This window comes from Citrobacter sp. S-77 (assembly GCF_963864895.1).
Classification (GTDB): domain Bacteria; phylum Pseudomonadota; class Gammaproteobacteria; order Enterobacterales; family Enterobacteriaceae; genus Citrobacter; species Citrobacter murliniae.
Window position 1 is genome coordinate 3,322,753 of the sequence record NZ_CAWLWU010000002.1, and the last position, 115,343, is coordinate 3,438,095.

General features: G+C 51.5%; 109 protein-coding genes and 7 tRNA genes (2 of these 116 only partly in view). 48 read left to right on the top strand and 68 right to left on the bottom strand.

The features are described from left to right. A protein-coding gene (locus tag AACS05_RS16495; RefSeq protein ID WP_045445697.1) for an aspartate-semialdehyde dehydrogenase crosses the window boundary here: on the bottom strand, nt 1–388 show its 5' end (the start). It extends 626 nt beyond the left edge of the window; the window shows 388 of its 1,014 coding nt (coding positions 1–388); its start codon is at nt 386–388; its stop codon lies beyond the left edge, outside the window. A gap of 67 nt (nt 389–455) precedes the next feature. Beyond that, nucleotides 456–1,592 (bottom strand): 4-phosphoerythronate dehydrogenase PdxB, encoded by a 1,137-nt coding sequence (pdxB, locus tag AACS05_RS16500; protein ID WP_045445700.1) that lies wholly within the window; start codon nt 1,590–1,592, stop codon nt 456–458. A 108-nt stretch (nt 1,593–1,700) separates the two neighbouring features. Between pdxB and flk the strand changes: the two genes are divergently transcribed. Next, the gene (flk, locus tag AACS05_RS16505) at nt 1,701–2,702 is read left to right on the top strand and encodes a flagella biosynthesis regulator Flk (RefSeq protein WP_045449733.1); all 1,002 of its coding nucleotides are present in this window, start codon (nt 1,701–1,703) and stop codon (nt 2,700–2,702) included. Here flk and AACS05_RS16510 read toward each other — a convergent pair. After that, on the bottom strand, nt 2,699–3,877 hold the full coding sequence (locus AACS05_RS16510; protein ID WP_045445703.1) for an MFS transporter: 1,179 nt from the start codon (nt 3,875–3,877) through the stop codon (nt 2,699–2,701). The two genes, flk and AACS05_RS16510, sit on opposite strands and share 4 nt — an antisense overlap. Before the next feature lie 240 nt (nt 3,878–4,117). Beyond that, on the bottom strand, nt 4,118–5,338 hold the full coding sequence (fabB, locus tag AACS05_RS16515; protein WP_045445705.1) for a beta-ketoacyl-ACP synthase I: 1,221 nt from the start codon (nt 5,336–5,338) through the stop codon (nt 4,118–4,120). A gap of 159 nt (nt 5,339–5,497) precedes the next feature. Here fabB and mnmC point away from each other — a divergent pair, with 159 nt between their 5' ends. Next, a complete protein-coding gene (gene mnmC / locus AACS05_RS16520) occupies nt 5,498–7,501 on the top strand; it encodes a bifunctional tRNA (5-methylaminomethyl-2-thiouridine)(34)-methyltransferase MnmD/FAD-dependent 5-carboxymethylaminomethyl-2-thiouridine(34) oxidoreductase MnmC (protein WP_045445707.1) in 2,004 nt (667 codons plus the stop codon). A gap of 60 nt (nt 7,502–7,561) precedes the next feature. On the opposite strand, the gene AACS05_RS16525 is transcribed toward mnmC, so the two are convergent. The 6 genes from AACS05_RS16525 to prmB are packed head-to-tail and all read right to left on the bottom strand — an operon-like array spanning nt 7,562 to nt 12,114. Next, entirely contained in the window at nt 7,562–7,840 is a 279-nt protein-coding gene (locus AACS05_RS16525; RefSeq protein WP_045445709.1) for a YfcL family protein, read from the bottom strand. 32 nt (nt 7,841–7,872) lie between these two features. Next, nucleotides 7,873–8,421: an elongation factor P hydroxylase gene (locus tag AACS05_RS16530; protein WP_045445711.1), complete on the bottom strand. Its 549-nt coding sequence runs from the start codon at nt 8,419–8,421 to the stop codon at nt 7,873–7,875. Then, nucleotides 8,421–9,230, bottom strand: a complete 810-nt coding sequence (locus AACS05_RS16535; RefSeq protein ID WP_045445713.1) for a sulfite exporter TauE/SafE family protein — start codon at nt 9,228–9,230, stop codon at nt 8,421–8,423. The genes AACS05_RS16530 and AACS05_RS16535 overlap by 1 nt, the downstream gene beginning before the upstream one ends. Then, entirely contained in the window at nt 9,230–10,054 is an 825-nt protein-coding gene (mepA, locus tag AACS05_RS16540) for a penicillin-insensitive murein endopeptidase (protein WP_045445715.1), read from the bottom strand. Before mepA ends, AACS05_RS16535 begins: the two co-directional genes overlap by 1 nt. Nucleotides 10,055–10,057: 3 nt before the next feature. Further along, nucleotides 10,058–11,143: a chorismate synthase gene (gene aroC, locus AACS05_RS16545; protein ID WP_045445717.1), complete on the bottom strand. Its 1,086-nt coding sequence runs from the start codon at nt 11,141–11,143 to the stop codon at nt 10,058–10,060. Between the two features lie 38 nt (nt 11,144–11,181). Then, nucleotides 11,182–12,114 (bottom strand): 50S ribosomal protein L3 N(5)-glutamine methyltransferase, encoded by a 933-nt coding sequence (gene prmB / locus AACS05_RS16550; RefSeq protein WP_045445719.1) that lies wholly within the window; start codon nt 12,112–12,114, stop codon nt 11,182–11,184. 166 nt (nt 12,115–12,280) lie between these two features. Between prmB and smrB the strand changes: the two genes are divergently transcribed. Continuing rightward, the gene (smrB, locus tag AACS05_RS16555; protein WP_045445721.1) at nt 12,281–12,832 is read left to right on the top strand and encodes an endonuclease SmrB; all 552 of its coding nucleotides are present in this window, start codon (nt 12,281–12,283) and stop codon (nt 12,830–12,832) included. Between the two features lie 96 nt (nt 12,833–12,928). Here smrB and sixA read toward each other — a convergent pair whose 3' ends face one another. The 4 genes from sixA to AACS05_RS16575 form a co-directional block, all read right to left on the bottom strand. Then, nucleotides 12,929–13,414: a phosphohistidine phosphatase SixA gene (sixA, locus tag AACS05_RS16560; RefSeq protein ID WP_045445723.1), complete on the bottom strand. Its 486-nt coding sequence runs from the start codon at nt 13,412–13,414 to the stop codon at nt 12,929–12,931. A gap of 208 nt (nt 13,415–13,622) precedes the next feature. Continuing rightward, nucleotides 13,623–15,770: a fatty acid oxidation complex subunit alpha FadJ gene (fadJ, locus tag AACS05_RS16565; protein ID WP_045445727.1), complete on the bottom strand. Its 2,148-nt coding sequence runs from the start codon at nt 15,768–15,770 to the stop codon at nt 13,623–13,625. Next, nucleotides 15,770–17,080 carry an acetyl-CoA C-acyltransferase FadI gene (gene fadI / locus AACS05_RS16570; protein ID WP_045445730.1) on the bottom strand — a complete coding sequence of 437 codons (1,311 nt, stop codon included), beginning with the start codon at nt 17,078–17,080 and terminating at the stop codon, nt 15,770–15,772. Before fadI ends, fadJ begins: the two co-directional genes overlap by 1 nt. 176 nt (nt 17,081–17,256) lie before the next feature. Continuing rightward, nucleotides 17,257–17,541 carry a YfcZ/YiiS family protein gene (locus AACS05_RS16575; RefSeq protein WP_045445733.1) on the bottom strand — a complete coding sequence of 95 codons (285 nt, stop codon included), beginning with the start codon at nt 17,539–17,541 and terminating at the stop codon, nt 17,257–17,259. A 371-nt stretch (nt 17,542–17,912) separates the two neighbouring features. Between AACS05_RS16575 and fadL the strand changes: the two genes are divergently transcribed. Beyond that, nucleotides 17,913–19,193 (top strand): long-chain fatty acid transporter FadL, encoded by a 1,281-nt coding sequence (gene fadL / locus AACS05_RS16580; RefSeq protein ID WP_045445736.1) that lies wholly within the window; start codon nt 17,913–17,915, stop codon nt 19,191–19,193. A gap of 58 nt (nt 19,194–19,251) precedes the next feature. On the opposite strand, the gene mlaA is transcribed toward fadL, so the two are convergent. Further along, the gene (gene mlaA, locus AACS05_RS16585; RefSeq protein ID WP_045445738.1) at nt 19,252–20,007 is read right to left on the bottom strand and encodes a phospholipid-binding lipoprotein MlaA; all 756 of its coding nucleotides are present in this window, start codon (nt 20,005–20,007) and stop codon (nt 19,252–19,254) included. A 285-nt stretch (nt 20,008–20,292) separates the two neighbouring features. On the opposite strand from mlaA, the gene AACS05_RS16590 reads away from it, so the two are divergent. After that, the gene (locus AACS05_RS16590; RefSeq protein ID WP_045445741.1) at nt 20,293–21,234 is read left to right on the top strand and encodes a formate/nitrite transporter family protein; all 942 of its coding nucleotides are present in this window, start codon (nt 20,293–20,295) and stop codon (nt 21,232–21,234) included. A 74-nt stretch (nt 21,235–21,308) separates the two neighbouring features. Continuing rightward, nucleotides 21,309–21,383: transfer RNA gene (locus AACS05_RS16595), tRNA-Arg, on the top strand. Here the strand turns inward: AACS05_RS16595 and hpaR are convergent. Then, nucleotides 21,343–21,825: a homoprotocatechuate degradation operon regulator HpaR gene (gene hpaR / locus AACS05_RS16600; protein ID WP_052369307.1), complete on the bottom strand. Its 483-nt coding sequence runs from the start codon at nt 21,823–21,825 to the stop codon at nt 21,343–21,345. The two genes, AACS05_RS16595 and hpaR, sit on opposite strands and share 41 nt — an antisense overlap. 283 nt (nt 21,826–22,108) lie before the next feature. On the opposite strand from hpaR, the gene AACS05_RS16605 reads away from it, so the two are divergent. The 12 genes from AACS05_RS16605 (at nt 22,109) to AACS05_RS16660 (ending at nt 33,415) form a co-directional block, all read left to right on the top strand. Next, complete coding sequence (locus tag AACS05_RS16605; RefSeq protein ID WP_045445744.1) at nt 22,109–22,741, top strand: fumarylacetoacetate hydrolase family protein; 633 nt, start codon at nt 22,109–22,111, stop codon at nt 22,739–22,741. Continuing rightward, nucleotides 22,738–23,502: a fumarylacetoacetate hydrolase family protein gene (locus AACS05_RS16610; RefSeq protein WP_045445747.1), complete on the top strand. Its 765-nt coding sequence runs from the start codon at nt 22,738–22,740 to the stop codon at nt 23,500–23,502. The genes AACS05_RS16605 and AACS05_RS16610 overlap by 4 nt, the downstream gene beginning before the upstream one ends. Then, a complete protein-coding gene (gene hpaE / locus AACS05_RS16615; RefSeq protein ID WP_045445750.1) occupies nt 23,499–24,965 on the top strand; it encodes a 5-carboxymethyl-2-hydroxymuconate semialdehyde dehydrogenase in 1,467 nt (488 codons plus the stop codon). Before AACS05_RS16610 ends, hpaE begins: the two co-directional genes overlap by 4 nt. Nucleotide 24,966: 1 nt before the next feature. Next, nucleotides 24,967–25,824: a 3,4-dihydroxyphenylacetate 2,3-dioxygenase gene (gene hpaD / locus AACS05_RS16620; protein WP_045445753.1), complete on the top strand. Its 858-nt coding sequence runs from the start codon at nt 24,967–24,969 to the stop codon at nt 25,822–25,824. A 12-nt stretch (nt 25,825–25,836) separates the two neighbouring features. Continuing rightward, a complete protein-coding gene (locus AACS05_RS16625; protein WP_045445756.1) occupies nt 25,837–26,217 on the top strand; it encodes a 5-carboxymethyl-2-hydroxymuconate Delta-isomerase in 381 nt (126 codons plus the stop codon). Between the two features lie 144 nt (nt 26,218–26,361). Next, a complete protein-coding gene (hpaH, locus tag AACS05_RS16630) occupies nt 26,362–27,165 on the top strand; it encodes a 2-oxo-hept-4-ene-1,7-dioate hydratase (protein WP_045445759.1) in 804 nt (267 codons plus the stop codon). A 10-nt stretch (nt 27,166–27,175) separates the two neighbouring features. Then, nucleotides 27,176–27,967, top strand: a complete 792-nt coding sequence (gene hpaI, locus AACS05_RS16635) for a 4-hydroxy-2-oxoheptanedioate aldolase (RefSeq protein ID WP_045445762.1) — start codon at nt 27,176–27,178, stop codon at nt 27,965–27,967. 69 nt (nt 27,968–28,036) lie between these two features. After that, nucleotides 28,037–29,413, top strand: a complete 1,377-nt coding sequence (gene hpaX, locus AACS05_RS16640; protein ID WP_045445765.1) for a 4-hydroxyphenylacetate permease — start codon at nt 28,037–28,039, stop codon at nt 29,411–29,413. Nucleotides 29,414–29,422: 9 nt separating this feature from the next. Further along, entirely contained in the window at nt 29,423–30,313 is an 891-nt protein-coding gene (gene hpaA, locus AACS05_RS16645) for a 4-hydroxyphenylacetate catabolism regulatory protein HpaA (protein WP_045445768.1), read from the top strand. A gap of 174 nt (nt 30,314–30,487) precedes the next feature. Then, entirely contained in the window at nt 30,488–32,050 is a 1,563-nt protein-coding gene (gene hpaB, locus AACS05_RS16650; protein ID WP_045445771.1) for a 4-hydroxyphenylacetate 3-monooxygenase, oxygenase component, read from the top strand. 19 nt (nt 32,051–32,069) lie between these two features. Then, nucleotides 32,070–32,582 (top strand): 4-hydroxyphenylacetate 3-monooxygenase reductase subunit, encoded by a 513-nt coding sequence (locus AACS05_RS16655; protein WP_045445773.1) that lies wholly within the window; start codon nt 32,070–32,072, stop codon nt 32,580–32,582. Nucleotides 32,583–32,875: 293 nt separating this feature from the next. Further along, the gene (locus AACS05_RS16660) at nt 32,876–33,415 is read left to right on the top strand and encodes a DUF2058 domain-containing protein (protein ID WP_045445776.1); all 540 of its coding nucleotides are present in this window, start codon (nt 32,876–32,878) and stop codon (nt 33,413–33,415) included. Between the two features lie 115 nt (nt 33,416–33,530). Here AACS05_RS16660 and pgtA read toward each other — a convergent pair whose 3' ends face one another. The 3 genes from pgtA to pgtC are packed head-to-tail and all read right to left on the bottom strand — an operon-like array spanning nt 33,531 to nt 37,928. Then, entirely contained in the window at nt 33,531–34,778 is a 1,248-nt protein-coding gene (gene pgtA, locus AACS05_RS16665) for a two-component system response regulator PgtA (RefSeq protein ID WP_045445779.1), read from the bottom strand. Then, nucleotides 34,768–36,762: a two-component system sensor histidine kinase PgtB gene (gene pgtB / locus AACS05_RS16670; protein WP_167493947.1), complete on the bottom strand. Its 1,995-nt coding sequence runs from the start codon at nt 36,760–36,762 to the stop codon at nt 34,768–34,770. Before pgtB ends, pgtA begins: the two co-directional genes overlap by 11 nt. 11 nt (nt 36,763–36,773) lie before the next feature. Further along, a complete protein-coding gene (gene pgtC, locus AACS05_RS16675; RefSeq protein ID WP_190284579.1) occupies nt 36,774–37,928 on the bottom strand; it encodes a phosphoglycerate transport regulator PgtC in 1,155 nt (384 codons plus the stop codon). A 461-nt stretch (nt 37,929–38,389) separates the two neighbouring features. Between pgtC and pgtP the strand changes: the two genes are divergently transcribed. Then, on the top strand, nt 38,390–39,781 hold the full coding sequence (gene pgtP / locus AACS05_RS16680; protein WP_045445785.1) for a phosphoglycerate transporter PgtP: 1,392 nt from the start codon (nt 38,390–38,392) through the stop codon (nt 39,779–39,781). 118 nt (nt 39,782–39,899) lie between these two features. Here the strand turns inward: pgtP and AACS05_RS16685 are convergent, their stop codons facing one another. Continuing rightward, entirely contained in the window at nt 39,900–40,142 is a 243-nt protein-coding gene (locus AACS05_RS16685; protein WP_045445788.1) for a YfdY family protein, read from the bottom strand. A gap of 439 nt (nt 40,143–40,581) precedes the next feature. Here AACS05_RS16685 and lpxP point away from each other — a divergent pair, with 439 nt between their 5' ends. Beyond that, on the top strand, nt 40,582–41,502 hold the full coding sequence (gene lpxP / locus AACS05_RS16690) for a kdo(2)-lipid IV(A) palmitoleoyltransferase (protein ID WP_045445791.1): 921 nt from the start codon (nt 40,582–40,584) through the stop codon (nt 41,500–41,502). A 41-nt stretch (nt 41,503–41,543) separates the two neighbouring features. On the opposite strand, the gene AACS05_RS16695 is transcribed toward lpxP, so the two are convergent. Continuing rightward, on the bottom strand, nt 41,544–42,143 hold the full coding sequence (locus AACS05_RS16695) for a lysozyme inhibitor LprI family protein (RefSeq protein ID WP_045445794.1): 600 nt from the start codon (nt 42,141–42,143) through the stop codon (nt 41,544–41,546). Nucleotides 42,144–42,500: 357 nt separating this feature from the next. On the opposite strand from AACS05_RS16695, the gene ypdK reads away from it, so the two are divergent. Further along, nucleotides 42,501–42,572: a membrane protein YpdK gene (gene ypdK, locus AACS05_RS16700; RefSeq protein WP_010723117.1), complete on the top strand. Its 72-nt coding sequence runs from the start codon at nt 42,501–42,503 to the stop codon at nt 42,570–42,572. A gap of 66 nt (nt 42,573–42,638) precedes the next feature. Here ypdK and alaC read toward each other — a convergent pair whose 3' ends face one another. Beyond that, a complete protein-coding gene (gene alaC, locus AACS05_RS16705; RefSeq protein WP_045449736.1) occupies nt 42,639–43,877 on the bottom strand; it encodes an alanine transaminase in 1,239 nt (412 codons plus the stop codon). Nucleotides 43,878–44,265: 388 nt separating this feature from the next. Here alaC and AACS05_RS16710 point away from each other — a divergent pair, with 388 nt between their 5' ends. The 3 genes from AACS05_RS16710 to AACS05_RS16720 are packed head-to-tail and all read left to right on the top strand — an operon-like array spanning nt 44,266 to nt 47,591. Next, nucleotides 44,266–45,963 carry a sensor histidine kinase gene (locus tag AACS05_RS16710; RefSeq protein ID WP_136345336.1) on the top strand — a complete coding sequence of 566 codons (1,698 nt, stop codon included), beginning with the start codon at nt 44,266–44,268 and terminating at the stop codon, nt 45,961–45,963. Nucleotides 45,964–45,977: 14 nt separating this feature from the next. Then, the gene (gene ypdB / locus AACS05_RS16715) at nt 45,978–46,712 is read left to right on the top strand and encodes a two-component system response regulator YpdB (protein ID WP_045445801.1); all 735 of its coding nucleotides are present in this window, start codon (nt 45,978–45,980) and stop codon (nt 46,710–46,712) included. 24 nt (nt 46,713–46,736) lie between these two features. Further along, nucleotides 46,737–47,591 carry an AraC family transcriptional regulator gene (locus AACS05_RS16720; RefSeq protein WP_045445804.1) on the top strand — a complete coding sequence of 285 codons (855 nt, stop codon included), beginning with the start codon at nt 46,737–46,739 and terminating at the stop codon, nt 47,589–47,591. A 30-nt stretch (nt 47,592–47,621) separates the two neighbouring features. Here AACS05_RS16720 and AACS05_RS16725 read toward each other — a convergent pair whose 3' ends face one another. From AACS05_RS16725 to glk, 11 genes are all read right to left on the bottom strand, one after another. Beyond that, nucleotides 47,622–48,218 (bottom strand): dienelactone hydrolase family protein, encoded by a 597-nt coding sequence (locus AACS05_RS16725; protein WP_045445807.1) that lies wholly within the window; start codon nt 48,216–48,218, stop codon nt 47,622–47,624. A gap of 69 nt (nt 48,219–48,287) precedes the next feature. Continuing rightward, nucleotides 48,288–48,776 (bottom strand): TrmO family methyltransferase domain-containing protein, encoded by a 489-nt coding sequence (locus AACS05_RS16730; RefSeq protein WP_045445811.1) that lies wholly within the window; start codon nt 48,774–48,776, stop codon nt 48,288–48,290. A 786-nt stretch (nt 48,777–49,562) separates the two neighbouring features. Further along, nucleotides 49,563–50,210, bottom strand: coding sequence for a formate dehydrogenase-N subunit gamma (gene fdnI, locus AACS05_RS16735; protein WP_045445814.1), 648 nt, complete (start codon nt 50,208–50,210; stop codon nt 49,563–49,565). Next, nucleotides 50,203–51,087, bottom strand: a complete 885-nt coding sequence (fdxH, locus tag AACS05_RS16740; protein WP_045445817.1) for a formate dehydrogenase subunit beta — start codon at nt 51,085–51,087, stop codon at nt 50,203–50,205. Before fdxH ends, fdnI begins: the two co-directional genes overlap by 8 nt. Before the next feature lie 12 nt (nt 51,088–51,099). Beyond that, nucleotides 51,100–54,150 (bottom strand): formate dehydrogenase-N subunit alpha, encoded by a 3,051-nt coding sequence (fdnG, locus tag AACS05_RS16745; protein ID WP_071829001.1) that lies wholly within the window; start codon nt 54,148–54,150, stop codon nt 51,100–51,102. A gap of 287 nt (nt 54,151–54,437) precedes the next feature. Next, nucleotides 54,438–56,933: a phosphoenolpyruvate--protein phosphotransferase gene (gene ptsP, locus AACS05_RS16750; RefSeq protein ID WP_045445820.1), complete on the bottom strand. Its 2,496-nt coding sequence runs from the start codon at nt 56,931–56,933 to the stop codon at nt 54,438–54,440. Nucleotides 56,934–56,956: 23 nt separating this feature from the next. Continuing rightward, nucleotides 56,957–57,997 carry an aminopeptidase gene (gene ypdE, locus AACS05_RS16755; RefSeq protein ID WP_045445823.1) on the bottom strand — a complete coding sequence of 347 codons (1,041 nt, stop codon included), beginning with the start codon at nt 57,995–57,997 and terminating at the stop codon, nt 56,957–56,959. Further along, the gene (gene ypdF / locus AACS05_RS16760) at nt 57,997–59,079 is read right to left on the bottom strand and encodes an aminopeptidase (protein ID WP_045445826.1); all 1,083 of its coding nucleotides are present in this window, start codon (nt 59,077–59,079) and stop codon (nt 57,997–57,999) included. The genes ypdE and ypdF overlap by 1 nt, the downstream gene beginning before the upstream one ends. Nucleotides 59,080–59,096: 17 nt before the next feature. After that, nucleotides 59,097–60,344, bottom strand: a complete 1,248-nt coding sequence (locus tag AACS05_RS16765; protein ID WP_045445829.1) for a PTS fructose transporter subunit IIC — start codon at nt 60,342–60,344, stop codon at nt 59,097–59,099. Nucleotides 60,345–60,363: 19 nt separating this feature from the next. Continuing rightward, nucleotides 60,364–60,690 (bottom strand): PTS fructose transporter subunit IIB, encoded by a 327-nt coding sequence (locus AACS05_RS16770; protein WP_045445832.1) that lies wholly within the window; start codon nt 60,688–60,690, stop codon nt 60,364–60,366. Between the two features lie 190 nt (nt 60,691–60,880). Next, nucleotides 60,881–61,846: a glucokinase gene (gene glk / locus AACS05_RS16775; RefSeq protein ID WP_045445835.1), complete on the bottom strand. Its 966-nt coding sequence runs from the start codon at nt 61,844–61,846 to the stop codon at nt 60,881–60,883. 204 nt (nt 61,847–62,050) lie between these two features. On the opposite strand from glk, the gene AACS05_RS16780 reads away from it, so the two are divergent. Then, a complete protein-coding gene (locus AACS05_RS16780) occupies nt 62,051–63,286 on the top strand; it encodes an ion channel protein (protein WP_045445838.1) in 1,236 nt (411 codons plus the stop codon). Here AACS05_RS16780 and AACS05_RS16785 read toward each other — a convergent pair whose 3' ends face one another. After that, complete coding sequence (locus AACS05_RS16785) at nt 63,287–64,939, bottom strand: alpha-keto acid decarboxylase family protein (protein ID WP_045445841.1); 1,653 nt, start codon at nt 64,937–64,939, stop codon at nt 63,287–63,289. Nucleotides 64,940–65,120: 181 nt separating this feature from the next. Here AACS05_RS16785 and mgrA point away from each other — a divergent pair, with 181 nt between their 5' ends. From mgrA to AACS05_RS16815, 6 genes are all read left to right on the top strand, one after another. Then, nucleotides 65,121–66,119, top strand: a complete 999-nt coding sequence (gene mgrA / locus AACS05_RS16790) for an L-glyceraldehyde 3-phosphate reductase (protein ID WP_045445844.1) — start codon at nt 65,121–65,123, stop codon at nt 66,117–66,119. Nucleotides 66,120–66,247: 128 nt separating this feature from the next. Then, complete coding sequence (gene ypeC / locus AACS05_RS16795; protein ID WP_045445847.1) at nt 66,248–66,574, top strand: DUF2502 domain-containing protein YpeC; 327 nt, start codon at nt 66,248–66,250, stop codon at nt 66,572–66,574. 276 nt (nt 66,575–66,850) lie between these two features. Next, nucleotides 66,851–68,056, top strand: a complete 1,206-nt coding sequence (locus tag AACS05_RS16800; protein ID WP_045445849.1) for a PfkB family carbohydrate kinase — start codon at nt 66,851–66,853, stop codon at nt 68,054–68,056. A 45-nt stretch (nt 68,057–68,101) separates the two neighbouring features. Beyond that, complete coding sequence (locus AACS05_RS16805; protein ID WP_045445852.1) at nt 68,102–69,064, top strand: sugar ABC transporter substrate-binding protein; 963 nt, start codon at nt 68,102–68,104, stop codon at nt 69,062–69,064. An 81-nt stretch (nt 69,065–69,145) separates the two neighbouring features. Then, a complete protein-coding gene (locus tag AACS05_RS16810; protein ID WP_045445855.1) occupies nt 69,146–70,672 on the top strand; it encodes a sugar ABC transporter ATP-binding protein in 1,527 nt (508 codons plus the stop codon). A gap of 13 nt (nt 70,673–70,685) precedes the next feature. Next, entirely contained in the window at nt 70,686–71,678 is a 993-nt protein-coding gene (locus AACS05_RS16815) for an ABC transporter permease (RefSeq protein ID WP_045445858.1), read from the top strand. A 49-nt stretch (nt 71,679–71,727) separates the two neighbouring features. Here the strand turns inward: AACS05_RS16815 and AACS05_RS16820 are convergent, their stop codons facing one another. Together AACS05_RS16820 and AACS05_RS25015 are read right to left on the bottom strand one after the other, a co-directional pair. Continuing rightward, the gene (locus tag AACS05_RS16820) at nt 71,728–72,966 is read right to left on the bottom strand and encodes an Nramp family divalent metal transporter (RefSeq protein WP_045445861.1); all 1,239 of its coding nucleotides are present in this window, start codon (nt 72,964–72,966) and stop codon (nt 71,728–71,730) included. Beyond that, a complete protein-coding gene (locus AACS05_RS25015; protein WP_420808581.1) occupies nt 72,963–73,037 on the bottom strand; it encodes a hypothetical protein in 75 nt (24 codons plus the stop codon). Before AACS05_RS25015 ends, AACS05_RS16820 begins: the two co-directional genes overlap by 4 nt. A gap of 273 nt (nt 73,038–73,310) precedes the next feature. Between AACS05_RS25015 and nupC the strand changes: the two genes are divergently transcribed. Beyond that, on the top strand, nt 73,311–74,513 hold the full coding sequence (gene nupC / locus AACS05_RS16825; RefSeq protein WP_045445864.1) for a nucleoside permease NupC: 1,203 nt from the start codon (nt 73,311–73,313) through the stop codon (nt 74,511–74,513). Between the two features lie 140 nt (nt 74,514–74,653). Here the strand turns inward: nupC and AACS05_RS16830 are convergent. Beyond that, nucleotides 74,654–74,729, bottom strand: a tRNA-Ala gene (locus AACS05_RS16830). Between the two features lie 38 nt (nt 74,730–74,767). Next, nucleotides 74,768–74,843: transfer RNA gene (locus AACS05_RS16835), tRNA-Ala, on the bottom strand. A gap of 221 nt (nt 74,844–75,064) precedes the next feature. On the opposite strand from AACS05_RS16835, the gene AACS05_RS16840 reads away from it, so the two are divergent. Together AACS05_RS16840 and AACS05_RS16845 are read left to right on the top strand one after the other, a co-directional pair. Beyond that, entirely contained in the window at nt 75,065–75,427 is a 363-nt protein-coding gene (locus AACS05_RS16840) for a YfeC-like transcriptional regulator (RefSeq protein WP_045445867.1), read from the top strand. Between the two features lies 1 nt (nt 75,428). Next, nucleotides 75,429–75,821 carry a MerR family transcriptional regulator gene (locus AACS05_RS16845; RefSeq protein WP_045445869.1) on the top strand — a complete coding sequence of 131 codons (393 nt, stop codon included), beginning with the start codon at nt 75,429–75,431 and terminating at the stop codon, nt 75,819–75,821. A 56-nt stretch (nt 75,822–75,877) separates the two neighbouring features. Here AACS05_RS16845 and gltX read toward each other — a convergent pair whose 3' ends face one another. After that, entirely contained in the window at nt 75,878–77,293 is a 1,416-nt protein-coding gene (gltX, locus tag AACS05_RS16850; RefSeq protein WP_045445872.1) for a glutamate--tRNA ligase, read from the bottom strand. Nucleotides 77,294–77,550: 257 nt separating this feature from the next. On the opposite strand from gltX, the gene AACS05_RS16855 reads away from it, so the two are divergent. The 4 genes from AACS05_RS16855 (at nt 77,551) to AACS05_RS16870 (ending at nt 77,950) form a co-directional block, all read left to right on the top strand. Beyond that, nucleotides 77,551–77,626: transfer RNA gene (locus tag AACS05_RS16855), tRNA-Val, on the top strand. A 46-nt stretch (nt 77,627–77,672) separates the two neighbouring features. Next, a tRNA-Val gene (locus AACS05_RS16860) sits at nt 77,673–77,748 on the top strand. A gap of 46 nt (nt 77,749–77,794) precedes the next feature. Beyond that, a tRNA-Val gene (locus tag AACS05_RS16865) sits at nt 77,795–77,870 on the top strand. 4 nt (nt 77,871–77,874) lie between these two features. After that, nucleotides 77,875–77,950, top strand: a tRNA-Lys gene (locus AACS05_RS16870). A gap of 280 nt (nt 77,951–78,230) precedes the next feature. Here the strand turns inward: AACS05_RS16870 and AACS05_RS16880 are convergent. From AACS05_RS16880 to AACS05_RS16895, 4 genes are all read right to left on the bottom strand, one after another. After that, a complete protein-coding gene (locus AACS05_RS16880; RefSeq protein ID WP_045445875.1) occupies nt 78,231–79,115 on the bottom strand; it encodes a LysR family transcriptional regulator in 885 nt (294 codons plus the stop codon). Nucleotides 79,116–79,212: 97 nt separating this feature from the next. Further along, on the bottom strand, nt 79,213–80,469 hold the full coding sequence (locus AACS05_RS16885) for a nucleoside permease (protein WP_045445879.1): 1,257 nt from the start codon (nt 80,467–80,469) through the stop codon (nt 79,213–79,215). A gap of 60 nt (nt 80,470–80,529) precedes the next feature. Continuing rightward, nucleotides 80,530–81,363, bottom strand: a complete 834-nt coding sequence (gene xapA, locus AACS05_RS16890; RefSeq protein WP_045445882.1) for a xanthosine phosphorylase — start codon at nt 81,361–81,363, stop codon at nt 80,530–80,532. Nucleotides 81,364–81,582: 219 nt separating this feature from the next. Further along, nucleotides 81,583–82,509, bottom strand: a complete 927-nt coding sequence (locus tag AACS05_RS16895) for a LysR family transcriptional regulator (RefSeq protein WP_045445885.1) — start codon at nt 82,507–82,509, stop codon at nt 81,583–81,585. An 89-nt stretch (nt 82,510–82,598) separates the two neighbouring features. On the opposite strand from AACS05_RS16895, the gene AACS05_RS16900 reads away from it, so the two are divergent. Next, complete coding sequence (locus AACS05_RS16900; RefSeq protein WP_045445888.1) at nt 82,599–83,597, top strand: bile acid:sodium symporter family protein; 999 nt, start codon at nt 82,599–82,601, stop codon at nt 83,595–83,597. Here AACS05_RS16900 and AACS05_RS16905 read toward each other — a convergent pair. The 3 genes from AACS05_RS16905 to zipA form a co-directional block, all read right to left on the bottom strand. Next, on the bottom strand, nt 83,594–83,812 hold the full coding sequence (locus AACS05_RS16905; RefSeq protein WP_045445890.1) for a DUF3820 family protein: 219 nt from the start codon (nt 83,810–83,812) through the stop codon (nt 83,594–83,596). The two genes, AACS05_RS16900 and AACS05_RS16905, sit on opposite strands and share 4 nt — an antisense overlap. Nucleotide 83,813: 1 nt before the next feature. After that, complete coding sequence (gene ligA / locus AACS05_RS16910; protein WP_045445892.1) at nt 83,814–85,829, bottom strand: NAD-dependent DNA ligase LigA; 2,016 nt, start codon at nt 85,827–85,829, stop codon at nt 83,814–83,816. 71 nt (nt 85,830–85,900) lie between these two features. Continuing rightward, nucleotides 85,901–86,887 carry a cell division protein ZipA gene (gene zipA / locus AACS05_RS16915; protein WP_045445895.1) on the bottom strand — a complete coding sequence of 329 codons (987 nt, stop codon included), beginning with the start codon at nt 86,885–86,887 and terminating at the stop codon, nt 85,901–85,903. A 231-nt stretch (nt 86,888–87,118) separates the two neighbouring features. Here zipA and cysZ point away from each other — a divergent pair, with 231 nt between their 5' ends. From cysZ to crr, 5 genes are all read left to right on the top strand, one after another. Next, nucleotides 87,119–87,880 (top strand): sulfate transporter CysZ, encoded by a 762-nt coding sequence (gene cysZ / locus AACS05_RS16920; protein ID WP_045445898.1) that lies wholly within the window; start codon nt 87,119–87,121, stop codon nt 87,878–87,880. Between the two features lie 163 nt (nt 87,881–88,043). After that, a complete protein-coding gene (gene cysK, locus AACS05_RS16925) occupies nt 88,044–89,015 on the top strand; it encodes a cysteine synthase A (protein WP_045445901.1) in 972 nt (323 codons plus the stop codon). 383 nt (nt 89,016–89,398) lie between these two features. Then, on the top strand, nt 89,399–89,656 hold the full coding sequence (ptsH, locus tag AACS05_RS16930; protein WP_002913505.1) for a phosphocarrier protein Hpr: 258 nt from the start codon (nt 89,399–89,401) through the stop codon (nt 89,654–89,656). A gap of 45 nt (nt 89,657–89,701) precedes the next feature. Further along, complete coding sequence (gene ptsI, locus AACS05_RS16935) at nt 89,702–91,429, top strand: phosphoenolpyruvate-protein phosphotransferase PtsI (protein ID WP_045445911.1); 1,728 nt, start codon at nt 89,702–89,704, stop codon at nt 91,427–91,429. Between the two features lie 40 nt (nt 91,430–91,469). After that, a complete protein-coding gene (crr, locus tag AACS05_RS16940; RefSeq protein WP_000522253.1) occupies nt 91,470–91,979 on the top strand; it encodes a PTS glucose transporter subunit IIA in 510 nt (169 codons plus the stop codon). 61 nt (nt 91,980–92,040) lie between these two features. Here crr and AACS05_RS16945 read toward each other — a convergent pair whose 3' ends face one another. Both AACS05_RS16945 and pdxK read right to left on the bottom strand, forming a co-directional pair. Beyond that, on the bottom strand, nt 92,041–92,280 hold the full coding sequence (locus AACS05_RS16945) for a hypothetical protein (protein WP_045445919.1): 240 nt from the start codon (nt 92,278–92,280) through the stop codon (nt 92,041–92,043). Beyond that, a complete protein-coding gene (gene pdxK, locus AACS05_RS16950) occupies nt 92,277–93,143 on the bottom strand; it encodes a pyridoxine/pyridoxal/pyridoxamine kinase (protein ID WP_045445922.1) in 867 nt (288 codons plus the stop codon). Before pdxK ends, AACS05_RS16945 begins: the two co-directional genes overlap by 4 nt. Before the next feature lie 82 nt (nt 93,144–93,225). Here pdxK and ptsJ point away from each other — a divergent pair, with 82 nt between their 5' ends. Both ptsJ and AACS05_RS16960 read left to right on the top strand, forming a co-directional pair. Further along, the gene (gene ptsJ / locus AACS05_RS16955; RefSeq protein ID WP_045445924.1) at nt 93,226–94,518 is read left to right on the top strand and encodes a MocR-like B6 salvage transcription factor PtsJ; all 1,293 of its coding nucleotides are present in this window, start codon (nt 93,226–93,228) and stop codon (nt 94,516–94,518) included. 13 nt (nt 94,519–94,531) lie between these two features. Then, complete coding sequence (locus AACS05_RS16960; protein ID WP_045445926.1) at nt 94,532–95,248, top strand: type 1 glutamine amidotransferase; 717 nt, start codon at nt 94,532–94,534, stop codon at nt 95,246–95,248. 71 nt (nt 95,249–95,319) lie between these two features. Here AACS05_RS16960 and cysM read toward each other — a convergent pair whose 3' ends face one another. The 10 genes from cysM to AACS05_RS17010 all read right to left on the bottom strand — a co-directional run bounded on the left by cysM (nt 95,320) and on the right by AACS05_RS17010 (nt 103,828). Beyond that, nucleotides 95,320–96,231: a cysteine synthase CysM gene (gene cysM, locus AACS05_RS16965; RefSeq protein WP_045445927.1), complete on the bottom strand. Its 912-nt coding sequence runs from the start codon at nt 96,229–96,231 to the stop codon at nt 95,320–95,322. Nucleotides 96,232–96,350: 119 nt separating this feature from the next. After that, complete coding sequence (gene cysA / locus AACS05_RS16970; RefSeq protein ID WP_045445930.1) at nt 96,351–97,448, bottom strand: sulfate/thiosulfate ABC transporter ATP-binding protein CysA; 1,098 nt, start codon at nt 97,446–97,448, stop codon at nt 96,351–96,353. After that, nucleotides 97,438–98,313, bottom strand: coding sequence for a sulfate/thiosulfate ABC transporter permease CysW (gene cysW, locus AACS05_RS16975; protein ID WP_045445933.1), 876 nt, complete (start codon nt 98,311–98,313; stop codon nt 97,438–97,440). Before cysW ends, cysA begins: the two co-directional genes overlap by 11 nt. Then, a complete protein-coding gene (gene cysT / locus AACS05_RS16980) occupies nt 98,313–99,146 on the bottom strand; it encodes a sulfate/thiosulfate ABC transporter permease CysT (RefSeq protein ID WP_045445935.1) in 834 nt (277 codons plus the stop codon). Before cysT ends, cysW begins: the two co-directional genes overlap by 1 nt. Next, complete coding sequence (gene cysP, locus AACS05_RS16985; protein WP_045445937.1) at nt 99,147–100,163, bottom strand: thiosulfate/sulfate ABC transporter substrate-binding protein CysP; 1,017 nt, start codon at nt 100,161–100,163, stop codon at nt 99,147–99,149. A 157-nt stretch (nt 100,164–100,320) separates the two neighbouring features. After that, nucleotides 100,321–101,112, bottom strand: coding sequence for an SDR family oxidoreductase UcpA (gene ucpA / locus AACS05_RS16990; RefSeq protein WP_045445939.1), 792 nt, complete (start codon nt 101,110–101,112; stop codon nt 100,321–100,323). Nucleotides 101,113–101,338: 226 nt separating this feature from the next. After that, nucleotides 101,339–102,238, bottom strand: a complete 900-nt coding sequence (yfeX, locus tag AACS05_RS16995) for a porphyrinogen peroxidase (protein WP_045445941.1) — start codon at nt 102,236–102,238, stop codon at nt 101,339–101,341. A gap of 93 nt (nt 102,239–102,331) precedes the next feature. After that, entirely contained in the window at nt 102,332–102,907 is a 576-nt protein-coding gene (locus AACS05_RS17000) for an RpoE-regulated lipoprotein (RefSeq protein WP_045445945.1), read from the bottom strand. Nucleotides 102,908–102,966: 59 nt separating this feature from the next. After that, nucleotides 102,967–103,416 carry a DUF2919 domain-containing protein gene (locus tag AACS05_RS17005; RefSeq protein ID WP_045445948.1) on the bottom strand — a complete coding sequence of 150 codons (450 nt, stop codon included), beginning with the start codon at nt 103,414–103,416 and terminating at the stop codon, nt 102,967–102,969. Further along, nucleotides 103,403–103,828, bottom strand: a complete 426-nt coding sequence (locus tag AACS05_RS17010) for a GNAT family acetyltransferase (RefSeq protein ID WP_045445951.1) — start codon at nt 103,826–103,828, stop codon at nt 103,403–103,405. The genes AACS05_RS17005 and AACS05_RS17010 overlap by 14 nt, the downstream gene beginning before the upstream one ends. A 211-nt stretch (nt 103,829–104,039) precedes the next feature. Between AACS05_RS17010 and amiA the strand changes: the two genes are divergently transcribed. Both amiA and hemF read left to right on the top strand, forming a co-directional pair. Next, nucleotides 104,040–104,909: an N-acetylmuramoyl-L-alanine amidase AmiA gene (gene amiA, locus AACS05_RS17015; protein WP_045445954.1), complete on the top strand. Its 870-nt coding sequence runs from the start codon at nt 104,040–104,042 to the stop codon at nt 104,907–104,909. 2 nt (nt 104,910–104,911) lie between these two features. Then, on the top strand, nt 104,912–105,811 hold the full coding sequence (gene hemF, locus AACS05_RS17020) for an oxygen-dependent coproporphyrinogen oxidase (RefSeq protein ID WP_045445957.1): 900 nt from the start codon (nt 104,912–104,914) through the stop codon (nt 105,809–105,811). 102 nt (nt 105,812–105,913) lie between these two features. Here hemF and eutR read toward each other — a convergent pair whose 3' ends face one another. The 10 genes in view from eutR to AACS05_RS17070 are tightly spaced (at most 48 nt apart) and all read right to left on the bottom strand, a layout consistent with a single transcriptional unit that may run on beyond the window. Then, nucleotides 105,914–106,966: an HTH-type transcriptional regulator EutR gene (gene eutR, locus AACS05_RS17025; RefSeq protein WP_045445960.1), complete on the bottom strand. Its 1,053-nt coding sequence runs from the start codon at nt 106,964–106,966 to the stop codon at nt 105,914–105,916. A gap of 48 nt (nt 106,967–107,014) precedes the next feature. Further along, nucleotides 107,015–107,545, bottom strand: a complete 531-nt coding sequence (gene eutK / locus AACS05_RS17030; RefSeq protein ID WP_045445965.1) for an ethanolamine utilization microcompartment protein EutK — start codon at nt 107,543–107,545, stop codon at nt 107,015–107,017. Nucleotides 107,546–107,556: 11 nt separating this feature from the next. Continuing rightward, on the bottom strand, nt 107,557–108,216 hold the full coding sequence (gene eutL / locus AACS05_RS17035) for an ethanolamine utilization microcompartment protein EutL (RefSeq protein WP_045445968.1): 660 nt from the start codon (nt 108,214–108,216) through the stop codon (nt 107,557–107,559). 9 nt (nt 108,217–108,225) lie between these two features. Continuing rightward, nucleotides 108,226–109,122: an ethanolamine ammonia-lyase subunit EutC gene (eutC, locus tag AACS05_RS17040; RefSeq protein WP_045445972.1), complete on the bottom strand. Its 897-nt coding sequence runs from the start codon at nt 109,120–109,122 to the stop codon at nt 108,226–108,228. Nucleotides 109,123–109,142: 20 nt separating this feature from the next. Beyond that, a complete protein-coding gene (gene eutB / locus AACS05_RS17045) occupies nt 109,143–110,504 on the bottom strand; it encodes an ethanolamine ammonia-lyase subunit alpha (protein WP_045445975.1) in 1,362 nt (453 codons plus the stop codon). An 11-nt stretch (nt 110,505–110,515) separates the two neighbouring features. After that, a complete protein-coding gene (eutA, locus tag AACS05_RS17050; RefSeq protein WP_045445978.1) occupies nt 110,516–111,919 on the bottom strand; it encodes an ethanolamine ammonia-lyase reactivating factor EutA in 1,404 nt (467 codons plus the stop codon). Beyond that, entirely contained in the window at nt 111,916–113,160 is a 1,245-nt protein-coding gene (eutH, locus tag AACS05_RS17055) for an ethanolamine utilization protein EutH (RefSeq protein ID WP_045445981.1), read from the bottom strand. The genes eutA and eutH overlap by 4 nt, the downstream gene beginning before the upstream one ends. A 27-nt stretch (nt 113,161–113,187) precedes the next feature. Further along, nucleotides 113,188–114,375 carry an ethanolamine utilization ethanol dehydrogenase EutG gene (gene eutG, locus AACS05_RS17060; RefSeq protein ID WP_045445984.1) on the bottom strand — a complete coding sequence of 396 codons (1,188 nt, stop codon included), beginning with the start codon at nt 114,373–114,375 and terminating at the stop codon, nt 113,188–113,190. Then, the gene (gene eutJ / locus AACS05_RS17065) at nt 114,365–115,204 is read right to left on the bottom strand and encodes an ethanolamine utilization protein EutJ (RefSeq protein ID WP_045445987.1); all 840 of its coding nucleotides are present in this window, start codon (nt 115,202–115,204) and stop codon (nt 114,365–114,367) included. The genes eutG and eutJ overlap by 11 nt, the downstream gene beginning before the upstream one ends. Before the next feature lie 23 nt (nt 115,205–115,227). Next, nucleotides 115,228–115,343, bottom strand: partial view of an aldehyde dehydrogenase family protein gene (locus AACS05_RS17070; RefSeq protein ID WP_045445990.1) — the final stretch only. 1,288 nt of this gene lie beyond the right edge of the window; only the last 116 of its 1,404 coding nucleotides appear in the window; its start codon lies beyond the right edge, outside the window — the gene reads right to left on this strand; its stop codon occupies nt 115,228–115,230.

A 115,343-nucleotide genomic window follows, 5' to 3' on the forward strand; every position in this document is an offset into this window, starting at 1 on the left:
GGACGGCAATCACATTGCGGTTGCGATAATCCGCCAGTACGAACGGGTTAACATCCGGTACGACCAGCGGGACATCCGGCTCAAGAGCAAACAGCCCGCTACTGTCAATAACCAGGCAACCTGAGTTGGTTGCTTCTTCCACCCACGCGGCTGTTGCCTCCACTCCAGCAACAAAAAATGCCAGTTGCGCTTGTGTCCAGTCAAAATCAGCAACATCCTGAACAACGATCGATTTACCATTAAAACGCAGGTGCTCACCGGCGCTTTCGTTACGTGCCAGCGCATAAATCTCACCGACCGGGAACTGGCGTTCAGCCAGTGTATCGAGCAGGGCTTCGCCGACGGCGCCCGTTGCGCCCAGAATGGCAATATTCCAGCCTTCAGACATGGTGATTTACTCCAGAAATACATAAGCGTCCCTGTCGTATTATTCGACAGGGAGCATTAAGAAGACATTAATGTGCCGGGTGATGAACAGCGTTAAAACCCAGCTTACACAACAAGGTAGCTGCAGCAGCGTCATCACACATTACGTATAAAGACGACCATTCACGGCGCTCAAGGTAATTCTTACGCAGTTTATCAAACTCACCCGGAATTCCAGCGACTTTACGCAGCGGCGCATCATCGCGGCGCACATCATACACTAAATGCACCAGCCTTTTCAGCGTTGGCTGATCTAACGGACCATGCAATGTGATACGACCGAATTCCGGCGCGGGTAACAGGGTGTTCAGCGCTATGTGCTGTTCGCGACCAATAAACTTGCTGTAGGCCTCAAAGACCTGCGTGGTCCCACGCGCTTTTCCTTCAAGGGTATAACCGGCAATGTGCGCCGTGCCGATGTCGGCTTTGTCCAGCAACGCCACATTCAGATCCGGCTCACCTTCCCAGACGTCCAGCACAACGCTCAACGACTGCCCGGCATTCAGACAATTCAGTAATGCGCCATTATCAATGACCGGCCCACGGCAGGCATTAATCAGTATGGTTCCCGGCTTGAGTCGGCTTATGAGCGCCTCATCAGCCAGATGCAGCGTTTTGTACGGACCGTCTTTAAACAGCGGCGTATGGAAAGTCAGTACATCAGCTTGCTCAACCAGTTCCTCCAGCGAACGAAAGTCGCCCTCATCCCCCCGGTCAGCACGCGGTGGATCGCAAAGCAAAGTACGAATTCCCAATGCTTCCAGTCGCGCTTGCAAACGCGCCCCCACATTACCGACGCCCACGATACCTACGGTCCTATCGCGTAATGCAAAACTGTCGCGTTCCGCCAGCATCAACAGCGCAGAAAAGACATATTCAACCACTGCAATGGCATTGCACCCAGGCGCTGCGGAAAAGCCGATCCCCGACTGCGCAAGCCAGGCTTCATCCACATGATCAGTACCTGCAGTTGCCGTCCCGACAAATTTTACGGGTTTTCCGCTGAGCAGTGATTCGTTTACTTTCGTCACCGAGCGCACCATTAAGGCATCCGCATCTTCGAGTTCTGAGACGGGAATCGGGCGACCGGGAACCGCTTTGACCTCCCCCAAACGACTAAACAGTTCGCGGGCATAGGGCATATTTTCATCAACGAGGATTTTCACGTCTTTCGCACCTGTTTGAGAACGAGAGTTAACCGGGCAAGTGTGCCATAATCTCGCCGCCAGGCATACTGCGAGACCTGGTTAGCTCAGATTTAAGGAATAGAGATGATGCAGCCCATTTCTGGTACTCCCGCGCGCCCTCCCGGTGAAGGCCCAAATGCCCCTGCCGTTGCGGGTGAGCAACCGTTATCCACGCAGCAACGTACTGTGCTGGAACGACTTATCACGCGTTTAATTTCACTCACTCAGCAGCAAAGTGCCGAGGTATGGGCTGGAATGAAGCACGATCTGGGGGTCAAAAGTGATACACCGTTGCAGTCGCGTCACTTTCCTGCCGCTGAGCAAAACCTGAACCAACGGCTTGGCATTGCTCAGCAGAATCATGCTAACCGTCAGGTACTGTCACAGCTCACAGAATTGCTGAGTCAGGGGAATAATCGCCAGGCTGTGAGTGATTTTATTCGCCAGCAGTACGGACAAACAGCGCTCAGTCAACTCACACCAGAACAGTTAAAAAATGTGCTGACACTGTTACAGCAGGGGCAACTTTCGATCCCGCAGCCACAACAGCGCCCGGCAACCGATCGCCCTTTGCTCCCGGCAGAGCACAACACGTTGAATCAACTGGTGACAAAACTGGCTGCGGCCACCGGAGAATCCGGCAAGCTAATCTGGCAATCCATGCTGGAACTGTCCGGCGTAAAAAGCGGAGAACTGATCCCCGCGAAGCAGTTCACCCATCTGGTGACCTGGCTGCAAGCGCGTCAGACGCTAAGCCTGCAAAATGCACCAACGTTGCAAACGCTTCAGGCAGCGTTGAAACAACCGCTGGAACCGAATGAGTTCGCGGCGATAAAAGACTACGCGCAGCAGACCTGGCAGATCCAACCGCAAACAATTTTGACCACTGTGCAGGTACAGGATTTGCTCAATCAGATCTTCTTGCGGCGCGTAGAGCGGGACAAAGAATTAAACGATCCTCGACATCTTCAGCCGATTTACAGCCCGTTCACACCGGTGATTGAAAACATTAAATCACTGTCGGCGCGACCGGGGCTGATGTTTGTGGCGTTGATGATTGCATTAGCCATTTTCTGGCTCGTCACTTAACCTTTTCGCAAGGTAAGCAGCGTAACGACAATTCCGACCACCGCAGAAATCGCCCCGGCAAGAAATACCGAGGGATAGCCATAAGCGGTGGCCAGAACCCCAGCTAAAGGACCGCTTACGCCGTAGGAGATATCCTGGAATGCGGCGTAACCACCCAGCGCCGTACCACGAACCTGTGCAGGAACACGCTTCACGACCTCCACACCCAGTGCCGGGAAAATGAGCGAACACCCTGCCCCGGTTAATGCCGCCCCCAACAAAGCAAACCAGGCCGTTGGTGCCAGCCACAGCAGTACCAGACCCGCTGTTTCAACTAGCAAAGAGACAACCGCGACCTTAACCCCGCCAAACCTGTCCGGCATCCAGCCAAACAGAATACGCATCAGCACAAAAGCACCACCAAACGCGGTCAGGGTGAATCCTGCCATGGTCCAGCCGTTGCTGACAAAATAGAGGGAGATAAAGGTGCCAATCACAGCAAAACCAACGCCCTGTAGCGCCAGACCCACACCAGGTTTCCAGATAAGCCCCACAACGCTCCACAAAGAAGGCCGTTCTCCAGCGTGAGCAGGCACTTTACGGACGGTACCATTGAATGCCCATGCCAGCAGCGGTAATGCCATCGTGGTTCCCGCCAGCGCGGCGAAACCAAAGTGGCTGTGGATCAGCAGCCCCAACGGTGCACCGGCGGCCAGTGCGCCGTAAATCGCCATCCCGTTCCACGACATCACCTTACCAGAACGCGTTGGCCCAACCAGCCCCAGCCCCCAGGTCAGGGTTCCGGTAAGTAACTGGCTTTCACCAAAACCGAGGATCAGACGTCCCACAATTAACAACGCGAACTTAACGGGAACAGAGACTGGTAATAGCGCAGCCAATAGCCACGCCGCGCCCGCCAGCGCACAGGCAAACATCCCCTGTAGCGCAGAACGTTTGGCACCATACTGATCGGCTAACCGTCCCGCGTAACCACGCGTTAATACCGTCGCCAGAAACTGAACGCCCACAGCAATGCCAACCATGGTGTTGCCATAGCCCAACTCATGGTGGACAAACAGCGGGATGACAGGCAAAGGCAGGCCGACCGTCATATAGGTCAGGAAAACTGCAAAAGCGATACGAAATAGCGAAACATTCGCCGAAGATGTTTTTTCTTGTTGGGTTACTGCTGTCATGCGTTACTCCAGAATGCAGAGTAAGGCGAGGAAATGCCACGCCCCCTCTACCTGACTATCAGGATTAAGGTGCGTTGGATAACGTTAAACGCTTACGCATTATCATGAGGATAATGTTGAGCGGGGAGTCTGCCTGTAAATTGCCCCCATTGTCAATGCCATAAAAAAGGGAGCCTGTTGGCTCCCTTTTAACCCGATCAGCGAAACGCCATCAGGCAATGACTGGTATTAGTACCAGACTTACGCTTTCAGCTTACGCATCACCAGCGTGGCGTTAGTCCCGCCAAAGCCGAAGCTGTTGGACATAACGGTAGTCAGTTCTTGCTCAGTCGGCTTGGTCACGATGTTCAGACCAGCAGCTTGTTCGTCCAGCTCTTCAATGTTGATGCTTGGCGCGATAAAGCCATGTTCCAGCATCAGCAGAGAGTAAATAGCTTCCTGCACACCCGCAGCACCCAGAGAGTGACCGGTCATTGCTTTGGTTGCAGAGATTGCCGGGCTGTGATCGCCGAACACTTCACGGATTGCACCCAGCTCTTTCACGTCGCCTACCGGTGTAGAAGTACCGTGTGAGTTCAGGTAGTCGATTGGTGTATCAACGCCGTGCATCGCCATCTGCATGCAGCGCACTGCGCCTTCACCTGACGGAGCAACCATGTCTGCGCCATCAGAAGTTGCGCCGTAACCGACGATTTCCGCGTAGATGTGTGCGCCACGAGCCAGAGCGTGTTCCAGCTCTTCGACAACAACCATACCGCCACCGCCTGCGATAACGAAACCATCGCGGCTTGCATCATAAGTACGGGACGCTTTGTCCGGAGAGTCGTTGTATTTGGTAGACAGCGCGCCCATTGCGTCGAATTCGCACGCCATTTCCCAGCACAGCTCTTCGCCGCCGCCAGCAAAAACGATGTCCTGCTTGCCCAATTGAATTTGTTCAACAGCGTTGCCGATACAATGTGCAGACGTCGCACAGGCAGAGCTGATGGAGTAGTTTACGCCGTGGATTTTGAACGGTGTTGCGAGGCAGGCAGAAACGCCGGATGCCATCGCTTTAGTCACCACATACGGACCAACGGCTTTCAGACCACGCGGGCTACGCATTGCGTCAGCGCCGAAGACCTGAAAACGCGGGGAGCCGCCGCCAGAACCTGCAATCAGGCCAACGCGCGGGTTGTTCTGGTAAACTTCTGCAGAGAGGCCAGCATCAGCAACTGCCTGCTCCATAGAAAGGAATGCATAGATGGATGCGTCGCTCATAAAGCGCACAACTTTGCGGTCAATGAGGCCAGTGGTATCCAGTTTTACGTTGCCCCAAACGTGGCTACGCATGCCGGAGTCCTTCAGCTCCTGAGAGAAAGTGATCCCTGAACGTCCTTCACGCAGAGATGCCAGGACTTCCTGCTGGTTATTACCGATGCTGGAAACGATGCCCAAGCCAGTAATCACTGCACGTTTCATTCAATACCTCTGTAGTTCGCACTATTTTAAAGTTTCGAGTGGCACAATAGCGTACACTTGTACGCCGAACAAGTCCGATCAGCCATTTAATGTGGAAATTTGCGCAGTCAGGCACTCATCGTTAAGATCGGGACACAGCCTGCCAGACGAGTAACTTACGTGAAACAATACGCTATACAACCTGCCGACCTCGAATTCAACGCTGAGGGTACACCTGTTTCCCGAGATTTTGACGATGTCTATTTTTCTAACGATAACGGGTTGGAAGAAACTCGTTATGTTTTTCTCGGCGGTAATCATCTCGCAGAACGATTTCCCACTCATTCACGGCAATTATTTGTAGTAGCAGAAAGTGGTTTTGGTACCGGACTTAACTTCCTGACGCTATGGCAGGCATTCGCCACTTTTCGCGACGCACATCCTGACGCTATCCTGGAAAGGTTACATTTCATCAGTTTTGAAAAATTTCCTCTGACGCGTGAAGATCTGGCCTTAGCCCATCAACACTGGCCTGAACTCGCACCATGGGCAACAGCGTTACAGGAGCAGTGGCCACTACCACTGGCGGGTTGCCATCGGCTGCTTCTTGATGAGGGGCGAATTACGTTGGATCTCTGGTTTGGCGATATTAACCAACTCATCAATACACTGGATGAATCATTGAATCAGCAGGTCGATGCCTGGTTTCTGGATGGGTTCGCGCCGGCAAAAAACCCTGATATGTGGACGCCAACGCTGTTTAACGCAATGGCCAGACTGGCTCGCCCTGGCGGCACGCTGGCGACCTTTACCTCCGCTGGTTTTGTACGTCGTGGGTTGCAGGAAGCTGGTTTCAGCATGCGTAAATGCAAAGGTTTCGGTCGCAAACGCGAAATGTTATGTGGGGTTATGGAGCAAAATATTACCCCCCCTTCCCCAGCGCCGTGGTTTGCACGCACAGGTACGAAAAAACGTGAAACGGCTATTATTGGCGGAGGTATTGCCAGCGCCTTGCTGTCGCTGGCTCTGTTGCGTCGGGGCTGGCAAGTGACGCTCTATTGTGCTGACGACAAACCAGCCCAAGGCGCTTCCGGCAATCGCCAGGGGGCGCTCTATCCTTTGCTCAATAAACATGATGCGGCTATTAATCTTTTTTTCCCTGCTGCCTTTACCTTCGCACGACGTCTGTATGACGCGCTACCCGTAGATTTCGCACACGACTGGTGCGGGGTGACTCAGTTAGCCTGGGATGAGAAAAGCCAACAGAAAATCACCCAAATACTGTCACTTGACTTACCCGACGCACTCGCGGTCGCGGTTGATGCAAAACAGATCCTGCAAACGGTGGGCGTGGATACCGAATGTGATGGCATTCAGTATCCTGCCGGAGGATGGCTGTGTCCTGCGCAGTTAACTGCTGCTGTGCTGGACTATGCCACAACGCTGGGATTACGCACGCACTACCAGCACGATCTGGTTTCACTGTCGCATCAGGCGGATAGCTGGCAGTTGCAGTTCGCTACTGGCGAAACCGCTACGCACGAAGCGGTGGTGCTGGCAAATGGCCACCGCATTAACCGCTTTAATCAGACGCAGCCGTTACCGGTTTATTCCGTTGGCGGTCAGGTGAGCCATATTCCTACCTCGCCTTCACTCTCTGCTCTGCGTCAGGTGCTGTGCTACGACGGCTATCTCACACCGCAAAATCCGGTGAATCAGCATCATTGTATCGGGGCGAGCTATCATCGCGGTTGTGAAGAGACGGTTTATCGCGAGGACGATCAGCAACAAAATCGCCAGCGTTTAATCAACTGTTTGCCAAATGCCGGATGGGTGCAAGAGGTGGATATCAGTGACAATGCCGCCCGCTGTGGCGTTCGCTGCGCCACACGCGATCACTTACCGATGGTCGGCAATGTACCGGACTATCACGCCACGCTCAGTCAGTACGCACATCTTGCAGAAGACAAAGAGACTGCTGCGAGTGCGCCAGTTTACCCTGACTTATTTATGCTGGGCGCACTGGGTTCGCGAGGACTGTGTACCGCCCCGCTGTGCGCAGAAATCCTTGCGGCGCAAATGAGTCATGAACCTATCCCGATGGATGCAGGAACTCTGGCTGCGTTAAATCCGAATCGTTTATGGGTGAGAAAATTATTGAAGGGAAAAGCAATAAAGTCATGAGGTAATGATTGTGCCGGATAAGACACTCCTGCGTCAGCATCCGGCACAATCCACCGTAAATTATTTTACTGTGGCCTTCTGGAACAGAGCATCCCACATCTCTTTCACTAGCGCCTGGTCACGAGGCGAGAGTTCGCCAGCACCGATAGCTTTTTCCAGGCTGCTGGTGACATTGGCGTACAATGCCTCAGCGGAATGGTCCTCGCCACCGTCCAGTTCAGCAACGGCCAGCGTCAGGTGCCCACGCAAATACCCACTGGCAAAAAGCTCATCATCGCTGGCGTGCTCTACCATATCGTCGATTAATGCCAGAATGCGTGATTCAAACTCCGCGATCATCTTCTTTCCTCATTGTAAACGTGGCATCGGCTTCAGTTGAGCGCTTCGGGCCACGGGAATTGTTCCGCCTTAAGCTCAGGCGTGTGATAATAATTTTGTAACGCTTTAATGAAGCGCGCCGGACGTTCGGGGATCCCCTTTTCCAGATACTCCATCACCTGGGCATGAACACGACGCTGGAATACCACGCGATCCGGCTCAAAGTCCCCTTCCAGGTTGTCGCAACTGACGTTAAACGGATACCCCGCCGCCATGCAAAACAACCAGTCAAATGCCTGTGGCTTCACTTCTACATCTTCAAACTGACACTGTGTCTTCGCATCCCGCCCGTCCGGGCAGTACCAGTAACCAAAATCAACCAGCTCACGACGCGCTTTTCCAGCAATACACCAGTGTGAAATTTCGTGTAACGCGCTGGCGTAAAAACCATGGGCGAAAACAATACGGTGATACGGTAATTCCGCATCAGCTGGAAGATAGATGGGTTCATCGTCGCCTTTAATCAGACGGGTATTAAATTCATCGGCAAAGCAGCCGTTAAAAATATCAATTAACTGTTGGTAGTGATGGGTATTGTTCATTAGTTCATCCCCAGCCAGTGGAGAATCTCCTGTCCATGATTATCGTAAATTAGCTTGGCACTCATCACTGCAGAGACAATGACGATCATTGGTCGAATGAGTTTCTGTCCCTTACTAAGCACCAGTCGAGATCCCATCCGCGCACCAAGAAACTGGCCGATAAGCATCACAAAACCGGTCGCCCAAATCACTTTGCCGCCAAGGGCGAACAGTAACAGCCCACCGAGATTAGAGGTGGCATTGAGTACTTTGGCATGCGCCGTTGACTTCGCCAGGTTGTAGCCACACAGCATGACGAAGGACAGTGCGTAAAACGACCCGGCTGCCGGCCCAAAGAAGCCATCATAAAAACCGACACAGCCCCCGGCAACCAGTGCAAACGGCAAGCCATAAAGCCGACGCTGCCGGTCTTCTTCGCCCAGTTTAGGCATCATGAGAAAGTAGAGGCCAATACAGAGCACCAGAACCGGCAGGATTTGGCGCAAGATGTCCGACTGCATATGCTGAACCAGCAACGCGCCGCTCATTGAACCGATAAAGGTCATGGCGATATTGAGCTTCTGCTCCGCCAGATTGACCACGCCACGACGAATAAAATAGAGAGATGCGGAGATCGATCCCCCACAGGCCTGAAGCTTATTAGTTGCCAGCGCTTGTGCTGGCGGCATGCCTGCCGCCATTAACGCAGGGATAGTGAGTAAGCCACCGCCCCCCGCCAGCGAGTCAATAAATCCAGCCAGAATTGCCACAAAAAAAAGTACGCCCAACAGCAGCGGAGACACCATAAACAGATCGGCGAAAATATCCATTAGAGTACATGCTCGTCCAATAGCGCCTGGCAGGAAGGCGGCAACGGAGGCGGTGTCTTCTTCTCAGGCTTTGTTGTTCCAGGTTTAGGAGGTTCGAACCAGCTTTGCAGCTCCGCGCCACAGCCATCACCTGGTGGAGGTAAAGGTTGGTCTTCGCACTCAAGACTGTCGGCAGGGCAACGTAACCGCACATGCATATGAGCACGATGCTGGAACCACGGTCGCACTTTACGCAACCAGTCCCGGTCAGTTCCCGCATCCAGACAAAGTTGCTGTTTAATCGCCGGATTCACGAAAATACGCGTTACATCATTATCTTTTGCGGCCAGCCTGATCAGGCTGAAAATCTCCGGCTTCCACAGTGACGATACAACACGTTTACCGTCCTGAGAGACCAGATCCAGCGCCTGTGGTCGCAGCAGTTGCGACTGCGTCCAGCGCGTTTTTGGCAGTTGCAGGAAAATATCGACATCCAGTCCTGTCTGGTGACTGGCGTGCCCACCATTGAAACGTCCGCCAGCAGGCATTCCCATATCACCAATTAACACCGTGCCCAGCTCCAGATTATTGGCCTGGGTACTCAGACGCTGAATAAACCTCACCAGATCAGGATGACCGAAATAGCGCCGCTGATCGGTGCGCATCACCTGATAATGTTCTGATTGCACGGGCAGTGTATCTGCCCCGACAATGCAACCATTCGAGAAAGCACCGATCGACTGTGCGCTACCCGCAACCGGGTGGGTAATTTTCTGCCAGGGCGTCGCCGCCAGACAGGCGGAGCTGGCGAACAGAGCCAGTGCCGCAAGTGCCGTTTTTTTCATGTCTTACCAGCGTGGAATGTCAGTCTTCACATCCGCATTTTGCGCCCGCTGACGCAGCAGGTGATCCATCAGTACAATCGCCAACATCGCTTCTGCGATCGGCACTGCGCGGATCCCAACGCACGGATCGTGACGTCCTTTGGTTACCATTTCGACTTCTTCGCCAAATCGGTTAATAGTGCGCCCAGGAACGGTAATACTGGAAGTCGGTTTCAGCGCCATATGTGCAACAATTTGTTGCCCGCTGCTGATCCCCCCCAGGATGCCACCAGCATGGTTGCTCTGGAAACCTTCTTTGGTGATTTCATCACGGTTCTGACTACCACGCAGTGCGACAACGTCAAAACCATCGCCAATCTCCACGCCTTTTACCGCGTTAATGCTCATCAGCGCATGAGCGATGTCTGCATCCAGGCGGTCAAAAACAGGTTCACCGAGGCCCGCTGGCACACCACTGGCGACAACGGTCACTTTTGCCCCGATGGAATCACCCTCTTTTTTAAGCGCGCGCATCAGTTCATCCAGCGCTTCAATTTTATCCGGATCCGGGCAAAAGAACGGGTTAAGTTCCACCTGAGACCAGTCTTTAATCTCCAGGGGAATATCGCCCATCTGGGTCAGACAGCCGCGAATTTCGACACCAAATTTTTCCGCCAGGTATTTTTTGGCTATAGCCCCGGCCGCCACGCGCATCGCCGTTTCGCGAGCGGATGAACGCCCGCCGCCACGGTAATCACGCAAACCGTATTTCTGCTCGTAGGTATAGTCAGCATGACCCGGACGGAAAACATCTTTAATCGCGCCGTAGTCCTGCGAACGCTGATCGGTATTTTCAATCAACAAACCGATGCTGGTCCCGGTGGTTACGCCTTCGAACACGCCAGAGAGGATTTTCACCTGATCCGGCTCACGGCGCTGGGTCGTGTAACGCGAAGTTCCTGGACGGCGTCTGTCGAGATCGTGCTGCAGATCGGCTTCGGTCAGAGAAATACCAGGCGGAACACCATCAACAATACAACCGAGCGCCAGCCCGTGTGATTCGCCGAAGGTCGTTACGCGAAAGAGTTGTCCAATTGTGTTTCCTGCCATCACGGCTCCGTTATGAATGTTGTGTTTGTGCGCGTGTATTAATCTTTATAGATGCTGAAGTGTTCGCGAGCGGCAATCAGCTGCTCTTTAGTCAGCATAAATACGCCGTCACCACCGTTGTCGAATTCCAGCCAGGTAAACGGTACATCCGGGTATTGTTCCATCAGATGTACCATGCTGTTTCCGACTTCACAAATCAGAATACCGTTATCCGACAGGTAGTCTGGGGCGTTACCCAGAATGCGACGGGTAAGTTTCAGCCCATCACTACCGGATGCCAGACCCAGCTCCGGCTCGTGACGATATTCGTTAGGCAGATCGGACATATCTTCTGCGTCGACATACGGTGGGTTGGTCACAATCAGGTCATACTGGACTTTCAACAGGTCGCGGAACAGATCGGAACGGATCGGCGTGACGTGATGGATCAAGCCATGCTCTTCAATATTGTGTTCAGTGACTGCCAGCGCATCAGTGGAAATGTCCACAGCATCCACTTCAGCTTCCGGGAAGGCATACGCACAGGCGATAGCAATACAACCACTGCCGGTACACATATCCAGAATATGCTGCGGCTGTTCGTTGATAAGACCAGCAAAGCGATTGTTGATAAGCTCGCCAATCGGTGAGCGAGGGACCAACACGCGTTCATCGACATAGAATTCATGTCCACAGAACCAGGCTTTGTTGGTCAGGTAAGCAACCGGGATACGTTCGTTGACGCGACGAATAACACGCTCAACAATACGGTGGCGCTCGCTGGAAGTCAGACGCGCAGTACGCATATCTTCAGGAATATCCAGCGGCAGGTAAAGAGACGGCAGCACCAGCTGTACCGCCTCATCCCATGGATTATCCGTGCCATGGCCATACCAGATATTCGCCGCGCTAAAACGGCTGACCGCCCAGCGCAACATGTCCTGAATGGTATGCAGTTCACTCACTGCTTCATCAACGAAAATTTTATCCACGTATTCCTCCAGGGCATGCTCGCATTAAATTCGGCGGCTAGTTTGCCACGAAGACGGCGATAAATCAGCATTCACACAGAGCCTGAGCGTTAAAATTGCGTTTTAAGCGATCGGATGCCTGTCGAGTCGGGTTAAACTAACGAAAAATAAAAGATGAGACTCTCGAATGAAAAAGAAAACATCGCTTAGCGAGGAGGATCAGGCGCTGTTTCGCCAGCTGATGACCGGCACTCGCCAAATAAAGCAGGACACTATAGTCCATCGGCCACAACGTAAAAAAAATACCGAAGTTCCGGTCAAGAGACTGCTGCAGGAACAGGCTGATGCCAGCCACTATTTCTCTGATGAGTTTCAACCGCTGCTGAATACGGACGGTCCGGTGAGGTACCTGCGTGCCGATGTCAGCCATTTTGAGCTGAAGAAAATGCGCCGTGGCGATTACTCCCCGGAGCTGTTTTTAGATTTACACGGACTGACGCAGCAGCAGGCTAAGCAGGAGTTAGGCGCGCTTATTGCCGCCTGTCGTCGTGAACATGTGTTTTGCGCCTGCGTAATGCACGGTCACGGCAAGCACATTCTTAAGCAGCAAACGCCACTATGGCTGGCGCAACACCCGCATGTAATGGCCTTCCATCAGGCGCCAAAAGAGTATGGCGGTGATGCCGCACTACTGGTACTGATTGAAGTGGAAGAGTGGTTGCCGCCAGAACTTCCCTGACCAACAGAAACAGAAAGAGCCGCATCTGCGGCTCTTTTTATTTTTCCAGATGGCGACTTCGCCTTATGCGGCTTACGACACCTGACACGACTTCGGTTAAATCGCTTTTGCCATTTTCAAATTACACGGGCTCATTTGCCAGTTGAAAATGCCTTTACCGCTCTCATCAAGCGTTACGCTGGCAATCGCAGATGTGGTAAACATCGGCGGTGTTTCACCAGGGCAAAGCTCAGACACGAGGTATCCCACTAAAGGCAAGTGAGAGATCACCAGCGCCGTTGCGATACCTTCGTTGGCCAGTGCCTGCAAATAGGCACTGACCAGACCGACATCGCCACAGGGAGTCAGCTCCGGCAAAACATCCACACTAGCTGGCAGGTTCATACACTCCCCTACCACATCCAGCGTCTGTTCGGCTCGTAGAAACGGGCTCACCAGAACACGTTCGATATCCACTTTTTGACCTTTCAGCCAGTTCGCCATCAGGCGAGATTCGTCACAACCACAGGAGGTTAAGGGACGAACCGAATCACTGGCGGCATCGAGGGCCGCGTCGCCGTGACGCATGATAAAAACTTGCATATTGCACCGCTTTTGTTAACCAGAATCACCAACACGTTGACGCAAAGCCCCTATTGGCCGTCGCAACTATGTGGTGGCCGGCATTGTGCCTTATCCATTCACTGAATGAAACGCTGTTTTTTACCTCAACGGCGTAAGTATAGTCAATCTTTGTTTACATTTTGAGCACGACCCATACATTCAGTGCGGATTCATCCTACCTTTGACCTCAAGTATTCAGGTCAGTTTCCCCATACTTCCAGAAACCTTCACCACGTTCCGACATCTGCAATAACTGCTCACACGGTGTAAACCGGGAGCCATATTGCGTAGCCAACCGTTGCAGAGTTGCAACCACTTCACCCGCCCCGAGAGAGTCCATATACCGGAACGGGCCGCCGAGGAATGGCGGGAATCCAATACCAAATACAGCGCCGATGTCACCATCACGCGCACTGCGGATAATCCCCTCACCGAAACAGCGCGCTGCCTCGTTGAGCATTAACATGACGCATCGCTCTGCAATTTGCGAGGCGGTATGTCGACTCTGCCCCTGCGCACCAATAAGCTCATAAATGGCAGGGTCAACCTGTTTTTTGCTTTTACGCCCTTTCGCACCATAAAGATAGAAACCTCTACCATTTTTTCTACCTTTGCGATCGTCATTCAAAATTGAAGCGACAACATTTGCAGGTGCGCTAAAACGTTCACCGTAAGCAGCTTCCAGCACTGGTATAATTTTAGTGCCTGTATCTATTCCGACCTCATCCAAAAGTTGGATTGGTCCTACCGGGAAACCAAATTTCACCAGCGCGGCGTCAATATTATCGACACGCTCACCTTCGGTCAGCATACGAATCGCTTCGTTGATATAAGGCGCTAAAATACGGTTAACGTAAAACCCGGCCTTGTCCTGAACCACAATCGGCGTTTTGCCCTGTTTTTTCGCTAATTTAACGGTCGTGGCAATCGTCTGCTCAGAGGTCGTGGCATGCGGAATGACCTCCACCAGCGGCATTTTTTCCACCGGGCTGAAGAAGTGCAAGCCAATAACCTGCTCCGGCCTGGCGGCATTTGCAGCAATGTCGCCAATCGGTAAAGATGAAGTGTTAGAGGCAAAAATAGTATGAGGGGCACAATTCTTCTCAACTTCTTCCACCATCTGTTGTTTTAACAACAGATCTTCAAACACGGCCTCAATAACAACATCGCGATGAGCAAAACCGTGAAAATCGGTTGAACCCGAAATCAGCGCCAACTGTTTGTCACGTTCACCCGCTTTGATATGCCGGCGGCGAACTTTTGTATCAAGTTGATCCCAGCTGTACTTCAGGGCGTGATTGATTCCTTTAGTATTGATATCTTTAATGCGCACTGGCAAGCCGCCCTTACAGGCTGTCACGTACGCAATACCACCGCCCATCAGACCGCCTCCCAGGATCCCAACACTGTTCAACGGGCCGGGCCGGGCATCGCTACCAGGATCTTTTTTCACTTCAGTGTTAGCAAAAAAGATATTACGCAATGCCTGTGACTGCGACGTCATCGCCAGCTCACCAAACGCACGGGCTTCAGCGTCGTACCCGCTACTGCTCCCCTGAGCCAGGCCAATTTCTATTACCTCGAGGATTCGATCCGTCGCGGGGTAGTTGCCTGACGTTTTTTGCGCCGTTTTTTTACTTACCATACGAAACAGCAGCGTCCGACCCAACGGCCCAGCTAAAATTCGTTCGCGCACAGGCAAGTTTCGGTGCGCCAGACTGTCCTTTTTAGCCCGTTCAACGGCCGCTTCAAGCAGAATAGTCTGCGGCACGACTTCATCCACTAATCCAACTTTCAGCGCCTGTTTTGCACGTAACTGTTTACCCGTCAGGATCATGTCCAGCGCGGTGCTTACGCCAATCAGACGTGGTAATCGCTGCGTACCGCCAGAACCCGGCAGCAAACCCAGTTGAACTTCTGGCAGCCCCAGTACAGTTTTTGCGTCATCAGTACAGATGCGACTGTGGCACGCCAGAGCCATCTCGAGGCCGCCCCCAAGACACGCACCGTGAATGGCGGCGATAACCGGGATCGGCAACGCATTAATTTCCGCCATAATCTGCTGTCCCTGACGGGCCAGTGTTTCAGCTTCCTGCGCACTGCGGCAGTTACCAATCATGTTGATATCCGCCCCGGCGATAAAATTATCGGGTTTCGCTGAAATGAACACGACACCGCGCAGATCTTTGTTTTCGCGAATTTGTTTCAGGATGGCCCTAACCTGAGTAGCAAACTCAGCTTTCAGGGTATTCATTTTTTCTCCGGGCACATCAATGGAGACAACCGCCACGTTATCCAGACGTACATGTAGCGTAAAAGCCGATGTCATTTCCATTATTCTGCCTCCAGAACCATTGCTGCACCCAGACCACCTGCCGCACACGCGGTCACTAAACCAAATCCACCGCCACGACGTCGTAACTCATGGAGGGTTTGGGTGATCATCCGTGCACCGGTGGCGGCAAAGGGGTGCCCGTAAGCAATAGAGCCGCCCAGTACATTAAATTTGCTGTCATCCACTTCACCTGTCGCATGCGATCGACCCAGTACTTCCCGGGCAAAACGTTCACTACCCAGAAGCTGGATATTCGCCAGTGTTTGAGCGGCAAAAGCTTCGTGCATGTCGATAAGCGTCAGGTCGGCCATTGTCAGACCCGCCCGCTCCAGAGCCAGTGGCGTTGACCATGCCGGACCAAGCAGCATGTCCTGCCAGACATCGATGGCAGTGAAGGCAAAACTGCGCAAATAGCCCAGTGGCACCAGACCCAGCTCTTTTGCCCTGGATTCCGTCATCAAAATCACGGCGGCCGCACCGTCAGTCAGCGGCGTACTGTTTGCTGCCGTTACGCTGCCATGTTTTCTGTCAAACGCGGGGCGCAATTTCGCGTAATCCGCCAGTGTAGAGTTACCACGAACGTTGTTATCTTCTGAAATGGGATCTTTAAACGGTGGGACATAGGCGGTCATCACTTCCTCCGCCAGCTTACCTTCCGCCCAGGCCTGAGCAGCTCGCTGATGGGAACGATGCGCCAATGCATCCTGTTGCTCACGCGTAATGCCATAGGTTTTTGCCATTTGTTCAGCCGTGTCCCCCATGCGTAAGCCAGTGGAATACTCAGCGACAGCTGGTGGAACCGGCATCAGATCACGCAAACGCAGTCGGGAAAAGAGTTTAAGGCGCTGACCGGTGGTTCGGGCTTTATTGACATCCACCAGCACCCGCGCCAGCTTTTTACTCACGCCAATAGGCAGGACTGACGAGGAGTCCGCGCCGCCGGCAATTCCCGCACGAATCGTGCCCGCCATCAGACTTTCCGCGACATTCGCCACCGCCTGGAAACTGGTAGCACAGGCTCTGCTTACGCTATAAGCATCCGTATGAACATTCATTCCGGTGCCTAGCACGATTTCCCTGGCAATATTGGGCGCTTCAGGCATTTGTACTACCTGACCAAAAACCAGTTGCTCAATGACATCTGCAGGTATTTCGCTACGTGCCAGCAGCTCACCTACGACCATTTTCCCCAAATCAACGGCGGGAATGCCATGAAACGCAGTCGCCTGACGGGCAAATGGCGTGCGCAGTCCGCTTACAATGGCGATGCGATCGCCCTGACGGGTAACCAGCGGTAAAGCCTGACTCATAACACTCCCCTGTAAAAAATAAAAATAAGTGGTCTGACCTGATCACAGTCTTAACCAATTTTTTACATTTAGCCAAGCGGAGAAAAAAGAAAGTGGGAGCTATGACACAGTGAATAATCACTGGTTGTTACGAAAATGCCCTTGTCTGGAGGTGACAAGGGCATTTGAAGAAGGGATTAACGCAGACCCAGCTGGAAGATCAGGGTTTCGGCCTCACAGGCGAAGACAAAATCGATATCCAGACGTACACCTTCAGCCTCTTCAGTAAAAGTAGAGGTGATTTGGCAAGGTTCAGATTCTACACCACGGGCCTTCTCGGTCAGAGCGGCCAGCGTTTCTTCTGCCTGAGCGCGATTCGCGAAAACACGGCTGTATGACGCGGTGCAATCGGAGTTGTCCATGATGGTGCCAACATCCATACAGCAGCAAACCGGGGTTTCATCAGCACTGCATTTACTCATTGTAGATTTCCTCTGTATTCGCACCTGAGGTGCCAGATAAACGATGGGGATATTTTACGCTCCCATTATTCACCTCTCCAGTCGTTAATTGTGCGAAATGAGATAAGTGACCGAAATCACACTTAAAAATGATCTAAAACAAAAATCGCCCAAACAGGTGAGTGCGCATCTCCGCATTTTTGCCAGCTGGATCGCGTTTTTAAGATCATAATTGAAAAATTTTATAAACATACTTGCAACATTCTATCTGGTCAGACCTATACTCACGCCACTGGTCTGATTTCTAAGTAGTACCTCAGACCCTACACTTCGCGCTCCTGTTACGGCATGTAACATTGTTTGTATAAAAATAAATCGATGAGGTTATGGTCATGAGCCAGAAAACCCTGTTTACAAAGTCTGCTCTCGCAGTCGCAGTGGCAATTATCTCCACACAGGCCTGGTCTGCAGGCTTTCAGTTAAACGAATTTTCTTCCTCTGGCCTTGGCCGGGCATATTCGGGTGAAGGCGCTATCGCAGATGATGCAGGCAACGCCAGTCGTAACCCGGCACTGATTATGATGTTCGATCGCCCCACTTTCTCAGCGGGTGCGGTGTATATCGATCCTGACGTTAATATTTCAGGTAAATCACCGTACACCGGTCGTAGTACCGACGCGGATAATATCGCCCCTACGGCTTGGGTCCCCAATGCTCACTTTGTGATGCCTATTAACGAACAGTTTGGTTGGGGGGCTTCTGTTACATCAAACTACGGCCTGGCGACTGAATTTAACGACAGCTATATCGTTGGTGAATACGGTGGGAAGACCGACCTGAAAACGGTCAACCTTAACCTGAGTGGTGCCTACCGTCTGAATGATAGCTGGAGTTTCGGTGTCGGCTTTAATGCCGTGTATGCCGACGCAAAAATTGAACGTTATTCCGGTGAGCAGACCGCTGCATTGCCGAAGGTCAGCAACAAAATTGCCAGCCTGAAAGGGGACGAATGGGGTTATGGCTGGAACGCCGGCATCTTGTATGAGCTGGATAAAAATAACCGCTACGGTTTAACGTATCGCTCTGAAGTCAAAATTGATTTCGATGGCGATTACAAAAGCGGCATTCGCACCCAGGCAAATGCTTTACCTGGTGCAGGCACCGCGTTCCCATGGGGAACAACCAATGCTACCGTCCCAGGCTCTCTGACACTTAACCTGCCGGAAATGTGGGAACTGTCTGGCTACAACCGTGTTGCACCACAGTGGGCTATCCACTACAGCATGGCTTATACCAGCTGGAGTCAGTTCCAGGAACTGAAAGCGACAGGTTCAAATGGACAGACCCTGTTCTATAAAGAAGAAGGCTTTAAAGATTCTTACCGCATCGCGCTGGGTACCACATACTATATGGATAAAAGCTGGACCTTCCGTACCGGTATTGCCTATGACGATAGCCCGGTTCCTGCGAGCAAGCGTTCCATCTCCATTCCAGACCAGGATCGCCTGTGGCTGAGTGCGGGAACGACTTATGCATTCAATGACGATGCCTCTATCGACGTCGGCGTTTCTTATATGCACGGACAGAAAGTGACCGTCAAAGAAGGCCCGTATACTTTCGACTCTGAAGGTAAAGCCTGGCTGTTTGGTACCAACTTCAACTACGCATTCTGATTCTCTTCAGACGTAAAAAAGGTGAGCTTTTTAGCTCACCTTTTTATTTGTCTCATTCCTACTCGGAATCAATGTCTTTTAAGTCATCCTGAATGTCTTTCGCGTTCGGGTTTTCTTCTGGTTTGAGTTTCCCACCGTTAGCGATAAAGTCATGACGCTGGAAGTAAGCTTCACGCACCATGATGTAAGGATCAGAAGACTGGCGCAGCAGGCCGTCGGAATCGAGCAGTTGCGCACGGGTTTCAATCCCTTCGATTGTCCATTTACCCACCGACAGCGGCCAGGTCAGCCAGGACAGTACCGGATACAGGGTATCGACCATATCACCACCATCATCACGAACGGTGAAACTTCCGTAGAACGGAAGCTGCATATACGGTCCGTAACCGACGTCATAGTGGCCTAATGTACTACCGAAACGATGTGGTTCAACGCGCTGCAGTTTTGGATTCGCCATACCCGCAACATCAATAAACCCACCCATACCTAACAAGGTATTCAGGAAGAAACGGGTAAAATGCACCATTCCCTGATAGGGGTCGCCTTGCAGGAAATAGTTGACCATTACGGCTGGTTCTTCAAGGTTGCCAGTAAAGTTGCTTAAACCATTTCGTGCCGGCTGAGGAACATAATCACGCCAGGCGACTGCCACCGGTCTAACAACATACGGATCCAACACATTAAAGTTGAAGTTGTACATGGTGCGGTTGAACCCTTCAAACGGATCCGAGCGCCCTTGCTGTTCTGTACCGGAGCTCGCACACCCCACCAAAAGTGTGGTTCCCAGCGCAAGCGCCGACAGGCGAAGCTTCATAAGTGTCTCCCTGTATATTATGGCTATCGCTGATTGCCATCCGTGACGGAACGATAACGTATCCGCCTGTATAGATGTGAGCGATTGTAACAGCACGTCAAACGATGTCTATATACCCTATCTTACTGATTTGATCATAGCCTGGTAACACAGACACCGGGCCTTCTATTCTATCGAACCCGATAAAAACAAACGTTACCATTTTTGCGATTTCAGATTTTCTCCCGCGAATAACAGGATAAAACCGCTACGCTTTAGCTATACGTGCTTTTTCAGGATCCTGGTATGAATGACATCGAAAAAGAAAAAATCGATCGACACAGTGACGAACTCGAAGTTGAAAGCGAAGAAAAAATGAGTGGTAAGAAAATCGAACTCGATGAGGATCGACTTCCCTCCCGCGCAATGGCAATTCACGAGCATATCCGCCAGGACGGAGAAAAAGAGATGGAACGTGACGCGATGGCGCTGCTGTGGTCAGCCATTGCGGCCGGGTTGTCGATGGGCGCCTCATTACTGGCAAAGGGTATTTTTCACGTACAGCTTGAGGGCGTTCCCGGTGGATTTTTACTGGAGAACCTGGGCTATACCTTCGGGTTTATCATCGTAATTATGGCTCGCCAGCAGCTCTTTACCGAGAATACCGTTACTGCCGTATTACCGGTAATGCAAAATCCCACCATCGGTAATTTTGGCCTGTTGATGCGCCTGTGGGGCGTAGTGCTACTAGGTAATATTCTCGGCACAGGGATTGCGGCGTGGGCGTTTGAATATATGCCAATTTTTGATGAAACCACCCGCAATGCCTTCGTCAAAATTGGTATGGATGTGATGAAAAACAGCCCCGGAGAGATGTTTGCTAACGCAATTATTTCCGGCTGGCTAATTGCAACGATGGTCTGGATGTTCCCCGCAGCAGGAGCGGCAAAGATTGTGGTCATTATCCTGATGACCTGGCTTATTGCACTGGGTGATACCACGCACATCGTCGTTGGCTCAGTTGAAATCCTTTATCTGGTCTTTAACGGTACGCTGCACTGGGGAGACTTCGTCTGGCCCTTCGCCTTACCGACGCTTGCCGGAAATATCTGTGGCGGGACATTTATCTTCGCACTAATGAGCCACGCACAGATTCGCAATGACATGAGCAATAAGCGAAAGGAAGAGGCCCGAATGCAGGCCAAACAGCGAGAGCAACAGCAGAAAAACCAGAAAAAACAGTCTTAATGGCGACTGTTTGAGCAGTCGGGCGGCCTGAGACTTACCGTTGGAAGTAAAAAACGCTATACTCGTGCCGCTTCGTCCCCTTAGTTAAATGGATATAACGAGCCCCTCCTAAGGGCTAGTTGCAGGTTCGATTCCTGCAGGGGACACCAGAGACTCCTCTTCACTATCTCCCCCAGTCCCATTACCCAGCGTAATAAACTCTTGCAGTAGCGCGGTAAGTTGTCGCATTTTTTCGACAGTAAATCCAGCTTCGATCAGGCGATAGGCCTCTTCCACCTCGGACCTCGCACTTTCATACAGCGTCGAACCCGCAGGCGTGAGCGAAATGTACAGCTTGCGCTGATCGTTCACCGGCTTTAAGCGCAACACCAGACCATCGCGTTCCATGCGGGTCAGAATACCGGTCAGGCTCGGGCGTAAAATACAAGCGCGAAAGGCCAGATCGTGAAAATCCATCGACGGGTTTTCGGCAAGGATACGCACGATACGCCACTGCTGCTCGGTAAGATTATGGCGTTTAACGATGGGGCGAAAGTGTGTCATCGCCGCTTCCCGCGCCTGCAGCAGCGCGATAGTTAATGAATCATGCATGACTTACCTCTGAACCTCATACCTGTTTGTTAATAAGTTAATAAATAGCGTTAATTGCACCAGATCGCAACCAGCTTCTATCCCTGAAAAGTACAACACAACACACAAAATAATTTATCCATTGATTTATATGGAATAAATTTTATTTGTGTAAATTTATTGTTAATCCGCTCACAAAACATTCACTTCTGTTTGCCAAACCTTTCCACAAAGCATAAAAGATAATCGTTAACATATTAATGAATTTTCTTTGATTCCTGAATCCATACCAGAGGAGTGGTAAATGAAAGGTACCATCTTCGCCGTAGCCCTTAACCATCGCAGCCAGCTTGATGCCTGGCGCAATGCGTTTCAGCAGGCTCCCTACAAAACGCTGCCGAAGACCCCGGTCTGGTTTATCAAACCGCGCAACACCGTTATCGGTAACGGCGAGACCATCCCCTACCCGAAGGATGAAACAGTACAGAGCGGTGCGACCGTGGCGCTGATTGTCGGCAAAACCGCCCACAAAGTAGCCGCAGAAGAAGCTGCTGCTTATATTGCAGGATACGCGCTGGCTAATGACGTCAGCCTGCCGGAAGAGAGCTTCTATCGCCCGGCAATTAAAGCCAAATGCCGCGATGGTTTCTGTCCGATTGGCGCTCTCGCTACGCCGAGTAACGTCGATGAACTGATCATCATCACTGAAATCAACGGTCGCGAAGCAGATAGCTGGAACACCGCAGACCTCCAGCGCTCCTCCGCCGAGCTACTGAGCGCCCTGAGCGAATTCGCCACCCTTAAACCCGGCGACGCTATTCTGATCGGGACCCCGCACAACCGCGTAACGCTGAGACCCGGCGATCGCGTACGCATTCTCGCCGAAGGCTTCCCGACGCTGGAAAACCCGGTGGTTGCTGAAGGAGAGCCGGCATGAAACAAGCACGTATTGAGTGGCAGGGACAACATCACGATGTTCAGGTTGATGAACGCGGCCAGGTACAGTTAGAGAACGGCAAGCTGCTAAATGAGGGCGAATTCCGCTGGCTCCCCCCCGCCGACGGCACGCTGTTCGCGCTGGGTCTGAACTACGCCGATCACGCCAGCGAGCTGGAGTTTAAGCCACCAACCGAACCATTGGTGTTTATCAAAGCGCCAAACACCTTTATCGGCCACCAGCAGGAGTCGGTGCGCCCGGATAACGTCGAGTACATGCACTACGAGGCTGAACTGGTCGTGGTGATCGGCAAAACTGCGCGTAAAGTCAGTGAAGCCGACGCCATGGAGTACGTCGCCGGATACACCGTCTGCAATGACTACGCCATCCGCGACTATCTGGAAAACTACTATCGCCCCAATTTACGGGTAAAAAGCCGCGATACCCTGACGCCGATAGGTCCCTGGATCGTCGATAAAGCGGATATTCCAGACCCACATAATCTGGCACTGCGCACCTGGGTCAACGGTGAACTGCGCCAGCAAGGCACCACCGCCGATCTGATCTTCAGCATTCCATTTCTGATCGCTTACCTGAGCGAGTTTATGACCCTGCAACCTGGCGACATGATCGCTACCGGCACCCCGAAAGGGCTGTCGGACGTAGTACCGGGTGATGAAGTGATCGTCGAAGTGGAGGGCGTCGGCCACCTGGTCAACCACATCATCAGCCAGCAGACATATGAGGAGAAGCTGTCATGAAAAAGATTAACCACTGGATCAACGGCAAAAATGTCGCGGCCACCGAGTATTTCCACACCACTAACCCGGCGACCGGCGAGGTGCTGGCGGAAGTGGCCTCCGGCGGTGCAGACGAGGTGAATCAGGCAGTTGCGGCGGCAAAAGAGGCATTTCCGAAATGGGCCAACCTGCCGATGAAAGAGCGTGCGCGTCTGATGCGTCGTTTGGGCGATCTGATCGACCAGAACGTGCCGGAGATCGCTGCCATGGAAACCGCCGATACCGGTTTGCCTATCCACCAGACCAAAAACGTACTGATCCCGCGGGCGTCGCATAACTTCGAGTTCTTCGCCGAAGTATGCCAGCAGATGAACGGCAAGACCTATCCGGTCGACGACAAGATGCTGAACTACACGCTCGTGCAACCGGTCGGCGTCTGCGCGCTGGTGTCACCCTGGAACGTGCCGTTTATGACCGCCACCTGGAAGGTCGCGCCGTGCCTGGCGCTGGGCAATACCGCAGTGCTGAAGATGTCTGAGTTATCACCGCTGACCGCTGACCGCCTGGGCGAGTTGGCGCTGGAAGCCGGTATTCCGGCGGGCGTACTGAACGTGGTTCAGGGCTATGGTGCAACGGCGGGCGATGCGCTGGTTCGCCACCACGACGTACGCGCGGTGTCGTTTACCGGCGGAACCGCCACCGGTCGCAATATCATGAAAAATGCCGGGCTGAAAAAATATTCCATGGAATTAGGTGGGAAATCGCCGGTGCTGATTTTTGAAGATGCTGATATTGAGCGTGCACTCGACGCCGCACTGTTCACTATCTTCTCGATCAACGGTGAACGCTGCACCGCTGGCTCGCGTATCTTCATTCAGCAGAGCATCTACTCCGAGTTCGTTAAACGCTTTGCCGAACGCGCAAAACGTCTGCGCGTCGGCGACCCGAACGATCCGAACACCCAGGTGGGCGCACTGATTAGCCAGCAGCACTGGGAGAAAGTCTCCGGCTATATCCGCCTTGGTATTGAAGAAGGGGCGACCCTGCTGGCAGGAGGCCCGGATAAACCCACTGACCTGCCTGCACATCTGAAAAACGGCAACTTCCTGCGACCAACTGTGCTAGCGGACGTCGACAACCGCATGCGCGTGGCGCAGGAAGAGATTTTTGGCCCGGTAGCCTGTCTGCTGCCGTTTAAAGACGAGGCGGACGGTCTACGCCTGGCCAACGATGTGGAGTACGGCCTCGCCTCTTATATCTGGACCCAGGACGTCAGCAAAGTGCTGCGTCTGGCACGCGGCATCGAAGCCGGAATGGTGTTCGTCAACACCCAGAACGTCCGCGACCTGCGTCAGCCGTTTGGCGGCGTGAAGGCTTCCGGCACCGGCCGCGAAGGCGGCGAATATAGCTTTGAAGTGTTCGCTGAAATGAAAAACGTCTGCATCTCGATGGGCGACCATCCGATCCCAAAATGGGGAGTCTGATATGGGAAAGTTAGCATTAGCAGCAAAAATCACTCACGTGCCGTCAATGTATCTCTCTGAACTGCCGGGTAAAAACCACGGCTGCCGTCAGGGAGCTATCGATGGGCACAAAGAAATCGGCAAGCGGTGTCGTGAGCTGGGCGTCGATACAATCATCGTTTTTGATACCCACTGGCTGGTCAACAGCGCCTACCACATTAACTGTGCTGACCATTTTCAGGGCGTCTACACCAGTAACGAACTGCCGCATTTTATCCGCGACATGACTTACGATTACGACGGCAACCCGGCGTTGGGCCACCTTATCGCCGACGAAGCGGTCAAGCTCGGCGTGCGTGCCAAAGCGCACAACATCCCAAGCCTTAAGCTGGAGTACGGCACGCTGGTTCCGATGCGCTACATGAACAGTGATAAACATTTCAAAGTAGTGTCGATCTCCGCGTTCTGCACCGTCCACGATTTCGCCGACAGCCGCAAACTGGGCGAAGCCATTCTGAAAGCGATTGAGAAATATGACGGCACCGTGGCAGTTCTGGCCAGCGGCTCACTGTCACACCGCTTTATCGATGACCAGCGCGCCGAAGAAGGGATGAACAGCTATACCCGTGAGTTCGACCACCAGATGGACGAGCGCGTAATCAAGCTGTGGCGCGAGGGCAAATTCAAAGAGTTCTGCGACATGCTGCCGGAGTACGCCGACTACTGCTACGGCGAAGGCAATATGCACGACACGGTGATGCTGCTCGGTCTGCTGGGCTGGGACAGCTATGACGGCAAAGTAGAGTTTATTACCGAGTTATTCGCCAGCTCCGGTACCGGCCAGGTCAACGCCGTATTCCCACTGCCCGAACAGGCATAAGGAGGATTCAGAATGCCGCATTTTATCGCCGAATGTACCGATAACATCCGCGAACAGGCCAACTTACCGGGACTGTTCGGCAAAGTGAACGAAGCGCTGGCGGCGACCGGCATCTTTCCCATCGGCGGCATTCGCAGCCGCGCCATCTGGCTGGATACCTGGCAAATGGCAGACGGTCTGCATGATTACGCCTTTGTACACATGACGCTAAAAATCGGCTCCGGACGCAGCCTGGAAAGTCGTCAGGACGTGGGCGATATGTTGTTTACGCTGATTAAGGCCCATTTCGCCACGCTGATGGAGAGCCGCTACCTGGCGCTGTCGTTTGAAATCAGCGAGCTGCACCCGACACTGAATTACAAACAAAATAACGTACACGCATTGTTTAAATAGTACGCCTTTTCGCCCGGTGGGGCTGCGCTTACCGGGCCTGCAAAAGGCAAAAAAATACGAAGCAATATCAAACCGTAAGCCGGATAAGACACACCTGCGTCTTATCCGGCGCAGCAGCACCGAATGACGTAACAGGAAGCAATTATGCTTGATAAACATACCCATACTCTAATCGCCCAACGGCTAAACCAGGCGGAAAAACAGCGCGAACAGATCCGTGCTATCTCGCTGGATCACCCGACGATCACCATTGAAGACGCCTACGCTGTGCAGCGCGAATGGGTAAACATGAAAATCGCCGAAGGTCGCGTGCTGAAAGGACATAAAATCGGCCTGACTTCAAAAGCGATGCAGGCCAGCTCACAGATTAGCGAACCAGACTACGGCGCACTGCTGGATGATATGTTTTTCCACGACGGCAGCGATATTCCTACTGACCGCTTTATCGTCCCACGCATCGAAGTCGAACTGGCCTTCGTGCTGGCAAAACCATTGCGCGGGCCAAACTGCACCCTGTTCGACGTCTACAACGCTACCGACTATGTGATCCCTGCGCTGGAGCTGATCGACGCCCGCTGCCACAACATCGACCCGGAAACCCAGCGTCCACGCAAAGTCTTTGACACGATTTCCGATAACGCTGCTAACGCCGGGGTGATCCTCGGTGGTCGCCCCATTAAACCCGACGAGCTGGATCTGCGTTGGATCTCCGCCCTGCTCTATCGCAATGGCGTGATCGAAGAGACCGGCGTCGCTGCTGGAGTGTTGAATCACCCGGCCAACGGCGTGGCCTGGCTGGCGAATAAGCTGGCACCGTACGACGTCCAGTTGGAAGCCGGGCAGGTTATTCTCGGCGGCTCCTTCACTCGTCCGGTACCCGCGCGCAAGGGCGATACCTTCCACGTCGACTACGGCAACATGGGCGCGATTAGCTGCCGCTTTGTTTAAGGGGAACATAATGAATAACGCTTTTAAAGAAGCCTTAAAAGCGGGCCGTCCGCAGATTGGCCTGTGGCTGGGGCTAACCAGCAGCTACAGCGCTGAACTACTGGCCGGGGCCGGATTCGATTGGCTGTTGATCGATGGCGAACATGCACCGAATAACGTGCAAACGGTATTGAGCCAGCTTCAGGCGATCGCTCCCTACCCCAGCCAACCGGTGGTGCGACCATCGTGGAACGACCCGGTACAGATTAAACAACTCTTGGATATCGGTGCGCAAACCCTGCTGATACCGATGGTACAGAACGCCGACGAAGCCCGGCTGGCGGTGAAAGCCACCCGCTATCCGCCCGCTGGCATTCGCGGCGTCGGCAGCGCGCTCGCCCGCGCTTCGCGCTGGAACCGCATCCCGGATTACATCCATCAGGCCAACGACGCGATGTGCGTACTGGTGCAAATCGAAACCCGCGAAGCGCTGAAAAACCTGCCGCAGATTCTCGACGTTGACGATGTCGATGGCGTGTTTATCGGCCCGGCAGATCTTAGCGCCGATATGGGTTTCAGCGGCAATCCGCAGCATCCGGAAGTACAGGCAGCCATTGAACACGCTATCGCACAAATTCGCGCTGCGGGTAAAGCACCAGGGATCCTGATGGCCAATGAACAGCTGGCAAAGCGCTATCTGGAGCTTGGCGCACTGTTTGTAGCCATCGGTGTCGATACCACCCTGCTGGCACGTGGCGCAGAAGCCCTCGCCATGCGATTCGGATTGGAAATAAACGCGCCAGGTTCATCAGGCGTCTACTAATGCCAGGTGGCACAGCGCCCCCCGGCAACCCGCAGTACCCTACAAAATTCCCATTAGAGGAAAATGATAATGAGCGACACATCATCTGCCATCCCGGAAAAGTTTGATCCGGCAAATCAGCACAAGCAGCTGACTGCGCAACAGCAGTCGGTTATTAACAAATTGTTTCGCCGCCTGATCGTATTTTTGTTCGTGCTGTTTATCTTTTCATTTTTAGATCGCATCAATATTGGATTTGCCGGATTAACCATGGGGCAGGATTTGGGTCTTAACGCCACCATGTTTGGCCTTGCTACCACCCTGTTTTATGTCACCTACGTGATTTTCGGCATCCCCAGCAACGTGATGCTTAGCATCGTCGGCGCTCGCCGCTGGATTGCCACTATTATGGTGCTGTGGGGCATCGCCTCCACCGCCACCATGTTTGCCACCGGCCCGAACAGTCTCTATCTCCTGCGTATGCTGGTGGGGATAACCGAGGCCGGTTTCCTTCCCGGTATTCTGCTGTACCTGACTTTCTGGTTCCCGGCCTTCTTCCGCGCTCGCGCCAACGCGCTGTTTATGATTGCCATGCCGGTCACCACCGCACTGGGGTCAATCGTCTCCGGTTATATTCTGTCGATGGACGGTATGCTCGATCTGCGCGGCTGGCAGTGGCTGTTCCTGTTGGAAGGCTTCCCGTCAGTGCTGCTCGGTATTATGGTCTGGTTCTGGCTTGATGATTCACCGTCGAAGGCAAAATGGCTGACGTCAGAGGACAAAAAGTGCCTGCAGGAGATGATGGATAACGATCGACTCACGTTGGTACAACCGGAAGGGGCGATCAGTCATCACGCCATGCAGCAGCGCAGCCTGTGGCGGGAGGTGTTTACGCCAATCGTGTTGATGTATACGTTAGCCTACTTCTGTCTGACCAATACGCTCAGCGCCATCAGTATCTGGACACCTCAGATCCTGAAAAGCTTTAACGAAAGCAGCAGCAATATCACCATCGGCCTGCTGGCGGCGATCCCGCAGATTTGTACTATCCTCGGGATGATCTACTGGAGCCGCCACTCCGATAAACATCGAGAACGTAAGCATCATACCGCCCTGCCGTTTCTGTTTGCCGCTGCGGGCTGGCTGTTAGCTTCTGCCACCGATCACAACCTGATCCAATTGCTGGGGATCGTGATGGCTTCTACCGGATCGTTTAGCGCAATGGCCATTTTTTGGACCACTCCGGATCAGTCGATCAGCCTGCGCGCCAGAGCTATCGGTATCGCGGTAATCAACGCTACCGGCAATATCGGATCGGCAATCAGCCCGTTGATGATCGGCTGGCTGAAGGATGTTACCGGCAGCTTCAGCAGCGGCTTGTGGTTCGTTGCCGCCCTGCTGGTCATTGGCTCGGTGATTATCTGGCTTATTCCGATGAAAGAATCGCGTCCTCGCGCGACGCCGTAAGGAGCCACTATGTGCCAGAGCCCTGTCGCCAATATCGATATCAACAAAGAGTACGATGAGAGTCTGGGGACGGAAGATGTGCATTATCAGTCGTTTGCCCGCATGGCCGAGTTCTTCGGCCGCGATATGCAAGCGCACCGTCATGACCAGTATTTTCAGATGCACTTCCTCGATACCGGGCAGATTGAACTGCAGCTCGACGATCATCGTTACTCGGTTCAGGCACCGCTGTTTGTCCTGACGCCGCCCTCGGTGCCGCACGCCTTTATCACCGAGCCTGATAGCGACGGTCACGTGCTGACAATGCGGGAGGATCTGGTCTGGCCGCTTCTGGAAGTACTTTACCCCGGCACGCGGGAAGCTTTCGGCCTGCCGGGTATCTGCCTGTCGCTGGCCGATAAGCCCGACGAGCTGGCGGCACTGGCGCACTACTGGCGGTTGATTGAACGCGAATCAACCTCGCAACTGCCGGGACGTGAACACACTCTGACGCTGCTGGCGCAGGCGGTGTTCACCCTGCTATTACGTAATGCGAAACTTGACGATCATGCCGCCAGCGGGATGCGCGGCGAGCTAAAACTATTCCAGCGTTTTAACCAGCTTATCGATACCCACTATCACCAGCACTGGACGGTGCCAGCCTACGCCTGTGAGCTGCATCTTACCGAATCAAGGCTGACCGATATCTGCCGACGCTTCGCTAATCGCCCGCCCAAGCGACTGATTTTCGACAGGCAGCTGCGCGAGGCCAAGCGGCTGCTGCTGTTTTCCGATAGCGCGGTAAACGAGATAGCCTGGCAGTTGGGTTTTAAAGACCCGGCTTATTTCGCCCGTTTTTTCAACCGTCTTGTCGGCTGTTCACCAAGCGCGTTCAGAACAAAAAAAATACCGGTGTCGTGATTCCCTTCGCCCTAACAAACTAAACGACACCCGGATCACAGAACGCTATCTCACCTGAAAAGTACCCACTGTTGACTTAAAAGTCTCTTCACGAAAACCTCGTTAACCGCCTTAATTGAGCAACAAAAATAAAACATAAATTTAACACTCCGATTAATACTGAAGAGGTCCCCTATGAAACCTGAAAATTTCCGTGCAGACGTTAAACGCCCGTTAACCGGTGAAGAGTATTTGAAGAGCTTGCAGGACGGTCGCGAAATCTATATCTACGGCGAACGCGTTAAAGATGTGACCACACATCCAGCTTTCCGCAACGCCGCCGCTTCCGTTGCCCAGATGTACGATGCGCTGCATAAACCCGAGTTACAGGACACCCTGTGCTGGGGTACCGATACAGGCAGCGGCGGCTACACCCACAAGTTCTTCCGCGTCGCGAAAAGCGCCGACGATCTGCGCCAGCAGCGCGACGCCATCGCCGAATGGTCACGTCTGAGCTACGGCTGGATGGGCCGCACCCCGGACTACAAAGCCGCATTTGGCTGTGCGCTAGGCGCGAACCCAGGATTTTATGGGCAGTTTGAACAGAACGCCCGCAACTGGTACACCCGTATTCAGGAAACCGGCCTGTACTTTAACCATGCCATCGTCAACCCGCCTATCGACCGCCATAAGCCAGCCGACGAAGTGAAAGACGTCTACATCAAGCTGGAGAAAGAGACCGACGCCGGAATCATCGTCAGCGGCGCGAAAGTCGTGGCCACCAACTCAGCGCTGACTCACTACAACATGATTGGCTTCGGATCTGCACAGGTGATGGGCGAAAACCCGGACTTCGCGCTGATGTTCGTCGCGCCAATGGATGCTGAAGGGGTCAAGCTTATCTCCCGCGCCTCCTATGAGCTGGTGGCCGGAGCAACCGGATCGCCATACGATTATCCCCTCTCCAGCCGCTTCGACGAAAACGATGCGATCCTGGTGATGGATAACGTGCTTATCCCATGGGAAAACGTACTTATTTATCGCGATTTTGACCGCTGCCGTCGCTGGACGATGGAAGGTGGCTTCGCGCGTATGTATCCGTTACAGGCCTGCGTACGCCTGGCGGTGAAACTTGATTTTATCACCGCCCTGCTGAAGCGCTCGCTGGAGTGCACCGGTACCCTGGAGTTCCGTGGCGTACAAGCCGAGCTTGGCGAAGTGGTAGCCTGGCGCAATATGTTCTGGGCGCTGAGCGATTCGATGTGCGCCGAAGCAACGCCGTGGGTCAATGGCGCGTATCTGCCGGATCATGCTGCGCTGCAAACCTATCGGGTGATGGCGCCGATGGCCTACGCCAAAATCAAAAACATTATTGAACGCAGCGTAACCAGCGGTCTGATCTACCTGCCGTCCAGCGTACGTGATCTCAACAACCCACAGATAAACGAATACCTGGCAAAATACGTGCGCGGTTCGAACGGCATGGATCACGTCGAGCGCATTAAGATCCTCAAACTGATGTGGGACGCTATTGGCAGCGAATTTGGCGGTCGGCATGAGCTGTATGAAATCAACTACTCCGGCAGCCAGGATGAAATTCGTCTGCAGTGCCTGCGTCAGGCCCAAAGCTCCGGCAACATGGACAAAATGATGGCGATGGTGGACCGCTGCCTGTCTGAATACGACCAGAACGGCTGGACAGTACCACACCTGCACAACAATACCGATATCAACATGCTGGATAAACTGCTGAAGTAACCAGCAGCGGGAGGTCACAATGCAATTAGATGAACAACGTCTGCGTTTTCGCGATGCCATGGCCAGTCTGTCGGCCGCCGTTAACGTCATCACCACCGAAGGCGAGGCGGGCCGTTGCGGTATCACCGCCACAGCGGTCTGTTCGGTGACCGATACGCCACCATCACTAATGGTCTGTATCAACGGCAATAGCGCGATGAACCCGGTGTTTCAGGGCAACGGTAAGCTGTGTATCAACGTGCTGAACCACGAACAGGAAGTGATGGCCCGCCACTTCGCCGGGATGACCGGTATGGCGATGGAAGACCGTTTCAACCTTTCATGCTGGCAGAAAGGCACACTGGGCCAGCCGGTTCTGAAAGGCTCGCTGGCGAGCCTCGAGGGTGAGATTAGCCAGGTGCAGACCATCGGCAGCCATCTGGTCTATCTGGTGGAAATCAGGAACATTACCCTGGGCCAGCAAGGACACGGTCTGATTTACTTTAAACGCCGTTTCCATCCGGTGAAGATGGAAATGGAAATGGTGGTGTAGTTTCCGCCGCCTTAGCCCTCTCCCACCGGGAGAGGGTACTGTATGGCATCCTTCACAAATCCCACGCCTTATTTATCACTCAGTTTCCAGTCATCTCAATCACATAATTACGCCTACTCACCCTCATACCTGACAGCGTACTCCGGCAAATGGGATTGAGGTGAGAAGATCTGCAGGTTACCTGGCTCTGGCCTCCGCTTCAGAAGCGGACTGGCGAAGCTACCGCATCTGGCATCCCGTCGAACGTTGAGGTTATAATCCTGACAACGATTTTATTGGATTCAGAAACGAACATGACAAAACTCACCCTACAAGAGCAGATGCTGAAAGCTGGCTTAGTCACCAGCAAAAAAATGGCGAAAGTGCAAAGAACGGCTAAAAAATCGCGTGTTCAGGCTCGCGAAGCCAGAGAAGCGGTAGAAGAAAATAAAAAAGCGCAAATTGAGCGTGATAAACAGCTTAGTGAACAGCAAAAACAAGCTGCCTTATCTAAAGAATATAAAGCGCAGATTAAGCAGCTTATTGAGATGAACAGAATTACCATTTCTCATGGCGATATTGGCTATAACTTTACCGATAATAATCTTATTAAAAAAATATATGTTGATAAGGTTACCCAAACCCAGTTGATCAAAGGACGTCTTGCCATTGCACGTCTGGTTGCTGAAAGTGACCGCGATAGCGAATACGCGATTATACCAGCAGTTGTGGCTGATAAGATTGCGCAGCGCGATGCAAGCTACATTGTATTAAATTGCGAATTGAGCCAGGAAGCGAAAGACGAGGACGATCCGTACGCTGATTTTATCGTGCCTGATGATTTGATGTGGTAAACCCAATACTCAGATATTAATTCGCAAATCTGGCATATTTTGGTGATCATTAAAACGATCACCAAAATATGCCAGAAGATAGAACCAGAGACCGGCAGGTCAAACCAACAATACGTTAAAACTTATAGTGTTCTTTGCTAAGTCCATATTTCCTCATCCGCAAATACAGTTTCTTACGCGGTATTTGCAGATACTCTGCCACCTCATTAATTCGCCCCTGATGAATATTTAACGCTTCGGTTATTATTTGCCGTTCGTACTCTTCGATCCGACGGTCCAGGGGTGTCGGTTCAGACATGTGCATCTGCGGATTGGCGGTTTCTGCCAGTGGGAGCAATCCAACGGCAAAAAGCTCCGCGGCATTCGCCAGTTCCCGGACATTACTTAGCCATGCTCGACGCCGCATAGTTTTCAATAGCTCGGTGTCTACCTGTGGAACAGGATGGTTCAGCCGCAGGCAGGCTTTATGCAGGTAGTGGCGAAACAATGGCTCGATATCGTCCGGGCGCAATGACAGTGGCTGGCAACCAATTTGCGTCATGGCAAAACAATAATAGAGCTCCGCGACAATTTGGTTTGTTGCTGCCAGTTCTACCAGCGATGTCGCCCCAATGCCAATTAAGCGAAAAGGACGCTGATCCTGACTTTGCAGGTGAACCAGATGGTGTTGTTGTTCGCGCGTCAGACACTCAAGATGGCTCAATACCAGCGTCCCTCCCTGCGCCCTGGCGATGAGTTCATTAAGTTGATCCGCTTTCCCGGATGTCAGCTCTTCCCGAATGAATGGTCCCTGGGCGTTACGCCCCAGTTGATGCAAATACCGTGCACCCGTCATGCGACCCGTACCAGGCTCACCATAAAACCAAACGGCAATATCTGTTTCTGCCAGTTGTTGTAAACGCTGCCGATACTGATTTGCCCAGTCACTGTACCCGACCAGTTCAACCTGTAGCTTTTGCTGGCAATAGTGACGACGGGCAATCACCGATTGCCGGTGCCGCAAGGCCTCCTCGACCTGCACCAGCAGTTTGCCGGGATCGATCGGTTTTTGCAGGAAATCCCATGCGCCTTTTTTCACTGCATCCACCGCCATCGGCACATCTCCATGTCCGGTGATCAACAGAATTGGCAGTTGATTATCATCCTGATGAAATAAGGTCATCAGATCGATCCCGGAACACCCCGGCATACACACATCACTTAATACGACCCCAGGCCAGTCAGCCGGTACCCAATTTCTTGCGTCAAAGGGATTATTACAGGCTTGTACGCGGTAACCCGCCTGTTCAAGCAACAGCGTGTAAGCGTCAAGTACATCGGCATCATCATCAATTAGCAGAACAGAATATTCATCACTCAACATCTTTTATATCCGTCAGGTTGAATTGCAGTACTACGCAGGCATTGCGCCTCAACGTCGACGCCAGGCGCAACTCGCCTTTCATCTGCGTCATCAACGATACACAAATCGATAAGCCAATCCCGAGTCCAACATCCTTACTGGTGGTGAACGGCTTCAAAAGAGACGGCAGCAACGCCGCAGGCCAGCCGGGACCATTATCACTGATAATTACGCTCAGCGTGTCGCCCTGCACTTGCCAGGACACCTCAATTTCGGCGGCTATCGGGCAGGCATCCAGCGCATTTGCCAGCACGTTAACCAGCACTTGCTGAATTCTCACTTCATCACCCAGTACCCATATGGTTTCTTCAGGCAGTGTAAGCGTGCCCTGCTGTGGCTTATGCCGCATAGCTAACAGCTCCCAGGCTGCACTGAGATTTTGGCGCAAATCGACCGGATGTAGCGGCGCTCCCGGTTCAGCCCGCCGCGCAAACTGCCGCAGTGAGCGGATAATGGCATCAATACGGGTAATCAGCCCTTCTGCTTTGGTTAAGGTGCTCCTTGCCTGGGCTAACTGACCTTGTTCGATAGCCCTTCCCGCGGTAAACAGATACATCGACAGCGCGTTCAGCGGTTGGTTAATCTCATGCGCCAGCGTGGTCATAGTCTGGCCGACCACCGCCAGTTTTGCCGTCTGAATAAGCTCGTCCTGCGTCGCGCGTAAATCGGACTCAATCTCCTTACGCTCCGCGACTTCCTGCTCAAGCTGCCTTTTTTGCGTCCCAAGCTGACCCAGCGTGTGACGCAGTAAACGCGCGATGCGTCCTAACTCATCACGCCCATAAACCGGGATGGTCGCATCGGTTCTACCCAGACCTATTTGCACCACAGCCTGATTGAGCGCAGTAAAACGCTTCACCAGTCGCGAGCGGATAAAATAGTGGTTTAATCCCCAGGCCAGCAGCAGCGCCAGAAGAGTCGCCAGCAGAATAATTCCACCGCTGACGCGAACAATCTGCTCCAGCCGCTGGTTAAACATCTGCATTTGCTGATGGCTGCTACCCAGTTGTGCTTCAAGCAGCGTTCTGAAGCGTCCGAGCGTAGCTTCTCTGGCGTGACTGGCATCCACGAGTGCTTTCTGCGCGGCGACATAGTCGCGCATGGTATCGGGCATTTTATTTTTCATCATCCCGATCTCCAGCAATTCATCGATAGTTTGCCGCAACGTTATCGTACTGGGCCAGTCATCAAGGGTTCGAATATTTTCATCTGCCGTTTTCTTCAGATTCTCCAGATAGCGAATGTGAGTCTCCACCAGCATTCCATCATCGCTACCTGACTTCAGCTCATTCAGCCTGTCGCGCAAGTCATCAACGATTTGATTCTCAATTCTCGCCAGTGTGTAAACCTGCTGTTGTTCATTTTGCACTTCCCTGGCGCGTTTCAGATATTGAGCCTCATCACCGTTCTTCGCTTCAATCTGATCCAGCAGTGTTCCTTGCTGCCAGGTAAAATCCTGCACCAAGGAATTCAGCTCCGTCGTAAAATCATCATGCAGCCAGTCAATGCGCGCGGAAAGTTCGCTAACTTTTTCGCGAACCAGGAACATGTTGTAGAGCACCCTGTCCAGCTCCGCCATCAAAGCACGGCTGTCCTGCAAAATAACGACCAGTTGCTGTTGCTCCTCTGACTGTAACCCCTGGCTCAACGCCTCAATCTTATCCAGATGCTGAATTATCTGGTTGCGCAGTTGTAGTCTTACCGTTGTGTTGGGTGCCAGCAGGAACTCATTAAGCTGATCAACCACCAGATTGAGATTCCCTTCAATCAAAAAAGCGGAATGGACACGCGGAAAATAGTCATTAAGCGAATAACGGATCTGCGAACTCTGCTCGTGCCAGGAATACAAACTGACACAGCTCACGCTTAACGTCAGCAGCGCTCCTGTCAGGAAAGCGCCTCGCAGACTGCTGCTGATGCTGAGCTGGCGAAGGCGTTGTAGTATCGAGCCGGTTTTCATTTTAATTCTTCCAGTTTCGATATGGCCTGACGCTGATTTTTAAGAAACCAGAGTTGCCACTCCATCATCTGCTGTTCCGCAAAGCTTTTATTATCAAACCGGGCAAGCCATGCTTCATCTTCGCTACTCTGCGGATCGATCGGAACACTGGTCAACAACGCTCTAATTTCAGGTAGCGGGTGTTTCAGGCGCGCTTCCGCACTGTATAACGCCCGCCAGGCATCCTTCAGTTGCGCGAGACGGAAACTAATAGCGGTATCAAACATCCGCTGTACCAGCTGTTGTCGTTTCAGGATAAGACGATAATTTAACGGTGACTGATTCAACAGGAACGCCTGCTGACTCGCGCGCGGGTTATCAGCAGCCAGCTGCGTTACCGGATATTTCCCCGTATTGGCATCCGCGAGGATCCTTTGTCCTTCCGGACTCAATAGATAGCGAATGAAGCGGCGTGCTTCATTCGCGTGCTGACTGTTCTTCAGCACGGCCACGTAAGTAGGCGAAACCGCAGAATGCGGGAAATAGGTAAAGGCCAGATGCGGATCGTTAAGCAGCAAATTAGCGTAGTTATCAATGACCGGCCCAGCGACGCCCAGTCCGCTCTTAATTTTGTCTGCGACACCAAAACTCCGTGACGAAATTGTCACCAGATTTCCGGCACTTGCCAGCAACGTCGCCCACCCCTGCTCCCACCCTTTTTGCTGAAGCAGTGATTCTATCATCAGGTGATTGGTATCGGAGCGCGACGGGCTACTCATCAGCAATGCCCCCTGATATCTGGGGTGCGTTAAGTCCCCCCAGTCAGTCGGGGGCGGCAGGTGTCGCGCAGCCAGCGCAGAACGGTTAATCAGCAGACCAAAGCCCGATATTGCCACCGCCACGGACGTTGAGCGGATCGACTCTGGTACCAGCCGCTGGCTTTCTGGTAGCGCATTATCAAAAGGTGCAAGCTTTTGATGCTCCTGAAGATGCTGCAAAAGCATGGGAGATGAAGTCAAAATAAGATCGACATTTTCCGCATTCGCGGTATCAAGCAGTTGCTCAAGAGAGGAACTGGTCCGGTTGAGCGTACGAATCATCACCGACCCAGGCTCCGTTTGCCAGCGCTGGATAATCCAGGCCGTGGCCCCTGGCGAGAACGTTGTCGCCATTACCAGCTCTTTCCCCTGCGCAAGGCTGGCCGCCAACAACGGTATAAAAAAGAGCGAGATGGCAAAAATCCATCCCCGACAGAAAAACCTGTTTGTGATCCCGTTCATAAATACCAACATATTCGAAAAATAATATTGAGACAAAAGTTACCCGTTTGATAGCACCGCGAAGGGAGGATAAGATTGTTATCAAAATAACCAATCAGTAAGCTAAAACATGAGCAAAGAATACCTTAAAACACCTGTCAATTTTGTTAATACCCGCACACGCTGATAATAAAAACCAACTGAAAATAACAAAAATAAAGACCACTTAATTTAAATGGGTCAAATCCAGTCGCATTCCCAACAAAATGAGTCAATATTGACACATTTCATCAACTTGAGTTTCTTCATCATCTATTTCACTCTTCTTGCCGAACCTCCCTGATATTCACATCAATATAAATTTAGGTGATGATATGTTTTCAATATTCAAGACAGGGCCATCGGCAAATAAAGTCCCGACGGAAAAAATCCACGAGACATATAGTCGATACCGAATGCAAGCTCTACTTAGCGTATTTCTCGGTTATCTTGCGTACTATATTGTACGTAATAACTTCACGCTCTCCACTCCATATCTGAAAGAGCATCTGGATCTCAGCGCAACGCAGATTGGTTTACTCAGTAGTTGCATGCTTATTGCTTACGGGATCAGTAAAGGCATTATGAGTAGCCTGGCTGATAAGGCCAGTCCTAAGGTCTTCATGGCATGCGGCCTGATACTGTGCGCGATTGTGAATGTAGGGTTGGGATTCAGCACCGGATTCTGGATTTTTGCCGCGCTGGTTGTCTTCAACGGATTATTCCAGGGGATGGGTGTTGGCCCATCGTTTATTACCATCGCAAACTGGTTCCCGCGTAAAGAACGTGGACGCGTTGGCGCATTCTGGAATATCTCTCATAACGTTGGCGGTGGTATTGTCGCGCCTATTGTTGGCGCAGCCTTTGCCATTCTGGGCAGCGAACACTGGCAAAGCGCTAGTTATATCGTCCCTGCCTGCATTGCTGTACTGTTTGCCTTTATTGTTCTGATGCTGGGAAAAGGTTCACCGCGCGAAGAAGGTTTGCCAACGCTGGAACAAATGATGCCGGAAGAAAAAGTGGTGCTCAATACCCGGCACGTTACCCAGGCTCCGGAAAATATGAGCGCCTTCCAGATCTTCTGTACCTATGTTCTGCGTAATAAGAATGCCTGGTATGTTTCACTGGTTGACGTGTTTGTCTACATGGTGCGCTTTGGCATGATCAGTTGGCTGCCTATTTATCTGTTAACCGAAAAACATTTTTCGAAAGAACAAATGAGCGTTGCTTTTCTGTTTTTCGAATGGGCAGCAATTCCTTCCACGCTACTGGCAGGCTGGCTCACCGATAAACTGTTTAAAGGTCGTCGTATGCCGTTGGCAATGATTTGTATGGCGCTGATATTCGTCTGTCTGATCGGCTACTGGAAAAGCGAATCCCTGCTGATGGTAACCATTTTTGCCGCAATTGTTGGTTGCCTGATTTATGTTCCACAGTTCCTGGCATCCGTGCAAACCATGGAAATCGTCCCCAGCTTCGCAGTTGGCTCTGCCGTAGGATTACGCGGATTTATGAGCTACATTTTTGGCGCTTCACTGGGAACCAGCCTGTTTGGTGTGATGGTTGACAAAATGGGCTGGCATGGTGGTTTTTATCTGCTGATGGGCGGGATAGTGTGCTGCATCCTGTTCTGCTATCTGTCTCACCGCGGTGCGCTAGAGCTGGAGCAACAGCGAAAAAATGCCCAGCAAGAAGAAGCGTCATTACAGCTTGCTGATGCCCGCTAATCCACTTTAGATCGGCAAAAAAAGTGCCAGCAATGCTGGCACTTAAGAATCATCGCATGAAAGATCAGAAAAACCATCAACGTGATACTAATTTTATTTTCAATCGTGTCGCATCAAGCTAATGCTTACTGTCTCCCACCATAAAGCGAATGATCAGACCACATGTTGGGGCAAGAAAAAGAAATAACCCAGTGACCATTTCATCACCGGTAGTCAACCACATGGTAACGAAATATATTAATGCCGAAAGGATGGTCATACCGATAAAAGAACTGATTGACGCCCAAACGCCCATAACCTGCCAGATGTAGCAGCTGACGCTCAGAATACACAATACGAGAAAGGTCCAGAAATAGAGCATAGCGGTACCTCCTGTCTGCCGTAAAACTTCACGTAAGTCCTTACGCTCCTTGTATTTATATTCTAAGACAATTCCTATCGGCACGCAATTCAGGCAACAATTATGTAACAATGATTGCATCATCCCTTGTTGAATGTAGTTTCATCGTATTTTATTTAACCATCATAAAAACAACGCATTATATCTGGCTTCATTGTTCTTCTTGTCCACCTGAAAACATTTACTCTTCTTGATTATTTATCTCTGGCTGACATTAATCTCCAGGTGGTACATTATACGTCCGATCATTAATGCTCCCCGTGGTTTTGTCCTGACTCAGTTTTACACTCTTTACAGGAACCATCGTCGCTCATGGTGGCCTAACGATCAGTATCAGAGTGTACCGCTGTAGATAAAGAATCTTCGCGATACAACATTTTCGTATCAACAGCAGGTGCTTATGTTCCCCCAATGTAAATTTTCACGCGCGTTTTTGCATCCGCGTTACTGGCTCACATGGTTTGGTGTCGGTGTGCTCTGGTTACTGGTGCAACTCCCCTATCCGGTTTTGTGCTTTCTGGGCACTCGCACCGGTACGCTTGCACGCCCGTTTTTAAAACGTCGTGAATCTATTGCACGTAAAAATCTCGAACTCTGTTTCCCGAATTTATCCCAGCAAGAGAGAGATAAACTGGTCGAAGAAAACTTTCGCTCACTCGGGATGGCTTTGCTTGAAACAGGTATGGCCTGGTTTTGGCCTGACAGCCGGGTACGTAAATGGTTTGACGTTGAAGGGCTGGATAACCTGAAACGTGCTCAAACTCAAAACCGTGGCGTGATGGTAGTAGGCGTACACTTTATGTCGCTGGAGCTGGGTGGTCGCGTAATGGGACTTTGCCAACCGATGATGGCAACCTATCGCCCACACAACAATAAGTTAATGGAGTGGATACAAACTCGTGGACGTATGCGCTCAAACAAAGCCATGATCGGCAGAAATAATCTGCGAGGCATTGTCGGTGCACTGAAAAAAGGAGAGGCCGTATGGTTTGCTCCCGATCAGGATTACGGTCGCAAAGGAAGTTCGTTCGCCCCATTCTTCGCGGTGAAAGATGTAGCAACGACCAATGGTACCTATGTACTGTCACGGTTGTCCGGTGCCGCAATGCTGACTGTCACGATGGTGAGAAAAAAGGATAACTCCGGTTACCGTCTGTTTATTACGCCAGAGATGGAAGGCTACCCGGCTGATGAGAACCTGGCGGCGGCTTATATGAACAAGATTATCGAAAAAGAGATCATGCGAGCACCCGAGCAGTATCTCTGGATCCACCGTCGTTTCAAAACAAGGCCCATGGGCGAAGCTTCGTTATATATCTAAAAAGAAAGGCCATTCGGCCTTTCTTTTTTTCTGCGACGGAATTACCTGACACCCCATTTGTTCTGTAATTCAGACATCCGCTGGCTATATTCGCGGGAGAGACAGGCAGGCTTATCCTGCTCTTTCCAGCACTCGTTGCGTCCTTTTATCCAACCGCGCTGCTCCGCTTTCAACATCGGATCATTCTTCGATTTAACCAGCGCCTGCTGGTATACAGCATTCAACTTCACATCCATCGAGGAAAGTGACGGGCTGTGGCAAATAATCTCTTCCATGCTTCCCTTGTCGACTGCAGAACATGAAAAGGTCGGGCCAGCATTAGATGATTTTTTTACCGGAGCATAACTCTTATTATCTTCCGGCAGACAGACCCCGTGTTTACGATTAGGACCAGTCCAGGAAACATCCGGGTTCCCGTCATCTTTACGGGAAATGGAGACGGTATTTTTACCGCTTTTTGCCTCCCAGTAATTTTCATTGAATTTTTTAACGATCGCTTTTTCGCCGTTAATCCAAACATTACCTGTACCGTCACTATTCACGCCACCAATACTTGCACAGCTGAAATTCAGTGCCAGCGGAGCCGCTGCCATCGACGTCAGTGGCGTAATAATGAGTGCTAACATCATTAGTCTGGTCATATCTAACCTTTCTTATCGAAATTTTCGCAAAAAATATCCGCATTTATATCATGGGGATATGAGAATTATCTGAGTAAACATTGCGTCGCCCAATAGCAATTCATTACAGATAGAAATCAAACTGTCGCCGAATCACGACACTCGTAAGTTACTAAAATTAAATAAAAAAATGCCTCTTGTCTCACCTCATTTTTAGGCGTACATTAGCGCCGTCTGGAGCATTTAAGCTCAGAATTCTGAGGTGATGCAGCGTAGAAAACGAGGGGTATTCTCTGGTTTGCTCACAGTGGCATCAGCTCTCTGTCAGGTAAGTGTATGTTCATTTAGGCGTGCTTTTGGTACGCGGAGAGATGAAAAGTGAAATATTTCTTTATGGGCATTTCATTTATGGTCATCGTTTGGGCCGGTACTTTTGCCCTGATGATCTAAATAAAAAGATGCAGCAAAAAAACAGGAGCCATCAGGCTCCTGTTTGCTTTTGTATCTGAACGATCTTTAGTCAGCGTTTTCAGTTGCTGATTTCGTACCGGCAGGCAGTAAGCCATCCGCACGGAACATCGCTTTAATTCCTCTGATCGCCTGGCGAATACGATCTCGGTTTTCAATCAATGCAAAACGCACGTGAGTATCGCCATAGTCGCCAAAGCCAATCCCCGGCGAAACACATACTTTTGCTTCGTTCAGTAGTTTCTTGGCAAATTCCAGTGACCCCATGGCGGCATATTGCTCCGGGATTTTCGCCCAGACGTACATCGACGCTTTTGGCATTTCTACCATCCAGCCAGCTTCGTGCAGCCCTTTGACCAGTACGTCACGGCGCCGCTTATACTGCTCAGCGATATCACGCACACACTGCTGGTCGCCTTCCAGCGCTGCAATCGCCGCAACCTGTAACGGCGTGAACGTGCCGTAATCGTGATAGCTCTTAATGCGTGCCAGCGCGTTAACCAGCGTTTTGTTGCCAACCATAAAACCAATGCGCCAGCCCGCCATGTTATAGCTTTTCGACAAAGTGAAAAACTCAACCGCTACGTCACGCGCCCCCGGAACCTGCATGATCGACGGCGCTTTCCAGCCATCATAAACAATATCAGCATAGGCCAGGTCGTGAACCACCAGCACGTCGTAACGTTTAGCCAGTGCAACCACTTTTTCGAAGAACTCCAGCTCCACGCACTGCGCAGTCGGGTTGGACGGGAAACCCAGAATCATCATCTTCGGTTTCGGGTAGCTTTCGCGGATCGCACGCTCCAGCTCATTAAAGAAGTCGACCCCTTCCACCAACGGCACAGAACGCACCTGTGCTCCGGCAATCACGGCACCATAAATATGGATTGGGTAACTTGGGTTTGGTACCAGAACTGTATCACCGTGATCCAGTGTCGCCAGCATAAGATGCGCCAGCCCTTCTTTGGATCCAATGGTCACAATGGCTTCGGACTCAGGATCGATATCAACGTCATAGCGTTCCTGATACCAGCGGGAAATCGCCCGACGCAGCCGTGGAATACCGCGAGAAGTTGAATAACCGTGCGTATCCGGGCGCTGAGCCACGGTGCACAATTTTTCGACAATGTGAGGAGGCGTAGCCCCATCCGGATTCCCCATGCTGAAATCGATAATATCTTCGCCACGCCGACGCGCAGCCATCTTCAGTTCAGCAGTGATGTTGAAAACGTAAGGGGGAAGGCGATCAATACGCGTAAAGCGACGTTCAGGGCGGGAGTCAGCCATAATATCCTCAGGATTAACGTTAGCGCCCGGACCGTCCGAGCGACGCTGCCACGATGGTGGCACGTTTAGAAAATAGCCTGAATAAATTCCATCTGTCGAGAGGCAAACAAAAATATTTTTTACTGACGTAAAAGAGGAACTGAAAAAATAAAAAGGGAAATGGACAGTTTTGACTGATTGACAAAATCACCATCCATTAACATTTTGATGTTATAAATTTTACCTCGTAAATCAACCAATCCTCGATATGTATTGTAAACTCACCTCTTCTTTACAATCCCCTTTTAATATTATGGTTTTTCCTCATTAGACGGGTCTTACGGGTATGCTGGTCATCCAGCCTCAGGTTACCTATCATAGAGGTTTAATCCTTTCGCAAGAGTCACCCGTGCACGAAATATTCAATATGCTGCTGGCGGTCTTTGATCGGGCAGCGCTGATGCTGTTTTGTCTGTTTTTCCTGATTCGTATCCGCCTGTTCCGCGAACTGTTGCACAAGTCTGCACACTCCCCGAAAGAGCTACTCGCCGTTACCGCGATTTTCTCCATGTTTGCCCTGTTCAGTACCTGGTCCGGCGTACCGGTAGAAGGTTCTCTGGTTAACGTACGTATTATCGCTGTAATGTCAGGGGGGATTCTGTTCGGTCCGTGGGTCGGCATCATTACAGGTGTTATCGCGGGTATTCATCGCTACCTGATCGATATTGGCGGCGTAACCGCCCTTCCGTGCTTTATTACCAGTATTCTGGCGGGCTGTATTGCTGGCTGGATCAACCGTAAGATCCCCAAAGCGCAGCACTGGCGCGCAGGTATTTTAGGCGGGATGCTGTGCGAAACGCTGACTATGATCCTGGTCGTCGCATGGGCCCCCACCACCGAACTGGGGCTGGATATTGTCTCAAAAATCGGTATCCCAATGATCCTTGGCAGCGTCTGCATTGGCTTTATTGTCATGCTGGTACAAAGCGTTGAAGGAGAGAAAGAGGCCAGCGCCGCAAAGCAGGCCAAGCTGGCACTGGATATCGCTAACAAAACCCTGCCACTCTTTCGTCATGTGAACAGCGAATCGTTACGTCAGGTGTGCGAAATTATTCGCCATGACATTCATGCAGATGCGGTCGCAATTACCAATACCCAGCACGTTCTGGCCTACGTTGGTGTTGGGGAACTAAACTATCGCGACAATGATGATTTCGTCAGCCCCACCACTCAACAGGCGATAAATTACGGAAAAATCATCATAAAAAACAATGATGAAGCACATCGTACACCAGAAATACACTCCATGCTGGTGATCCCTTTATGGGAAAAAGGTGTTGTGACCGGCACGCTGAAGATCTACTACTGTCACGCTCACCAGATCACCTCCTCGTTACAGGAGATGGCAATCGGTCTGTCGCAAATCATCTCCACTCAACTCGAAGTATCCCGTGCAGAGCAACTGCGCGAAATGGCAAATAAGGCAGAGCTACGGGCGTTGCAAAGTAAAATCAATCCCCATTTCCTGTTTAATGCGCTAAACGCTATTTCCTCATCCGTGCGGTTAAATCCGGACACCGCACGCCAGCTCATTTTTAATTTGTCACGTTATCTTCGCTATAATATTGAATTAAAAGACGATGAGCAGATTGATATCAAAAAAGAGCTGTATCAAATCAAAGATTACATCGCCATCGAGCAGGCCCGTTTTGGCGACAAGCTGACTGTTATTTATGATATTGATGAAGAGGTCAGCTGCTATATCCCCAGCCTACTGATTCAGCCGTTGGTAGAAAACGCCATCGTCCATGGCATTCAACCCTGCAAGGGGAAAGGCGTGGTTACTATCAGCGTCGCAGAGTGCGGTAATCGGGTCCGGATCGCCGTCAGGGATACAGGCCATGGTATTGATCCGAAAGTTATTGAACGGGTCGAATCCAACGAAATGCCGGGCAATAAAATTGGTCTGTTGAATGTACATCACCGCGTGAAGCTGCTCTACGGCGAAGGATTACATATCCGCCGCCTGGAACCAGGCACAGAAATAGCGTTCTATGTGCCCAATCAACACTCGCCCGCCGCAGCACCGGCTACCTTATTGCTTTAACCAGGAGTGAAGTTGTGAAAGTCATCATTGTTGAAGATGAATTCCTGGCCCAACAGGAACTTAGCTGGCTGATAAAGGAGCACAGCCAGATGGAGATTGTCGGGACGTTTGACGATGGTCTGGACGTGCTGAAATATCTGCAGCATAACCGCGTCGACGCTATTTTTCTGGATATCAATATTCCCTCGCTGGATGGCGTACTACTTGCGCAAAATATCAGCCAGTTCGCGCATAAACCCTTTATTGTGTTTATTACCGCCTGGAAAGAGCATGCCGTTGAAGCGTTTGAGCTTGAAGCGTTTGACTACATTCTGAAACCATACCAGGAATCGCGGATCGTTGGCATGCTACAAAAGCTGGAGGCGGCCTGGCAGCAACAGCAAGCAGGTACGACGCTCACCAGTCCCGTAACACGTGAAAATGACACGATCAACCTGATCAAAGATGAGCGGATCATCGTGACTCCAATCAACGACATTTATTACGCTGAAGCCCATGAAAAGATGACCTTTGTCTATACACGGCGCGAATCGTATGTCATGCCGATGAACATCACCGAATTTTGCAGCAAACTGCCCGCTTCACATTTTTTCCGCTGTCACCGTTCTTTTTGTGTAAACCTCAACAAAATTCGCGAGATCGAACCGTGGTTCAATAACACCTACATTCTGCGGTTAAAAGATCTGGAATTTGAAATCCCGGTCAGTCGGAGTAAAGTGAAAGAGTTCAGACAGTTAATGCATTTATAGCGCTTATCCTACAGAGATAGAGTGATGAAAGAACCAGGCTTGCCCGCAGACCAACAGTTTTTTGCCGATCTGTTCAGCGGCCTGGTGTTAAACCCACAGCGGTTGGGTCGCGTGTGGTTTGCCACTCAGCCAGCCAATTTACCGACCAGCAGTTTGTGCATTGACCTCCCGCGCCTCGATATCGTGCTACGTGGGGAGTACAGCAATCAACTGGAAAAAAAACAGCACAGTCTGCCGGAAGGCGACATGTTGTTTATCCCTGCCAGAGCGGCTAATTTACCCGGAAGCGATAAACCGGTTATGTTGTTGAGTCTGGTGTTTTCTCCGGCGTGGCTGGGGTTGTCTTTTTACGACAACCGCACCGCCTCACATTTGCGTCCGATTCGCCGCATTGAGTTGCCACATCCACAGCGTGGTGAAGGTGATGCAATGCTTACTGCATTAACCCATTTGAGCCGCTCTCCTCAGGCACAGGATATCATTCAGCCCCTGGTGCTCAGCTTGCTGCATCTGTGCCGAAGCGTGGTCAATACCCGCCCGGACACACAGCGACCGCGCTCAGAATTTCTCTATCACAGCATGTGTAACTGGGTACATGACAACTATACTCAACAGTTGACCCGGGAAAGCGTGGCACAATTTTTCAACATCACTCCGAATCACTTATCCAAGCTGTTTACCCAGCACGGCACGATGGGATTTGTCGAGTATCTCCGCTGGGTCAGAATGGCGAAGGCACGCATCATCTTACAGAAGTATCATCTGCCAATTAGCGAAGTGGCACAGAGGTGCGGATATCATGACAGTGACTATTTTTGCCGCCTGTTCCGGCGTCAGTTTGGCATAACTCCAGGAGAATACAGCGCGCGTTTTCAGTAGTTCGGGTACGAATTAAATGTTGAAAGAAGTTCACTGTACAATTCTGCTGATAAAATCAGCAACCAGATCTCTGGCAATTTCCGCGTTCCTGCAGTCAAAGTTTTCCCCGTAAGGATCACTAAAGCCATGGTGGCTGTTGAGTATATGACATGTGACGGATGCTTTGTCGCTCAGTTGACGTTGCACTAAAACAGGATCAAAAGACTGTTCAAACTCAGCAAAAATAACCAAACAAGGACAAGGTGGAATAATATCAGCATAGTCCCTGATGCGAGAGCCATAGTAACAAACAACACCATCACACAATTTACTTTCAGCAGATAACCAGGCAATTGTGGCCCCCACGCTGAAGCCTATTACTATGATTTTCCTGTAGCATGGGCGAATCGTACTGAGCAAAGAAACGACTCCTGAAGGATTAAACCCAGAATGGTTTATAAAGTATCTGTAAGCTTCATCTTGTTGTGAGTATAAAAAAGGTGCTTTATTTTCCAGTAGAGAGGGGCAATAAACATCAAATCCTTTGTTATGATACTCATTACATACCTTTTTTATATGATCGTTAACACCATATATCTCATGCAAAACAACGATGGCATTTTTTTGTTTTTTAATGAATTTTAACATTACCCCTCACTACCTATTCTTAGCTAAAGATTCTCAACTGCAGTTTAAAGTCGGGTATTGGGTGAGATTTCAGCATGACTTGTCAGATGTAAATACATTTTCCCAGTCATAATCACCTGATTCTTCATATGAGTGTGGCCAGTGACGACACCACTCTGGGACGTTTGGAATTTCGACTCTATCAATACCCGGTATATAAGGTTTGATATCCAGTATCGGAGAACCATTAAAAGCATCCAGCCATGCTAAACCAATGACTCCTTTATCATGATCTATATATGTCACTTGTGAACAATCGAGTGCGACAGGGTTTGGACGATAAGGAGACCGTGTTGCAAATGTTCCTAATACATCAGGACCATTTTTATAGGGCTGATGCTCTGTCATTTTACTTCGGTCCATAGGATTGTCACAGAAGGATAGCCACCATAGGACCTGTATGTGACTAAACCCATCAAGGCCAACGAGGGCAGGAATATACTTATGTTCCAGTACCAACTCCACTGTGCCATTTTCAATGCTGATGACTCCAATTGTATCCAATCTAAGGTTTGCCATATCAAGCTCCATTTTTAGCATTGGTTTACGAAAACATCACAACATCCATACCCATAGTGGCAGTACTTTTTTTATACTTAAAGGACTTTTTTCGAGATCGTTTAGCTTTTGATCCATATCTTTTTACCCAGGTTATGTAAGCACAATCATTCAACTTTATTTTGACGAATTTCAGGAATTTATTGGAAGATGCCATCAATAATGATGGCAAAAAGAAGAATTAGATGCATAGCTAACATCAGCATGTCATGCTTTCATAAAAATAATCAGTTGAGGATGTCGTCAGTAACTTTTCTTTAGAGTAGCTTTGTAAGTCATTGCTTGTTATAACCACTACGACCAGTTGAGGAAATGGAAGATAAGAATGAATAATATCAATTGTGTTTTAGAAAATTATCTCAATACATACAGCACATTGCTTACAAAAATATTTCTTGTACTCCTTCTGATACTTTGGTTCCGCACTCTTCTATTAAGACGAAGAAAAAAACAAAGTTCTGTAGCTGCAATCGCGGCAGCCGACGCCAGAGAGCGTTACCAGTGGCGTTATTTTCGATGGTCATTACAATCAATACAGATCGCATTCTATCTGTATCTTACTTGGTCAATAATCAAGTATCTATTGACATGATTAATCCATCTATTAATGGATATGATGAGAATCAGACACTGCAATGCTTGCAGTGTTGTTAACCAATACCGTAAACAGCCAATGTAATTTTGGCTGTTTACGGTTTGTTCATAAACGATACTGATGAAAAAAACCACTAAAAATAGTGACTGGCTCTATTTTGTATCTTCACTTTGGTTCTCTGAACGCTCTATCTCACGATACCAGCGTGGATGGTGCTTCTTCGCCCAACGTCGGCTGACTTTTCCTTCGATCATGCCTTCTATAGATCCTTTCACCCAAAATGCCATATACATGTGGATTAGAATAGCGTGGATCAGAACGATAGCTGCCGTAGCGTGAATAAGTAAGCTCCAGCGAACAACGTTAATCGGGAAATAGTGGGCAAAGTAGGGCCGCCAGATAATGACCCCAGTGGCCAACAGCACAAAGATCAGACTCATTATGCTCCAGAACATCATTTTCTGACCGGCATTATATTTGCCGACATCAGCGACTTTATGTTCATTCCCCTTCAGTACTTCAACAATACCTTTAATCCAGGGAAGATCCTGTTTATCGGGGATGTTGTGATGTACAAAGCGAACGAACATAAACATCAGCACGATAAAAATCACCACTCCAAAGAATGGATGTAGGATCCTGCCCATTTGCGGCGTACCAAAGGTTTCGGTGAGCCATTGCAACGTCGGGAAAAACAGCGCAACACCAGAGAGTGATACCAGGAAGAAGCTAATTACTACCGTCCAGTGGCAGGCACGGTCGATAAATTTAGTACGAAGTATCATTTTGCTTTTACTCATGACCGCTATCCTCCTCATCATCAACCTCTTTGTTCGGTCCGACACCTATGTAGTGGTAAATCAGTCCAGCAAAAGTGGCGATAAATCCAGCAGCGGAGAGTGGTTTGAGAATACCTTTCCAAAGGTTCACCGGCGCGGCAATTTTCGGGTCATCCGGCAGATTGTGGTAGAGCGAAGGATGGTCTGCATGGTGCAGAACGTACATCACATGAGTGCCGCCCACGGATTGTGGGTTGTACACCCCCGCCTGGGCATAACCACGTTTTTTAAGCTGCATCACGCGGGTTTCTGCCACATTGAGCATCTCTTTTTTGGTACCAAACTGGATAGCGCCGGTTGGACAGGTTTTCACGCAGGCTGGCTCCTGACCGACACTAACCCTGTCGACACACAGTGTGCATTTGTAGACGCGATTATCCTCTGGATTGAGTCGCGGAATGTTGAACGGGCAGCCGGCAATGCAGTAGCCGCAACCAATACAGTGCTCAGACTGAAAGTCGACAATTCCGTTAGCATACTGAATGATAGCTCCGGCAGACGGACATGCTTTCAGGCATCCTGGATCCTCGCAATGCATACAACCATCTTTGCGAATCAACCATTCCAGCTTGTCGTTATGAGTGGTTTCACTAAAGCGCATCACCGTCCATGACTTGGCGCTGAGATCAGTTGGATTGTCATAGACGCCGTTGCAATAGCCCACTTCATCGCGGATATCGTTCCATTCTGAGCAGGCTACCTGACAGCCTTTGCAGCCAATGCAGGTGGTGACATCAATTAATTTTGCTACTTCTGCACGGTAATCGCGTGCGTGCGGCGGCGGCGTGATGCGATTTGTCGCCGAGCGTTTGATAATATCTTGTGATTGCATAGCCATGAGTTCTTTCCCTTATGCCCTCTCGATGTTGACCAGAAACGCTTTATATTCCGGCGTTTGCGAGTTGGCATCACCAACAGATGGCGTTAACGTGTTGGCGAGGAAACCCTTGCGCGTTGCACCTTCAAATCCCCAGTGGCAAGGGATACCAACGGTATCGACCTGCTTACCATCTATCGTCAGCGTTTGCAGGCGTTTAGTTACCACCGCCTTCGCTTTGATAAAGCCTCGTTTTGACATCACTTTCACAGTATCACCCGCTGCAATGCCTTTTTTGCTCGCCAGCGTTTCACCAATTTCGATGAACTGGTCAGGCTGGGCGATAGCATTCAGCAATGCATGCTTGGTCCAGTGGCGGAAAAGTTCAGTAATGGAATAAGTCGTGGCGACATACGGGAAGGCGTCAGCTTTACCCATATTGTCGATATCGCCACGGTAGATACGCGCAACCGGGCTGGAGATAACCTCAGGATGCAGCGGATTGGTGCCAATAGGTGACTCAATGGGTTCGTAATGTTCCGGGAACGGCCCATCGTTCATTTTGTCTATAGAAAACAGACGCGCGACGCCTTCCTGATTCATAATAAACGGCCCGACATTGCTGCCCGGTTCGGCCTGACTGTAATCGGCAACGTCCATACCTGCCCACTTTTTGCCATCCCAGTGCAGCAACGTACGCTTTGCATCCCACGGTTTTCCAGCGGGATCGGCAGACGCACGGTTGTAAAGAATACGGCGGTTCGCTGGCCACGACCATGCCCAGCCAGGGGTACACCCCAAACCATATGGATCGCTGTTATCACGGTTAGCCATCTGGTTGCCCTGCTCCGTCCAGCTTCCGCAGTACACCCAGCAGAAACTACTGGTAGAGCCATCATCGCGAAGCTGCGCAAAGCTGCTGAGCTGCTGGCCTTTTTTAGCGATGAGTTGCCCTTTATCGTCATAGAGATCCTGAAGTGCCATCCCATTTCCCTCGCGGGCAACTTCTTCCGGATGCGGGTCGTACGGATCTTTATAGTCCCAGCTCATGTTCAGCAACGGTTCGGGATTGGCTCCGCCTTCTTGCTGATAAAGTTCACGCAAGCGCATAAACAGGCGCCCGAGGATTTTTGCATCATGCAATGCTTCGCCAGGCGGCTCTGCTGCCGCCCAGTGCCACTGTAGCCAGCGCCCGGAGTTGGCAATAGAACCGTCCTCCTCCGCAAAGCAGGATGATGGCAACCGGAAGACTTCAGTCTGGATATCTTCCGGCTTCACGTCATTCATCTCACCGTGATGCTGCCAGAAGTTCGACGATTCGGTCGCCAGTGGGTCGATAACCACCATATATTTCAGTTTCGCAAGCGCACGGGAGGATTTGTTTTTATCAGGAAACGCCGCCAGCGGGTTGAAACCTTGTACGATGTAGCCGTTAATCTTGCCTTCCAGCATCAGCTCAGCCTGGGTCATCACGTCATATAGACGATCCCATTTCGGTAGCCAGTCATAGCCCCAGTTATTCTCAGCAGTAGCGCGATCGCCCCAGAAACTTTTCATCATGCTGACGAAGAATTTTGGTGTATTTTTCCAGTAATTCACTTCATTCACGCCAAGCGCAGGCGGGGTAACCTGCGAGATATAGGTCTGGTAGTCAGGTTGTTTTTCGGAAGGCAGCGGCATATAGCCAGGAAGGTTAGTCGAGAGCAAACCGAGGTCGGTGTAACCCTGAATATTCGAGTGGCCGCGCAAAGCGTTGACACCGCCGCCCGCCATACCGATATTGCCCAGCAACAACTGAAGCATCGCTGCTGCGCGGATAATTTGCGCTCCGGCGGAATGGTGCGTCCAGCCCAACGCATACAGGATTGTCGCGGTGCGATTCGGAACGCTGGTACTGGCGAGGATTTCACAGATTCGGTTGAAATCTGCCACCGACGTACCGCACAGTCGGTTAACCATTTCAGGTGTGTAGCGGTCGACGTGATTTTTCAGCAAATTCCACACGCTGCGTGGGTGAGTCAGCGTTTCATCGCGCAGGGCATTGCCCTGTTCATCCAGTTGATAGAACCAGCTGGATTTGTCGTACTGCCTTTTTTTCGCATCATAGCCGCTAAAAAGGCCATCGTTGAACTGATAGTCATCGCGGATGAGCAAACTGGCGTTGGTGTAGTGCCGCACATACTCATGTTGCACGCGATCATTTTCCAGCAGATAACGAATCACGCCAAGCAGGAATGCAGTGTCGGACCCTGCACGGATCGGCGCATAAAGATCGGCAATAGCGGCGCTACGGTTAAAGCGCGGGTCAACCACCACGACCGTAGCGTCGTTTTTAGTTTGTGCTTCTATCACCCATTTAAAACCAACCGGATGTGCTTCGGCCGCGTTGCCCCCCATAATCAGCACCACGTTGGCATTTTTAATATCGACCCAGTTATTGGTCATCGCCCCACGACCAAAGGTCGGTGCCAACGCAGACACGGTTGGGCCGTGGCACAGCCGGGCCTGGCAATCGATAGCCACCATTCCCAGGCTACGGGTAAATTTGCCGTCGAGAATTCCGGTTTCATTACTTGCCGCCGAGGAGCACAACATACCGGTTGTGGTCCAGCGGTTAACGGTCACACCCTGGGGGTTTTTCTCAATAAAGTTTGCGTCACGGTCATCTTTCATTAATCGAGCAATTCGATTAATCGCATCTTCCCAGCTGATTCGCTGCCATTTATCAGAGCCCGGTGCACGATATTCAGGATACTGCAGGCGCGTTTCGCTATGAATATAATCCAGAACGCCCGCACCTTTCGGGCACAAGGAGCCGCGACTTACAGGATGATCCGGATCGCCCTCAATATGGTAGATGCTTTCTTTGACATTTTTGGCCGTATCGCCAAGGCTGTACATCAACATGCCGCAGCCCACTGAACAGTATGTACAGTTATTCCGCGTCTCTTTTGCTTTTAAGAGTTTATATTGACGGGTTTCCGCGTGAACGGAAAAAGATGATAAAAATCCGAGGGATGCAACAGTGGTTCCTGCCATACCGCCCGCGCAGATTCGAAAGAACTGCCTCCGGCTTAACTCCATGTGTCCTCCAGCTTAAACTTAAGACATGAAAAGGGATGATTATTATAAGGTTAATATGCCGTATAGACCATTGTTATTATATGGTTATAACAAGCAAGAGAAGCCACTATCGGCGGTAGAATGGAAATGGTTTACTGCGTTTGGGTATCTGAAAGGCGGAAATGTGATCAATGGGTCGTTAAACGCTATTTCATGTGCCACTGCCTGCTGAATCCGGCCTGCAAACGTACCCGTCTGTAGACCGGATTCGACGTCGTTTGCGTCTCTACCCGGCATTTATCACAAACTCAAAACGTCAATTCGGCCTCCAGCAAGGCCAGAATGCTTTCGGCATCTTGCGCTGCAAACAGTGACTGGCGAAACTGCTTATTTACCAGCTTGCGCGCCAGCTGCGAAAAGACCTTCACGTGGTTAATACCCTCATCGGCTCCCAGCGTTAGCATGATCACCAGTTCAACGTCCCCCATCTCCGACTGCCAGTCGACCGGCTGCGCAAGCCGGACAATGCTGATGCTGGAGTGACGGATCCACTGGGATTTTGTATGTGGAATAGCCACGCCAAAACCAACGGCGGTCGTGACAATCTCTTCCCGCTGCCAGACATCCTCTTCAAGCTCAAACGGGTGTTCCGTTCGCCCATTTACGCCGAGATTGCCGCACAGGAACTGAATCGCCTGTTCTTTATTGCTCAGTGGTTCGCCTACAAAAATGTTCTCCAGCGCCAGCAACGGACGGACATCTTTTTGCGGTGCAAACTGATTCAGCAACGCTTCGATCTCCTGCGCGCTGCGACATTCGCAGGCCCGCAGAGCGAGCTCCCGGCACGCCTGGCTGTCCAGTTCACGTAGCTGGCTTTTCACGGCCGGAATACGCGGGCTACTCATACTCAATTCGTCGAGTCCTAAACCCAGCAACAGCGGTAAATAGCGCCCTTCTCCGCCTAGCTCACCACAGATCCCCACCCATTTGCCGCGATCGTGCGCCACGCTGACGATTTGCTGCAGCATCCGCAGAAACGACGGCGTAATCGGGTTATACAGCGGCGAAACTCGCGGGTTATTACGATCGACCGCGTACAGATACTGGGTCATGTCGTTTGAGCCGATGCTGAAGAAATCAACTTCGTCACAGAAGTGATCGATGATGTAACACACTGACGGCACTTCAACCATAATCCCCAACGGAATGGCCGGGGCATGGCGTAATCCCTCAAGTTTCAACTCAGTTATCGCTTTTTGCAGTTCACTTTTCACCCACAGGATCTGGTCAAGACTGTGCACCATCGGAATCATCAGTTGCGCGTTACCAAAGGCCGCTGCACGAAAAATGGCGCGTAGTTGAGTACGGAACAATCCGGCAAATTCGGGATAAATTCGCACCGCGCGATAACCAAGGAACGGATTGTCTTCCTGAGGAATATTGAGATAACGGATATTTTTATCGCCACCAATATCCATGGTGCGAAAAATGACCGGTTTGTCGCCAGCGGCCAGTAACACCTGCTGGTAGGCTTCAAACTGCTCCTGCTCGTCAGGCGCGCTGTCTCTGTCCATAAACAGCATTTCAGTACGAAACAGCCCAATACCCTCCGCACCATTAGCAAACGCTCCTGGCGCTTCCAGCGCAGTACCGATATTCGCTGCGACATCAATGCGCTGATTATCTTTGGTGAACGCAGGCTGTGCGGCATCAAGCGCCTGCCTCCGCTGGCATTCATCCGCCAGCTTTTGTGCAATCCCATAATACCCACGCACAGCATCGTTTGGGTTAATCGCCAGTACACCGCAGCGGGCATCCAGTACCGCATGCTGACCCGTATAGCGGCTAATTGCCTCCAGAGGCAGGCCGCTGAGCACAGGGATCGCCGACGCGCGAGCCAGAATCAGGGTATGCGATGTGCGGCCCGTTTTCTCAAGGATCATGCCGGACAGATGCTGCAAATTGAGGCTTAAAAACTGACTGGGGGTCAGGTCTTCGGCAACCAGTATTGTCGGTTGTTCCAAAATCAGTGCATTACGCGGACGTCTTTCGGGCCAGGTAATGTGCAGCAACTGCTCGCTGATATCACGGATATCGCTGACCCGTTCACGCAGGTAGTCATTGCCGGAGGCTGACAGCTTGTCACACACCTGTTCCATATTGGCGATAATCGCCGCGCCTAATCCCAGATGCTGCTCAAGCATCAGGCGACGGATATTGCCGGCAAACCCATCATCCTGAATCAAGGACAGGTGTGCACTCAGTATGGTTTTACTCTCACCGTCACGCTCTCGCAGCTGCTGATTAAGCTGTTCAGCCAGCGTCACCAGGCTATGCTCCAGCCGGGTATTATCCTCCGCGCTCGCCGCTATTGCCCGATAGACTTCCAGATTATCGCTCTGCCAAAGTGTTAACGAACCAGCCCCTACGCCACCAGCCAGCACATTGCCATACAGCAAATCCGGGTTAAGGCGGATCAGCGAACGTGGCAACGGATGAGCTGCCAGCTCTGAGAACGTGGGCTGGACACTGTCACTGTCAATAAACCGGTGCTGGAGATACTCTTCCAGCGCCCGCCTGGCCTGTTCTTCATCGCTACCGGTGATGGTTAAACTGCAACTGTCGTTAAACAGCGTTCCGGTGCCAATCAGTGCCAGCGAACTTTTCGCATCTGCCCGGGTATTCTGGCGATGATTGATAAATATCACCTCACTTTGCCACTGGCTACAGTGCTCTTTTAGCTCCCATGCCGGACGTGCATGCAGGCCATTGGGTAACGGGCAAAAAAATTGAATCGTGAGCATAACAACTCCTGGTTAGCGCAAAATCAGCACCTGAAATCCGTCAGATGAACAACGGTTTCGCGCGTAAGATGTGAAATAAGAGCCGACAGCAGTTGTTGCGTTTGGCTGATGTCACGGCAATCTGCAATCGACGCAGCGCAGTGCCCATGGCGTGTAGCTGGCCCCAGCACAACCGTCGGGATCCCTGTGCCGCTGACATGAACAGCCCCACCGTCGGTGCCACCGTTACTGAACATATCCAGCTGTAGCGGTATACCCGTTTCATAAGCGACGTTTTCAACCCATGCTGTCAGTTTTGGTGGGGCAATAAGTGACTTATCGCTCAGCACCAGCATCGGCCCTTTGCCGAGCTGTCGATGATTCGCCGCACCATAATCAAAGTTTTTTGCCCAGCAGGCCGTGTCCAGCACAATGGCTATGTCCGGTGCAACCGCACGCGCCGCCGTTTGTCCTCCACGTAACCCAACCTCTTCACTGGAGCTGGCCACCAGCCAGACTTCACAAGGCAGTTCAGCGCCATGCCATTCACGTAACAGCGCTATCAGCAGATAACACCCGAGCCGATCATCAAAGGCTTTTCCCATTACCCGCTGGTGTGGCAAAACCTGAAAAGTAGTGTCATAAGTGACGCGATCGCCCGGACGGACGCCAGCCTGAATGACCTCGTCATATGAGCGCGCGCCAATATCCACCCGCATCGCGCTAACATCATTGCCACTACGTTCTCCGTCAAGCAGCCCAGGGATTTTGCTCTCCTCTCGGGTGGTAATCCGCACCAGTTGCAGTTGCCTGGCCGCCATCCGCACATTTCCTACCGGTAAAACATCAATCGCCCCTTCGCTGGAGATACTGCGTACAATAAATCCCACTTCATCCATATGCGCGCAAATCATCACTTTCGGACCTGTCGATTCATTGAGTCGAATCAGTACCGAGCCAAGGCCATCAAAGCGCACCTCTTTATGCAGACGATCAGCCTCATCAAGTAAGATCTGACGAACCTCTTGTTCTGAAGACGCGATGGCATCCGCCTCACTCAGCGCTTTCAGCAGCGATAAATCCATTACGCCTCTCCCGTATGTAACAATGTTTTCGACATGCTGTAGAGCACCTCACCGCCGTCTGGCGTAACCAGCACAACATCCTCAATACGCACTCCCCCTTGCCCCGGCAGGTAGATACCCGGCTCAACGGTAAGCAACATGCCAACCGCCAGTGAAGTCGTATCTGTCGGGGAGAAGCGAGGGTTTTCATGGACCTCAATACCGATAGCGTGTCCGGTGTTATGCCCAAAGTAATCACCATACCCCGCGTCGGTAATGACCTGGCGAGCGGCGGCATCCACCTCATGGCAGTGCACTCCTGGGCGAATTGCCGCCACCGCTGCACGGTGTGCGGCCAGAACAATTTGATAAACGGGAAACAGAGCGCTTTCTTCTGCCGGTCCCGCACCAGGGACGCGAAACGTTCGCGTCATATCCGAACAATATCCCTGGTACTGTGCGCCAAAATCCAGCGTGATAAATTCGCCCGCTTCGACAAGCTTGTCGCTGGCTTTTCCATGTGGCAACGCGCCGCGCCAACCGCTGGCGACAATGGTGTCAAAAGAGATCTTTTCCGCACCAAGTGTGCGCATATACCATTCCAGCTCAGCGGCAATGGCTCGTTCACTGAGGCCTGGCTGAATAAAACGACGAATGTGTTCAGCACCGAGATCGGCAATCCGGCAGGCCTCGCGGATACAGGCAATCTCCTGTGCCGTTTTAACCTGCCGAAGAACATCCGGTACCACGCTCACCAGTCGGGCGCGCAATTTACCTGACCACATGTGCGCCGTTTGCCAGCTAACCTGCTCTCCTTCGAAGCCCAGCGTATCCAGGTTTTCGTCATCAATGATTTGATTCACCCGCGAATACAGCGTCTGCGCCCCATCCAGTAAATGGAGCTGGTAGCCACATGTACGCGCCGCGATATCGGTGTAGTAACGGGAATCCACCAGGATATGTGCTTTTTTATGGCTGATAAGCACAAACCCAGAACTGCTGGAGATACCCAGATGCGGCTGTTTATTCTGCCGCGATGAAAGCAGCACGGCGTCCAACCTTTGCGCCGTTAGCCATTCGCGCAATGAGGCAAGTAAACTCATGATGACAATCCTTATATTCAGAGGCTTTCAATCAGCAGTTTGCCTTTGCGATACATCATGTGGCGCAGGAACACGACCATTAGCGCCGTAATAACCGCCCCTAATAAGATCCCCGCCATATAGACGCCGAGATTAGTAACCAGAGGCCATGCCCAGATGGCGGATTCAGGGAACCACTGTACTGCGCCCAGCCAGACAGCAGCCGTCGAGCCGACAATTGCTCCAACCATATATGAAGGGATCGCCGTAACAGGGCTTTCCAGCGCAAAGGGGATCGCGCCTTCGCTAATGCCCATAAACGCAAGGAACATCGCCGTTTTCCCCTGCGGGTAAAGCTGCGCACTAAACAGTCGTTTACCGGTTAAACGGCGGTCGATAAGCGTTGCCAGCCCAAGACCAATAGGTGGAATGACAATCGCAATAGAGCGTGCAGTCACCGGCAGGACGTGATCGGTGGTAAAGCTAAAGGCAACAAATCCTGCGGCCTTATTGATAGGGCCACCGAGGTCAATTGCAGTCGCTGCGGAGATGCCCATCGCATACATCAGCGTACCTTTCTCTCCCGCGGCCGTCAGCAGAGTACGGATACCACCGTTAATCCAACCTCCGAACGGGGTTATCACGTAATACATCGCCAGCATGACGAAAATCGCGGAGAGAATCGGCAGTAAAAAAGTGGTTTTGAATGCCAGCAGAAAATCAGGAAGCTGGATTTTCTGGTTCATCCACTTCACCAGATATCCGGCAACAATCGAGATAATCAGCGCTCCGATAAAGGTCGAAGGTACCGGAGCGGCCGTCGCCCATTGCAGAGTGGTTGGGTCAAAATTCAGCACCTGCGTGGGCTGAGTAGACATCAGCCCGCCGATGAATCCTGCCGGAAACGCCAGCTTACCGCCGATAGAGTTAGCAACGAACGCTGCAAACATGGGTATAGCAAAACCAAACAGCACGCCGCCAAAAGACTGTGACAGCCAGGCAAACTTCAGTAATGAAAGATTAAAACCATCGAACTTCCCGCTATTCAGCGCATCCATGATGCCGGTATCAGCAGGAATTTTTAGCCAGCTATAGGCAATCAGTTGAGAGAAAGCGAGGATCACCCCACCCATGATTAACGTGGGTACCATACGCGAAATACCCGACATTACATGCTGCGGGAGTTCGCCCCAAAAGCTATTGCGGGAGGCCTGAGGATTTTTTATTACCGCTGCCGCACCAGATGCGCCAGGCACAACGGTTGCACTGCGTTTTTTAATGGCCATACGTGTTTCCCTTCGACAATTATTGTTGTTCTGCGGCAACCATTTCTTCGATCTCTTTAATGATGCCAGCAGCGTTTTTTATTGCGTCCTGCAAAGTAATTTCGTACACATCGCGTGTTTCAAACCGCTCGTTATCTTCCGGTGTGACGGCAACGGAGTGGATAATTAACGTCGCTTCGGCAATGTCCTGCGCCGTCAGGCGGTTTTGAATGCCATCTGCGCCCTGCGTTTCAATTTTCACTTCGTATCCCGCTTCAACCGCCGCTTCTTCCAGCGCCTGAGCTGCCATAAAGGTGTGAGCCAGCCCCATCGGGCATGCACAGACTGCAATCAGTTTTTTACTCATAACAGACTCCTCGTAATAGTTAACGAGTGAAATTATGGATGCAGGAAAGCAACGACCGTTACCAGATAAATAATGCTTCTACTGGATAAATAATCCCGCAATTCGGAAATGTGACGAGCGTCGGAATGGCTGGCAACAGACGAAAAAAAACCGCGTGATTAGCGCGGTTTCGCAGGGTATAGCAGTGTAGTTACAGAACATGCCCTAAAGTCTGGCGCAAATGCGCACCTGAGCCAAGCAGTCCTGGATTATCATGTACAATCAGATACACCGGAATGTCCTGAACATAGGATTTAAACCGCCCTTTATCTTCAAAGCCGCCGCGAAAACCAGACGCTTTAAAGAACTCGAGGAAGCGCGGCACGATGCCACCGGCAATATAGACACCGCCAAAGGTGCCCAGCGTTAGTGCCAGATCGCCGCCAAATCGCCCCATAATGACGCAAAATAGCGACAGCGCGCGGCGACAGTCGATACAGGAATCGGCCAATGCACGTTCAGTGATATCTTTCGGCTGCAGGTTTTCCGGCAGGCGCCCATCTGACTTCACAATAGCGCGGTACAAATTCACCAGCCCAGGGCCGGACAGCACGCGTTCCGCTGAGACATGACCAATCTCCGCGCGCAGCACTTCCAGAATAATGCCTTCTTCTTCACTATTAGGGGCGAAATCCACATGCCCCCCTTCTCCCGGCAGGCTCACCCAGCGTTTATCCACGTGCACCAGATGCGCAACGCCTAAGCCAGTACCCGCACCATAAACCGCAATAGGTTTCCCTTCGACAGGCTCTGCACCACCAAACTGAATCAAGTGCTCTTTTTTCAACATGGGGATCGCCATCGATACAGCGGTGAAATCGTTGATGATTTCCAGATGACTGAAGCCAAGATTCTTTTTCATTTCAGCAATAGAAAATGCCCAGGTATGGTTGGTCATTGCCACCCAGTCACCGGTGATCGGGCAGGCAATGGCAATACACCCGTCTTCAACGCTAACGCTATGCTCATCCAGGTAAACACGCACAACGGCTTCAAGGCTTGGGTAATCCAGCCCGGAATAGGTCTTTGCCTGCGAAATCTCACCACTGGCAATGTCACACAGAGCAAGACGCGCGTTAGTGCCGCCGACATCACCTACTAAAGCATATTTTGTCATTCTTCTACTGCTCCGCTAAAGTCAGAATAAATCTTTAGCACACTGTAAATTCATGGGGGCATAACAACAACGCCCCAAAGGCTGATGCCCGTGGAAAATCGATCCAGGTCACATAATTACTTTATCGTTTCAGCACCATTTGCAGCAATGCCACAAGGCAGGCTGTGCAAACTACCTCTATGACTCTGTTTGAAGGAATAGAAAATGCTCCATCCGCGTGCCAGAACGATGCTGTTATTATCAACCCCCGCGCTGATTATTGGCATCGCCTCCAGTCTGGTGTTGATCGCAGTAATGAAAGTGGCCTCTGTTTTACAGCAATTTTTATGGGAGCGTCTGCCCGTCAGTATTGGCATTGCCAATGACTCTCCGGTTTGGATCATCGGCATGCTTACGCTTACCGGGATAATGGTCGGCTTAGTGATTCGCTACAGCCAGGGTCATGCAGGCCCGGATCCGGCCTGTGAACCACTGATCGGTATGCCAGTATCAACTTCAGCACTGCCGGGCCTGCTGGCCGCACTGATCCTCGGCCTCGCGGGCGGGGTCAGTCTGGGGCCAGAGCATCCGATTATGACCGTGAATATCGCGCTGGCAGTGGCCATTGGCGTTCGGCTGTTTCCCCGTGTTGATAAGCTGGACTGGACCATTCTCGCTTCTGCTGGCACCATTGGCGCGCTGTTTGGCACCCCTGTCGCCGCAGCGCTGGTGTTCTCGCAAACATTGAACAACTCTAACGATGTTCCCTTGTGGGATCGTCTGTTTGCGCCATTGCTGGCCGCAGCAGCGGGATCACTGACAACCAGCCTGTTCTTTCATCCTCATTTTTCGTTGCCCATTGAACACTACTCACAGATGCATCTGACCGATATTTTTAGCGGTGCCATTGTCGCCGCCATTGCTATTGCGGCAGGTATGGTGGCGGTCTGGTGTTTGCCACGTTTGCACCAGTTGATGCATCAATTGAAACACCCGGTGCTGATCCTCGGTGTTGGGGGATTTATCCTCGGCATATTAGGCGTTATTGGTGGGCCACTTACTTTGTTTAAGGGGCTGGATGAAATGCAGCAAATGGCGTTTAGCCAGACTCTGGGTGCCTCAGACTATTTTATGCTCGCGGTGATTAAACTGGCCGCGCTGGTGGTTGCCGCCGCCAGCGGTTTTCGCGGTGGGCGTATTTTCCCGGCGGTATTCGTGGGTGTGGCGCTGGGACTTATGCTACACGCCCATGTTGAAACCGTACCGGCAGCAATCACCGTCTCCTGTGCCATTCTGGGGCTGGTCTTGGTTGTCACACGCGATGCCTGGCTGAGTCTGTTTATGGCCGCAGTGGTGGTGCCAGACACCACCCTGCTGCCGCTGTTGTGTATCGTTATGCTTCCCGCCTGGTTGCTGTTGGCAGGTAAACCGATGATGATCGCCAATCGCCCGGATAAATAGCTATCCGCCGTTACGGGCTTCCAGCGCACGGGTCACCGTGCGCAACAATTCAGGCAGATCGGCTTTCGGCAACACCACTTCAATCAACGAAAGCCGTTGCGGTGATGCCAGCCGAGCCAGAACTTCCTCCAACTGTACGGCCTGCGCCACGCGCCAGCATTCCGCCTGACATTCCCGACTCAGAGCCTGCGGCACCTGCGTCCAGCTCCAGCCGGCAATATCGTTGTAACGCTGATTCGCCCCGTGAATAGCACGCTCTACGGTATAACCGTCGTTATTGAGCAGTAAAACAACGGGTGACTGACCCTCTCTGAGCATTGACCCCAGTTCCTGAATTGTCAGTTGCGCCGCACCATCACCAATAATCAGGATCACCCGGCGGTCCGGGCAAGCCATTTGTGCACCGAATGTGGCAGGTAAAGCATAGCCAATAGAGCCCCACAACGGTTGTACCAGCACCTCAGCCCCGGAAGGTAACGAGAGCGCCGCAGCACCAAATGCGGCAGTCCCCTGGTCTACGAGGATAATGTCGTCAGGTGCCAGATAATGCTGCACCGTATGCCAGAAGTTTTCCTGTGTCAGCGGCCCCTTTTCAACCGGAATACGATTAACAGGAGGACGTTCAGGTGGGAGAGAGAATGACAATTCCAGGCATAATTCTCGTAGCGTGGTGACCGCCTGTTCCATGGGGACGTTAAACCAGCTTGTTCCTACGCGCGAAGCATGAGGCTGGACCTCAATAGTGCGTTCCTGCGGTAGCCGTTGCGTAAAACCGGCAGTCAACGTGTCAACAAACTGAGTGCCAACACAGATGATCGTGTCGGCATCCTCTATCGCCTGGCGTACATAATCATTGCTGGCCCCAGCGCTGTAAGTGCCAACAAACGCCGGATGACGCTCATCAAAAAGCCCTTTGCCCATCAATAGTGTGGCGTGGGCCATCGGCGTTTCCGCCATCCAGCGCTGTAAAACCGGCTGTAAACCAAAACGCTGCGCGAGAAAATCAGCCAGCAGCGCCACCCGCGGACTGTCGATTAACCGTTCGCGGGCCTGAAAACGAAACGCGGCAGCCACGCTGCTTTCCGGTTCGTTCAGGGGAATAATGAGGATATCTTGCGGGGGCGTGGCGGGGTGTTTGGCAATATCAGCAGGTAGCATCAGATAACCTGGTCTGCGCTCGGACAACATTGCCCGCAGAACCCGGTCAATTTCATAGCAGGCGTTTTGTGCATCCAGCACCGCACTGGCAGAGGTAATCGCCTGGTGCATACGGTAAAAATGCTGAAAATCACCGTCACCAAGGGTGTGATGCATCAGTTCCCCACGCCGCTGAGCACTGCTACACGGAGCCCCCACAATATGCAGTACAGGAACATATTCTGCATAGCTTCCGGCTAATCCATTGATTGCGCTTAATTCCCCAACGCCAAAGGTGGTGAGAAGCGCTCCTGCCCCCGCCACCCGGGCATATCCATCCGCAGCATAAGCCGCATTCAATTCGTTCGCGCACCCGACCCAGCGCACGCTGGGATGTTCAATCACATGGTCCAGAAACTGCAAATTATAATCACCCGGCACACCAAAAAGGTGGCCAATTCCACAACCTGCCAGCCTGTCCAGCAGATAATCAGCAACTGAATACGGGGTTTGCATGACAGCTATCCTTCTGACGGTAACCTCATGTTGAGTATCGAAGAACTGTGATACCTGTCCAGAAAACTCGCCGTGAAGGGGGTGGAAAGCTGAATTTACAGTTTCGGCGGTGAAATTTCATTGAGGCCTGACTTGTGTAAACGTATACACTGAAACTCTCACTATCTGGAATGGGGGCTACATGGTTTATCGCGCTGATGAAAATCGCTATCAGACAATGGAGTACCGCCGCTGCGGTCAAAGCGGGTTAAAACTACCGGTTATCTCTCTTGGCCTGTGGCACAATTTTGGTGACACCACGCAAGTCGAGAACAGCCGGAGCCTGTTACAGCGCGCTTTCGATCTGGGGATCACCCATTTTGATCTCGCCAATAACTACGGGCCGCCACCGGGCTCAGCTGAGCGAAATTTCGGACGCATTCTGCAGGAAGATTTTTTGCCGTGGCGGGATGAACTCATCATCTCCACCAAAGCAGGCTACACCATGTGGGATGGTCCCTACGGCGACTGGGGTTCGCGTAAATATCTTATAGCCAGCCTCGACCAAAGCCTGAAACGCATGGGTCTGGAATATGTTGATATCTTCTATCACCATCGTCCCGATCCTGAAACACCGCTTACAGAAACCATGAAGGCACTGGATCATATTGTCCGGCAGGGCAAAGCGCTGTATGTCGGGCTGTCTAACTATCCTGCCGACCTTACCAGACAGGCCATTGAAATCCTCAACGATTTAGGGACTCCATGCCTTATCCACCAGCCCAAATATTCCATGTTTGAACGCTGGGTTGAAGGAGGTTTACTCTCACTGCTGCAGGAGAAAGGAGTTGGCAGTATCGCCTTCTCACCGCTGGCAGGTGGACAATTAACCGATCGCTACCTGAACGGTATTCCTGCGGATTCTCGTGCAGCAAGCGGCAGCCGTTTTCTTAATCCGGACCAAATTACTGCGGAAAAATTAAACAAAGTTCGTTTGTTGAATGAACTGGCTGAGCGGCGAGGACAAAAGCTCTCCCAGATGGCGCTGGCCTGGGTGTTACGGGAAGACAAAGTCACCTCAGTGCTGATTGGTGCCAGCAAACCGGCGCAAATTGAAGACGCTGTCGGCATGCTGGCAAACCGTCATTTCTCACCGGCAGAATGTGCAGAGATTGATGCCATTCTGGGTCGGTTGAAATAAAAACACATTTATTAACAAAAAGTGCTCTCTCTCAGGATTTAAGAGTTAAGGCGATGAAACGGGGCTTTACTGCCCCGTAATATTGCGTTAACAGGCCGGCTACGGCTCGATCGTGAAGGAGAGAAAGAATGTTCAGGTCACTGATTCTGGCGGCAGTCTTAATGGCTTTTGCACCGCTGGCCGCAAACGCTGGCGAAATCACCCTGCTACCGTCGATTAAATTACAAATTGGCGATCGCGACAATTACGGCAACTACTGGGACGGCGGGCGCTGGCGCGACCGGGATTACTGGCACCATAATTATGAGTGGCGCAAAAATCGTTGGTGGCGTCATGACAATGGCTACCATCGTGGCTGGGATAAACGCAAAGCTTACGAGCGCGGTTATCGTGAAGGCTGGAACGATCGTGATGACCATCGTGGTCGCGGGCGAGGCCACAAACACCATCATTAATGTAACAAATCCCCCATCATCCGGGGCAGTATTCACACAAACCATCGATATACATAGGGTTCATGTTTGTACATGGACCCTTTTTGCGTAACACTTTCCCAAACGCTGGATTACGTACAGCCACAATAACCCCCCCAGAGCGTCCTCCATCTTTCCGGTTCATTTCACAAATTCACAAAATCGGAAAAAAAAATTCCGATTAATCGTGTTTTTTTTGAACTTTACGCGATAAACGTTAACATTAATTTAATAATATAAAACCTGGGGTGAGCGCCAATGAAAAAACAAGAAAGACAAAAGGCCATTCGGGTTAAGCTGGTAACCGATAAAAAGGTTTATGTTAGCGAATTAGCAAAGGAATTATCAGTTACGACTCGCACGATCCGTAATGACTTAAATGAGTTAAGTCAGAATACTCTTTTTTCATTATTCCATGGCGGCGCGCAATTAAACAACACACCTGATGAATCTTTATTTGAACAATCTTTCACAAATACAATATTGAACGGGTTCAAAAGCCATAAGGAAATCACAACGATTTCTACCCGTACCAAACAAAATAACTATATTGATGAAAGCATTTACATACTGGGTTCATTTAATATAGATATTGTCTCTGAAACTTCAACATTCCCTCAAATTGGCCAGACCATACGCGCCTCTGCAACCCATTTTTATGCCGGAGGGAAAGGTACAAACCAGGCGGTTGCTGCAGCCAAAATCAATAACAATGTTCATCTTACTGTTAAATTAGGTACAGATGAGTTTTCGAAAAAAGCAAAAAGATACTTAACGAACACTGAAATTTCATCTTTCTCTTTTTTTGAAAATGAAATGTCCTCCACTGGAATTGCAATGGTTTGGGTTTCAGGTGCCACTGGAGACAATATGATCAGTATCGATCTTGGAGCCAATGAAACTTTCACCCAGGAAGATATTTTATTGGATATAGATACCATTCGTAATTGCAAAGTTTTTTTAACCCAACTGGAAAATAATTTTCCTATCACTCGCTTTGCCGTCATGCAGGCAAAACTTGGAAAATCTCTGGTTGTTCTGAATCCCGCTCCCTATGTTTCCGAGATCAAAGAAATATTGCATTTAATCGATATTATCACACCGAATAAAATTGAAGCTGAAGCGTTGTCAGGTATCAACATAGTTGATATTTATTCAGCAAAAAATGCCGCCAAAAGCATTCATATCCAGGGCGCAAAATGCGTCATTATCACGTTAGGTAGCGACGGTTGTCTGATCTTTGATGGCAAAACTTATACTCATATTCCGGCCTATAAATCAGCCGTTGTCGATACCAGTGGAGCAGGCGATGCCTTTACCGGGGCACTGGCTGCATGTATTGCAAACGGTAAAGGACTCATCAATGCAGCGCAATATGCTTCTGCGTTTGCATCGTTGAAAGTTGAACGTAAAGGTGCATCAAACATGCCCAGTAATTCGCTCGTTTATCATCGTATGCAGTAACTGTCTAGAGCATTATTTAGCCCCCTACACCTATAGGATAATTTCATGAAAAATAAAATGTTTTATCGTGTGATCGGTGCAACTGTCGGCTTAGCGCTTTCCGCCACCTTCACCGTACCTGCTTTTGCCGCCGATACGCAGACACATAAACCTAAAGTCGCGCTGGTCATGAAATCACTGGCAAATGAGTTTTTCCTGACAATGGAAACAGGAGCAAAAGATTATCAGAAAAAAAACGCCGACAAGTTTGACTTGATTTCTAACGGCATCAAAAACGAAACGGATACGGCAAATCAAATCCAGATCGTAGAGCAAATGATCGTCTCTAAAGCCGATGCTATCATCATTGCGCCATCAGACTCTAAAGCCCTTGTGCCTGTCATTAAAAAAGCGATTGATGCAGGTATCATTGTCATCAACATTGATAATAAATTTGATGACGGTGTACTCAAAGATAAAAATCTCAACATTCCTTTTGTTGGCCCGGATAACCAAAAAGGCGCAAAAGAAATTGGTGATTATTTAGCGAAGCACCTTAAACCAGGCGATCAGGTCGGTATTATTGAAGGCATCCCAACCTCCAGTAACTCTCAGCAACGTACCCTCGGCTTCCAGAACGCAATGGCACAAGGCGGAATGAAAGTAGTTTCCGTTCAATCTGGTCAATGGGAAATTAACAACGCTAATGCAGTGGCCGCTGCAATGCTGAGTGAATACCCCGATATCAAAGCTCTGTTGGCAGATAACGACAATATGGCATTAGGCGCAGTTTCTGCAATTCGCTCTGCCGGGAAAAAAGGCCAGGTTCTGGTGGTTGGTTATGACAATATCGAAGCGATTAAGCCTATGTTAAATGATGGCCGTGTTTTAGCAACCGCAGATCAATTTGCTTCGCAACAAGCCGTATTTGGAATTGATGCCGCACTTGATGCGTTAAAAAATGGCAAAAAACAGAGTGAGCTCTCCAGCAACGTTGAAACGCCAATAAAACTTATCGTTAAACAATAAGTTAATAACCGTAAAACAGTGTGCCGCTGTGGTATTGCAATTATTTGGGTATCAGAGCGGCTTACCGGATAAGGCCAGAATATGAAAAGTGGGCAAGAGATCCTCACAATACAGGGAGTAGGTAAAACCTATAGTGAACCTGTCCTGGTAGATGTGACGCTAGCATTATATCCAGGAAAAGTATTGGCCCTGACGGGAGAAAACGGTGCCGGGAAAAGTACATTATCAAAAATTATTGGCGGACTAACTAGCGCAACTACCGGGCAGATGATTTATCAGGGTCAACCTTACGCCCCCGCTACCCGAAAAGAAGCAGAAAAGTTGGGTGTTCGCATGGTTATGCAAGAACTCAATTTGTTGCCTACATTGTCGGTCGCGGAAAACCTGTTTCTCGAACAACTTCCCCATCGGTTCGGCTGGATCGATCGGAAAAAGTTAACAGAAATGGCTCGCCCGGTGATGGCAATGGTTGGACTTCAATCTGTCGATCCTAATACGCTGGTAGGTGAATTGGGTATTGGTCATCAACAGATGATCGAAATCGCACGAAACTTAATTGGTGAAAGTCGGGTGCTTATTCTGGATGAACCGACGGCCATGCTCAGTAGTCGTGAAGTTAAACTCCTGTTTAAACAGATAGCGCTGTTTAAAGCCCGTGGGGTTTCAATCATTTATATTTCTCACCGTCTCGATGAGTTAGCGATAATTGCTGACGATATTGCCGTACTCCGAGATGGCCATTTGGTTTGCGTGGACGATATCAAACGTTATACCAGCGATCAGCTTGTTTCGCTGATGGTCGGGCGCGACTTAGAAAGTTCATTTGATTTAAGTGGACGTCAGGCAGGTCATCCCATCCTGAAAGTGGAAAATTTTAAGCGTGGGAAAATCATTCGGGATACGTCATTTACATTGTACAGCGGTGAGGTGTTAGGGATCAGCGGTCTGGTCGGCTCCGGCAGAACAGAGCTTCTGCGTGCTATTTTCGGCGCTGATAAAATCGACAGTGGCACCTTGCTGATTGGCTCCCCATTAAAGCCCGTAGCGATCCGTTCTCCTGCTGAGGCTATTCGACACGGTATCGCATTAGTCACGGAAGATCGTAAAGGTGAAGGGCTTTTATTACCCCAGTCGGTTGCAGCAAATATTTCATTGGGCAACAGCGACAAAATAAGTCATCTGTCGGTCGTTAACGCATTGAGTGAAACCACGTTAGCAAATAAACACATCAAAAGTTTAGCGGTTCGTACAACAAACACAGCACAGGCAGTGGAGAGTTTATCGGGCGGCAACCAGCAAAAAGTTTTGATTAGCCGATGGCTGGAACGAGACTGCGAAGTTGTCCTATTTGATGAGCCCACTCGCGGTATTGATGTCGGCGCTAAACAGGATATTTACCAGTTGCTGAATACGTTGACGTCTAAGGGAAAAGGCGTTGTTGTCGTTTCCAGTGATCTGCGCGAACTCATGCTCGTTTGCGATCGTATTGCGGTAATTTCAGATGGCAAGTTAGTGAACACATTTACGCGTGATGACTGGAGCCAGGATCGCATTTTAGCGGCAGCATTTTCGGCATATCAACATGCAGAAGATACCGTCAGCGAGTAGCCGGGGATAAAAAATGAAAAACAACTTTGCGACAAAACAAGCAGCAGCAGAGAAAGGTAAGGCCCAGACGTCATGGAAAGGATTAAGTAGCTACATCGGGCTGCTCGGAGCATTATTGGCGATGATAGTCCTGTTTTCATGCCTCAGTACACATTTTCTGAGTATGAATACCTTTAGTACTATTGCGAATCAGATCCCCGATTTAATCGTCATGTCGGTAGGGATGACGTTTATCTTAATTATTGCCGGTATCGACCTTTCGGTTGGCTCGTTGCTGGCTCTTGCCGCAGCGGTCGTCAGCGTCACCTATTTAAATTTCCAGTGGTCGCCATGGCTGGCCGCGCTTTCTGGCATAGCACTCGCTACATTAGTTGGAGCACTGACGGGACTGATTACCGTTGCCTGGCGTATTCCAGCCTTTATCGTCTCACTGGGCGTACTGGAAATGGCCCGCGGGGCGGCATACCAGTTAACTGACTCCCGAACTGCCTATATCGGTTCTATTTATGATTATTTAGCCGACCCGATTCTCTTTGGCGTCTCCCCTTCTTTTATTATCGCGATCGTCGTCATTATTGTCGGACATTTGGTACTGACCCGAACCGTTTTTGGCCGCCATTTAATTGGTATTGGTACCAATGAAGAAGCTGTCCGGTTATCAGGCATCAATCCCGGGCCCTACAAGATCGCAGTCTTTGCCCTGATGGGTGGATTATCTGGTCTGGCATCACTCTTTCAGGTGGCCCGTCTCGAGGCCGCAGACCCGAATAGTGGCGTGGGGATGGAGCTACAGGTTATTGCTGCTGTCGTGATTGGAGGCACGAGTCTGATGGGGGGACGCGGCTCGATTATCTGTACTTTTCTTGGCGCGTTGATTATTTCCGTACTGGCAGCAGGGCTGGCGCAAGTTGGCGCCAGCGAGCCCACAAAACGTTTTATCACAGGAGCCGTTATTATCGTTGCAGTGGTACTTGATACCTATCGTAGCCATTTAAATAAAAAATAAGCGAGATGGTTACCCGGCGCGACCGGGTAACCGCAGGAAATGATAACCGCTACAATCCGATCGCGGTCCCTATCAGCAGCCAGATATTCAGTGCCACAACCAGCAGCACAATCACCCAGCCAACCTGTTTTACCCAACGGCTGTTAACCAAATCGCCCATCAGTTTACTGTCGCTGGTAAATATCAGCAGCGGCACCAGAGCCAGTGCAATCCCAAAACTGAGCAATACCTGGCTCATCACCAGAATACGGGTAGGATCAAGTCCCATCAGGATAACGATAAACGACGGCATCATGGTGACGGTGCGGCGTACCCAAAGCGGAATGTGAAAGCGAATAAACCCTTGCATCACAACTTGTCCCGCCAGTGTTCCGACAACCGTAGAGGAAAGCCCAGCAGCCACCAGACTCAAACCAAAGACCGTCGCCGCAGCGTGACTCAACAACGGTTCAAGCGTCAGGTAGGCCTGATCGAGGTCAGCAATACCGGTATGCCCGCTAAAGTGAAATGCCGCTGCCGCCGTCGCCATCATCGCCAGATTCACAAATCCGGCAATTGTCATGGCGATAGCTACATCCCATTTGGTTGCCGTGTATCGCTGCTGGCGTGTCCCACCATGCAGATGCTGGGTTAAGGATGAGTGCAGATAAATAACGTGCGGCATAATGGTGGCGCCGAGCACACCGGCCGCCAAAAATACCGCTTCAGAATTGGGCAGGCTGGGGATAATCATTCCCTTACTCAGCTGTGCCAGGTTCGGCTGAGAAAAAACCAGTTCTACAATGTAAGCCGCAGCAACGAACAATAATAATCCGCCAATCACTTTCTCCAGCGGCTTTTGCCCACGACGTTGCAGCATCAGGATCAAAAAAGTCGCAATCCCAGTAAGCACAGCCCCCTGCAACAGAGAAACACCAAGGATCAGCTTGAAGCCAATTGCAGCCCCAATAAATTCGGCAAGGTCTGTCGCCATGGCGATAATTTCAGCCTGCACCCAGTAGAACCAGACCACGGGGCGCGGATAATGATCGCGAATTTGCTCCGCCAGATTTTTGCCAGTGGCAATGCCCAGCTTAGCTGATAGCACCTGAATCAACATTGCCATCAGGTTTGCCCAGACAACGACCCAGAGCAGTTTATAGCCAAAGCTGGCACCTGCCTGGATATTCGTAGCAAAGTTACCCGGGTCGATATACCCGATAGCCGCGATGAACGCAGGTCCCATTAATGCGAGCTTCAACTTGCGCGCTGCCCGTCCACTGCTACTCTCAACGCGATCGTTCGTCATTTTAGTGCCTCAGAAACATAGCCTTTGCTATGTTTTAAGCTACGCTTATTGAGAATGATTATCAAATTCATTTTGATGGGTTGAATTGATTTCTCTGATAGCGTTGGTCTATGGGTTGATAAGAAATCTGGAAATACCGGCGAGATGTTTAATTATTGTTATGAGATTAGCACAATGACATAACTTTTCACTTCCATACTAAACATAACGGAAGTGTATCGCGGATCACTAATTTTGAATCTCGTCACAGGTCCTTATTATAGTGTGTGTTTGATCTCGTTTTCTTTGGTGTTGTTACATAGAATGTGCACGGAAACTAAACCTGCCTCATATTTGGAGCAAATATGGACCGCGTTCTTCATTTTGTCCTGGCCCTTGCCGTCGTTGCGGTACTCGCACTGCTGGCAAGCAGTGACCGTAAAAAAATCCGCATTCGTTATGTTATTCAATTGCTTGTTATCGAAGTGTTACTGGCATGGTTCTTCCTGAACTCTGATGTCGGCCTGGGCTTCGTGAGAGGCTTCTCCGAAATGTTTGAAAAACTGCTCGGATTCGCTAATGAAGGGACAAACTTTGTCTTTGGCAATATGAACGACAAAGGTCTGGCATTCTTCTTCCTGAAAGTGCTTTGCCCGATTGTCTTCATTTCCGCCTTGATCGGTATTTTGCAGCATATCCGTGTTCTGCCAGTTATCATCCGCGCTATTGGTTTCCTGTTATCCAAAGTGAACGGTATGGGCAAGCTGGAATCCTTCAACGCCGTCAGCTCCCTGATCCTGGGTCAGTCTGAAAACTTTATTGCCTATAAAGATATCCTGGGCAAAATGTCACGCAACCGCATGTACACCATGGCTGCAACGGCGATGTCTACCGTTTCCATGTCTATCGTGGGCGCGTACATGACCATGCTGGAACCGAAATACGTCGTTGCGGCGCTGGTTCTGAACATGTTCAGCACCTTTATCGTACTGTCGCTGATCAATCCTTACCGTGTTGATGCCAGTGAAGAAGATATCCAGATGTCCAACCTGCACGAAGGGCAGAGCTTCTTCGAAATGCTGGGGGAATACATTCTGGCGGGCTTCAAAGTGGCGATTATCGTTGCAGCAATGCTGATTGGTTTCATCGCGCTGATTGCAGCTCTGAACGCCCTGTTCGCCACCGTTACCGGTTGGTTTGGCTACAGCATCTCCTTCCAGGGTATTCTGGGCTACATCTTCTACCCTATCGCATGGGTAATGGGTGTTCCGTCCAGCGAAGCACTGCAGGTAGGTAGTATCATGGCGACTAAACTGGTTTCTAACGAATTCGTTGCGATGATGGACCTGCAGAAAATCGCTTCAACGCTCTCTCCGCGCGCTGAAGGCATCCTCTCTGTGTTCCTGGTATCCTTCGCTAACTTCTCTTCAATCGGTATTATCGCAGGCGCAATCAAAGGCCTGAACGAAGAGCAAGGCAACGTGGTCTCCCGCTTTGGTCTGAAACTGGTATACGGCTCCACGCTGGTGAGCGTACTGTCCGCTTCCATCGCAGCACTGGTGCTGTAAAACAGCCACGCAGTGACAAAGCCGGGGAGATTCTCCCCGGCTTTTTTATGCCTGTTACTCAGCAATCTGAATGGAAAAAAGAGAAATCGGGCTGGAAGTAGAAACAAAAAACCCCCGCTTTTCAGCGAGGGTTTCAATTTTGGTGGAGCTAAGCGGGATCGAACCGCTGACCTCCTGCATGCCATGCAGGCGCTCTCCCAGCTGAGCTATAGCCCCACGATGCTTTTACGTACCAAATTTATTGGGATTAAATTTGGTGGAGCTAAGCGGGATCGAACCGCTGACCTCTTGCATGCCATGCAAGCGCTCTCCCAGCTGAGCTATAGCCCCGTCACGTAAAGCTTGTCGAGTTGACGGGCGGCATCATATGAATTCCCTTCGCATGTGTCAACGGCAAAATCAATTCACAGAATTCAATCGCTGAAAAAGCAGTCAAATGAAGAACATTGCGCAACAACTCGCATTCAGTAGTTAAACGCGTCACGGTTTCGACTAAAATGGTGCTATAAAATGAACCACTAATTAACCCCACGACTATTCAGGGAATCGTTATGTTCAAGGAACGGATGACGCCAGAAGAACTTGCTAATCTGACCGGTTACAGCCGACAAACCATCAATAAATGGGTGCGCAAGGAAGGCTGGGCTACATCACCCAAACCAGGCGTTCAGGGTGGTAAAGCCCGTCTGGTTCACGTTACCGAACAAGTTCGTGAATACATCCGCAGTGCCGAGCGTTCAGCTGAAGGCTTATCAGATAATTTATCTTTATCAGGTGACACCTCTATCGAAGCACTGCTGATAAGGCTGGCTAAAGAAATGACGCCATCAGAACAGAAAATGTTTACGTCACTGATCCTGCGTGAAGGCATTACGGGTTTATTACAACGCTTAGGGATCCGCGACAGTAAATAATATGAAAAAATTACGCAGCAAAATGACCACCGAAGAACTGGCTGAATGTCTCGGGGTCGCCAAACAAACCGTCAATCGCTGGATCAGAGAACAAAACTGGAAAACCGAAAAGTTTCCCGGCGTGAAGGGTGGCCGCGCAAGGCTTATTCATATTGATGGCGGTGTGCGAGAATTTCTTCTCAATATTCCTGCATTTCGCAAAGTCCCTGAGTTTTATCAGGCAGAAGAACCCATTGCTGAATACACACACGTTACTCGCAGCCCTGCATTTCGCCAGATAATTGGTGCAGTAGAAAACATGTCCCCGACGGAACAAGAAAAGCTGGCGCTTTTTCTTTCACGTGAAGGCATCCGCAGTTTTCTCGCCCGTCTCGGCATTGATGAATCGGAATAAGCACAAAAAAAAACGGCAGGATATTTTCCTGCCGTTTTTCTATGTATCAACCCGCCTTACTGCTGACTTTCACGCTCAGCAATAAACGCCAGGGCTTTGTTAATACGTTCAATGCTACGAGATTTTCCAATCGCATGCACCGTTACGTCTAACGCCGGAGACTGGCCTGCGCCGGTTACTGCAACGCGCAGTGGCATACCCACTTTACCCATACCCACTTCCAGCTCATCAGCGGTTGCCTGAATCGCGTGGTGGACATTTTCAGCCGTCCATTCGCTAATTTCAGCCAGCTTGTCGCGAACCACTTCCAGTGGCTGACGTGCAACCGGACGCAGGTGTTTCTTCGCCGCATCAGCATCGAACTCGGCAAAGTCTTCGTAGAAATAGCGGCAGCTCTGCGCCATCTCTTTCAGTGTTTTGCAACGCTCACCCAGCAGTTTCACCAGTTCGGAAAGTTGCGGACCAACGCGAGTGTCGATATTTTCCTGCTCAATGTGCCATTGCAGATGCGTTGCCACATATTCCGGAGCCAGGGCGTTAATATAGTGATGGTTCAGCCACTGCAGTTTCTCAGTGTTGAATGCACTCGCAGACTTGCTCACCGCGCCAAGAGAGAACAGCTTGATCATCTCTTCGCGGGTAAAGATTTCCTGATCGCCGCTGGACCAGCCCAGACGCACCAGGTAGTTCAGCAGCGCTTCCGGCAGGTAGCCATCATCGCGATACTGCATTACGCTGACTGCTCCGTGACGTTTGGAGAGCTTTTTACCGTCGTCGCCGTTGATCATCGAAACGTGTGCGTAAACCGGCACTGGCGCGTTCAGCGCTTTCAGGATGTTGATCTGACGCGGGGTGTTGTTGATATGGTCTTCTCCACGAATAACGTGGGTGATTTCCATATCCCAGTCATCGACCACAACACAGAAGTTATAAGTCGGAGAACCGTCGGTACGGCGAATGATCAGATCGTCCAGCTCCTGGTTACTGAATTCGATCGGCCCACGGATCTGGTCGTCAAAAATAACGGAACCGTCCTGCGGGTTAGCAAAACGTACCACGCAAGGCTCATCGTCCGCATGATGTTCGTGACCATGACGGCAGCGACCGTCGTAACGCGGCTTTTCACCTTTCGCCATCTGCTCTTCACGCAGTTGCTCCAGACGCTCTCTGGAGCAGTAGCATTTATAGGCTGTACCCGCTTCCAGCATCTCATCGATAACTGCGTTGTAGCGATCAAAACGTTTGGTCTGGAAGTACGGACCTTCATCCCACTCAAGGTTCAGCCAGTTCATGCCATCCATAATGGCTTCGATAGCTTCCGGTGTGGAGCGTTCGAGATCGGTGTCTTCAATACGCAGCACAAACTCACCGCCATGGTTACGTGCAAAAAGCCAGGAATAAAGAGCAGTACGCGCACCGCCGACGTGCAGGTAACCTGTCGGGCTTGGCGCGAAGCGAGTTTTGATTTTCATGAAATGGCCTTACGTTTATAAAGATGCCGACAACCGGCAAACCTGGGAAGATTATCAGGGTGGTATTCTATCACCGTAGTCTGATTCCTCAATGTTGATCAGGTTGGAACATCACGCTTTACCATTTTCGTATACAAATCATGCCGCATGGCCTGTTTTGCGATCGTTTTGTTTAAATTTACGACGAACGAACAATTTCTTTTGAAAATGCGTTGACTCATTTTCAACTCTCCCTATAATGCGACTCCACACAGCGGGGGTGATTAGCTCAGCTGGGAGAGCACCTCCCTTACAAGGAGGGGGTCGGCGGTTCGAACCCGTCATCACCCACCAACTACTTTATGTAGTCTCCGCCGTGTAATGTAAGAAATTGAGAAGTGGGTGATTAGCTCAGCTGGGAGAGCACCTCCCTTACAAGGAGGGGGTCGGCGGTTCGATCCCGTCATCACCCACCACTTTCTCGCCAGCTGGATTTCTTACAACAAAATGAAGTATCGAAGTGGGTGATTAGCTCAGCTGGGAGAGCACCTCCCTTACAAGGAGGGGGTCGGCGGTTCGATCCCGTCATCACCCACCACTTCGGGGCGTTAGCTCAGTTGGTAGAGCAGTTGACTTTTAATCAATTGGTCGCAGGTTCGAATCCTGCACGCCCCACCAATGTAAAAAGGCGCCCTAAAGGCGCCTTTTTGCTATCTGTGATTTATAAGATTCGAACCTGCAGCAGGTTCGGGTCTCACGTAGTGAGAGAACGGATCCGTTTGCGGCGACGGCCCGGAGGGTGAGCGAAGCGAGTCATCCTGCACGCCCACCAGTGTAAAAAGGCGCCTTTTTGCTATCTGCTATTTGAAAAATCCTGATAAGCGCTTCACTCGCCATCCCTACTAAATGATATGTTTTAAGCCGGATAAGACATTCGTACTACCATCCGGCAGAAATATCACATCGTCAGTGCCCCCACCAGTTTCTCCAGCGCAGGCGTCGCTTGTTGTTGGTCATACACAATATACAAATCTGCCGGAATACGTTCTTCTAACGCCCGAAATACAACACCCGGCCAGTTCATCTGAGCGTAGCTATCTGCAATTAACGTAATACCAATTCCCATGCTAATCATCGCCAGCACCGTTTGCGGTTCCCGCACTTCACGAATTATCATCGGAGAGAATCCAGCACTCTGGCAAACACGTTGCAGAAATGCCCAGTCAGTATGAACTGAAGGCATAGTGACAAAATATTCGTTACGCAGCGCTTCCAGCGGTACTGCATCATAAGCAGTAAGTGGATGCTCTTCCGGCATAGCCACCAGAAAAGAAGATTCATGCAAACGCAGGCTGGTAAATCCGGGAGAAGGCTCAGTTGCCATCCGCCAAACACCCGCATCCAGTTCACGCCGCTCCAGCATGGTCATTTGCATTGCAGGCATGTTTTCACGAAACAGTACTTCGACGTTAGGGTTATCCTTCAAAAAACACCGCATCACCGGACGCATTTTTCCCCACATTGCGGTGCCAATAACGCCGAGCTCGATCCGCCCTGCCTCGCCACGACCAATCTGTTCAACTCTTGCCAGCGCCTGATTCGCACTGGATAACAGACGGCGTGACTCTTCCATCAAAATTTTTCCGGCATGGGTTAACGCCACACTCCGGGAATGGCGGATAAATAAAAGCGTACCAAGTTGCTGTTCCAGCTCTTTAATATGAGTACTGAGCGGAGGTTGTGACATATTCAGGCGAGCAGCAGCACGTCCAAAATGCAGTTCTTCTGCGACAGCAAGAAAATAACGCAGTAACTTCAGATCGATACGGTGCGTGCGTTCCATGTGTAATGCGCTCCTGAAGCGAAGGATAATGCGCAAAGTTACCACATTGCATCGCAGAACATGAAACGGCAGGCATGAGCGCCTGCCGTTATGATGGTCAATGTGCCAGCGATTTCTGCACTGGTTTTTCCGGCTGATGTTTATAGCGGAAGAACAACGCAAAGATAACAGCTAATAGCAGAGAATAAGCAGCAAATACCAGCCAGATAGTCTGCCAATCCTTGATACCATCAACAGAGAAATAATCCACTGCCATACCGCTCAGGATTGAGCCAACCCACGCCCCAACACCGTTCACCATTGTCATAAACAGGCCCTGCGCACTGGCACGAATATTGGAACTCACCTCCTGCTCAACGAACACTGATCCTGAGATGTTGAAGAAATCGAACGCACAGCCGTACACGATCATCGACATCAGCAGTAGAACAAAACCAAACGGTGACGGATCGCCAAAAGCAAAGAAACCAAAGCGCAGCGTCCACGCCAGCATACTCATCAACATCACCGTTTTAATGCCAAAGCGTTTCAGGAAGTACGGGATGGTGAGGATAAAACCCACTTCCGCCATCTGTGAAACCGAAAGCAAAATAGACGGATACTTAACGACAAAGCTGTCAGCAAACTCGGGGCTACGAGCAAAATCATGAAGGAATGGATTGCCAAAAACATTAGTGATTTGCAGCACAGCGCCAAGCATCATCGCAAACAAAAAGAAAATCGCCATTCGCGGATTTTTAAACAGGACGAAAGCATCCAGCCCCAATTTACTGGCGAGCGTCGTGGCGGTTTTCTTCTCTGCAACAGGAATTTTCGGTAACGTAAAAGCGTACATTGCCAGCAACAACGATGCACCAGCCGCGATATACAGTTGCGCACTACTGAGTTCCAGGCCCATCAAACTTACTGTCCACATGGCAACAATAAAACCAATAGTGCCAAATACGCGAATCGGCGGGAAAGCGGTTACTGGATCCTGACCTGACTGTGCAAGGCAGGAGTATGAAACGCTGTTCGATAACGCAATCGTCGGCATATAAGCCATCGCGTTAGCTAACATAACCCAGAACATGGTCTCAGGGTCAGTCACGGTTGTCGCGTATAACAACACACCTGCGCAAACCAGATGGCAAAGCATGTAGGCACGTTCTGCACGAAGCCATTTATCAGCGATAATCCCCATAATGCCTGGCATAATAATCGCAGCCAACCCTTTCGAACTGTAGACCATACCGACATTAGCCCCAGTGAAATCCAGGGTGTTAATCATGTAAGAACCCAGGGTCACCAGCCAGCTTCCCCAGATGAAGTATTGCAAAAACGACATGAGCTTTAAGCGAGATACGATACCCATATTTCCGTTCCTTGCCACTCAAAGTAAGACCCCGCAAGCGGGGTCATTTTTATTATTTATTCAGGCCAGTTTGCGTAAGAAACCGCAGATCAGATTGATGAAGTTCTGCCGGGATAGCTCAGCGGCAGCCAGTGTCTGCGCGTGAGATAATTTCACATCCCCCAGTCCTTCAGCCAGATTCGTAATGGCTGCAACCGCAACCACTTTCAGGCCACAGTGACGCGCAGTGATAACTTCGGGCACGACTGACATCCCGACGACATGACCTCCAATGATTTGCATCATGCGAATTTCTGCTGCTGTTTCAAAGTTTGGTCCCGGATAGGAAACAAATACGCCTTCACTAAGCGGGAAACCCTCTTCTGTCGCGACGGTTTGCAGGATTGCACGATAGTCTGCGTCATATGCATTCGCCAGCGAGAAGAAGCGCTCTCCAAAACGCTCATCGTTAAGCCCAACCATTGGCGTACCCGGCATAGTATTGATGTGATCGCTAAGCGCAACCAGACTACCTGGTCCTACTTCGGGACGCAGAGAACCTGCGGCATTAGTGCAAAACAACAGTTCGCAACCAAGCAGTTTCAGAGTGCGAATGGCATCGGTCATCACCGTCATGCCGCGACCTTCGTAGAAGTGCCCGCGCCCTTTCATACACGCAACGGGAATCCCCGCCAGATTCCCCAGCACCAGCTCACCAGCATGGCCATGTACGGTACTAACCGGGAATCCCGGCAGCTTCTCGTAAGAGATCGCCACCGCGTCCTCAATTTGATCTGCCAGCGCGCCAAGGCCAGAACCGAGGATAAAAGCCACGCGCGGCGTGAAATCAGGTTTGTAACCACGAATGATATCGGCGCTATACCAGGGATTCTGTGAAAAAAGTGAGGCGTTCATGGGATATCCTTAAAACTGAGTAATCGAAAATATCGTAGGGTGCTGTGATGTTATAGCGAGACTACGCAATCGATTACCAATACACTTTTCCCCGACTATCGATAGCAAATCTGTATTGATAACGTGGGCTAAATCGGTGCGAACTCACATTATTTCCCCGCCAGAAATGGCAGACAGCGCTCAAGCACGAGCAACAGCAGCCCTTTTATAAGGTGAGGTTTATATCTGATAGAGCGGATCGCGGACTCGACCCGCGGTTAGTTCACTGGCCTGTGTACGTACCACGTCCCACAAAGCCTGAGCGGCGGTCGATAACGACCGATTTTTGCGTCGAGCCAGCATCAACTGTCGTTCAACCACGGGTGTCAAACGTTTGACCTGCAGATGACTCCCCTGCGGCAAGGGTAACGCCAGCGCGGGCAACACACTAATACCAATCCCCGCTTCGACCATCGGAAAGAGCGTCGCCGGATGGCCAATCTCCTGCACAATATTGGCATCTATGGAAAAATGGGCCAGCGCTGCATCAATCAATGGCCGGCTACCGGACGCATAATCCTGTAATACAAGCTTCGCGCCCTGTAACGCCTGCCAGGGCACATAATCCTGCGCTGCAAATGGATGTTCGCGATGACACAAGAGAAAGAAGGGCTCGGAGAGGATCGACTCACACTGGAGATCGCTCGCCGCACCAGGATCGATAACGATCCCAAAATCAACATCGCCCTGCCGAATGCTTTCCATCACCCATTGCTGTGGGCGATCGTGCAGAACAAACTGGATATCAGGGTAGCGCCGGTGGCTTTCAGCAATGCACTGTGGAATTAAATGCGCAGAGATGGTCTGGCTGGCGGCAACCCGAACTTTACCACTCAACTGCTGCCCCATACGTCCGGCTTCGCGCAGCGTGCTGTGCAGCTCATCCAGGATGCGCTCCAGTCGTGCCGCCAGCTGTTGCCCGGCTTCCGTCAACACAACCTCTCGTGTTGTGCGATCCAATAGCCTGACACCTGTCTGCCCTTCCAGCTCTTTAACGCTGTGGCTGACCGCCGACTGACTTAAGCCAATAATTTCCCCCGCCCGACTGAAGCTTTTAGCCTGAGCGACGGTGACAAAGATGCGTAGCTGACGTAGTGAGTAATTCATTTATTCAATTCATATATGGATGCAATAAATCAATTTTATTTCTCAAACAGAAAAACGCAAAATGTTGATACCGAATCCCAGGAGCTTTTATGAAACTTTTTCGTATCCTTGATCCGTTCACCCTGACGCTTATTACGGTCGTTTTACTGGCATCCTTTTTTCCAGCCGAAGGCGGTTTTGTGCCCTTCTTTGAAGGTCTAACCACCGCCGCTATTGCCCTGCTGTTTTTTATGCACGGAGCAAAGCTTTCGCGTGAAGCCATTATTGCGGGCGGTAGCCACTGGCGTTTACATCTGTGGGTAATGTGCAGCACCTTTGTGGTCTTCCCTGTGCTGGGTGTCTTGTTCGCCTGGTGGGCACCGGTCAACGTTGATCCGATGCTATACACAGGCTTCCTGTATCTGTGCATTTTGCCGGCCACAGTGCAGTCGGCTATCGCCTTTACATCGCTGGCTGGCGGTAACGTAGCTGCCGCAGTTTGCTCCGCCTCGGCCTCCAGTCTGTTGGGTATTTTCCTCTCTCCGTTACTGGTAGGCCTGGTAATGAATATGCATGGTGCAGAAGGCAGCCTGGAGCAAGTTGGTAAGATCATGCTGCAATTGCTGTTACCTTTCGTACTGGGACATCTCTCGCGTCCATGGATTGGTGCCTGGGTGTCACGCCATAAAAAATGGATCGCTAAAACCGACCAGTCCTCCATTCTGCTGGTGGTTTACTCTGCATTCAGCGAAGCGGTCGTTAACGGTATCTGGCACAAAGTTGGAGTCGGCTCACTGCTGTTTATCGTTGTGGTCAGCATCGTATTGCTGGCAATTGTGATTGGTATCAACGTCTTTGTTGCGCGTAAATGCGGCTTCAACAAAGCCGATGAAATCACCATTGTTTTCTGCGGATCGAAAAAGAGCCTGGCGAACGGGATCCCGATGGCGAATATCCTGTTCCCGACGTCAGTGATAGGAATGATGGTGCTGCCGTTGATGATCTTCCATCAAATTCAGCTCATGGTGTGTGCCGTGCTGGCGCGTCGCTATAAACGACAAACTGACGAATTACAGGCGCAGCGAGAAAGCCGCGCAGCAAAGGCTTAAAGCGGACGTTTCAGGGGCTGCACCAACTGCGTCAGCCCCTCAGTTTTAATCAGCAGCGTGATTTGCATCAGTTCACCCAGTTTGCCCGGTGGAAACTCATCCTTACGGGCAAACCACAACAGATACTCTTCCGGCACATCAATCAATCGCCGCCCTTTGTATTTACCAAAGGGCATCACGGTATTGGCGATGTCAATAAGCTGCTCTTTTTCCATTTCAGGCACCCAGTAAACGAATCATTTCGGCTTCATCAATCACGGCAATGCCCAGTTCCTGGGCCTTCGCCAGCTTCGATCCTGCCGCTTCGCCAGCAATCACCAGGTCGGTTTTCTTCGATACGCTTCCCGCAACTTTCGCACCGAGTTCGCTCAGTCTGGCTTTAGCATCATCACGGGACATCTGGCTCAGACTTCCTGTCAGCACCACCGTCTTACCGGCGAAGGGACTGTCTATCTCCTCTGCATTGATAACAACAGGAGCGGGCCAGTGAATGCCTTGTGCCAGCAGTTGGCCAATGACCTCGCGGTTACTCTCTTCCGCAAAGAAGTTAAACACGTGCGTGGCCACCACGATGCCAACATCCGGTACTTTTTGCAGTTCGTCAATGGACGCTGCTTCCAGCGCATCCAGGGTACCGAAATAAGCAGCCAGTCCCGCAGCAGTCGCTTCACCAACCTCACGAATACCAAGCGCATAGAGGAAACGGGCAAACGTCGTTTCTTTCGCTTTCTCCAGTGCATTCACCACATTTTGCGCCGACTTTGGCCCCATACGATCCAGTCCGGTCAGCTTACCAGCAGTTAACTGGAACAGATCGGCTGGCGTATGGACATACTCTTTCTCAACCAGTTGGTCGATAATTTTATCGCCCATGCCGTCAACGTCCAGCGCCCTACGCGAAACAAAATGTTTGAGAGATTCTTTACGCTGTGCACCACAAATTAAACCACCGGTACAGCGGGTAACAGCCTCACCTTCAACACGCTCAACGTCAGATCCACATACCGGGCATTGGGTAGGGAATTCTATTTCACGCGTCTCTTCCGGGCGCTCGGAAAGCACCACGTTCACGACCTGCGGGATCACATCACCTGCACGGCGAATCACTACTTTGTCACCGATGCGCAAACCAAGACGCTCGATTTCGTCGGCGTTATGTAGCGTGGCGTTACTGACCAGCACGCCGGCGACCTGTACTGGCTCAAGACGGGCAACGGGCGTAATCGCACCGGTACGTCCAACCTGGAATTCGACATCGCGCACAAAGGTCATCTGTTCCTGCGCAGGGAATTTAAACGCCACAGCCCAGCGCGGTGCGCGGGCAACGAAGCCCAGTTGCTCCTGCAGCGCCATTGAGTTGACCTTAATGACCACACCGTCAATGTCAAAACCAAGCGACGGACGGTCCTCCTCCACCTTGTGGTAGAACGCCAGAACAGCTTCTGGTGAATCGCATAGCGTCACTCTGTCGCTGACCGGAAGCCCCCATGCTTTAAATTGCAACAAGCGGCCCAGATGGGTATCAGGCAGTTCGCCTCCTTCAAGCACGCCGACGCCATAACAGAAGAAAGTAAGTGGTCGCTTCGCCGTAATACGTGGATCAAGCTGGCGCAACGAACCCGCCGCCGCATTACGCGGGTTAGCAAACACTTTATTGCCAGTACGACGCGCTTCTTCATTGATTTTTTCAAATCCGGCCTGTGGCAGGAACACCTCACCACGCACTTCCAGACGGGCTGGAATATTTTCGCCACGCAATTTTAGCGGGATAGCGCGAATGGTGCGCACATTAGAGGTAATATCTTCGCCAGTCGTACCATCACCGCGTGTCGCAGCACTCACCAGCACACCATTTTCATACAAGATACTTACCGCCAGACCGTCCAGCTTCAGCTCGCAGCACCAGGTCAGTTTGTCGGTACTCTTCAGCCTGTCCTGCACGCGTTTATTGAAGGCCAGAAAACTCTCTTCATCAAAGACGTTATCCAGCGACAGCATTGGGACTTCATGGCGTATCTGGCTAAACGCCGCCAGCGGGGCTGCTCCTACGCGTTGAGTTGGCGAGTCGGGCGTAACCAGCTCCGGATGCTGCGCTTCCAGTTCACGCAGTCCACGCATCAGGCGGTCATATTCCGCATCGGGAATTTCCGGCGCATCCATCACATGGTAGAGATACTCATGATGGCGAAGCGTGGTTCGCAGTTCTGTCAGTTGTTGTTCGATTGATTCCATATCGCACCATCAATGATAAAAAACCCCCGACAGGCGGGGGTTCAGAAAGGAGATGTCACGCCAGAAGAAGATCAGGCGTGTGATTCTTTAACTTCGCGGATGCGGTCCTGATACTCGCGCAGTTTCTGCGGCGTCATCATTCGACGCTGATCATCAAGCACCACACCGCCGACTTCATCAGCAATGTGCTGTGCAGACTGCAACATCAGCTTAAAGTTTTGCAGCTCGTCCCCATAAGAAGGCACCTGCATAAAGATGGTGACACCAGGGGTGGTAAAATCGCCGGTCATCTCAGGATCAAACGTTCCGGGGTTCACCATATTCGCAAGGCTGAACAGCGACGGACCGCTGCCGTCCGGGCTCAGATGACGATGGAAAATATTCATATCGCCAAACTTGAAGCCGGCCTGCTGAATGCTGTTGAGCAGCACTTCACCATTAAGCTCGCTGCCATGATGAGCCGCGACGTTCATAATGATGACCGCTTCTTTACGCTGCGGTTTTTCAGCAACAGGCTCTTTTTCAACAACGGGTTCAGGCTGCGGTTGATGCTCCACGGCTGGCTCCACAGGCTGGAAGGTCTGCGGTGCAGGTTGCGGGGCTTGCTGCACGGGTTGCTGAACCTGCGGGGCCACTGGCTGAGGCTGAACCGGCTGGTGTTGTACAGGCTGTTGCTGTTGTACAGGCTGCGGCGGATGCTGAACATGCGGCGGCGGCACCGGCGCTTCAGCGGGCTGCTGCGCGGGTTGACGCGGCTGAGCAGACGCATAAGGCGGCTGGTACTGGTGTTGCGGCGACTGAGGAGGAACCCCATGTTCCTGAGCGTTGCCGGGAGCATGATTCACACGATGAACGCGAACTTCGCCCACACCTTCGTCTTCCTCGACGTTATCGTCGAACGAATCCTCATCGTCACGTTTAGACTTCATGCGTTTAAGTGGGCGATCGCGGAATATAGAAGACCGCTCTTTACGGCTAGTCCAGAAACCATGTACCAGTAAAGCGATTATGGCGATCGCGCCAACAATGATTAATATCAGACGCAAATCCTGCATCATTATATTCTCTGTTGTTCTAACACCTTGCCACCACGGCAAACATTTACTTACTAAGAGTATTTGTCGATTACGCCAAGTGCAAGTGCGCTCTCAACTTTCACAGCATAAAGATGAACAAAATCGTGCTTTTTGCTGTTTTTTCGAACATTTCCGAACTGGTCTACGCTCAACAACCGAGTAAGATAGGTAAAGTTTACCCAGGGTTTATATAATACGGAGTACGTCCTGACTATGGTTTCATCATCTGCAGTTATATCACGCAGCGGTTTTTATTACTTTTCTCAGGGATGGAAACTCATCACCCAACCGGGGATCCGTCGTTTTGTTCTCCTGCCTTTGCTGGTGAATATTCTGCTGATGGGGGGAGCATTCTGGTGGTTATTTACGCAACTGGATAGCTGGATCCCCGCACTGATGAGCCATGTCCCGCAGTGGCTACAGTGGCTCAGTTATTTACTCTGGCCTATTGTGACCATTTCCGTACTGTTGGTATTTGGCTACTTTTTCTCCACGATTGCTAACTGGATCGCCGCCCCCTTTAACGGATTGCTGGCAGAACAACTGGAAGCGCGCCTGACCGGCGCAACCCCGCCAGACACCGGGGTGCTAGGCATAATGAAAGATGTGCCGCGCATTATGAAACGCGAATGGCAAAAGCTGGCATGGTATCTTCCGCGCGCCGTTGTGCTTCTGCTTCTCTATTTCATTCCCGGGATTGGTCAGACTGTCGCGCCGGTGCTGTGGTTTTTGTTCAGCGCGTGGATGCTGGCTATTCAGTACTGCGACTATCCTTTTGATAACCACAAAGTTCCTTTCAAAGAGATGCGCACCGCCCTGCGCACGCGCAAAGTCACTAATATGCAGTTTGGCGCGCTGACCAGTCTGTTCACACTGATCCCGGTACTGAATCTGGTGATCATGCCAGTCGCGGTTTGTGGAGCCACGGCGATGTGGGTAGATTGCTATCGTGATAAACACGCGTTATGGAAATAATGCAAATATGTGTAAAACACGAGTGGCTTAGATCCACTCTTATTCCATACTGGAACGCATTATTTCTCATCAGCATATAGATATGCGAATTCCTTACTTCCCCATACTTTTTCAACAGGTATGCTGAAGCGGTATCCCAATTTCATACAGTTAAGGACAGGCCATGAGTAAGATTTTTGAAGACAACTCGCTGACTATCGGTCATACGCCGCTGGTTCGACTGAACCGTATCGGTAACGGACGCATTCTGGCGAAGGTGGAATCACGTAACCCAAGCTTTAGTGTCAAATGCCGTATCGGTGCCAATATGATTTGGGATGCCGAAAAACGTGGGGTACTGAAACCGGGCGTTGAGCTGGTCGAACCAACCAGTGGTAATACCGGGATTGCGCTGGCCTATGTCGCCGCCGCTCGCGGTTACAAACTGACTCTGACGATGCCGGAGACCATGAGCATTGAGCGTCGTAAGTTGCTGAAAGCACTGGGTGCGAACCTGGTACTGACCGAAGGCGCAAAAGGTATGAAAGGCGCCATTCAGAAAGCGGAAGAAATTGTCGCCAGCGATCCGGAAAAATTCCTGTTGCTTCAGCAGTTCAGCAACCCGGCAAACCCGGAAATCCATGAAAAAACCACCGGCCCGGAAATCTGGGAAGACACCGATGGTCAGGTTGATGTGTTTATCTCTGGCGTGGGTACCGGCGGTACATTGACCGGGGTAACACGCTACATTAAAGGGACCAAGGGCAAAACGGACCTCATCACCGTTGCTGTTGAACCTACAGATTCTCCAGTTATCGCCCAGGCTCTGGCAGGTGAAGAACTTAAACCTGGTCCGCACAAAATTCAGGGTATTGGCGCAGGCTTCATTCCGGGTAACCTTGACCTGAAGCTAATCGATAAAGTCGTGGCGATCACTAATGAAGAAGCCATCTCTACAGCGCGCCGCCTGATGGAAGAAGAAGGTATTCTGGCAGGTATCTCTTCGGGTGCTGCGGTTGCTGCTGCACTTAAGCTCCAGGAAGATGAAGCCTTTACCAATAAGAATATAGTGGTTATTCTACCGTCATCGGGTGAGCGTTATCTGAGCACTGCACTGTTTGCCGATCTCTTTACTGAGAAAGAACTGCAACAGTAATGCCAGCATGTTAAAAACGCGTAAAAAAGCACCCTTTTGGGTGCTTTTTTGTGGCCTGCTTCAAAGTTTCAACCCACCTGGCATTGATTCAGCCTGCCGGAACTGGTATTTAACCAAACTAATTATTTTGATGCGCGAAATTAATCGTTACAGGAAAAGCGCTAGCTGAATCGATTTTATGATTTGGTTCAACTCTTCCTTTCGCGGCATAATGTTTAATGACGAACGAAACGTCAGCGGCAAGAAGTTGCCAGCAACGGATTGCACCGAACTCCTTTTGTGTCGCGTCCTGTTTACGTCGACGCTAACAATACAGGCTAAAGTTGAACCGCCAGGCTAGACTTTAGTTCCACAACACTAAACCTATAAGTTGGGGAAATATAATGTTCCAGCAAGAAGTTACCATTACCGCTCCGAACGGTCTGCATACTCGCCCTGCTGCTCAGTTTGTTAAAGAAGCAAAAGGCTTTACTTCTGAAATTACTGTGACTTCCAACGGCAAAAGCGCCAGCGCAAAAAGCCTGTTTAAACTGCAGACTCTGGGCCTGACTCAGGGCACCGTTGTTACCCTTTCCGCAGAAGGCGAAGACGAGCAGAAAGCAGTTGAGCATCTGGTTAAACTGATGGCTGAACTCGAGTAAGTTCAACGAGTTCTTTTCAATATCAGTCACAAGTAAGGTAGGGTTATGATTTCAGGCATTTTAGCATCCCCGGGTATCGCTTTTGGCAAGGCACTGCTGCTGAAAGAAGACGAGATCGTCATTGACCGGAAAAAAATTTCTGCCGACAAGGTTGATCAGGAAGTTGAACGTTTTCTGAGCGGTCGTGCCAAGGCATCTGCGCAACTGGAAGCGATCAAAACTAAAGCTGGTGAAACGTTCGGTGAAGAAAAAGAAGCCATCTTTGAAGGGCATATCATGCTGCTCGAAGATGAGGAGCTGGAGCAGGAAATCATAGCCCTGATTAAAGATAAGCACATGACGGCTGACGCAGCTGCGCATGAAATTATCGAAGGTCAGGCCACAGCCCTGGAAGAGCTGGATGATGAATACCTGAAAGAACGTGCGGCTGACGTACGTGATATCGGTAAACGCCTGCTGCGTAACATCCTGGGTCTGGCAATTATCGACCTGAGCGCCATTCAGGAAGAAGTTATTCTGGTTGCCGCCGATCTGACTCCGTCAGAAACCGCACAGCTGAACCTGAACAAGGTGCTGGGTTTCATTACTGACGCAGGTGGCCGTACTTCCCACACCTCAATTATGGCGCGTTCCCTCGAACTGCCTGCCATCGTGGGTACCGGTAGTGTTACCTCTCAGGTTAAAAACGACGACTATCTGATTCTGGATGCCGTAAACAACCAGGTTTACGTCAATCCAACTAACGACGTTATCGAGCAACTGCGTGCCGTTCAGGAGCAGGTGGCGACCGAAAAAGCGGAACTCGCTAAGCTGAAAGATCTGCCAGCTATCACGCTGGATGGACATCAGGTGGAAGTTTGCGCCAATATCGGTACCGTTCGTGACGTTGAAGGCGCTGAGCGTAATGGCGCTGAAGGTGTTGGTCTGTATCGTACCGAATTCCTGTTCATGGACCGTGACTCGCTGCCGACTGAAGAAGAACAGTTTGCCGCGTATAAAGCCGTTGCAGAAGCATGTGGCTCTCAGGCTGTCATCGTACGTACCATGGACATTGGCGGTGATAAAGAACTGCCGTACATGAACTTCCCGAAAGAAGAGAACCCATTCCTGGGCTGGCGTGCCGTGCGTATCGCTATGGATCGTAAAGAGATCCTGCGTGACCAGGTTCGCGCTATCCTGCGTGCTTCTGCTTTCGGTAAACTGCGCATCATGTTCCCGATGATCATCTCTGTTGAAGAAGTGCGTGCACTGCGTAAAGAGATTGAAATCTATAAACAGGAACTGCGCGACGAAGGTAAAGCATTTGACGAAAGCATCGAGATTGGCGTAATGGTGGAAACACCAGCTGCGGCAACGATTGCGCGTCATTTAGCCAAAGAAGTTGATTTCTTTAGTATCGGCACCAATGATTTAACGCAGTACACCCTGGCAGTTGACCGTGGTAATGATATGATTTCACACCTTTACCAACCGATGTCGCCATCTGTTCTGACGCTGATCAAGCAAGTTATTGATGCTTCTCATGCTGAAGGCAAATGGACCGGCATGTGTGGTGAGCTTGCAGGCGACGAACGTGCTACACTTCTGTTGCTGGGGATGGGTCTGGACGAATTCTCTATGAGCGCCATTTCTATCCCGCGCATTAAGAAGATTATCCGTAACACGAACTTCGAAGATGCGAAGGTGTTAGCAGAGCAGGCTCTTGCTCAACCGACAACGGACGAGTTAATGGCTTTAGTTAACAAGTTCATTGAAGAAAAAACAATCTGCTAATCCACGAGATGCGGCCCAATTTACTGCTTAGGAGAAGATCATGGGTTTGTTCGATAAACTGAAATCTCTGGTTTCTGATGATAAGAAAGACACCGGAACTATTGAGATTGTTGCTCCGCTCTCTGGCGAGATCGTCAACATCGAAGACGTGCCGGATGTAGTTTTTGCTGAAAAAATCGTTGGTGATGGCATCGCTATCAAACCAACCGGTAATAAAATGGTTGCCCCGGTAGACGGCACCATCGGCAAAATCTTTGAAACCAACCATGCGTTCTCTATCGAATCTGATAGCGGCATTGAGCTGTTCGTTCACTTCGGTATCGATACCGTTGAACTGAAAGGCGAAGGCTTCAAGCGTATCGCTGAAGAAGGTCAACGCGTTAAAGTGGGCGACCCGGTTATTGAATTCGATCTGCCTCTGCTGGAAGAGAAAGCCAAGTCTACCCTGACTCCGGTTGTTATCTCCAACATGGACGAAATCAAAGAACTGATCAAACTGTCCGGTAGCGTAACCGTGGGTGAAACCCCGGTTATCCGCATCAAGAAGTAATTCTTACGGTAGTGAAGAATGGCGCCTGATGGCGCCATTTTTTTATACACTTCATCCGGCATTACAATACAGAGGTCACCGGTCGGTAACACGCCTCGCGCATCAGGATTTTCATCCCTTCCGGACCACTTTCCAGCATGCGTCTTTCTGAATCTGACACCAGCAATTCGCAATCATACCCACCAGCAATACCGAACATTGCACGAGCCACACAAATATTTTCCAGTGCTTCCGTCCCGCTGGTATCAAAATGTCCAATCATACGTCCATGCTGGCAAACCACCAGCCGATAACTCTTCATCGCGCCTCCCCTGCTGGTGGCAGAATTAATTCGTCACAACCGCACCGTTGCGTCCATGTCATCACTTCCAGTACGCGCTGTGCGGCATCGTGTGTCGCAGCGGTGAGGGGTTTCCCTAAAACAATACCGCTCACCAGTTCAGCGCAAAACAAATCGCCAGTTCCCTTTAGATCCGTCTTTACTCTGGGGTGGGTTAACACTTCCACCGTATCAGCCGTTACCACTGCAACATTGATAACCTCCGGGGTTTCGCCCGGTGCGCTGGTGATCACAACCCATTTTAGCGTCTCGGTGAGCAAAGATTTTGCCGCAGTTATCGCTTCATCCAGCGTACGACACGGTTTTCCACTCAACATTTGCAGCTCAAACACATTTGGCGTCAGTCCTTGCGCCAGCGGCATCAAGTGTTTGCGGTAAGCATCCGGGATTTCGGCCTTCACATACATTCCGCTATCCGTATCACCGATCACCGGATCGACTAAAATACACAGGTCCGGGTGCGTGACGCGAACAATTTCCAGCCACTGTGCCAGCAAGGCGATTTGTTCCGCGCTCCCCATATATCCCGTGGTCACCGCCTTTAGCTCACGCAAAGCATCACGCTCATTTAAGGCCCTGAGATAACCACTAAACCAGTCTGCAGGGATTATCCCACCGTAAAAGGTCTCATAATGTGGAGTATTACTGAACAACACCGTGGGGATCGCCGTCACCCGTAACCCCTGTGCTTTGATGGCTGGCACGGCGATACTGTTACCGACACTGCCATACACCACCTGTGACTGGACGGCGACGATATCGGTCTGTAACGCCCGATGCGTGTCGTCGAAGAGCACTGACTGTATTTCACTCTCCTGCTCCATAAACCTCTCCTCTCGCTGGACAGCGGGCTTTCACCTCACTATTATCGTCATATGCTAAAATTCATTTTGTCATAGGTCAATAATGATCGACGGAAAAACCGCTAACGAAATTTTTGACAGTATTCGTCAACATGTCGCTACAGGCACATTTATGCCTGGCGAAACGCTGCCGCCGGTAAGGGAGCTGGCCGCGGCATTAAACGTCAATCGCAATACTGTCGCAGCGGCATATAAACGGCTGGTCACCTCCGGGCTGGCAATCAGCCAGGGGCGAAATGGTACCGTCATCAAGGGATTATCCTCGCCCGTCGCGCTGGAGGGCAGTAATCCGGATACCCCTCTGACCGACCTTTCCGGCGGCAATCCTGCAGCGCATCTCCTGCCCGACCTGAGCCGTTATTTCGCGAAGATAAATAAGACTCCGCGATTGTATGGTGATGCTGCAGTATCGCCGGGTTTGAAGACGTGGGCGACACAATGGATGCAGGATGCCATACCCTGTACGGGCGAAATTGATATCACCAGTGGCGCAATTGATGCTATCGAACGACTACTGTGCGCCCATTTACTACCGGGCGATAGCGTCGCAGTAGAAGATCCTTGTTTTTTGAGTAGCATCAATATGTTGCGTTATGCTGGTTTTTCCGCCAGTCCAGTCAATGTGGATAGCGAAGGCATGCAACCTGAGATGCTGGAACTGGCGCTACAAAAAGGGGCCCGGGCGGTTATCCTTACCCCGCGCGCGCACAATCCGACGGGGTGTAGTCTGAGCGCAGTTCGCGCTACCGAATTGCAGAATATTCTGGCTCGTTACCCGCAAACACTGGTGATTATTGACGATCACTTTGCCCTGCTTTCCGCTTCCCGCTGGCATCCAGTCATTGCGGAACAGACACATCACTGGGCGGTCGTCAGATCCATGTCTAAAACATTAGGTCCTGACCTGCGACTTGCCATCGTGGCCAGCGATCCGGCTACCTCCGCGAAACTCCGTCTACGGCTCAACTCCGGTAGCCAGTGGGTCAGCCATCTGCTACAGGATTTAGCCTGCGCCTGCCTGAGTGACAATGAGTACCAGCGCACGCTGACACTGACTCAGCAGTTTTACGCCTCTCAGCAACAAAAGCTCGTCCTGGCCCTCAAACAACATGGTATTGAGCTTCATGCTGGTGATGGCCTGAACTTCTGGCTACCGCTGGAAACTCACAGCCAGCCACTCGCCTTTGCGCTAGCTAAGTTTGGCTGGCTGGTACGTGAAGGTGAAGTTTTTGGTGTCAATGCGCCTTCACATGGTCTGCGAATTACGTTGTCAATGCTGAAAGACAGCGACATCAACAAGCTGGCGGCTGATATTCATCAGACGCTGAAGCGCTAACAGGAGAGAAAACGTGCGAGTTCATTTTGTTATTCATGAGTCATTTGAATCTGCTGGCGCTTACCTGCCATGGGCCGAAGAGCGTGGTTATACCATCACCTGGTCGTGCGTTTACGCTGGAGAGTCAATACCAGCCAGTGCTGATAGCTTCGATATGCTGGTCGTGTTTGGTGGCCCGCAGTCTCCACGAACCACGCTCGCAGAATGCCCGTACTTTGACTCTCTGGCCGAACAGCATCTGATTAACCAGGCGATTTCTGCACGTAAGATTGTGGTGGGGATCTGTCTGGGATCACAACTGATTGGCGAGGCGTTGGGCGCAAAAGTGTGTCAGAGCCCGGAAAAAGAGATTGGGCATTCCCCCATTACGCTGACTGAGGCTGGCAAACAGCATCCGTTCATTGCCCACTTTGGATCGCCGCTGATTGTCGGCCACTGGCACAACGATATGCCAGGGTTAACCGACCAGGCAACAGTCCTTGCCACAAGCGTTGGCTGCCCGCGACAAATCGTGCAATACGGTAACTTTGTCTACGGTTTCCAGTGCCATATGGAATTTACCGCCGAAGCGATTGAGGGACTGATTCAACACTCAGAGCAAGAACTTGCTGAGGCAAAAGGAAAACGCTTTATCCGTTCAGTTGCCGAAATGCGCGAGTGGGATTACCAACAGATGAATGAGAAACTCTGGCAGTTCCTCGATCTGCTGGTAGAGAAACACCGCGGATAATATACAGAGAGGCCGGATAGCGCCACGCTTGTCCGGCCTACAAGCTCATTGGCATCCCTACAACAACACCCTTAAATCCCTGCCCCCTGATTAAAGTGTTCTTCGCCAAAGACTCCGGTTGAAAGATAGCGGTCGCCACGATCGCAGATGATTGCTACCACCACCGCACCCGGTGTGGCATGCGCCACGCGTAACGCCCCTGCCACAGCCCCGCCAGAGCTTACTCCGCAGAAAATGCCTTCGCGAATCGCCAGTTCTCGCATCGTGTTTTCGGCGTCGTCCTGATGAATATCTAAGACCTCATCAACCAACGAAGCGTTAAAAATTCCTGGCATATATTCCGCAGGCCAGCGTCGAATACCGGGAATGCTGCTCCCTTCCTCCGGCTGCAGACCAACAATTGTCACCGGCTTTTCCTGCTCACGCAGAAAACGTGACACGCCGGTAATGGTGCCGGTGGTCCCCATGCTGGAGACAAAATGCGTAATGCGACCTGACGTCTGCTGCCAAATTTCCGGCCCGGTCGTTGTGTAATGCGCATACGGGTTATCGGGATTATTAAACTGATCGAGCAGTTTTCCTTCACCGCGTTCGGCCATTTCCAGCGCCAAGTCACGCGCCCCTTCCATCCCCTGTTCTTTGCTGACCAGAATAAGCTCAGCACCGTAGGCACGCATCGCCGCACGCCGCTCCTGGCTCATGTTGTCAGGCATCAGAAGCTTCATGCGATAACCTTTCAGTGCGGCAATCATCGCCAACGCAATTCCGGTATTACCACTGGTTGCCTCAATCAGCACATCACCGGATTTGATTTCCCCACGTTTTTCCGCTTCGACAATCATTGATAGCGCAGCGCGGTCTTTCACCGAACCTGCCGGGTTATTCCCTTCCAGCTTAACCCAAATTTCACTGCCGTTATCCGGCGCAAGGCGTTGCAGTTTGACCAGAGGCGTATTGCCAATCGTTTGTTCTAATGTATTCACGTTTTCTGCTCATAAAAAAGCCGGGTGGCGCTACGCTTACCCGGCCTACAAGTGACGACTAGAGACTGTAGACCCGGCAAGCAGTACGCCACCGGGTGATAAACATATAAATTAAGCTATCAGGCTGATTCTGCCAGAGCAAGCTCCGCTTCGCGTGTTTCAATGCGTTGCTCGCCGTTATACAGACGCGCATTTTGCAACCCAACAAACAGGCGTTCACCACGGACAGGGGAATCATCACCTTGCATCACAACCGTCAGCGGCTCGTTATACCACCCCAGCGGCTGCACAACTAATTGGGTGTAGTGGCCTTTCGGACTGGCCTCCAGCACCTGCACCGGTAGAGGAGAATCCAGGCTGGTACGGCGACTGACATCCACTTCCCACGGACGCAAGAACAGATCAACCGCTCCCTGATACGCAGGCGTATATCCCAGCGGCCAGCGGTGAGCTCCAACGTGGAACTGCCCGCCGCGAATAGTACCCTGCAGACGGTTAACCTCACCCATGAACTCCAGTACAAAGCGGGTTGCTGGTTCGCGCCATACCTGGTCCGGCGCATCTGCCTGCTCAATATGTCCCTGGCTCATCACTACCACGCGATCAGCAACTTCCGTCGCTTCTTCCTGATCGTGAGTGACAAATACACTGGTGAATTTCAACTCTTCGTGAAGCTGGCGCAACCAGCGACGCAGCTCTTTACGTACCTGAGCATCGAGCGCACCAAACGGTTCATCAAGCAGCAGGATCTGCGGTTCTACCGCCAACGCACGTGCCAGCGCTACACGCTGCTTCTGCCCGCCGGAAAGCTGCGCCGGGAAACGGTCCGCCAGATGGGCAAGTTGCACCATCTCCAGCAGCTTAGTCACTTTCGCTTTGATAGTCGCCGCATTCGGACGCTCACGGCGTGGCAATACCGTCAGACCAAAGGCGATATTGTCGAATACGGTCATATGGCGGAACAGGGCATAATGCTGAAATACGAAACCGACTTTACGGTCGCGGGCGTGCAGACGACTCACATCCGTACCGTGAAAACGAATATGTCCGCTGGACTGATGCTCCAGCCCGGCAATAATGCGTAGCAATGTGGTTTTACCCGAGCCAGAAGGCCCCAGCAGCGCGACCATCTGACCTGAAGGAATATCCAGTGAGATATCATTCAGCACCTGGGTGCGACCAAAAGACTTCTTAATATTGGCAATCTCAATGCTCATGATTTTCCTCCTGCTGCGCGCGTTTTTCCTGGTTCTCCAGACGCCATTGCAACATGCTCTTCAAAAACAGGGTAACAATCGCCATCAGCGTCAATAACGCGGCGGCGGTAAAGGAGCCGACGGTGTTGTAGTCCTGCTCCAGTAATTCAATCTGTAACGGCAGCGACAGGGTTTCACCACGAATCGAACCGGAAACTACCGATACTGCTCCGAATTCCCCAATTGCACGGGCGTTGGTCAACACCACGCCGTACAACAGCGCCCAGCGAATATTCGGCAGAGTAACGCGACGGAACATCTGCCAGCCCGATGCGCCCAGCAGAATCGCCGCCTCATCTTCATGACTGCCCTGGCTCAGCATGACCGGAACCAGCTCGCGTACTACAAATGGACAGGTAACGAAAACCGTGACCAGCACCATTCCCGGCCAGGCAAACATAATTTGCAGATTATGTTCATCCAGCCAGCCACCCAATGGGCCGTTAGAACCGTAAAACAGCAGATACACCAGACCAGCCACAACAGGCGACACGGCAAACGGGATATCCAGTAACGTCAGCAGCAACTGGCGTCCAGGAAAGTTAAAGCGGGTTACCAGCCAGGCCAGTAGCACGCCAAAGACCAGATTCACCGGCACGGCAATCAACGCAATCAGCACCGTCAGCCAAATGGCGTGCAGCATGTCCGGATCGGCCAGATTCTGTAATACCGGCATTAATCCCTTGCTGAACGCCTGAACGAAGATATAAATCATCGGTACCAGCAAAATAAATGCTGATACCAGCATGCCCGTGCCGATTAGAAACCATTTACCCCAGTTGATGCGGGATGCGCCATAGCGTTTCAATTGAGTAATTTCTGCCATCAGTGACCTACCACGCGTCGACCAAAACGACTTTGCAGGGTGTTAATCGAAAACAGCAGCAACAATGAAGCCCCGAGAATAACCGACGCAATCGCGCTGGCAGCGGGATAGTCAAACTCCTGCAAGCGGACAAAAATCATCAGTGAGGTCACTTCTGTTTTCCACGCGATGTTCCCGGCAATAAAGATAACTGCGCCAAACTCACCCAGGCTGCGGGTGAAAGAGAGTGCCACGCCCGCTATCAGCGCGGGAGATAACTCCGGCAGCACCACTTTACGAAAGCTCTGTAACCGTGTAGCACCGAGTGTTTCAGCGGCTTCTTCATACTCCGGCCCTAACTCTTCCAGCACCGGTTGAACGGTACGCACCACGAACGGAATGCTGGTAAACGCCATAGCGACTGCAATTCCCAGCCAGGTGTAAGTCACTTTGATATCGAACTTCGCCAGCCACTCGCCGTAGAAACCGTTGACCGAAAACAACGACGCCAGCGTCAGGCCCGCCACCGCCGTTGGCAGGGCAAAAGGCAAATCCATTAACGCATCCAGCAACGTGCGGCCTGGAAAGCGATAGCGGGTTAAGATCCACGCCATCAACAGACCAAATACACCGTTAAAAATCGAGGCCACAAACGCTGAAATCAGCGTCACTTTATAGGCCGCCACAACCTGCGGATTAGTAATCACATCCCAGTATTGTGCCCAGCTCATTTGCGCCAGTTGCATCACCAGCGCACTGAGCGGCAGCAGCAATATCAGGCACACAAACAGCAAGCTGGTGCCCAGGCTTAAGGTAAAGCCAGGCAGCACGCGTCGGGAAGAAACAGCAAACATTTACTTACGCCCCGCCGCCAACAGTTTGTCCAGCTCACCACCGCTGACAAAGTGCGTTTTCATCACCTCAGGCCAGGAGCCAAAGTGGTCTTCCACGCGGAACAGTTCGGTCTGCGGGAATTTATCCTTCAGCTTGTCCATGACCTCAGGATTGTTCACACGATAGTAATAGTCGGTGATGATAGTCTGTGCTTCAGGGCTGTAGAGCCAGTTCAGATAGGCCTTAGCCGCTTTTTCTGTGCCATTGGCTTGCACGTTTTTGTCTACCCACGCCACCGGGAATTCAGCGAGAATATTGGTTTTCGGAATAACAACTTCAAATCCCTGCGCTTCATACTGCTTGCGGATGTTATTCACTTCTGATTCAAAGCTTATCAGCACATCGCCCAGGCCACGTTCAGCAAAAGTGGTGGTGGCGCCACGACCGCCGGTATCAAATACCTCAACGTTTTTCAGGAATTGCGTCATAAACTGCTCGGTTTTGGCTTTGTCGCCACCGTCAGCTTTATCTGCCGCACCCCACGCTGCAAGGTAGGTGTAACGGGCATTACCGGACGTTTTCGGATTCGGGAAAATCAGTTTTACGTCGGAACGAACCAGGTCATTCCAGTCGTGGATATTCTTCGGATTCCCCTTACGTACCAGGAAGCCCATGGTGGAATAGAATGGCGAGCTGTTATTCGGCAGACGGCTTTGCCAGTCGGCCGGGATCAGCTTGCCTTTATCGTGCAGGATCTGCACATCGGTGACCTGGTTATAGGTCACCACGTCAGCTTTCAACCCCTGTAAAATCGCCAACGCTTGTTTTGATGACCCGGCATGGGATTGTTTAATGGTCAGCTTATCCCCGCCGTTATCCTTCGCCCATTGCTGCTCAAACGGTGGATTAAGGGCGGCAAACAGCTCGCGGGAAACATCGTAAGAACTGTTCAGTAGTTCCGTTGCCTGCGCCTGACCTATCAGTAGCAGAGACGCGACCAGCGTCAGAGAGCTTTTTTTCAGGAAATTAACGGCCATTGCGCACCCTTATAAATTTAATGACTTTCTTATGGCCATCATATTTATAACCAGTGCTAAAGGAGTAACGGTTTTATATACCGTTTGATGATTTGAAAGTTGAAAAGAGAATAAGGGGTACCTCCCCTCCATATCGCGGAGAGGAGGATGGCATCGGTCAGACGCCTACGCTGACGCTTTCAGGCAAAGTGCTACCGCCATCAATCACGTTTTGCGTGCCGGTCAGGTAACTGGACTCATCGGACGCCAGGAACGCCGCCAGTTCGCCAACCTCAAGCGGACACGCCAGACGACGCATCGGGATCGCTTTCGCCATTTCAGTTAATACAGACTCTGGATCATCCGGGTTAGACTGACGTGCAATATTTTCTGCCATCGGCGTACGTACATAGCCCGGACAAATAGCATTCACGCGAATACCAGACTGCGCGTATTCCACCGCCAGGGATTTGGTTAAGCCGATAATTGCTGCTTTCGACAGCGCGTACGCCGTTTCGCCCGGATCGGCAACCATATCGCCGGTTACGGATGACATCATCACAATGCGTCCGTCTTTACGAGCAATCATCTCCGGCAGAACGGCTTTCGTCACGTTCCAGACGCCTTTAATATTGATATCAATATGGAAGTCGCGATCTTCATCGCTCATATCAAGGAAGCTGCCGAGGCGACATACGCCCGCATTGTTGACCAGAATATCGATTTTTCCCTCAATCTTCTTCGCACGTGCTACCGCCGCCGTGACAGAAGCAAAATCTCTGACGTCCGCATGAACTGCCGTGCAACGGTGACCGCGTCCACTCAGCTCATCTGCCAGTTTTTCAATCTCATCGGAGATATCCAGCAAGATTAGGTTCGCGCCATGGCGGGCAAACGTTCTGGCAATACCTTCGCCAATGCCCTGAGATGCGCCCGTAATCAATGCTGTTTTGCCCGTGAGTTTTCCCATTTCAATATTCTCCTTTTGAATATGGAGCCTTACACTCCATTCACGCAGAAGATACAGCAATAACAAATTAGTGCTGAGGAATAGCTCACTAAATCAGGTTAATGTCAGGTAAAAAAAATCCCCGACGACGCGGGGATTAGCTTATTTCTCTGGATTTTGTCGGAAAGCGGCTTCGTCTCAACAAGCCTGCACGATTGCTATCTGTAGTCCAGGCACCCGGCAATAATCACAGGGCGAGCAGACGATCCAGCGACGGAGCAAAGTAATAGCCGCCGGTCACCGGTTTGGTAAAGCGCAGCATGGCGTCACGTTTACCATCAGTATCGCCAAACATACTCAGCAGTTGCTGCTCAATATTATGCAGACGCGCACAGTAAGCGCAGAAATAGAGACCGTGTGTGCCGCTGGCGGTACCGTACGGCAGGCTCTGGCGAACAATTTTCAGCCCCTTGCCATCTTCTTTCAAATCCACACGGCTCAGGTGAGAAGTTACCGGGCGATCATCACCGTCAATCTCTTCATTGGCTTCTTTGGTGCGACCAATCATCATTTCCTGATCATGAATGCTCATGCGGTTAAGCTGCTTCAGGTTATGTTCCCAACGCTGTACAAATACATAGCTGCCACCGGCATCAACGCCATCTTTGATGACCGCGACTTCACGGCGCGTTTCTTCTCCGGCCGGGTTTTCCGTACCATCCACAAAGCCGCTAAGATCGCGCTCTTCAACCCAACGGAAACCGTGGATCTCTTCTTTCACTTCGATGCAGTCGCCAAAGGCTTCCATCGCTGCCTGCGCAACGGAGAAATTCACGTCATGACGCAACGAGAGGATATGGATCAGCACGTCATACTGGGTCGCCGGTGCCAGACCTTTACCGTAAGGGATAAAGTCTTTCAGTTCTTCAGCGCCCACGCCGCCGCTCAGTGTGCGCCAGGTGTTGTTGCCGAAAGCAACGACCGCGCCAAGGTGCGCATCCGGGAATTTCGCTTCAAAGGTCGCCAGTTTATCCGCAAAGGTTTTACTGGCCGCACGCAAAGCCTCAACGTCGCCCTTAACATTGGCTTCAATCCAAATCGCCGCACGGCAATGTTCTGGCAAAATGCCACTCTGAACCTGAGACATTGTTCCTCCTGAAAAAAAGATGCCACGACATCGTGGCATTGATAGGCGTTATTCTACCTGTTTTTTTAGTCCGTCGATTTGTTCAGACGCAAATTAACGCCGCCAGATAATTTTGCTCACTTTCCAGTCTTTCAGCGTATCGTCAGACGGCATTATGCCTTCAGGCCCGCTCCACTCGCCGGAAAAAATATAGCTAATATGTTGACTTCCTTCAGCTTTACACTCAACACCCGCACTATCATCTCCGGTAGCTTTCTGGCAATTACCGAAAGCTTTAGTGTAAAGGTCGCTAAACGGTGTACCGATTTCTGCACCGGATGCTGATGAAATATCGCTGTCCAGCACATCAATGCGGCTGATCGTTCCCTGATCACCGTTGATAATCATCGCAACGCTGCTATCTTTCATCACCTCATAAAAGCGTACAACATTGCCATTATTGGTTTTCATCCCGCTACGCAGGCGATAGTCCCCATCCAGCGCATCGGCAATCGATTTTTCATTCAGCGGTGTGGCGGCGGTGAGTTTTCCCACACCCTGCTCAGTGACCTCCGTCGAAGAACCAAACCAGTTCCACGGATTTGCAGCAGACCAGTTCACCGACGACAGCGTTGAACAACCAGTCAGTACCAGCGGCATCGCGCATAAAATCAAACGCAGTGATTTCATTTCACCTCCTCCCTTATTTATCAACGTTGCTTGGAGTTCACTTTCGAAAAAAAGTGCCGTTATTCTTTTTCAACATAAAAACAGGCACGCAGACGTTGATTAGTTAATAGCCATACCAGCGCGACGATATCAGCCACCAGCAGCGCCAGCCCGGCACCGTTGACAGGATCTCCTTCCAGCCACAGAACAGGCTGCCAGCATAGCAGCACCAGTTGGGCCAAAATCAGCAATGCGCGCAGCCAGCGCCATAACGAAGGAAACGCAAAACGTCGCCCGCTGAGCAAAAACGCCAGCACTGCCGGAACGCCGGGAAGCAATCCCAGCCAGAAAGAGTCATGATCGGGATAAAACAGATTCAGTAATGTGTTGCCCTGCTCGCGGGAAGATCCCGCAATCACAAACAGCACCCAGGTGCGCGCCTGAAGCAGCAGCACACACCAGAACAAAAAAGGCAGGCGTAAGCGACCATGACCATCATAATCGGCAGGATGGAACTCAGTACTCTTCATCTTCGATCAGACGTTTGCCCAGATTGAGTACATCAGCATGTTCATATCCCAGACGTTCATACATACCCAGCACAACGTCATTATCATCACGCACCATGATTTGAATCTTCGGGCAACCGCGGGCTATGAGTTTTTTCTCCAGACGGTTGAGCAGTGCATTGGCAATGCCGCGCCCCCGAAACTCAGGATGCACGCCAAGGTAATAGGCAGAACCACGATGACCGTCGTAACCTCCCATCACCGTGCCAACCACTTCGCCGTTCACTTCCGCGACCAGAAACAAGCTGACGTCGTGATTTACTTTACGCTCGATGTCCATTTCCGGATCGTTCCATGGACGCAACAAGTCACAGCGCTCCCAGAGGGTGATCACCTCTTCGAAATCTTCCTGGCGAAATACGCGTATTTCCATGGTATTGGTTACCTTTTCAGGACGTTAAAAACCGATTATGGCGCGAACAGCTGATTTAGCCAATATCTGACGCGAAGCAGCGGAAAAAATGGCATAATACTGAACTGTCACGTATTGAAATGAAAAGTAAAACAATTCTTATCCCGATCCGTCGCAACGGACTACGCGATACGATATAACGTCTGGAACCTTTTTTTACAACTCAGGCCGTATGAGCACTTTTAAACCACTAAAAACTCTCACATCGCGCCGCCAGGTGCTGAAAGCCGGGCTGGCCGCCCTGACGCTGTCAGGCATGTCGCAAGCCATCGCTAAAGAAGAAGCGCTAAAAACCAGCAATGGTCACAGCAAACCGAAAGCTAAAAAAGCAGGTGCTAAGCGTGTTGTGGTACTCGATCCGGGACACGGCGGTATTGATACCGGAGCGATTGGACGCAACGGTTCGAAGGAAAAACACGTCGTGCTGGCGATTGCCAAAAACGTACGATCCATCCTGCGCAGTCAGGGGATTGATGCGCGGCTGACCCGTTCCGGCGATACATTTATACCGCTGTACGATCGCGTCGAGATTGCGCACAAACACGGTGCCGATCTGTTTATGTCCATTCACGCCGACGGCTTTACCAATCCCAGTGCCGCTGGTGCATCGGTCTTTGCCCTGTCAAACCGCGGCGCCAGTAGCGCCATGGCAAAGTACCTTTCCGATCGTGAAAACCGCGCCGATGAAGTTGCCGGGAAAAAAGCCACTGATAAAGACCATTTGCTGCAGCAGGTACTGTTCGATCTGGTACAGACCGACACGATAAAAAACAGTCTGACCCTCGGTTCGCATATTCTTAAGAAGATCAAGCCAGTACACCGTCTGCACAGTCGCAGTACGGAACAGGCCGCCTTCGTGGTGCTAAAATCCCCTTCTATTCCTTCGGTGCTGGTCGAGACTTCGTTCATTACCAACCCGGAAGAAGAACGGCTGCTGGGGACGACGGCATTTCGTCAGAAAATCGCCACCGCTATCGCCAATGGCGTCATCAGCTATTTCCACTGGTTTGATAACCAGAAAGCACATTCGAAGAAGCGTTAATCATGAAGCCCGATACGCAGCGCGTAAAACAGTTCCTGCTCAGCTTGCAGGATGATATTTGCCAGCAGCTATCCGCCGTGGACGGTGCTGATTTTGTTGAAGATAGCTGGCAGCGTGAAGCGGGCGGCGGCGGACGCAGTCGGGTATTGCGCAACGGCGGTATTTTTGAACAAGCGGGAGTAAATTTCTCCCACGTTCACGGTGATGCGATGCCTGCTTCAGCTACCGCACATCGACCAGAGCTTGCCGGACGCAGCTTTGAGGCGATGGGGGTGTCGCTGGTTGTGCATCCGCTTAATCCTTACATTCCTACCAGCCATGCCAATGTGCGGTTTTTTATTGCTGAAAAACCAGGGGCAGACCCGGTCTGGTGGTTTGGCGGTGGTTTTGATTTAACGCCCTACTACGGCTACGAAGAAGATGCCGTTCACTGGCATCGCACGGCCTTTGATCTGTGCCAGCCGTTCGGTGATGACGTCTATCCGCGGTATAAAAAGTGGTGTGACGACTACTTCTTCCTGAAGCATCGTAACGAGCAGCGTGGTATTGGCGGACTGTTCTTCGACGATCTCAATACGCCCAACTTCGACCACTGTTTCGACTTTATGCAGGCGGTTGGCAAAGGCTATACCGACGCGTATCTGCCTATTGTGGCGCGTCGTAAGGCGATGAGTTGGGGCGAGCGTGAACGTAATTTCCAGCTTTATCGTCGCGGTCGCTACGTGGAGTTCAATCTGGTGTGGGATCGCGGCACGCTGTTTGGTTTGCAGACCGGTGGGCGCACCGAATCCATCTTGATGTCAATGCCACCGCTGGTGCGTTGGGAGTACGACTGGCAGCCGGAAGCGAACAGCCCGGAAGCTGCCCTTAGCGAGTTTATCCAGGTCCGCGACTGGGTGTAGTTGCCTGATGGCGTTACGCTTGTCAGACCTACAAAACGGCAAAACCCGTAGGCCGGATAAGGCGCGTTAGCGTCGCATCCGGCACGTCACAGGCTCATACCATCACGCCCACTGGCGCATGCGCTGATGCAGCGTCAGTGACGGCTTCTCCGCAAACAACTGCTGGTAATCAGTAGCGAACTGCCCTAAGTGCCAGAATCCCCACTGCATTGCAGCATCTTTTACCGTCGAGCTCTGCGACCACGGGCTGATAAGCTCCCGACGCACGGCATTCAGACGAATGCGCTTCAACCATGCATTCGGCCCGATACCAAGAATCGCGTGAAACGCGTTTTGCAACGTACGGCGGCTCACATGCAACTGATTACACAAATCGAGCACAGTCAGCGGCTCCGACATGTTTTCCAGCACATATTCGCGCGCGCGCGACAGCAGACGACGATAACTCTGATGGCTGATACTCTCGGCGGTTATTATCGGCTGAGCTTCCTCCAGCATCGTGCCCATCGCCAACAGCAGGTTATCACCTAACACTTTGCGCACCGCGGTCTGGCGAAGATCCTCTGGATTCTCGCTGAACGTTGCCAGCGCCTGCTGCACAAATCCCCACAGTGCCGCTTTATGCTGCTCTTTTACTTCCAGCGCTGACTGGTTACGCAGCATATGCAGCACCCGCTCCGGGTTATGCAGGAAGTTAGCCTGACGAGCAATGGCCTCTTCAGATATAACCACACCAAGAATGGTGTAATCGTCTGGCGTACTCAGTTCAAACTCAGTCCCTCCCGGGCGAGTTGCAATCTCAGCACTGCCAAGGCATTGGGTGCCAATAAATCCCTGCTCACCACGCGTAGCCGGAATGCCAAACCAGAATGAATTCGGCCAGACCAGGCATGACTGGCGCAGCGCCAGACCGGTGTATTCACGGAACACCTGAATGTCATCGAGCAGGATTTCCGTGAACTCGCCATGAAATTTACCCGGATGGAGCTGATCGTATATCTGCTGCCAGGCGGTAATAGTCAGGGCGTGCTCATAGACATCTGTTGTTCGCCGCTGGTGAACGTTATCCACCTCTACTATCGGCGTAAGTTTAACGTCTTCGGGTAATGCTTCATGATAAAGATGGTGCAGGTTTGCAGTACGTTTCTTTTTCATGATCTTTTAAGCCGGAAGCTTCATTGAAGCCCCCGGCCCTCCGACAGGTTAATTTTTTAAGCGATAGCGACTACTGCGTTTACGCAACGCTCCGTCAGAAAAGAGCTGTTCCAGCGCATTTCTGGCTTTTTCAAGTGACCAGCCAAAGTGCGCAGCCACTTCCCCTGCCGTCATTCCCTGACGGACCGATGTTAACAGTGCCAGTAATTCATCAGAGGATTCAGTCGCCACAGGAGTTTCCTGTATCTGCTCTGATTTCACTTCAGATTTCACTTCAGGCTTCTGTTCTGGTTTCTTCGGTGCGCGCTTAAAACCGCCAATCAGCCACTGGGTGTCATCGTCCGGCCGCCCTATCTCCTTGCGGCTAATAACACGGCCTGTACGCTGTGCTGCGGCACTGCCGGCATCCAGCGCCGCACGACACGCCGCCAGATCGCCTTCCACCACCAGCGTCAGCCTGCCAGGATCGAGCACTTCGTGGCTTAGCAGACGCACGTTCGCGGCTTTTAGCATGGCATCTGCCGCGTCCACGGCAGCGACCATGCCATCCACTTCCAGTAATCCCAGTGCATTGATCATCACAACCTCTCTTACGCGCGCTGTACCGGATTACGGGCAATATCCAGAACGGCATCGGCAAAGGCGTTACAGGCAGCTTTACAGGCAGCCTGGCTACCGGTCAAAAACGCCGCCGAGTAGTTGGTTTCTGACGGCGGCGGAACGTAGGTCACCAGTTGTACATCGGCAGATTTCAGCGCAGCATCAATACCAAATGTCGCTTCCAGCGGCGGCGCCACCAGATAGGCCATCGGATCGCCAAGCGCGCATCCTGCCGTGGCTGAAAGATACGAACCGGTACGCGAGACCACATGCGCCAGGAACGCGGTGTTTTCTGCATCATTCGCCCACTGGAACGCTGCGCCACTTTCAATGTTAGCGACCATCGCATCCAGACCCGCGCGAACTTCCGCCGGGTTAGGACCACCCAGCATGATCATCACTTCACCGGCCGTCGGTGACGGTCCATGCGCGGCTCCCGCATACAGCGATCGGCCATATACCACTTCAACCATCGCCTGTTTTGTCGCTTCGTCAGCGGCAATATACGCCACGTCATCAGAGTCTGCCGTGATGAGTCCGAGGCTACGTATATGTGGCGGTAATTTAAGTTCACGTGCAAACTCCGCGTTAACGGAGGCAATCACGCGCATCGCGGTGACTGAAGGTCTAATCAAATCTAATGCTGGCATGCTGCCTCCTTAACGGGTCATATTGATGCCGGACGCTTTTTGCTCCAGCATGCGCTTGGCCAAATCCACAATTACCGCAGCCGCTTCAACCGGTGGCGTGCCGCCCTGGTGAATGTTCGAAATACAGGTTCTGTCGGCCTCAACGGTGGTCGCCACACGTGGCGAATAGACGGCGTAGCAGGAAAGACTCTCCGACTGGCCTAAGCCCGGACGTTCACCCACCAGCAGAATCACCGCCTTCGCCCCCAGAAGTTCGCCAATCTGATCTTCAATTTTCACGCGGCCATAGCGTACAAAGAACGGCGTACCCACCTTCAGTCCGGCCTGTTTTAAACCAGACAACAACGGCGGCAGGATCTCTTCATAGTTCGCAGTAATAGCATCTGTAGACAGGCCATCAGAAACGATCACCTGCACATCCGGGTTGGCCACGCACTGCGATTTCAGTGCTTCTATCGCTTCCGCACTCAGACGACGACCCAGGTCCGGGCGAGTCAGGTACAGATTTTTGTCACTGATTTCTGAACGGACTTCCAGCAGCCCTTGTGCTTTCACCCACTCTTCCGGTACCTCTTTCAGCACGGTGTCTTTCGAACGAGAGTGGTCAGCCAGGAAGCGCAGCAGCGCCTGAGTGCGTGGACGTGGACCGGCACGACCGGTGCATACGCGCGCTGCAGTACTACGACGCAGCTCTGTCAACACTTCAGCACGGTGCGGATTTTCAACGCCAATCCACGCTTTGGCTTCCGGTGAACCCAGGTCCATCGCACAGCTTTCCCCCGTCGGTGCGGCACACTGTGTGGTGCTGCATTTCGCTTCCGGTGACGGCGCTTGAGCCTGCGGCTGTGACTCACCCATTGACGCCATTACGCTGCGTACAATTTCTTCAATCTGTTTTTGATCCATCGTGTGTCATCCCCGCGTCATCAGAAGAACAGTGACGGATCGCCCGCCCGTTTGGTCAGGCGACCGTTTGCCATAATGCCCATGTTTTCCAGCCAACGTTCAAACTCCGGCGACGGACGCAAGTTCAGCAACTGGCGCACGGTCGCGGTGTCGTGGAACGCGGTGGTCTGATAGTTGAGCATGATGTCGTCACCGAGCGGCATGCCCATGATGTAGTTGCAGCCAGCGGTGGCGAGCAAAATCATCAGGTTTTCATTGAGGTTCTGGTCAGCGTCAGCATGGTTGGTGTAACAGCAGTCACAACCCATTGAGATGCCGCTCAGTTTACCCATGAAGTGGTCTTCCAGACCGGCGCGAATAATCTGACGGTCATTGTAGAGATACTCCGGCCCGATAAAGCCCACCACGGTGTTCACCAGGAACGGATCGTAGTGACGCGCCAGACCGTAGTTACGCGCTTCCATCGTCACCTGATCGGCACCGAAGTTAGCGCCTGCGGAAAGCGCAGAACCTTGCCCGGTTTCAAAGTACAGGCAGTTTTCACCGGCAATACGGTTGAACTCAGCACCCACTGCGCGTGCCTCATCCAGCATCGCCAACTCGACACCAAACTCTTTCAGCCCTTTTTCGCTACCGCAGATGCTCTGGAAAATCAGTCCGCCCGGCGCGCCGCGACGAATCGCTTCGATCTGGGTAGTGACGTGCGCGAGCACGCAGCCCTGTGTAGGAATATTGAATTTGTCGATCACACCATACACGGTATCGAGCACGCGGCTTAAGTTCTCCACGTCATCTGTCACCGGGTTAACACCGATAACGGCATCGCCCGCACCGAAGGAAAGCCCTTCGTAGATTTGTGCGGCAATACTCTGCACGTCGTCGCGGGTATCGTTCGGCTGCAAACGGCAACTGAAGGTGCCCGGCAGACCGATAGTCGTGTTAGCCTTTTTGATCACCGGCATTTTTTTGCCGCCGTAGATCAGGTCCGCGTTGGAACAAATTTTTGCAACGCCTGCGACCACTTCGGACGTTAACCCTTTGCGCATAAACGCAATGTCATCGACAGAGGTTTCATCACTCAACACGTACTCGCGCAGCTCACTGATGCTCCAGTTTTTGATGCGGTTATAGGCCGTTTCGTTGACGTCATCCTGAATCAGACGCGTGACGCAGTCCTCTTCATAGGAAATCACCGGGTTGTTGCGGATATCCGCTACCGTCATTTCCGACAACACCTGTTTAGCAGCCACGCGCTCCTGCGAGCTTGTCGCGGCCACACCAGCCAGCACATCCCCCGAACGCAGTTCGTTGGCTTTTGCCAGCACCTCTTTTACATCCTTAAACTGATAAACATTGCCGAACAATGTGGTCTTTAGTTTCATAAGTCGTTCCCTCAGGAAGGAAATGCGAGTGATTTCACCGTCACCGGCACAACCGATCCGCCAAAAAGAGGCGTACCAATGTCGATATAGTCACCCGCCCGAACAATCACCTCATCGATGACCGCCAGCGGGTGTTGCTGTAACTGTGGGCGTAACAGCATGCCCAGTGCTTTACCAAAATCCTGCTCGGCTACCACCAGCAGGGGATGCGGATTCGGATAACGTGCGACAAAGGCCAGTAGCGCGTCGATGACCGTTAACAGCGCGGCGTAGCGCACTGGCAGCGACCCGGGCAGCGCAAGGACATAGGCGTCAGTTTTCGGGTCGAGATCGAGCTGCATCAGCGCCTGCTGCCAGGCCGCGACCAGATCAGCTTCATCAACCGGGATAGCCACTGGCAGGTTGCGCAGCGGAAGCGCAACGCCTTCCAGCCAGATGGTGCTGCCTGAAAGCGATAGCGTATGTGCTCCTGCGCCAATGACCGTGGCACGTACTGTTTGCGCCGGGAACTGCACGTTCATCTCACGCAGACGCGGATGTTCATGTAGCGCCGTTGCCAACAGCGGTCCTATGTCAGAAAAACAGAATGGATCGGCAGGCTGGTTGCGGTAGCACTCACCCACCCCACCCGAAAGCGTAATCACCTCTGGCTTAATGCCCACAGGCAATAAACCGGTTTGCATCAACGCCTGAGCCAGCGGCGAAAGTTTGCCGTCAATAACCTCGACGATAAGCGTAGCCATCCGTCGCGCCACCTGAATCAGTTGCGCCGCATTAAGCGAACGGGCATCTGTACCTGCGCCAAAAACATCATCGACAATCATTTGCCCCGGCTGGTGCGCATGAACTACACGCCCCTGGCTATCGGTCTCCAGCAGTCGCCCACCAACATTCAGGCAGGCTGAACCGCTAACTTTTCCGGCGTCGAACAGAACATAGTTAGACGTACCACCGCCGATATCGATATTCAGTACGCTGCACAGTCGCTGCTCAGACAGGGTTTGCGCACCCGCGCCGTGACCGGCAATGACCGATTCAAGATGTGGACCTGCGCTGGCAACCACGAAGTCACCCAGCGACTGGGAGAGCGCCATCACCGCCGGACGGGCATTGCGGGTTTTCGCACTTTCCCCGGTAATAATGATTGCGCCAGAATCAACGCTCTGTGGCTCAATACCTGCTGCCTGATACTGAGCCAGAATCAGCGCCTTAAGTTCGGCCTCTTTTAACCCGCCTTGCTTATCAACGGGGGTAAAGAAGACCGGGCTTTGCCAGCTAATTTCACGTTTGATGAATTCGTAACGCGGCACCTGCGACACTGCCGCACGGTTAACCAGCTCAAGGCGGGAGAAGATCACCTGAGTGGTGGTGGTGCCGATATCGATACCGACGCTCAATAGCTGGCGAGTATTCACGATTGCGCCTCCGCTTTCGTTTCTGTTTCGGCTTCCACTTCTGCCGGAACGTTTTCGTCTTTTGGTACCAGCAGCATAGCCACACCAATCGCCGTTACACCGCCGATCAGCTTGCCGACAATCATTGGGAAGATCATGGCGTTCATGTTTGCGGCAGCGAAACCTAAGTGGTCACCCAGAGCGAAGGCAGCAGAGACGGCGAACGCACAGTTAATCACTTTGCCGCGGGTATCCATGTGCTTCATCATGCCGAACATCGGAATATTGTTCGCCAACGTTGCGACCATGCCACCAGCTGCCATATTGTTGATTTTCAGGAGATTACCAACTCGCATCAGCGGTTTTTCAAACCAACGGGTCAGTAACAGAACCATTGGATAAGCGCCGAGCAGTACGCAGGAGATAGAACCGATAACTTCGATGGCGCGCATCACTTCACCAGGGTTATCGCCAGGCGCCATGAAGATAGGATCGAGACCCGGGATCAGATCCCAGCCGAGCAGGAACTTGATAACCGCAGCGGCCAGCCCGATTGTGATCAATGCCACCAGGAACTTAGCGAAGATCTGGAAGCCGTTGATCATTTTTTCCGGGATGAATTTCAGCCCCAGCGCCACCAGCACGGCAACGATCAGCACCGGAATCATGTTCATCAGGATCAGCGCGAAGGTAAATTCCACCGGCTGTCCGTTGATTTCAACGCCGGAATACATCGCTACCAAACCACCCGCGATACAGCCAATTGGGATCGTGACAATACCAGCCAGCACGCCCAGTGCCAGATAACGACGGTCAGAGGGTTCAATAATCCCCAGTGCTACCGGGATGGAGAAGACCAGCGTCGGCCCCATCATCGCACCCAGAATCAAGCCAGAGTACAACCATGCCGCAACATCACCGCCCGCCAGTTCTTTCGCCAGGAAGAAGCCGCCCATATCACACGCCAGCAGCGTTCCGGCAAACATCGACGGGTTCGCGCCCAACATTTCATACAGCGGAATAATCACCGGCCCGAGCACTTTTGCTAATACCGGCGCCAGCGCAGTCATACCGACCATTGCCAGACCGAGCGCGCCCATCGCCATAAAACCTTCTTCAAACTGACCACCCGATCCCTCGATGCTTTTACCAAACTTACCGAGGTAGCGCGCTGAACCACCGAACTGCGACAGGATCCTGTCCACGGCGGCAATCAGCATAAAGAACATCATGATGTACATGATGATTTCGTTAATTCCCATACCCTTCACTCCCTGTCATTTGTGTATTTATTGTGCCGCCGCATACAACGCGATAATTTCTGCCTGCGTGGCGGTTCGTGGATTGCTGCGAATACAAATATCGTCCATCGCAGCTTGCGCCCATGTGCTGTATTGCTCAGGCTTCGCCCCCACGTCAGCGAGTCGTTTGGTCTGGCCCACTTCGGTAATCAGCTCGATGACAGCGTTGATTGCGTCACGATCGTCTGATTTCTTGTTGGTTAACGCCCTGCCGATATGGCTAAAGCGCTCACGGCAAACCATGCGGTTAAACCCCATTACTGTCGGTAGCAGCATGGCGTTAGCCTGTCCGTGCGGAATGTGCAGCGCCGCGCCCGGCTGGTGAGCCATCGCATGACACAAGCCCAGCCCCGCGCTGGAGAAAGCCATCCCCGCCATACAGGAAGCCAGCAGCATGCTTTCCCGCGCAGCCAGGTCGTGACCGTAGCCCACCGCTTTCGGTAACGATTTGCCAATCATCGCAATCGCGCCAATCGCCAGGCTGTCGGTAAATGGCGTAGCGTTCAGGGCGCTATAAGCCTCAACGGCGTGGGTCAACGCATCGATTCCGGTCATCGCCGTAACATGCGCAGGCACCCCTTCCGTCAATGCGGCATCAAGAATGGCCACATCCGGCATCAGCGTGGCGTGAGCCAGCACTTTTTTCAGTCCAGTCGCGGCGTCAATAATCACCGTGACGTTGGTAGTTTCCGAACCTGTTCCGGCGGTGGTTGGTACGGCAATCAGCGGCAGACGCGGGCGTAACGTGCTGTGTTCCGTCATATCGGCCAGCGTCTGCGTCGGATTAGTCACCAGCAATGCCACCGCTTTGGCGGCATCCAGTACAGAACCGCCACCAAAGGCCACAACGCCATCACACTTTGATTCACGCAGTTGCGCTACCGCCGCGCAAACGTCCGTGATACACGGCTCACCAACCGGGCACGGCCACAACGTCATCGCCACGCCTTTCATCGCCAGGCTACGTTCAAGTCCGGCGGTCATTCCGGCCTGATGCAGAAAGCTATCGACCATCACGAACATATGCGTCAGTCCGCGTATTTGCGCTTCCTGTCCACAGGTGCTGAGCGCCCCAAGTCCACATAACGTGACTGGTGGAACGCTAAATGTTTTTACGCGTTGCAGATTCAGGGTATCGAATGCCTGAAAGAGCGCCGTTTGCAATTCAGCTTGCATAGATTCCCTCCGCTTTTTCTCTCCCACTGTTCGCGATTGCCAGCGGGGTCATAAACAGACTGTGCTGTGGTAAATGCACCTGCAGTTCCGGGAAACGCTTACGGAACAGCTCATCGACACCCGGTTGCATACAGGAACCACCGGCCAGCCATAAATCTGTTACTCCATGCCCTGCAATATGATGAGCGACGATTTCCGCCATCTTTTCGTAGACCGGCTTGACCACCGGCCAGATTTCTTTTCCATTGCTGCGCTTGTACTGCTCGGCTTCTTCAAGCTGAATACGACGATTCCCCGCAAGGGTCAGAGAAATGTGGTGCCCGCCGGTAGCTTCATCGGCGGAATAGGTCACTAAACCCCGCTTCACAATAGCAATACCGGTCGTGCCCCCGCCGATATCCACTACGCCTGCGTTATCCAGTTTCAGCAGATCTGCCACAGCGGTTGGTTCGTCCAGCACATGGCTCACTTCAAGTCCTGCTGATTCCAGCACATTGATGGAAATACGCGGGTCCGTTCCCGGCGGGAACGAGGTTGCCGCATGGGTAAAGCGGCAACCCAGCTGTTGCTCAAGCGTATCGAGATGGCGACGGACAATGGTCACCGCACCGAAGAAATCCCAGACGATGCCGTCACGCACGACATCGGCCCAGTCCAGGCAGACTGCAACCGGCTGTCCGTCACTGTCGACAACCATCGACACCACATCACACGTCCCCAAATCAACACCCAGCCACAGCGGTGAGTCGCTGGCTGTGGGCGTCTGGTTACATAGCGTTGCCGCTTTTTGCAGTCTGGGTGTGAGCCAAAGTTGTTCGTCGTGCGCCATCTCTTTATCTCCTTAGAGCGCTCTTAAACGATGCGGAACGCATCCACCAACACACAGCGACGCAGACGCACAAACGTGCGCGCACTGGTCACCCCTTCCCCGGTCGGCGTAGTAATGGTCATGGTGGTCCAGCCCTCAC

What these genes read in the sequence shown, in the direction of transcription:
- AACS05_RS16765 (WP_045445829.1), bottom strand. Translation starts at nt 60,344, where the DNA reads ATGGCCATTAAAAAACGCAGTGCAACCGTTGTGCCTGGCGCATCTGGT.
- AACS05_RS17010 (WP_045445951.1), bottom strand. Translation starts at nt 103,828, where the DNA reads ATGGAAATACGCGTATTTCGCCAGGAAGATTTCGAAGAGGTGATCACC.
- eutB (WP_045445975.1), bottom strand. Translation starts at nt 110,504, where the DNA reads ATGAAACTAAAGACCACATTGTTCGGCAATGTTTATCAGTTTAAGGAT.
- AACS05_RS16530 (WP_045445711.1), bottom strand. Translation starts at nt 8,421, where the DNA reads ATGAACAATACCCATCACTACCAACAGTTAATTGATATTTTTAACGGC.
- ligA (WP_045445892.1), bottom strand. Translation starts at nt 85,829, where the DNA reads ATGGAATCAATCGAACAACAACTGACAGAACTGCGAACCACGCTTCGC.
- eutR (WP_045445960.1), bottom strand. Translation starts at nt 106,966, where the DNA reads ATGAAAAAGAAACGTACTGCAAACCTGCACCATCTTTATCATGAAGCA.
- pgtC (WP_190284579.1), bottom strand. Translation starts at nt 37,928, where the DNA reads ATGGCGACAACGTTCTCGCCAGGGGCCACGGCCTGGATTATCCAGCGC.
- AACS05_RS16535 (WP_045445713.1), bottom strand. Translation starts at nt 9,230, where the DNA reads ATGGATATTTTCGCCGATCTGTTTATGGTGTCTCCGCTGCTGTTGGGC.
- AACS05_RS16625 (WP_045445756.1), top strand. Translation starts at nt 25,837, where the DNA reads ATGCCGCATTTTATCGCCGAATGTACCGATAACATCCGCGAACAGGCC.
- AACS05_RS16785 (WP_045445841.1), bottom strand. Translation starts at nt 64,939, where the DNA reads ATGCAAACCCCGTATTCAGTTGCTGATTATCTGCTGGACAGGCTGGCA.
- fabB (WP_045445705.1), bottom strand. Translation starts at nt 5,338, where the DNA reads ATGAAACGTGCAGTGATTACTGGCTTGGGCATCGTTTCCAGCATCGGT.
- eutC (WP_045445972.1), bottom strand. Translation starts at nt 109,122, where the DNA reads ATGGATCAAAAACAGATTGAAGAAATTGTACGCAGCGTAATGGCGTCA.
- xapA (WP_045445882.1), bottom strand. Translation starts at nt 81,363, where the DNA reads ATGAACGCCTCACTTTTTTCACAGAATCCCTGGTATAGCGCCGATATC.
- hpaA (WP_045445768.1), top strand. Translation starts at nt 29,423, where the DNA reads ATGTGCCAGAGCCCTGTCGCCAATATCGATATCAACAAAGAGTACGAT.
- hpaR (WP_052369307.1), bottom strand. Translation starts at nt 21,825, where the DNA reads ATGCATGATTCATTAACTATCGCGCTGCTGCAGGCGCGGGAAGCGGCG.
- crr (WP_000522253.1), top strand. Translation starts at nt 91,470, where the DNA reads ATGGGTTTGTTCGATAAACTGAAATCTCTGGTTTCTGATGATAAGAAA.
- hemF (WP_045445957.1), top strand. Translation starts at nt 104,912, where the DNA reads ATGAAGCCCGATACGCAGCGCGTAAAACAGTTCCTGCTCAGCTTGCAG.
- ypdF (WP_045445826.1), bottom strand. Translation starts at nt 59,079, where the DNA reads ATGAGTTTACTTGCCTCATTGCGCGAATGGCTAACGGCGCAAAGGTTG.
- AACS05_RS16720 (WP_045445804.1), top strand. Translation starts at nt 46,737, where the DNA reads ATGAAAGAACCAGGCTTGCCCGCAGACCAACAGTTTTTTGCCGATCTG.
- hpaX (WP_045445765.1), top strand. Translation starts at nt 28,037, where the DNA reads ATGAGCGACACATCATCTGCCATCCCGGAAAAGTTTGATCCGGCAAAT.
- cysA (WP_045445930.1), bottom strand. Translation starts at nt 97,448, where the DNA reads ATGAGCATTGAGATTGCCAATATTAAGAAGTCTTTTGGTCGCACCCAG.
- AACS05_RS16800 (WP_045445849.1), top strand. Translation starts at nt 66,851, where the DNA reads ATGAAAAAACAAGAAAGACAAAAGGCCATTCGGGTTAAGCTGGTAACC.
- AACS05_RS16845 (WP_045445869.1), top strand. Translation starts at nt 75,429, where the DNA reads ATGAAAAAATTACGCAGCAAAATGACCACCGAAGAACTGGCTGAATGT.
- aroC (WP_045445717.1), bottom strand. Translation starts at nt 11,143, where the DNA reads ATGGCAGGAAACACAATTGGACAACTCTTTCGCGTAACGACCTTCGGC.
- AACS05_RS16605 (WP_045445744.1), top strand. Translation starts at nt 22,109, where the DNA reads ATGAAAGGTACCATCTTCGCCGTAGCCCTTAACCATCGCAGCCAGCTT.
- pgtA (WP_045445779.1), bottom strand. Translation starts at nt 34,778, where the DNA reads ATGTTGAGTGATGAATATTCTGTTCTGCTAATTGATGATGATGCCGAT.
- AACS05_RS16945 (WP_045445919.1), bottom strand. Translation starts at nt 92,280, where the DNA reads ATGAAGAGTTATCGGCTGGTGGTTTGCCAGCATGGACGTATGATTGGA.
- smrB (WP_045445721.1), top strand. Translation starts at nt 12,281, where the DNA reads ATGAAAAAGAAAACATCGCTTAGCGAGGAGGATCAGGCGCTGTTTCGC.
- AACS05_RS17005 (WP_045445948.1), bottom strand. Translation starts at nt 103,416, where the DNA reads ATGAAGAGTACTGAGTTCCATCCTGCCGATTATGATGGTCATGGTCGC.
- hpaB (WP_045445771.1), top strand. Translation starts at nt 30,488, where the DNA reads ATGAAACCTGAAAATTTCCGTGCAGACGTTAAACGCCCGTTAACCGGT.
- fdnG (WP_071829001.1), bottom strand. Translation starts at nt 54,150, where the DNA reads ATGGAGTTAAGCCGGAGGCAGTTCTTTCGAATCTGCGCGGGCGGTATG.
- ptsI (WP_045445911.1), top strand. Translation starts at nt 89,702, where the DNA reads ATGATTTCAGGCATTTTAGCATCCCCGGGTATCGCTTTTGGCAAGGCA.
- sixA (WP_045445723.1), bottom strand. Translation starts at nt 13,414, where the DNA reads ATGCAAGTTTTTATCATGCGTCACGGCGACGCGGCCCTCGATGCCGCC.
- cysZ (WP_045445898.1), top strand. Translation starts at nt 87,119, where the DNA reads ATGGTTTCATCATCTGCAGTTATATCACGCAGCGGTTTTTATTACTTT.
- fadI (WP_045445730.1), bottom strand. Translation starts at nt 17,080, where the DNA reads ATGAGTCAGGCTTTACCGCTGGTTACCCGTCAGGGCGATCGCATCGCC.
- AACS05_RS16815 (WP_045445858.1), top strand. Translation starts at nt 70,686, where the DNA reads ATGAAAAACAACTTTGCGACAAAACAAGCAGCAGCAGAGAAAGGTAAG.
- eutH (WP_045445981.1), bottom strand. Translation starts at nt 113,160, where the DNA reads ATGGGAATTAACGAAATCATCATGTACATCATGATGTTCTTTATGCTG.
- AACS05_RS16820 (WP_045445861.1), bottom strand. Translation starts at nt 72,966, where the DNA reads ATGACGAACGATCGCGTTGAGAGTAGCAGTGGACGGGCAGCGCGCAAG.
- AACS05_RS16575 (WP_045445733.1), bottom strand. Translation starts at nt 17,541, where the DNA reads ATGAGTAAATGCAGTGCTGATGAAACCCCGGTTTGCTGCTGTATGGAT.
- AACS05_RS16610 (WP_045445747.1), top strand. Translation starts at nt 22,738, where the DNA reads ATGAAACAAGCACGTATTGAGTGGCAGGGACAACATCACGATGTTCAG.
- cysK (WP_045445901.1), top strand. Translation starts at nt 88,044, where the DNA reads ATGAGTAAGATTTTTGAAGACAACTCGCTGACTATCGGTCATACGCCG.
- AACS05_RS16780 (WP_045445838.1), top strand. Translation starts at nt 62,051, where the DNA reads ATGCTCCATCCGCGTGCCAGAACGATGCTGTTATTATCAACCCCCGCG.
- ptsH (WP_002913505.1), top strand. Translation starts at nt 89,399, where the DNA reads ATGTTCCAGCAAGAAGTTACCATTACCGCTCCGAACGGTCTGCATACT.
- AACS05_RS16730 (WP_045445811.1), bottom strand. Translation starts at nt 48,776, where the DNA reads ATGGCAAACCTTAGATTGGATACAATTGGAGTCATCAGCATTGAAAAT.
- mepA (WP_045445715.1), bottom strand. Translation starts at nt 10,054, where the DNA reads ATGAAAAAAACGGCACTTGCGGCACTGGCTCTGTTCGCCAGCTCCGCC.
- yfeX (WP_045445941.1), bottom strand. Translation starts at nt 102,238, where the DNA reads ATGTCTCAGGTTCAGAGTGGCATTTTGCCAGAACATTGCCGTGCGGCG.
- cysW (WP_045445933.1), bottom strand. Translation starts at nt 98,313, where the DNA reads ATGGCAGAAATTACTCAATTGAAACGCTATGGCGCATCCCGCATCAAC.
- mgrA (WP_045445844.1), top strand. Translation starts at nt 65,121, where the DNA reads ATGGTTTATCGCGCTGATGAAAATCGCTATCAGACAATGGAGTACCGC.
- AACS05_RS16510 (WP_045445703.1), bottom strand. Translation starts at nt 3,877, where the DNA reads ATGACAGCAGTAACCCAACAAGAAAAAACATCTTCGGCGAATGTTTCG.
- eutJ (WP_045445987.1), bottom strand. Translation starts at nt 115,204, where the DNA reads ATGGCGCACGACGAACAACTTTGGCTCACACCCAGACTGCAAAAAGCG.
- AACS05_RS16770 (WP_045445832.1), bottom strand. Translation starts at nt 60,690, where the DNA reads ATGAGTAAAAAACTGATTGCAGTCTGTGCATGCCCGATGGGGCTGGCT.
- fdnI (WP_045445814.1), bottom strand. Translation starts at nt 50,210, where the DNA reads ATGAGTAAAAGCAAAATGATACTTCGTACTAAATTTATCGACCGTGCC.
- hpaH (WP_045445759.1), top strand. Translation starts at nt 26,362, where the DNA reads ATGCTTGATAAACATACCCATACTCTAATCGCCCAACGGCTAAACCAG.
- AACS05_RS16810 (WP_045445855.1), top strand. Translation starts at nt 69,146, where the DNA reads ATGAAAAGTGGGCAAGAGATCCTCACAATACAGGGAGTAGGTAAAACC.
- AACS05_RS16900 (WP_045445888.1), top strand. Translation starts at nt 82,599, where the DNA reads ATGAAACTTTTTCGTATCCTTGATCCGTTCACCCTGACGCTTATTACG.
- ypeC (WP_045445847.1), top strand. Translation starts at nt 66,248, where the DNA reads ATGTTCAGGTCACTGATTCTGGCGGCAGTCTTAATGGCTTTTGCACCG.
- AACS05_RS16590 (WP_045445741.1), top strand. Translation starts at nt 20,293, where the DNA reads ATGAATGACATCGAAAAAGAAAAAATCGATCGACACAGTGACGAACTC.
- AACS05_RS16725 (WP_045445807.1), bottom strand. Translation starts at nt 48,218, where the DNA reads ATGTTAAAATTCATTAAAAAACAAAAAAATGCCATCGTTGTTTTGCAT.
- gltX (WP_045445872.1), bottom strand. Translation starts at nt 77,293, where the DNA reads ATGAAAATCAAAACTCGCTTCGCGCCAAGCCCGACAGGTTACCTGCAC.
- cysT (WP_045445935.1), bottom strand. Translation starts at nt 99,146, where the DNA reads ATGTTTGCTGTTTCTTCCCGACGCGTGCTGCCTGGCTTTACCTTAAGC.
- lpxP (WP_045445791.1), top strand. Translation starts at nt 40,582, where the DNA reads ATGTTCCCCCAATGTAAATTTTCACGCGCGTTTTTGCATCCGCGTTAC.
- amiA (WP_045445954.1), top strand. Translation starts at nt 104,040, where the DNA reads ATGAGCACTTTTAAACCACTAAAAACTCTCACATCGCGCCGCCAGGTG.
- ptsJ (WP_045445924.1), top strand. Translation starts at nt 93,226, where the DNA reads ATGATCGACGGAAAAACCGCTAACGAAATTTTTGACAGTATTCGTCAA.
- ptsP (WP_045445820.1), bottom strand. Translation starts at nt 56,933, where the DNA reads ATGCTCACGATTCAATTTTTTTGCCCGTTACCCAATGGCCTGCATGCA.
- pgtP (WP_045445785.1), top strand. Translation starts at nt 38,390, where the DNA reads ATGTTTTCAATATTCAAGACAGGGCCATCGGCAAATAAAGTCCCGACG.
- alaC (WP_045449736.1), bottom strand. Translation starts at nt 43,877, where the DNA reads ATGGCTGACTCCCGCCCTGAACGTCGCTTTACGCGTATTGATCGCCTT.
- AACS05_RS16805 (WP_045445852.1), top strand. Translation starts at nt 68,102, where the DNA reads ATGAAAAATAAAATGTTTTATCGTGTGATCGGTGCAACTGTCGGCTTA.
- AACS05_RS16660 (WP_045445776.1), top strand. Translation starts at nt 32,876, where the DNA reads ATGACAAAACTCACCCTACAAGAGCAGATGCTGAAAGCTGGCTTAGTC.
- fdxH (WP_045445817.1), bottom strand. Translation starts at nt 51,087, where the DNA reads ATGGCTATGCAATCACAAGATATTATCAAACGCTCGGCGACAAATCGC.
- AACS05_RS16840 (WP_045445867.1), top strand. Translation starts at nt 75,065, where the DNA reads ATGTTCAAGGAACGGATGACGCCAGAAGAACTTGCTAATCTGACCGGT.
- hpaE (WP_045445750.1), top strand. Translation starts at nt 23,499, where the DNA reads ATGAAAAAGATTAACCACTGGATCAACGGCAAAAATGTCGCGGCCACC.
- AACS05_RS17000 (WP_045445945.1), bottom strand. Translation starts at nt 102,907, where the DNA reads ATGAAATCACTGCGTTTGATTTTATGCGCGATGCCGCTGGTACTGACT.
- nupC (WP_045445864.1), top strand. Translation starts at nt 73,311, where the DNA reads ATGGACCGCGTTCTTCATTTTGTCCTGGCCCTTGCCGTCGTTGCGGTA.
- AACS05_RS16885 (WP_045445879.1), bottom strand. Translation starts at nt 80,469, where the DNA reads ATGGGTATCGTATCTCGCTTAAAGCTCATGTCGTTTTTGCAATACTTC.
- ucpA (WP_045445939.1), bottom strand. Translation starts at nt 101,112, where the DNA reads ATGGGAAAACTCACGGGCAAAACAGCATTGATTACGGGCGCATCTCAG.
- AACS05_RS16880 (WP_045445875.1), bottom strand. Translation starts at nt 79,115, where the DNA reads ATGGAACGCACGCACCGTATCGATCTGAAGTTACTGCGTTATTTTCTT.
- fadJ (WP_045445727.1), bottom strand. Translation starts at nt 15,770, where the DNA reads ATGGAAATGACATCGGCTTTTACGCTACATGTACGTCTGGATAACGTG.
- flk (WP_045449733.1), top strand. Translation starts at nt 1,701, where the DNA reads ATGCAGCCCATTTCTGGTACTCCCGCGCGCCCTCCCGGTGAAGGCCCA.
- AACS05_RS16685 (WP_045445788.1), bottom strand. Translation starts at nt 40,142, where the DNA reads ATGCTCTATTTCTGGACCTTTCTCGTATTGTGTATTCTGAGCGTCAGC.
- hpaI (WP_045445762.1), top strand. Translation starts at nt 27,176, where the DNA reads ATGAATAACGCTTTTAAAGAAGCCTTAAAAGCGGGCCGTCCGCAGATT.
- mlaA (WP_045445738.1), bottom strand. Translation starts at nt 20,007, where the DNA reads ATGAAGCTTCGCCTGTCGGCGCTTGCGCTGGGAACCACACTTTTGGTG.
- eutK (WP_045445965.1), bottom strand. Translation starts at nt 107,545, where the DNA reads ATGATCAATGCACTGGGATTACTGGAAGTGGATGGCATGGTCGCTGCC.
- hpaD (WP_045445753.1), top strand. Translation starts at nt 24,967, where the DNA reads ATGGGAAAGTTAGCATTAGCAGCAAAAATCACTCACGTGCCGTCAATG.
- AACS05_RS16905 (WP_045445890.1), bottom strand. Translation starts at nt 83,812, where the DNA reads ATGGAAAAAGAGCAGCTTATTGACATCGCCAATACCGTGATGCCCTTT.
- AACS05_RS16525 (WP_045445709.1), bottom strand. Translation starts at nt 7,840, where the DNA reads ATGATCGCGGAGTTTGAATCACGCATTCTGGCATTAATCGACGATATG.
- glk (WP_045445835.1), bottom strand. Translation starts at nt 61,846, where the DNA reads ATGACAAAATATGCTTTAGTAGGTGATGTCGGCGGCACTAACGCGCGT.
- fadL (WP_045445736.1), top strand. Translation starts at nt 17,913, where the DNA reads ATGAGCCAGAAAACCCTGTTTACAAAGTCTGCTCTCGCAGTCGCAGTG.
- eutL (WP_045445968.1), bottom strand. Translation starts at nt 108,216, where the DNA reads ATGCCAGCATTAGATTTGATTAGACCTTCAGTCACCGCGATGCGCGTG.
- pdxK (WP_045445922.1), bottom strand. Translation starts at nt 93,143, where the DNA reads ATGGAGCAGGAGAGTGAAATACAGTCAGTGCTCTTCGACGACACGCAT.
- AACS05_RS16655 (WP_045445773.1), top strand. Translation starts at nt 32,070, where the DNA reads ATGCAATTAGATGAACAACGTCTGCGTTTTCGCGATGCCATGGCCAGT.
- AACS05_RS16895 (WP_045445885.1), bottom strand. Translation starts at nt 82,509, where the DNA reads ATGAATTACTCACTACGTCAGCTACGCATCTTTGTCACCGTCGCTCAG.
- ypdE (WP_045445823.1), bottom strand. Translation starts at nt 57,997, where the DNA reads ATGGATTTATCGCTGCTGAAAGCGCTGAGTGAGGCGGATGCCATCGCG.
- AACS05_RS16695 (WP_045445794.1), bottom strand. Translation starts at nt 42,143, where the DNA reads ATGACCAGACTAATGATGTTAGCACTCATTATTACGCCACTGACGTCG.
- eutG (WP_045445984.1), bottom strand. Translation starts at nt 114,375, where the DNA reads ATGCAAGCTGAATTGCAAACGGCGCTCTTTCAGGCATTCGATACCCTG.
- cysP (WP_045445937.1), bottom strand. Translation starts at nt 100,163, where the DNA reads ATGGCCGTTAATTTCCTGAAAAAAAGCTCTCTGACGCTGGTCGCGTCT.
- zipA (WP_045445895.1), bottom strand. Translation starts at nt 86,887, where the DNA reads ATGATGCAGGATTTGCGTCTGATATTAATCATTGTTGGCGCGATCGCC.